This is a genomic window from Streptomyces sp. NPDC001594, assembly GCF_042893675.1.
GTDB lineage: Bacteria > Actinomycetota > Actinomycetes > Streptomycetales > Streptomycetaceae > Streptomyces.
In genome coordinates, this window is sequence record NZ_JBIAVB010000006.1 from 299118 (window position 1) to 412154 (window position 113037).

Annotated in this window: 98 protein-coding genes and 1 tRNA gene (2 of these 99 running past the window's edge); 55 read left to right on the plus strand and 44 right to left on the minus strand. The window is 73.6% G+C overall.

Annotation, left to right across the window (positions count from 1 at the left end):
* Positions 1-345, minus strand: the 5' portion of a protein-coding gene (locus ACFY0O_RS15205; RefSeq protein WP_388947097.1) for a DMT family transporter. 600 nt of this gene lie to the left of the window's left edge; the window shows 345 of its 945 coding nt (coding positions 1-345); its start codon is at positions 343-345; the stop codon falls past the left edge of the window.
* Positions 346-516: 171 nt separating this feature from the next.
* Positions 517-1437 (minus strand): EamA family transporter, encoded by a 921-nt coding sequence (locus tag ACFY0O_RS15210; RefSeq protein WP_388947099.1) that lies wholly within the window; start codon positions 1435-1437, stop codon positions 517-519.
* Between the two features lie 176 nt (positions 1438-1613).
* Between ACFY0O_RS15210 and ACFY0O_RS15215 the strand changes: the two genes are divergently transcribed.
* A complete protein-coding gene (locus tag ACFY0O_RS15215; RefSeq protein WP_358896046.1) occupies positions 1614-2123 on the plus strand; it encodes a MarR family transcriptional regulator in 510 nt (169 codons plus the stop codon).
* A gap of 190 nt (positions 2124-2313) precedes the next feature.
* Here the strand turns inward: ACFY0O_RS15215 and ACFY0O_RS15220 are convergent, their stop codons facing one another.
* From ACFY0O_RS15220 to ACFY0O_RS15230, 3 genes are read right to left on the minus strand one after another with little or no spacing between them, the layout of a single operon-like run.
* Positions 2314-2553: a hypothetical protein gene (locus tag ACFY0O_RS15220; protein ID WP_358896045.1), complete on the minus strand. Its 240-nt coding sequence runs from the start codon at positions 2551-2553 to the stop codon at positions 2314-2316.
* A gap of 20 nt (positions 2554-2573) precedes the next feature.
* On the minus strand, positions 2574-4574 hold the full coding sequence (locus ACFY0O_RS15225; protein ID WP_388947101.1) for a 4-alpha-glucanotransferase: 2001 nt from the start codon (positions 4572-4574) through the stop codon (positions 2574-2576).
* Between the two features lie 16 nt (positions 4575-4590).
* Positions 4591-4821, minus strand: a complete 231-nt coding sequence (locus ACFY0O_RS15230; RefSeq protein ID WP_388947102.1) for a hypothetical protein — start codon at positions 4819-4821, stop codon at positions 4591-4593.
* A gap of 228 nt (positions 4822-5049) precedes the next feature.
* Between ACFY0O_RS15230 and ACFY0O_RS15235 the strand changes: the two genes are divergently transcribed.
* Positions 5050-8052 carry a beta-N-acetylglucosaminidase domain-containing protein gene (locus ACFY0O_RS15235; RefSeq protein WP_388947104.1) on the plus strand — a complete coding sequence of 1001 codons (3003 nt, stop codon included), beginning with the start codon at positions 5050-5052 and terminating at the stop codon, positions 8050-8052.
* A 43-nt stretch (positions 8053-8095) separates the two neighbouring features.
* Here the strand turns inward: ACFY0O_RS15235 and ACFY0O_RS15240 are convergent, their stop codons facing one another.
* Positions 8096-8641, minus strand: a complete 546-nt coding sequence (locus ACFY0O_RS15240; RefSeq protein ID WP_358896041.1) for an HNH endonuclease — start codon at positions 8639-8641, stop codon at positions 8096-8098.
* 248 nt (positions 8642-8889) lie between these two features.
* Here ACFY0O_RS15240 and ACFY0O_RS15245 point away from each other — a divergent pair, with 248 nt between their 5' ends.
* The 14 genes from ACFY0O_RS15245 (at position 8890) to ACFY0O_RS15310 (ending at position 28092) form a co-directional block, all read left to right on the plus strand.
* Positions 8890-9969 (plus strand): mechanosensitive ion channel family protein, encoded by a 1080-nt coding sequence (locus ACFY0O_RS15245; protein WP_388947106.1) that lies wholly within the window; start codon positions 8890-8892, stop codon positions 9967-9969.
* Positions 9970-10099: 130 nt separating this feature from the next.
* Positions 10100-11302 carry an ROK family protein gene (locus tag ACFY0O_RS15250; protein WP_388947272.1) on the plus strand — a complete coding sequence of 401 codons (1203 nt, stop codon included), beginning with the start codon at positions 10100-10102 and terminating at the stop codon, positions 11300-11302.
* Positions 11303-11382: 80 nt separating this feature from the next.
* Entirely contained in the window at positions 11383-12735 is a 1353-nt protein-coding gene (locus ACFY0O_RS15255) for an extracellular solute-binding protein (protein WP_388947108.1), read from the plus strand.
* A gap of 4 nt (positions 12736-12739) precedes the next feature.
* The gene (locus ACFY0O_RS15260) at positions 12740-13681 is read left to right on the plus strand and encodes a carbohydrate ABC transporter permease (RefSeq protein WP_388947110.1); all 942 of its coding nucleotides are present in this window, start codon (positions 12740-12742) and stop codon (positions 13679-13681) included.
* A complete protein-coding gene (locus ACFY0O_RS15265; protein WP_388947111.1) occupies positions 13678-14529 on the plus strand; it encodes a carbohydrate ABC transporter permease in 852 nt (283 codons plus the stop codon). Before ACFY0O_RS15260 ends, ACFY0O_RS15265 begins: the two co-directional genes overlap by 4 nt.
* Positions 14530-14534: 5 nt before the next feature.
* Positions 14535-15800 (plus strand): 6-phospho-beta-glucosidase, encoded by a 1266-nt coding sequence (locus ACFY0O_RS15270; protein WP_388947112.1) that lies wholly within the window; start codon positions 14535-14537, stop codon positions 15798-15800.
* Positions 15791-16780, plus strand: a complete 990-nt coding sequence (locus ACFY0O_RS15275) for an N-acetylglucosamine kinase (RefSeq protein WP_388947114.1) — start codon at positions 15791-15793, stop codon at positions 16778-16780. Before ACFY0O_RS15270 ends, ACFY0O_RS15275 begins: the two co-directional genes overlap by 10 nt.
* Positions 16781-16981: 201 nt before the next feature.
* Complete coding sequence (locus ACFY0O_RS15280) at positions 16982-18367, plus strand: hypothetical protein (RefSeq protein ID WP_388947115.1); 1386 nt, start codon at positions 16982-16984, stop codon at positions 18365-18367.
* A 5-nt stretch (positions 18368-18372) separates the two neighbouring features.
* Positions 18373-19398 carry a glutamate ABC transporter substrate-binding protein gene (locus ACFY0O_RS15285; protein WP_388947117.1) on the plus strand — a complete coding sequence of 342 codons (1026 nt, stop codon included), beginning with the start codon at positions 18373-18375 and terminating at the stop codon, positions 19396-19398.
* Between the two features lie 68 nt (positions 19399-19466).
* Positions 19467-20729, plus strand: a complete 1263-nt coding sequence (locus ACFY0O_RS15290; RefSeq protein WP_358896071.1) for a hypothetical protein — start codon at positions 19467-19469, stop codon at positions 20727-20729.
* Positions 20726-23665 (plus strand): tetratricopeptide repeat protein, encoded by a 2940-nt coding sequence (locus ACFY0O_RS15295; protein WP_388947119.1) that lies wholly within the window; start codon positions 20726-20728, stop codon positions 23663-23665. Before ACFY0O_RS15290 ends, ACFY0O_RS15295 begins: the two co-directional genes overlap by 4 nt.
* Before the next feature lie 3 nt (positions 23666-23668).
* Positions 23669-25618 carry a protein phosphatase 2C domain-containing protein gene (locus ACFY0O_RS15300; protein WP_388947120.1) on the plus strand — a complete coding sequence of 650 codons (1950 nt, stop codon included), beginning with the start codon at positions 23669-23671 and terminating at the stop codon, positions 25616-25618.
* 55 nt (positions 25619-25673) lie between these two features.
* Positions 25674-26999 (plus strand): VWA domain-containing protein, encoded by a 1326-nt coding sequence (locus ACFY0O_RS15305; protein ID WP_388947122.1) that lies wholly within the window; start codon positions 25674-25676, stop codon positions 26997-26999.
* A 46-nt stretch (positions 27000-27045) separates the two neighbouring features.
* Positions 27046-28092 (plus strand): FHA domain-containing protein, encoded by a 1047-nt coding sequence (locus tag ACFY0O_RS15310; RefSeq protein ID WP_388947123.1) that lies wholly within the window; start codon positions 27046-27048, stop codon positions 28090-28092.
* 7 nt (positions 28093-28099) lie between these two features.
* On the opposite strand, the gene ACFY0O_RS15315 is transcribed toward ACFY0O_RS15310, so the two are convergent.
* Positions 28100-29131, minus strand: coding sequence for a methyltransferase domain-containing protein (locus ACFY0O_RS15315; protein ID WP_388947124.1), 1032 nt, complete (start codon positions 29129-29131; stop codon positions 28100-28102).
* Positions 29132-29251: 120 nt separating this feature from the next.
* Between ACFY0O_RS15315 and ACFY0O_RS15320 the strand changes: the two genes are divergently transcribed.
* Entirely contained in the window at positions 29252-29656 is a 405-nt protein-coding gene (locus tag ACFY0O_RS15320; RefSeq protein ID WP_042818584.1) for a globin, read from the plus strand.
* Positions 29657-29708: 52 nt separating this feature from the next.
* Here ACFY0O_RS15320 and ACFY0O_RS15325 read toward each other — a convergent pair whose 3' ends face one another.
* The 3 genes from ACFY0O_RS15325 to ettA are packed head-to-tail and all read right to left on the minus strand — an operon-like array spanning position 29709 to position 32584.
* Entirely contained in the window at positions 29709-30434 is a 726-nt protein-coding gene (locus tag ACFY0O_RS15325) for a hypothetical protein (RefSeq protein WP_388947126.1), read from the minus strand.
* Positions 30431-30910 (minus strand): acyl-CoA thioesterase, encoded by a 480-nt coding sequence (locus tag ACFY0O_RS15330; protein ID WP_388947128.1) that lies wholly within the window; start codon positions 30908-30910, stop codon positions 30431-30433. Before ACFY0O_RS15330 ends, ACFY0O_RS15325 begins: the two co-directional genes overlap by 4 nt.
* Before the next feature lie 9 nt (positions 30911-30919).
* Positions 30920-32584 (minus strand): energy-dependent translational throttle protein EttA, encoded by a 1665-nt coding sequence (ettA, locus tag ACFY0O_RS15335; RefSeq protein ID WP_388947130.1) that lies wholly within the window; start codon positions 32582-32584, stop codon positions 30920-30922.
* A gap of 185 nt (positions 32585-32769) precedes the next feature.
* Here ettA and ACFY0O_RS15340 point away from each other — a divergent pair, with 185 nt between their 5' ends.
* Positions 32770-33342, plus strand: a complete 573-nt coding sequence (locus ACFY0O_RS15340) for a hypothetical protein (RefSeq protein ID WP_388947131.1) — start codon at positions 32770-32772, stop codon at positions 33340-33342.
* 2 nt (positions 33343-33344) lie between these two features.
* Here ACFY0O_RS15340 and ACFY0O_RS15345 read toward each other — a convergent pair whose 3' ends face one another.
* The 5 genes from ACFY0O_RS15345 to ACFY0O_RS15365 all read right to left on the minus strand — a co-directional run bounded on the left by ACFY0O_RS15345 (position 33345) and on the right by ACFY0O_RS15365 (position 40815).
* The gene (locus tag ACFY0O_RS15345) at positions 33345-35012 is read right to left on the minus strand and encodes a bifunctional phosphatase PAP2/diacylglycerol kinase family protein (RefSeq protein ID WP_388947132.1); all 1668 of its coding nucleotides are present in this window, start codon (positions 35010-35012) and stop codon (positions 33345-33347) included.
* 50 nt (positions 35013-35062) lie between these two features.
* A complete protein-coding gene (locus ACFY0O_RS15350) occupies positions 35063-36322 on the minus strand; it encodes a TQXA domain-containing protein (RefSeq protein ID WP_388947134.1) in 1260 nt (419 codons plus the stop codon).
* Between the two features lie 281 nt (positions 36323-36603).
* A complete protein-coding gene (locus tag ACFY0O_RS15355; protein ID WP_358896021.1) occupies positions 36604-37011 on the minus strand; it encodes a single-stranded DNA-binding protein in 408 nt (135 codons plus the stop codon).
* Positions 37012-37112: 101 nt separating this feature from the next.
* Positions 37113-39191 carry a GTPase gene (locus ACFY0O_RS15360; protein WP_388947136.1) on the minus strand — a complete coding sequence of 693 codons (2079 nt, stop codon included), beginning with the start codon at positions 39189-39191 and terminating at the stop codon, positions 37113-37115.
* Positions 39192-39195: 4 nt separating this feature from the next.
* Positions 39196-40815 (minus strand): dynamin family protein, encoded by a 1620-nt coding sequence (locus ACFY0O_RS15365; protein WP_388947138.1) that lies wholly within the window; start codon positions 40813-40815, stop codon positions 39196-39198.
* A 322-nt stretch (positions 40816-41137) separates the two neighbouring features.
* Here ACFY0O_RS15365 and ACFY0O_RS15370 point away from each other — a divergent pair.
* A tRNA-Arg gene (locus ACFY0O_RS15370) sits at positions 41138-41210 on the plus strand.
* A gap of 124 nt (positions 41211-41334) precedes the next feature.
* Here the strand turns inward: ACFY0O_RS15370 and ACFY0O_RS15375 are convergent.
* Complete coding sequence (locus ACFY0O_RS15375) at positions 41335-41922, minus strand: phospholipase (RefSeq protein WP_388947140.1); 588 nt, start codon at positions 41920-41922, stop codon at positions 41335-41337.
* Between the two features lie 248 nt (positions 41923-42170).
* Here ACFY0O_RS15375 and ACFY0O_RS15380 point away from each other — a divergent pair, with 248 nt between their 5' ends.
* The gene (locus ACFY0O_RS15380; protein ID WP_388947142.1) at positions 42171-42713 is read left to right on the plus strand and encodes a hypothetical protein; all 543 of its coding nucleotides are present in this window, start codon (positions 42171-42173) and stop codon (positions 42711-42713) included.
* A 4-nt stretch (positions 42714-42717) separates the two neighbouring features.
* Here ACFY0O_RS15380 and ACFY0O_RS15385 read toward each other — a convergent pair whose 3' ends face one another.
* On the minus strand, positions 42718-43488 hold the full coding sequence (locus ACFY0O_RS15385; RefSeq protein WP_388947144.1) for an alpha/beta fold hydrolase: 771 nt from the start codon (positions 43486-43488) through the stop codon (positions 42718-42720).
* A gap of 84 nt (positions 43489-43572) precedes the next feature.
* Between ACFY0O_RS15385 and ACFY0O_RS15390 the strand changes: the two genes are divergently transcribed.
* The 5 genes from ACFY0O_RS15390 (at position 43573) to ACFY0O_RS15410 (ending at position 48776) form a co-directional block, all read left to right on the plus strand.
* The gene (locus tag ACFY0O_RS15390) at positions 43573-44274 is read left to right on the plus strand and encodes a 4'-phosphopantetheinyl transferase family protein (protein ID WP_388947146.1); all 702 of its coding nucleotides are present in this window, start codon (positions 43573-43575) and stop codon (positions 44272-44274) included.
* Positions 44275-44343: 69 nt separating this feature from the next.
* Positions 44344-44757 (plus strand): GNAT family N-acetyltransferase, encoded by a 414-nt coding sequence (locus tag ACFY0O_RS15395; protein WP_388947148.1) that lies wholly within the window; start codon positions 44344-44346, stop codon positions 44755-44757.
* A gap of 99 nt (positions 44758-44856) precedes the next feature.
* Entirely contained in the window at positions 44857-46083 is a 1227-nt protein-coding gene (locus ACFY0O_RS15400; protein ID WP_388947150.1) for a S8 family peptidase, read from the plus strand.
* 208 nt (positions 46084-46291) lie between these two features.
* Entirely contained in the window at positions 46292-47587 is a 1296-nt protein-coding gene (locus ACFY0O_RS15405; RefSeq protein ID WP_388947152.1) for a hypothetical protein, read from the plus strand.
* Between the two features lie 157 nt (positions 47588-47744).
* A complete protein-coding gene (locus ACFY0O_RS15410; protein WP_388947154.1) occupies positions 47745-48776 on the plus strand; it encodes a WxL protein peptidoglycan domain-containing protein in 1032 nt (343 codons plus the stop codon).
* Between the two features lie 34 nt (positions 48777-48810).
* On the opposite strand, the gene ACFY0O_RS15415 is transcribed toward ACFY0O_RS15410, so the two are convergent.
* The 4 genes from ACFY0O_RS15415 to iolC are packed head-to-tail and all read right to left on the minus strand — an operon-like array spanning position 48811 to position 54136.
* On the minus strand, positions 48811-50310 hold the full coding sequence (locus tag ACFY0O_RS15415) for a CoA-acylating methylmalonate-semialdehyde dehydrogenase (protein WP_388947156.1): 1500 nt from the start codon (positions 50308-50310) through the stop codon (positions 48811-48813).
* 10 nt (positions 50311-50320) lie between these two features.
* The gene (gene iolD, locus ACFY0O_RS15420) at positions 50321-52207 is read right to left on the minus strand and encodes a 3D-(3,5/4)-trihydroxycyclohexane-1,2-dione acylhydrolase (decyclizing) (RefSeq protein WP_388947158.1); all 1887 of its coding nucleotides are present in this window, start codon (positions 52205-52207) and stop codon (positions 50321-50323) included.
* On the minus strand, positions 52204-53202 hold the full coding sequence (gene iolB, locus ACFY0O_RS15425; protein ID WP_388947273.1) for a 5-deoxy-glucuronate isomerase: 999 nt from the start codon (positions 53200-53202) through the stop codon (positions 52204-52206). Before iolB ends, iolD begins: the two co-directional genes overlap by 4 nt.
* A gap of 7 nt (positions 53203-53209) precedes the next feature.
* On the minus strand, positions 53210-54136 hold the full coding sequence (iolC, locus tag ACFY0O_RS15430; protein WP_388947274.1) for a 5-dehydro-2-deoxygluconokinase: 927 nt from the start codon (positions 54134-54136) through the stop codon (positions 53210-53212).
* A 138-nt stretch (positions 54137-54274) separates the two neighbouring features.
* On the opposite strand from iolC, the gene ACFY0O_RS15435 reads away from it, so the two are divergent.
* The 5 genes from ACFY0O_RS15435 (at position 54275) to ACFY0O_RS15455 (ending at position 59464) form a co-directional block, all read left to right on the plus strand.
* The gene (locus tag ACFY0O_RS15435; protein ID WP_358896184.1) at positions 54275-55189 is read left to right on the plus strand and encodes a sugar phosphate isomerase/epimerase; all 915 of its coding nucleotides are present in this window, start codon (positions 54275-54277) and stop codon (positions 55187-55189) included.
* Between the two features lie 35 nt (positions 55190-55224).
* Positions 55225-56235, plus strand: coding sequence for a Gfo/Idh/MocA family protein (locus tag ACFY0O_RS15440; RefSeq protein WP_388947160.1), 1011 nt, complete (start codon positions 55225-55227; stop codon positions 56233-56235).
* Positions 56236-56477: 242 nt separating this feature from the next.
* Complete coding sequence (locus ACFY0O_RS15445; protein WP_053674774.1) at positions 56478-56678, plus strand: AlpA family transcriptional regulator; 201 nt, start codon at positions 56478-56480, stop codon at positions 56676-56678.
* 198 nt (positions 56679-56876) lie between these two features.
* Positions 56877-57098, plus strand: a complete 222-nt coding sequence (locus ACFY0O_RS15450; protein ID WP_388947163.1) for a heavy-metal-associated domain-containing protein — start codon at positions 56877-56879, stop codon at positions 57096-57098.
* Between the two features lie 89 nt (positions 57099-57187).
* Positions 57188-59464, plus strand: coding sequence for a heavy metal translocating P-type ATPase (locus ACFY0O_RS15455; protein ID WP_388947165.1), 2277 nt, complete (start codon positions 57188-57190; stop codon positions 59462-59464).
* A gap of 367 nt (positions 59465-59831) precedes the next feature.
* Here ACFY0O_RS15455 and ACFY0O_RS15460 read toward each other — a convergent pair whose 3' ends face one another.
* Together ACFY0O_RS15460 and ACFY0O_RS15465 are read right to left on the minus strand one after the other, a co-directional pair.
* Entirely contained in the window at positions 59832-61121 is a 1290-nt protein-coding gene (locus tag ACFY0O_RS15460; protein ID WP_358896179.1) for a citrate synthase, read from the minus strand.
* A 182-nt stretch (positions 61122-61303) separates the two neighbouring features.
* On the minus strand, positions 61304-63550 hold the full coding sequence (locus ACFY0O_RS15465; RefSeq protein WP_388947167.1) for an ATP-dependent RecD-like DNA helicase: 2247 nt from the start codon (positions 63548-63550) through the stop codon (positions 61304-61306).
* Between the two features lie 277 nt (positions 63551-63827).
* Between ACFY0O_RS15465 and ACFY0O_RS15470 the strand changes: the two genes are divergently transcribed.
* Complete coding sequence (locus ACFY0O_RS15470; protein WP_388947169.1) at positions 63828-64349, plus strand: DUF937 domain-containing protein; 522 nt, start codon at positions 63828-63830, stop codon at positions 64347-64349.
* Between the two features lie 46 nt (positions 64350-64395).
* Here ACFY0O_RS15470 and ACFY0O_RS15475 read toward each other — a convergent pair whose 3' ends face one another.
* Positions 64396-65385 (minus strand): EamA family transporter, encoded by a 990-nt coding sequence (locus tag ACFY0O_RS15475; protein WP_388947171.1) that lies wholly within the window; start codon positions 65383-65385, stop codon positions 64396-64398.
* Between the two features lie 105 nt (positions 65386-65490).
* Between ACFY0O_RS15475 and ACFY0O_RS15480 the strand changes: the two genes are divergently transcribed.
* Together ACFY0O_RS15480 and ACFY0O_RS15485 are read left to right on the plus strand one after the other, a co-directional pair.
* Complete coding sequence (locus ACFY0O_RS15480; protein ID WP_388947173.1) at positions 65491-66450, plus strand: LysR substrate-binding domain-containing protein; 960 nt, start codon at positions 65491-65493, stop codon at positions 66448-66450.
* A 55-nt stretch (positions 66451-66505) separates the two neighbouring features.
* Positions 66506-68269 carry a glycoside hydrolase family 3 protein gene (locus tag ACFY0O_RS15485; RefSeq protein WP_388947275.1) on the plus strand — a complete coding sequence of 588 codons (1764 nt, stop codon included), beginning with the start codon at positions 66506-66508 and terminating at the stop codon, positions 68267-68269.
* Positions 68270-68494: 225 nt separating this feature from the next.
* Here ACFY0O_RS15485 and ACFY0O_RS15490 read toward each other — a convergent pair whose 3' ends face one another.
* Both ACFY0O_RS15490 and ACFY0O_RS15495 read right to left on the minus strand, forming a co-directional pair.
* Positions 68495-69973 carry a S28 family serine protease gene (locus ACFY0O_RS15490; RefSeq protein WP_388947175.1) on the minus strand — a complete coding sequence of 493 codons (1479 nt, stop codon included), beginning with the start codon at positions 69971-69973 and terminating at the stop codon, positions 68495-68497.
* 86 nt (positions 69974-70059) lie between these two features.
* Entirely contained in the window at positions 70060-70428 is a 369-nt protein-coding gene (locus ACFY0O_RS15495) for a hypothetical protein (protein WP_388947177.1), read from the minus strand.
* Between the two features lie 168 nt (positions 70429-70596).
* Between ACFY0O_RS15495 and ACFY0O_RS15500 the strand changes: the two genes are divergently transcribed.
* Positions 70597-71154, plus strand: coding sequence for an EF-hand domain-containing protein (locus ACFY0O_RS15500; RefSeq protein WP_388947179.1), 558 nt, complete (start codon positions 70597-70599; stop codon positions 71152-71154).
* 28 nt (positions 71155-71182) lie between these two features.
* On the opposite strand, the gene ACFY0O_RS15505 is transcribed toward ACFY0O_RS15500, so the two are convergent.
* Positions 71183-74968 carry an ABC transporter ATP-binding protein gene (locus ACFY0O_RS15505; RefSeq protein WP_388947181.1) on the minus strand — a complete coding sequence of 1262 codons (3786 nt, stop codon included), beginning with the start codon at positions 74966-74968 and terminating at the stop codon, positions 71183-71185.
* 226 nt (positions 74969-75194) lie between these two features.
* Here ACFY0O_RS15505 and ACFY0O_RS15510 point away from each other — a divergent pair, with 226 nt between their 5' ends.
* A complete protein-coding gene (locus tag ACFY0O_RS15510) occupies positions 75195-75563 on the plus strand; it encodes a type II toxin-antitoxin system RelE/ParE family toxin (RefSeq protein ID WP_388947183.1) in 369 nt (122 codons plus the stop codon).
* A 14-nt stretch (positions 75564-75577) separates the two neighbouring features.
* Positions 75578-75922, plus strand: coding sequence for a helix-turn-helix domain-containing protein (locus ACFY0O_RS15515; RefSeq protein ID WP_388947185.1), 345 nt, complete (start codon positions 75578-75580; stop codon positions 75920-75922).
* A 7-nt stretch (positions 75923-75929) separates the two neighbouring features.
* On the opposite strand, the gene ACFY0O_RS15520 is transcribed toward ACFY0O_RS15515, so the two are convergent.
* A complete protein-coding gene (locus ACFY0O_RS15520; RefSeq protein ID WP_388947187.1) occupies positions 75930-77627 on the minus strand; it encodes a thiamine pyrophosphate-binding protein in 1698 nt (565 codons plus the stop codon).
* Positions 77628-77674: 47 nt separating this feature from the next.
* The gene (gene speB / locus ACFY0O_RS15525) at positions 77675-78643 is read right to left on the minus strand and encodes an agmatinase (protein WP_388947189.1); all 969 of its coding nucleotides are present in this window, start codon (positions 78641-78643) and stop codon (positions 77675-77677) included.
* Between the two features lie 127 nt (positions 78644-78770).
* Here speB and ACFY0O_RS15530 point away from each other — a divergent pair, with 127 nt between their 5' ends.
* Positions 78771-80234, plus strand: coding sequence for a PucR family transcriptional regulator ligand-binding domain-containing protein (locus ACFY0O_RS15530; RefSeq protein WP_388947191.1), 1464 nt, complete (start codon positions 78771-78773; stop codon positions 80232-80234).
* Here the strand turns inward: ACFY0O_RS15530 and ACFY0O_RS15535 are convergent.
* The gene (locus tag ACFY0O_RS15535; RefSeq protein WP_388947192.1) at positions 80194-80484 is read right to left on the minus strand and encodes a hypothetical protein; all 291 of its coding nucleotides are present in this window, start codon (positions 80482-80484) and stop codon (positions 80194-80196) included. The genes ACFY0O_RS15530 and ACFY0O_RS15535 overlap by 41 nt on opposite strands.
* A 108-nt stretch (positions 80485-80592) precedes the next feature.
* On the opposite strand from ACFY0O_RS15535, the gene ACFY0O_RS15540 reads away from it, so the two are divergent.
* Both ACFY0O_RS15540 and ACFY0O_RS15545 read left to right on the plus strand, forming a co-directional pair.
* Complete coding sequence (locus ACFY0O_RS15540; RefSeq protein WP_388947194.1) at positions 80593-81387, plus strand: Scr1 family TA system antitoxin-like transcriptional regulator; 795 nt, start codon at positions 80593-80595, stop codon at positions 81385-81387.
* Complete coding sequence (locus ACFY0O_RS15545) at positions 81380-81652, plus strand: DUF397 domain-containing protein (RefSeq protein WP_388947196.1); 273 nt, start codon at positions 81380-81382, stop codon at positions 81650-81652. The genes ACFY0O_RS15540 and ACFY0O_RS15545 overlap by 8 nt, the downstream gene beginning before the upstream one ends.
* 4 nt (positions 81653-81656) lie before the next feature.
* Here the strand turns inward: ACFY0O_RS15545 and ACFY0O_RS15550 are convergent, their stop codons facing one another.
* The 3 genes from ACFY0O_RS15550 to ACFY0O_RS15560 are packed head-to-tail and all read right to left on the minus strand — an operon-like array spanning position 81657 to position 83415.
* Positions 81657-82541: a DUF1963 domain-containing protein gene (locus ACFY0O_RS15550; protein ID WP_388947198.1), complete on the minus strand. Its 885-nt coding sequence runs from the start codon at positions 82539-82541 to the stop codon at positions 81657-81659.
* Between the two features lie 29 nt (positions 82542-82570).
* Positions 82571-82846, minus strand: a complete 276-nt coding sequence (locus tag ACFY0O_RS15555; protein WP_388947200.1) for a hypothetical protein — start codon at positions 82844-82846, stop codon at positions 82571-82573.
* Entirely contained in the window at positions 82843-83415 is a 573-nt protein-coding gene (locus ACFY0O_RS15560; RefSeq protein ID WP_388947202.1) for an RNA polymerase sigma factor, read from the minus strand. The genes ACFY0O_RS15555 and ACFY0O_RS15560 overlap by 4 nt, the downstream gene beginning before the upstream one ends.
* 270 nt (positions 83416-83685) lie before the next feature.
* Between ACFY0O_RS15560 and ACFY0O_RS15565 the strand changes: the two genes are divergently transcribed.
* Both ACFY0O_RS15565 and ACFY0O_RS15570 read left to right on the plus strand, forming a co-directional pair.
* Positions 83686-84843: an acyl-CoA dehydrogenase family protein gene (locus tag ACFY0O_RS15565; protein WP_358896161.1), complete on the plus strand. Its 1158-nt coding sequence runs from the start codon at positions 83686-83688 to the stop codon at positions 84841-84843.
* A 6-nt stretch (positions 84844-84849) separates the two neighbouring features.
* On the plus strand, positions 84850-85728 hold the full coding sequence (locus tag ACFY0O_RS15570; RefSeq protein ID WP_388947204.1) for an acyl-CoA thioesterase: 879 nt from the start codon (positions 84850-84852) through the stop codon (positions 85726-85728).
* Between the two features lie 54 nt (positions 85729-85782).
* Here ACFY0O_RS15570 and ACFY0O_RS15575 read toward each other — a convergent pair whose 3' ends face one another.
* Positions 85783-86244, minus strand: a complete 462-nt coding sequence (locus ACFY0O_RS15575) for a MarR family transcriptional regulator (protein WP_358896159.1) — start codon at positions 86242-86244, stop codon at positions 85783-85785.
* A gap of 78 nt (positions 86245-86322) precedes the next feature.
* Between ACFY0O_RS15575 and ACFY0O_RS15580 the strand changes: the two genes are divergently transcribed.
* Positions 86323-87183 carry an SDR family NAD(P)-dependent oxidoreductase gene (locus ACFY0O_RS15580; RefSeq protein WP_388947206.1) on the plus strand — a complete coding sequence of 287 codons (861 nt, stop codon included), beginning with the start codon at positions 86323-86325 and terminating at the stop codon, positions 87181-87183.
* A 9-nt stretch (positions 87184-87192) separates the two neighbouring features.
* Here ACFY0O_RS15580 and ACFY0O_RS15585 read toward each other — a convergent pair whose 3' ends face one another.
* The gene (locus ACFY0O_RS15585; RefSeq protein WP_388947276.1) at positions 87193-87972 is read right to left on the minus strand and encodes a phosphatase; all 780 of its coding nucleotides are present in this window, start codon (positions 87970-87972) and stop codon (positions 87193-87195) included.
* Between the two features lie 116 nt (positions 87973-88088).
* Positions 88089-88667, minus strand: coding sequence for a TetR/AcrR family transcriptional regulator (locus tag ACFY0O_RS15590; RefSeq protein WP_358896157.1), 579 nt, complete (start codon positions 88665-88667; stop codon positions 88089-88091).
* A gap of 101 nt (positions 88668-88768) precedes the next feature.
* Here ACFY0O_RS15590 and ACFY0O_RS15595 point away from each other — a divergent pair, with 101 nt between their 5' ends.
* The 10 genes from ACFY0O_RS15595 (at position 88769) to ACFY0O_RS15640 (ending at position 102096) form a co-directional block, all read left to right on the plus strand.
* Entirely contained in the window at positions 88769-90385 is a 1617-nt protein-coding gene (locus tag ACFY0O_RS15595; protein WP_358896156.1) for a carboxyl transferase domain-containing protein, read from the plus strand.
* Positions 90386-90422: 37 nt separating this feature from the next.
* Positions 90423-92495 (plus strand): acetyl/propionyl/methylcrotonyl-CoA carboxylase subunit alpha, encoded by a 2073-nt coding sequence (locus ACFY0O_RS15600; RefSeq protein WP_388947208.1) that lies wholly within the window; start codon positions 90423-90425, stop codon positions 92493-92495.
* Between the two features lie 11 nt (positions 92496-92506).
* Positions 92507-93427 carry a hydroxymethylglutaryl-CoA lyase gene (locus ACFY0O_RS15605; RefSeq protein WP_388947277.1) on the plus strand — a complete coding sequence of 307 codons (921 nt, stop codon included), beginning with the start codon at positions 92507-92509 and terminating at the stop codon, positions 93425-93427.
* 7 nt (positions 93428-93434) lie between these two features.
* Positions 93435-94595, plus strand: a complete 1161-nt coding sequence (locus ACFY0O_RS15610; RefSeq protein ID WP_388947210.1) for an acyl-CoA dehydrogenase family protein — start codon at positions 93435-93437, stop codon at positions 94593-94595.
* Positions 94596-94797: 202 nt separating this feature from the next.
* A complete protein-coding gene (locus ACFY0O_RS15615; protein ID WP_388947212.1) occupies positions 94798-95841 on the plus strand; it encodes an ABC transporter substrate-binding protein in 1044 nt (347 codons plus the stop codon).
* A gap of 26 nt (positions 95842-95867) precedes the next feature.
* A complete protein-coding gene (locus tag ACFY0O_RS15620; protein ID WP_388947213.1) occupies positions 95868-96800 on the plus strand; it encodes a siderophore-interacting protein in 933 nt (310 codons plus the stop codon).
* Between the two features lie 140 nt (positions 96801-96940).
* Positions 96941-98449: a pyridoxal phosphate-dependent decarboxylase family protein gene (locus ACFY0O_RS15625; RefSeq protein WP_388947215.1), complete on the plus strand. Its 1509-nt coding sequence runs from the start codon at positions 96941-96943 to the stop codon at positions 98447-98449.
* Positions 98433-99734, plus strand: coding sequence for a lysine N(6)-hydroxylase/L-ornithine N(5)-oxygenase family protein (locus ACFY0O_RS15630; RefSeq protein WP_388947216.1), 1302 nt, complete (start codon positions 98433-98435; stop codon positions 99732-99734). Before ACFY0O_RS15625 ends, ACFY0O_RS15630 begins: the two co-directional genes overlap by 17 nt.
* Positions 99731-100318, plus strand: a complete 588-nt coding sequence (locus ACFY0O_RS15635; protein WP_388947218.1) for a GNAT family N-acetyltransferase — start codon at positions 99731-99733, stop codon at positions 100316-100318. Before ACFY0O_RS15630 ends, ACFY0O_RS15635 begins: the two co-directional genes overlap by 4 nt.
* The gene (locus ACFY0O_RS15640) at positions 100315-102096 is read left to right on the plus strand and encodes an IucA/IucC family protein (RefSeq protein WP_388947220.1); all 1782 of its coding nucleotides are present in this window, start codon (positions 100315-100317) and stop codon (positions 102094-102096) included. The genes ACFY0O_RS15635 and ACFY0O_RS15640 overlap by 4 nt, the downstream gene beginning before the upstream one ends.
* Before the next feature lie 69 nt (positions 102097-102165).
* On the opposite strand, the gene ACFY0O_RS15645 is transcribed toward ACFY0O_RS15640, so the two are convergent.
* From ACFY0O_RS15645 to ACFY0O_RS15670, 6 genes are all read right to left on the minus strand, one after another.
* Positions 102166-102795 (minus strand): signal protein, encoded by a 630-nt coding sequence (locus tag ACFY0O_RS15645; RefSeq protein WP_388947222.1) that lies wholly within the window; start codon positions 102793-102795, stop codon positions 102166-102168.
* Between the two features lie 27 nt (positions 102796-102822).
* On the minus strand, positions 102823-104394 hold the full coding sequence (locus ACFY0O_RS15650) for a YrhB domain-containing protein (RefSeq protein ID WP_388947224.1): 1572 nt from the start codon (positions 104392-104394) through the stop codon (positions 102823-102825).
* 18 nt (positions 104395-104412) lie between these two features.
* Positions 104413-106047, minus strand: coding sequence for a putative T7SS-secreted protein (locus tag ACFY0O_RS15655; RefSeq protein ID WP_388947226.1), 1635 nt, complete (start codon positions 106045-106047; stop codon positions 104413-104415).
* Positions 106047-106679: a hypothetical protein gene (locus tag ACFY0O_RS15660; protein WP_388947228.1), complete on the minus strand. Its 633-nt coding sequence runs from the start codon at positions 106677-106679 to the stop codon at positions 106047-106049. The genes ACFY0O_RS15655 and ACFY0O_RS15660 overlap by 1 nt, the downstream gene beginning before the upstream one ends.
* Positions 106676-107152 carry an SseB family protein gene (locus tag ACFY0O_RS15665; RefSeq protein ID WP_388947230.1) on the minus strand — a complete coding sequence of 159 codons (477 nt, stop codon included), beginning with the start codon at positions 107150-107152 and terminating at the stop codon, positions 106676-106678. Before ACFY0O_RS15665 ends, ACFY0O_RS15660 begins: the two co-directional genes overlap by 4 nt.
* A gap of 103 nt (positions 107153-107255) precedes the next feature.
* On the minus strand, positions 107256-108878 hold the full coding sequence (locus tag ACFY0O_RS15670; RefSeq protein ID WP_388947232.1) for a beta-N-acetylhexosaminidase: 1623 nt from the start codon (positions 108876-108878) through the stop codon (positions 107256-107258).
* 64 nt (positions 108879-108942) lie between these two features.
* On the opposite strand from ACFY0O_RS15670, the gene ACFY0O_RS15675 reads away from it, so the two are divergent.
* The 3 genes from ACFY0O_RS15675 to glmS all read left to right on the plus strand — a co-directional run bounded on the left by ACFY0O_RS15675 (position 108943) and on the right by glmS (position 112087).
* A complete protein-coding gene (locus ACFY0O_RS15675) occupies positions 108943-109833 on the plus strand; it encodes a DUF4429 domain-containing protein (protein ID WP_388947234.1) in 891 nt (296 codons plus the stop codon).
* Between the two features lie 106 nt (positions 109834-109939).
* Complete coding sequence (locus ACFY0O_RS15680) at positions 109940-110215, plus strand: hypothetical protein (protein ID WP_351885284.1); 276 nt, start codon at positions 109940-109942, stop codon at positions 110213-110215.
* A gap of 54 nt (positions 110216-110269) precedes the next feature.
* Entirely contained in the window at positions 110270-112087 is a 1818-nt protein-coding gene (gene glmS / locus ACFY0O_RS15685; protein ID WP_388947236.1) for a glutamine--fructose-6-phosphate transaminase (isomerizing), read from the plus strand.
* A gap of 94 nt (positions 112088-112181) precedes the next feature.
* On the opposite strand, the gene ACFY0O_RS15690 is transcribed toward glmS, so the two are convergent.
* Together ACFY0O_RS15690 and ACFY0O_RS15695 are read right to left on the minus strand one after the other, a co-directional pair.
* Positions 112182-112751, minus strand: a complete 570-nt coding sequence (locus ACFY0O_RS15690; protein WP_388947238.1) for an acetate uptake transporter — start codon at positions 112749-112751, stop codon at positions 112182-112184.
* A 97-nt stretch (positions 112752-112848) separates the two neighbouring features.
* Positions 112849-113037, minus strand: the 3' portion of a protein-coding gene (locus tag ACFY0O_RS15695) for a universal stress protein (RefSeq protein ID WP_388947240.1). Its footprint extends 345 nt past the window's final position; the window shows 189 of its 534 coding nt (coding positions 346-534); its start codon lies off the right edge, out of view — the gene reads right to left on this strand; the stop codon is at positions 112849-112851.

Sequence of the window (113037 nt, forward strand, 5' to 3'; positions counted from 1 at the left end):
CAGTCCGGCCTGGTGGACCAGGGTGTTGTAGAGGGTGACGCCGAAGAGGGTGGCCAGGCTGATGTAGCCGATGTGCTTGCGGATCAGGGCCCGCTGCTGCCATGCCTGGCGGGCGGCGAAGGGGGTGACCGCCACGGCGGCGATGATCCAGCGCCAGAAGACGGCCTGGACCGGGGGGACGGTCCCGGACATGCCGCGGGTGGCGACGAAGCTGCCGGACCAGACGACCGTGGCCAGCAGGGCGAGGAGTACGCCGAGTCCCACGGCCCCCTTCGTGCCCGTGCTGCTCGTGGTCTGCTGCCGGTCCTCTCGAGATGCGGTCCGGGCGCGGTCCGTGACGGCCACTTCTGGTCTCCCCTTTCGGCGGTGCGGGTGTGGTGGTCATACCGTCGCACCGCTTGACCGTCCAGGTCCATCGAAAGATTTCGACGAGTTGATTCAGGAGAAATGAAAGATCCCCGGGAGGCCGGGGGAGGACCTCCCGGGGAGACCGGGGGATGGAGCGGAGCCGAGGGGTCAGGCGACCTGGACCTTCGGGGTCTCGGGGAGCGGGAGTTCCGCCGGCTCGGCGGCCTTCGCCTTCGGTGCACGGCCCGGGAGCTGGCCGAAGACCGTGGCGCCGAAGGCGATCACCATGCCCAGGACCTGGACCGGGCTCAGGGCCTGGCCGAGGGCGGCCCAGCCGATGACGGCGGCGGTGAGCGGGGAGAGCGGGCCGAGCAGCGTGACCGAGGTGGCGGAGAGCTTGCCGATGCCGCGGAACCAGAGGAAGTACGCGGCGCCGGTGTTGATCAGCATCATGTAGCCGTAGCCGAGGAAGGCCTTGCCGTCGAGGGCCGGCGGGGCGCCCTCGATCAGGGCGGCGATCGGGATGATCACCAGTCCGCCCGCGGTGAGCTGCCAGCCGGTCACGGCCAGCGGGCCGACGCCCTCGGGGCGTCCCCAGCGCTTGGTCATCACGGTGCCGGCGCCCATGGAGGCCGAGGAGACGATGCCGGCGATGACGCCGACGAGGTCGAGCTGGGCCTGGGAGGTGAGGACCACCATGCTGACGCCGAGCGCGGCGACCACCGCGGCGAGCACGTTGCGCAGCCGGGCCCGCTCGCCCAGCAGCAGGGCGGCCAGTCCGACGACGAACAGCGGGCCGGCGGAGCCCAGGACCGCGGCGACGCCGCCGGGGAGGCGGTAGGCGGCGAGGAAGAGGAGCGGGAAGAAGGCGCCGATGTTGAGGGTGCCGAGGACCGCCGACTTCCACCACCAGGCACCCTTGGGGAGGGCCCGGGAGAGGGCGACCAGCAGGAGACCGGCGGGCAGGGCCCGCATCGCGCCGGTGAACAGCGGCCGGTCCGGCGGCAGCAGCTCACTGGCGACGAAGTAGGTCGAGCCCCAGGAGACGGGGGCGAGTGCGGTCAGGACGATGGTGGTGACTCGGTTCACGGTCACTCACTCCTCGGGCAGGTGATGGGTCCGGCGGGCGGGGCTCTGGCCGCGACCTACTCGGGGGCCCGTCCCGGCCTCCCCGAGTAGGTCGCTCGTAAGTAGCTTAGCACTAAGCTACTTTTTGGCAAGCCACTTTCTTGTGGGCGAGTAAGCGGAAGCAGATACTTGCGGGTATGACCGCACTGAAGAAGGACATCGCCAAGGACGCCGTCGATGCGATCACCGACCAGTGGTACGCGGTGCGCCCCGACCTCGACACCACGCCCATGGCCGTCTTCGGCCGGATCTACCGGATCTCGAAGGCCATGGGAGACGCGGTGGAGCGGGCGTACAACCGCCATGGAGTGTCCCGCGGGGAGTTCGACGTGATCGCCACGCTGAGGCGATCCGGAACCCCGTACACGCTCTCGCCGCGGCAGCTGTCGGCCACCCTGATGCTCACGACGGGCGGTATGACCGGGCGCCTGGACAAGCTGGAGAAGGCCGGGCTGCTGACCCGCAGCCCCGATCCGCACGACCGGCGCGGGCTCCAGGTGACCCTCACGGAGCGGGGCCTGGCCCTCGTGGACGAGGCGGTCGCCGACGGCATCGAGGTCAACCGGGCCGCTCTCGCGGACTTCGGCCCCGAGGAGGTCGAGGCGCTCGGCGGGCTGCTGCGCAAGCTCCTCGCGGACATGCCCTGAGCGCGACGGGCCCGGGCGTCCCGCGGCCCGGCGCCCCGAGGCGCGGCGTCGTGCGTCCTGCGTCCTGCGGCGCGGCCTGCCGCCTCCGGGTACGCCAAGGCGCCGGAGGTCGCCACGGCGCCGGCTCATGCCGGCTCCGCGGACCTCCGGCGCCCGGAAGTGCTGGGTGCTGGGACCGCCCGGGGGCGGGTCAGCCCTGGTTCTGCTGCTTGCGCGACTTGTCGCCGACCATCACGAGGCCCGCGATGATCAGGAAGATCACGATCGGCAGGGCCACGTACAGGCCGAGCGTCTCGCCGATGCTCAGTCCCTTGCCCGGGTCGTCGCCGTCGTCGCGGGTGAGCGCGAGGGCGGGAGACGTCATCAGCAGCATCATCAGCGTCGTTCCGGCCGAGACGGCGCCGGCGCGCAGAGCGTTCTTCTTGTCCACGGTGCAAACGTAGCGAACACCTAAAGCGGGCGCGCGCCCGGGGGTGCCGTACGGGTCCGTGCGCCCTCCCGCACCGCGCTCAGCAGGGCGTTCGCCCGCGGCGAGGCCGTCAGCGCCTCCAACGTCAGCGGCCGGCCCGCCGCGTCGGCCACCGGCAGCCGCCAGTTGGGGTACTGGTCCCAGGTGCCCGGCAGGTTCTGCGGCCGCCGGTCCCCCACCGCGTCCGGCAGCCAGACGCCGACCAGCCGGGCCGGGGTGCGCAGCAGGAAGGCGTACAGGGCCCGTACGGCCCCCTCCTCGTCCTTGGCCTCCAGTCCCAGCTCGTCCAGCACCCGCAGCCACTGCGCGGTGTCGGCGGCGTCCTCGGCCCGTTCCTCTTCCACCGGGCGGGTCAGCAGGCCCAGCCGGTCGCGGAGTTCGACGTGGGCGCCGGCCAGTTTGGCGGCGGTGGGCGGCAGGTCGTGGGTGGTGGCGGTGGCCAGGCAGTCGGCCCGCCAGGCCTCCGGGGCCAGCGGCTGCCCGTCCCCGGACCAGTCCCGCTCGAACCAGAGCACGGAGGTGCCGAGGATCCCGCGCCGGGCCAGCGCCTCCCTGACCCGGGGCTCGACCGTCCCCAGGTCCTCGCCGACCACGACGGCACCCGCCCGGTGGGCCTCCAGGACCAGGACCGCGAGCATGGCCTCGCCGTCGTAGGAGACGTACGTGCCGTCGGCGGGCGGGGTGCCCTCCGGGATCCACCAGAGCCGGAACAGGCCCATCACGTGGTCGACGCGCACCGCGCCCGCGTACCGGAACACCCCGCGCAGCAGGGCCCGGAAGGCGGCGTAGGCCTGTCCCTCCAGCACGTCGGGGCGCCAGGGCGGCAGCCCCCAGTCCTGGCCGCGGGCGTTGAAGGCGTCCGGCGGGGCGCCGACGGAGACGTGCCGGGCGTGGAGGGGTCCGTGGCGGGCGTCGGAGCCCTCGGGGTGCACGCCGACGGCCAGGTCGTGGACGATGCCGACCTCCATCCCGGCCTCCCGGGCGGCCCGCTGGGCGTCGGTCAGCTGGGTGTCCGTCAGCCAGACCAGCCAGGCGTGGAAGTCGGCCCGCTCCTGCGGGTCCTCCCCGGCGGCGGCCGCGCACCAGGCGGCGTGCAGGTCGAGCCCCTCGCCCTGGGCGGCGCGGTACGCCCGGTAGGCCGCCTCACGGGCGGGGGTGCGCGGGACGGCGTACAGCAGTTCCAGGGCGGCCCGCTTCAGGGCCCATACGGCGTCCCGGTCGATCAGGGCGCCCTTCTCCAGCACCTCGCGGCGCAGCTCGCCGCCCCGCCCGGCCAGTTCGGCCAGCGCCTCGCGCTCCGGGCAGGCCTCCCACTCGGGGAGGTCCTCGACGCGCAGGTACACCGGGTCGGGGAAGCGGCGGGAGGCGGGCCGGTAGGGGGAGGGGTCGGTCGGGGTGCCGGGGACGGCCGCGTGCAGCGGGTTGACCTGGACGAACCCGGCGCCGTGGGTGCGGGCGGCCCAGCGGGCCAGTTCCGCGAGGTCGGCGAGGTCGCCCATGCCCCAGGAGCGCTCCGAGAGCAGGGAGTACAGCTGGACGAGCAGCCCGTGGGCCCGCTCGGGCGCGGCCGGGGCCCGGTCCGGGGCCACGATGAGGGTGGCCCCGGCGGTGCGGCCGTCGGGGGTCTCGGCGGTCAGCCGGTGCACCCCGAGGGGCAGCCGGGCGTCCCACGCCGCCTCCCCGGCCCCGTCCTCCAGGGTCACCCGCAGCCGGGTCCCGGCCGGCAGCCCGGCCAGGGCCGCGGGGGCGGGCCCGCCCCGCCACTGGACCAGCGTCGGCGGCAGCGGCCGCCCGGCCGCCTCCCGTTCGGCGGCGTCGGCCCGCTGCCGTACGGCCTCGGGGGTGTCGACGGGGACGCCCATCAGGCCGAGCACGGCGCGGACCGTGGCCGGGGGCACCTGGACGGTGACGTCCTCGGCGGGCTGGTAGGAGGTGGCGACGCCGTGGTGGGCCGCGAGCCGGGCGAGGTCGTCCATCTGCATCCTCGGGGTGGAAGGGTTACGAAACGGCCTCGCTGGTGAGCGGGGCCTCGGGTACGAGCGGGGTCTCGCTGGTCAGCGGGGCGTACGGCGAACCGGGCAGCGGCGTCTCACTGGTCAGCGGGGCGTCCGCACATCCGGACAACGGAGCCGCGGTCCCCGGGGGCACGTCCGCGGGGCCGGACTGCACGGGCAGGTGGGCGAGCGGGGCACGGCTGCGGGCGGCGGGCGGCGCGGGGCGGGGTTTCATGGGGGCTCCCTCGTACGTGCTTCGGGCCGGTGCTCCGGACCCGGCTGGTCCGGCGGATCCGCCCATGCAACACCTGCGCCCGACACCGCAGCCATACCCACTCCGGGGCACCGCATTCCTGGCCGATCTTGGTCAGATCACCCCACCCGCATTGACACTTCAGCCGCACGGGTGGTGGGCTCGGGCTCATTCGTACGGGCGGAAAACGACTCGGGACGGGGAGGCTCCGTGCAGCTCAGGGGCAGGACGCGGAGCACCGCCGCGGCGGTGGCCGTCATAGGCTCGCTGCTGGGCGGGGCGGCCGCCTCGGTGCCGGAGGGCATGCTGGCGGCGACGCCCAAGTCCCCGGCGGTGCCGCGCCCCGACGGCGCCTCCGCCGCCGTGGCCTCCGGCGGCCCGGGACCGCTCCTCGACCCGGCGTACGACGCTCCGCGAGCCCCTTCCGAGGGTCCGGCGGTGTGGCCGCGGCCGCAGTCGGCGCACGCCGACCCGGCGCGGGAGGTGCCGGTGGCGGCGGAGGCCGTGCTGGTGGTGCCGGAGGACGTGGACCCGTACGCCGCCGACGTCGTGCGCACCGCCCTGCGCGCGGCCGGGGTGCGGACGCTGCACGACCGGCCGCCGGGGGCGGTGCTGCCCGAAGGGGCCCTCGTCGTACGGCTCCAGGGGGCGGACGCGGAGGCGGCGCTGCTGTCGCTGGGCGCGGCCCCGGCCGGGGACCTGCCCGAGGGCGGCTACCGGCTGGCGGTGGGCAGGACCGGCGGCCGGGACACGGTCGCGCTGGCCGGGGTGGGCGGGGACGGGCTGTTCCACGCCGCGCAGACGCTGCGTCAGCTGCTGGCGGCCGGGGGCGGGAAGGTGCCCGGGATGCTGGTGCGGGACTGGCCCACGGCCCCGGTGCGCGGGGTCACCGAGGGGTTCTACGGGCAGCCGTGGACCCGGGAGCAGCGGCTCGCGCAGCTGGACTTCCTGGCCCGCACCAAGCAGAACCGGCTGCTGCTGGCGCCCGGTGACGACCCGTACCGCACGACGGCCTGGCGCGAGGAGTACCCGGCGGCGGCCCGCGAGGAGTTCCGGGCCCTGGCCGACCGGGCCCGCGCCGACCACGTGACGCTGGGCTGGGCGGTCTCCCCCGGGCAGTCCATGTGCCTGGCGTCGGCGGATGACCGGGCGGCGCTGCTGCGCAAGGTGGACGCCATGTGGGACCTGGGGTTCCGGGCGTTCCAGCTCCAGTTCCAGGACGTCAGCTACGCCGAGTGGGGCTGCCGGGCCGACCGGGTGCGGTACGGGACGGGGCCGGTGGCGGCGGCGAAGGCGCACGCGGAGGTCGCGGGCGAGCTCGCGGCGCACCTGGCCGAGCGGCATCCGGGGGCGGCTCCGCTGTCGGTGCTGCCGACGGAGTACTTCCAGGACGGTGCCACCGCCTACCGGACGGCCCTGTCCCAGGCCCTGGACCCGCGGGTGGAGGTGGCCTGGACGGGCGTGGGCGTGGTGCCGCGCACCATCACCGGCAAGGAACTGGCCGGGGCGCGGTCCGCGCTGGGGCACCCGCTGGTGACGATGGACAACTACCCGGTCAACGACTGGGACCCGGACCGCATCTTCCTCGGCCCCTACGCCGGGCGTGACCCGGCGGTGGCGGGGGGTTCGGCGGCGGTGCTGGCCAACGCGATGCCGCAGGGCACCTTGTCGCGGATCCCGCTGTTCACGGCCGCCGACTACGCCTGGAACCCGACCGGGTACCGGCCCGGGGAGTCCTGGGCGGCGGCGGTGCGCGACCTGTCGGGCCCCGACCAGCGGACCCGGGCGGCGCTGGCCGCGCTGGCGGGGAACACGGCCTCCTCGGGGCTGAAGCTGGAGGAGTCGGCGTACCTGAAGCCGCTGGTGGAGGAGTTCTGGCGGGCCCGCGCGGCCGGGGACAAGAACGCGGGCGACCGGCTCCGGGCGGCGTTCACGGTGCTGCGGGAGGCCCCGGCGCGGCTGCCGGGCCTCTCCGGGGAGGCGGGGCCCTGGCTGGAGCGGCTCTCGCGGTACGGGGCGGCGGGCGAGCTCGCGGTGGACCTGCTGCGCGCGGAGGCCCGGGGTGACGGGGCGGCGGCCTGGCAGGCCTCGCGGGACCTGGCGGCGGCGCGGGAGGGGTTGGCGGAGCAGAGCGGGGTGCGGGTGGACGCCTCGGTGCTCGACCCGTTCCTGGCGAAGGCCGCGGCGGAGTCGGACGCCTGGACCGGCGCGTCCCGGCCCGCCGGTGCGGTGCGGCGGGAGCCCGGCTCGTGGACCGTGGCGCTGGAGGAGCCGCGGCCGCTGGCGGCCGTCACGGTGATGACGGACCCGCTGGCGCCGGGGTCGCGGGGCGCGGCGGTGGAGGTGCGGGTCCCGGGCGAGGGCTGGCGGCGGATCGGTGAGGCCTCGGGTTCCGGTTGGACCCAGGCGGACGCGGGCGGGGTACGGGCGGACGCGGTGCGGCTGTCGTGGCCGGGTGAGGCCCCGGTGGTCCACCAGGTGGTCCCGTGGTTCGCGGACGACCCGCAGGCGGGGTTCGAACTGGCCGGCGGGGGCCGGGTGGACGTGGAGGCCGGCGGGGCCGCGCGGACGGTGACGGCCGAGCTGTCGGCGGTCCGCCCCGGCGAGGTCCGGGGCGCGCTCACCCTGTCGGGGCCGGCGCCCGCGGGCATCGAGGTCCGCCTCCCGGGGGAGGTCACGCTCCCGCGCGGGGGCCGGCTCTCGCTGCCGGTGGAGGTCCGCCTGCCGGCGTCCACCCCGCTCGGCACGTACGCGATCCCCCTCGCCTTCGACGGCCAGGTGCGCACGCTGACGGTCCGGGCGGTGCCGCGCACCGGCGGCCCGGACCTGCTGCGGACGGCGAAGGCCACGTCCTCGGGCGACGAGTCGCCGCGGTTCCCGGCGTCGGCGGCGGTGGACGGCTCGGACGCGACCCGGTGGTCCTCGAAGCCGGTGGACGGGGCGTGGTGGCAGGCGGAGCTGGCGGCTCCGGCGCGGGTGGGGGTGCTGAACCTGCACTGGCAGGAGGCCTACCCCTCGGCGTACCGGGTGGAGACCTCGGCGGACGGGGTCACCTGGCGGCCCGCCGCCTCGGTCTCCTCCCGGGGCGGGACGGACACCCTCCGGCTGGACCCCGCCGCGGACACCCGGTTCCTCCGCGTCACCTGCGACCGGCGCGCGACGCGCTACGGCTGCAGCCTGTGGTCCGCGACGGCCTTCGCGGTGGCGCCGTAGCTCCCGGGGGCCGCGGCGGGGCCGTGTGCGGCCCCGCCGGCCGTCAGGACGCGGCGGCGGCCGGTACCCCGATCCGCTCCAGTGCGTCGTCCGCCCCGTACGGCTGCAGGTACGGCATCCACCGCGGATCCCGGTGCCCGGTGCCGATGATCCGCCAGGCCAGCCCCGACGGCGGAGCCGGCTGGTGCCTCAGCCGCCACCCCAGTTCCAGCAGGTGGCGGTCCGCCTTGACGTGGTTGCAGCGCCGGCAGGCCGCGACCACGTTGTCCCAGACGTGCTGGCCTCCCCGGCTGCGCGGGATCACGTGGTCCACGCTCGTCGCGACGGCCCCGCAGTACATGCAGCGGCCGCCGTCGCGGGCGAACAGCGCGCGGCGGGTGAGTGGAACGGGCCCCCGGTAGGGGACCCGCACGAAGCGCTTGAGCCGGACCACGCTGGGAGCGGGGACGGCCTGTGTCGCGCTGTGCAGGAAGGCGCCGGATTCCTCGAGGGAGATGGCCTTGTTCTCCAGGACGAGGACGAGCGCGCGGCGGAGCGGTACGACGCCGAGGGGCTCGTACGACGCGTTGAGGACCAGGACGTGCGGCACGGACTGCCTCCTTGTACGCCGGCGGCGCGTGGCTCGCGCCGGGACGATCTGTTTTCCAGTCTCCCCTTACGGCTGGTGGAAACGCCACCACGCGCCGGTAACGGCCCCGAGGTGTTTTCAACCACACTCCCTTCATCCCCAGGTGAGGGCGGTCTCTCCCTCGAACACGGCAACGAGGTCGGACCCGAGCCCCGTTACTGTGGAAGACCTGCCCGTACACCAGGTTCCGTTTCCGCGGGCAGGACGCCATGCCTGGAGGTTCCCCCGTGCCCTCGCCCGCCACCCTGCTCCCGTTGGCAGCGACCGCCACCGACGACGCGACCGAGAGCGTGACCAACGCCGCGAGCTTCATCGAGGAGAACTGGGCCACCTGGCTGAGCATCGGCCTGAAGATCCTGCTGATCATCGTGATCGCGGCCGCGCTCCGCTCGGTCGTGCGCAAGGCGCTGACCAAGCTGATACACCGGATGAACACCAGCGCGGAGGCGGTCGAGGGCACCGCGCTGGGCGGGCTGCTGGTCAATGCGGAGCGGCGGCGCCAGCGTTCCGAGGCCATAGGTTCGGTGCTGCGCTCGGTGGCCTCGTTCCTGATCCTGGGTACGGCGGCGCTGATGGTGCTGGGCGCGCTGAAGATCGATCTGGCCCCGCTGCTGGCGAGTGCCGGTGTGGCCGGTGTGGCGATCGGTTTCGGTGCCCGCAACCTGGTGACGGACTTCCTCTCCGGCGTGTTCATGATCATGGAGGACCAGTACGGGGTCGGCGACAAGATCGACGCGGGCGTGGCCTCCGGCGAGGTGATCGAGGTCGGTCTGCGCGTGACGAAGCTGCGCGGCGACAACGGTGAGATCTGGTACGTCCGCAACGGCGAGATCAAGCGGATCGGCAACCTCAGCCAGGGCTGGGCGACCGCGGGCGTGGCCGTGCAGGTCAAGCCGACGGAGAACCTCGCGCGGCTGCGCGAGACCCTCCAGGAGGTGGCCGACGCCTTCGCCAAGGAGTCCCCGTGGGACGAGCGGCTGTGGGGCCCGGTGGAGGTGCTGGGGCTGGACGAGGTGCTGCTGGCCTCGATGACCGTCAAGGTGTCGGCGAAGACGATGCCGGGGCAGCAGTTCGCCGTGGAGCGCGAGCTGCGCTGGCGGATCAAGGAGGCCTTCGACGCCGCCGGCATCCCGATCATCGGCGGCCTCCCGCCGGCCGGCGAGGAGGAGGCCCCCGCCGACCCTTCGGCCTCGGTCGCCGCGCCGTCGGCGCTGGCCAACCCCGCCTCCCCGCAGTCCGTGGCCACGACCCCGATCCCGCCGCCGGCCGCGCCCCGACTCCCCAAGTAGCGCCCCTCTCCCCCACCCGCCCCGCCGGTCTTCCGGCGGGGCGGATTTCATCGGCAGGGCTAGACAGGGCTCCGCAAGCGATAGGAAACTTACCTAACAGTTCGCTTCGGTGAGTAGGGAGAGCCTCGTCATGCCCGCCGCCACGCCCGGAACGCCCAGCCTGCTGCGCGCCATGAACGACCGCGCCGCCCTGGAGCTGCTGCTGACGCACGGCCCCCTGTCCCGCACCCGCATCGGAGAGCTCACCGGCCTCTCCAAACCCACCGCCTCCCAGCTGCTGGCCCGCCTGGAGGCCGCCGGACTGGTGGTGGCCACCGGCACGGACGGCGGCCGGCCCGGCCCGAACGCCCAGCTCTACGCGGTCAACGCCCGCGCCGCCCACGTCGGCGGCCTCGACGTCACCCCCGACCGGGTGCTCGCCGCCGTCGCCGACCTCACCGGCACCGTCACCGGCCGCTTCGAGCTCCCCTACGCCGAGGGGTCCGACGCCGTCGGCCAGGTCACCGGCGCCCTGGCCGGAGCCCTCGCGGACGCCGGCCTCGCCCTGGCGGACCTGCGCCGCGTGGTCATCGCCACCCCCGGCGCCTTCGACCCCCGCTCGGGCCGGCTGCGCTACGCCAGCCACCTCCCCGGCTGGCACTCCCCCACCCTCCTCGACGAACTGGCCGCCGCCCTGCCCGTGCCGGTCGAGTACGAGAACGACGTCAACCTCGCCGCCGTCGCCGAGCAGCGCCTCGGCGCGGCCCGCGGGCACGAGGACTTCGTCCTGCTGTGGAACGAGGAGGGCCTCGGCGCCGCCCTCGTGCTCGGCGGCCGGCTCCACCGCGGCTGGACCGGCGGCGCCGGCGAGGTCGGCTTCCTGCCCGTCCCCGGCACCCCCCTGGTCCGGCAGGTCGCACGCGCCAACACCGGCGGCTACCAGGAGCTGGCCGGCGTGCAGGTGCTCCCCGCGCTCGCCGCCGAGGCGGGGATCGACACCGCCGGGCTGCCCCGCGACGCCCAGGTGGCCGCCGCCGTCGCCCTGCTGCGGCAGGCCGCCGCCGATCCCCAGGGGGCGCGGCTGGCCTTCCTCCGCTCGTACGCCACCGCCCTCGCGACCGGTCTGGCCTCGCTGGTCTCCGTACTCGACCCGGAGATCGTGGTCCTCGCCGGGGAGGCGATCGCCGCGGGCGGCGACCCGCTGCGCGCCCTGCTGGAAACCGAGCTGGCCGAGCTGGCCCCCTCCCGGCCCCGGCTGGTCCCCGGCGAGGTCCGCGAACGGCCCGTCCTGCGCGGCGCCCTGGAGAGCGCGCTGGCCGCGACCCGCGAGGAAGTCTTCGACACCTCCCGCTGAACCCCCCGCCCCGCCCCTCTCCCCCACCCCCGACTGGCATCCCCCAACGGAAGTTCCTCCCCCAGAGAGCGAGCCCCGCCATGCCCGAAGCCGGACGCCCCCGCACCGCGGCCACCGCCCTGGCCGCCCTATCCGCCCTATCCGCCCTGGCCCTGCTCGCCACCGCCTGCACCGGCCAGGGCGCCGCCACCGCCTCCGACGACCCGAAGGCGGACACCACCCTCGCCTTCTGGCACGGCTGGTCCGCGCCCGGCGAGGTCAAGGCGATCGAGGAGAACATCGCCCGCTTCGAGCGGGCGCACCCGAACATCAAGGTCAAGGTCACCGGCAACATGACCGACGACAAGATCAACCAGGCGCTGCGCGCGGGCGGCGACAAGGCCCCCGACGTGGTCTCCTCCTTCACCACCGACAGCGTCGGCGCGTTCTGCAACTCCGGCGCCTTCGCCGACCTGAACCCGTTCCTGCGGAAGTCCGGGGTCGACAAGGCGAAGGTCTTCCCCGCGACGCTGCTGGAGTACACGCAGTTCAAGGGGAACCAGTGCACGCTGCCCCTGCTGGGCGACGCCTACGGACTCGTCTACAACAAGACCGCCTTCGCCGCCGCCGGCATCACCGAACCGCCCCGCACCTGGAGCCAGTTCACCGAGGACGCCCAGAAGCTCACCAAGCCGCGCGGGGACTCGTACGAACAGCTCGGCGTGATGCCCACCTTCCACGGCTACGAGACCACCCCCATGCGCCTGGCCGCGCAGTGGAGCCCCACCTGGTTCGCCGCCGACGGCAGCTCGGCCGTGGGCAAGGACCCGGCCTTCGCGCAGATGCTGACCGCCCAGAAGGACCTGGTGGACAAACTGGGAGGCTACGAGAGGCTGGAACGCTTCCGGGCCGGCTTCGGCGACGAGTGGAGCTCCGAACACCCCTTCCACAAGGGGCTGGTCGCCATGCAGGTCGACGGCGAATGGCGGCCGGAGATGGCCAGGGAGGCCGGTGTCGCCTTCGAGATCGGCACCGCCCCCCTGCCCGTACCCGACGACCAGGCCGCCGACTACGGCAAGGGCTACCTCTCCGGCACCGTCATGGGCATATCGGCGGCGAGCCGCAAGCAGAACGCCGCCTGGGAACTCGTGCGGTACATGACCACCGACACCGAGGCGGTGGTCTCCTTCGCCAACGCCATCCACAACGTGCCCTCGACGCTGGCCGCCCTCGACTCCCCGCAGCTGAAGGTGACCCCGGAGTTCAGGACCTTCCTCGACATCGCCCGGCACCCGAAGTCCGGCACCACTCCGGCCCGCGCGGACGGCGGCACCTACCAGCTGACCTTCCAGAACTTCGCGTACCGCACCGAGAAGGGTGAGGTCCCCGACCTGAGGGCCGGCCTCGCCGCGACCGCCCGGCAGATCGACACCGACATCGCCAAGGCCGAGTAGTCCGATGGCCCCGCCCGCCCTCCTGGCCAAGCGCCGCCGGGCCGCCCTGCGGACCGCCGCGTTCCTGTCGCCCTGGCTGATCGGCTCCGCCGTCTTCTTCGCCTACCCGCTGCTGTCCACCGCCTACTTCTCCTTCACCCGCTACGACGGCTTCCGGCCGCCCGCCTTCAACGGCACGGCCAACTGGAGCTACGTCTTCACCGACTACCCGCTCTTCTGGCCCGCCCTGCGCAACACCCTGTGGCTGGTCGTCGTCATGGTGTCCTGCCGGGTCGTCTTCGGCCTGGGCGTCGGCCTGCTCGTCACGAAGGTCAAGACCGGGGCCGGGATCTTCCGCACCCTCTTCTACCTGCCCTACCTGGCCCCGCCGGTGGCCGCGACCCTCGCCTTCGTCTTCCTCCTCAACCCCGGCACCGGACCCGTCGACACCCTGCTCGACGGGGCGGGGCTGCCGGCGCCCGGCTGGTTCACCGACCCCGGCTGGTCCAAGCCGGCGCTGACCGCGCTCGCCGTGTGGGGGGTCGGCGACCTCATGGTGATCTTCATGGCCGCGCTGCTCGACGTCCCGAAGGAGCAGTACGAGGCCGCCGAGCTCGACGGGGCCGGCGCCTGGGCCCGCTTCCGGCACATCACCCTGCCGAACATCTCCCCGATCGTCCTGTTCGCCGTGGTCACCGGCGTCATCCAGGCCATGCAGTACTACACCCAGCCGCTCGTCGCCGGGAAGGCCGCCGCCGGGGTCATCGGCGGGTCCGGGCAGCAGTTCGAGCCCGGCTACCCCGACAAGTCCACGCTGACCCTGCCCCAGCTCGTCTACAACCTCGGCTTCCAGCGCTTCGACTACGGCGCCGCCTGCGTGCTCGCGCTCGTCCTGTTCGCCCTCTCCATGGCCTTCACCGCGCTGCTGATGCGCCGCCGCGGCGGACTGACGGGAGCGGACGCATGACCGTACGGACCGCGAAGGCCGGCCGGCGGGCCGTCCTGCACTGGATCGGCGTGCACGCCCTGGCCGTGGCCGCCGCCCTCTTCTTCGTCCTCCCCTTCGTCTTCCTCCTGCTCACCTCCCTGATGGCCGACCAGCAGGCCCTCACCCGCGACCTGTGGCCGCGCACCTGGGAATGGGGCAACTACGCCAAGGTCTGGCACACCCACGGGTTCCTCACCTGGTGGCGCAACACCCTCCTCTACGCAGGCCTGGGCACCCTCCTCACCGTGCTGTCCTCGGTGCCCGTCGCCTACGCCCTGGCCAAGTTCCGCTTCCGCGGCCGGCGGCTCGCCCTGCTGCTCGTGATCGCCGTGATGATGCTGCCGCCCCAGGTGGTGGTCATCCCCATGTACCTCTTCTGGGCGAGGGAGCTCGACCTGTCGGGCACCCTGTGGCCGCTGATCGTCCCGATGGCCTTCGGCGACGCCTTCTCCGTCTTCCTGCTGCGCCAGTTCCTGCTCACCATCCCCGACGAGTACCTGGACGCGGCCCGCGTCGACGGCTGCGGCGAGCTGCGCACCCTGCTGCGGGTGGTGCTGCCGATGGCCAAGCCCGGCATCGCGGCCGTCGCCCTCTTCCAGTTCTTCTCGGCGTGGAACGACTACTTCGGCCCGCAGATCTACGCCTCCGACAACCCGGCCTCCTGGACCCTGAGCTACGGGCTGGAGTCCTTCAAGGGCGCGCACCACACCAACTGGAACCTCACCATGGCGGCGACCGTGCTCGTCATGGCACCGGTGATCCTCCTCTTCTTCTTCGCCCAGAAGGCGTTCGTCGAGGGCGTCACCCTGACCGGCGTGAAAGGCTGAACGCGATGAAACTCGCAGTGGTGGGCGGCGGTTCCACCTACACCCCCGAACTGGTCGACGGGTTCGCACGGCTGCGCGACACCCTGCCCGTCACCGAACTCGTCCTCATCGACCCCGCCGCCGAACGGCTGGAGCTGGTCGGCGGCCTGGCCCGGCGGATCTTCGCCCGCCAGGGGCACCCCGGCCGGATCACCACCACCGCCGACCTGGACGCGGGCGTCACCGGCGCCGACGCCGTCCTGCTCCAGCTGCGGGTCGGCGGACAGGCCGCCCGGCTCCAGGACGAGACCTGGCCGCTGGAGTGCGGCTGCGTCGGCCAGGAGACCACCGGCGCGGGCGGCCTGGCGAAGGCCCTGCGCACCGTCCCGGTGGTGCTGGACATCGCCGAACGGGTGCGGCGGGCCGCCCCCGGAGCCTGGATCATCGACTTCACCAACCCCGTCGGGATCGTCACCCGGGCCCTGCTCCAGGCCGGGCACAAGGCGGTCGGGCTGTGCAACGTGGCCATCGGCCTCCAGCGGAAGTTCGCCGCGCTGCTGGGCACGGCACCCGCGGACGTCCACCTCGACCACGTCGGCCTCAACCACCTGACCTGGGAGTTCGGCGTACGCCTCGGCGGGCCCGGGGGCACGGACGTGCTGCCCCGGCTGCTGGCGGAACACGGGGAGGCCATCGCCGCCGACCTGCGGCTGCCGCGCGCGGTGCTGGACCGCCTCGGCGTCGTCCCCTCGTACTACCTGCGCTACTTCTACTCCCACGACGAGGTGGTCCGCGAGCTCGGCGAGAAGCCATCCCGGGCCGCCGAGGTCGCGGCGATGGAGCGCGAACTGCTCGCCCTGTACGCGGACCCGGCCCTCGACGAGAAGCCCGCACTGCTGGCCCGGCGCGGCGGGGCCTTCTACTCGGAGGCCGCCGTGGACCTCGCGGCGGCCCTGCTGGGCGGCGGCGGCCCGGCCGTCCAGGTGGTCAACACCCGCAACAACGGCACCCTGCCCTTCCTCCCGGACGACGCCGTGATCGAGGTCCAGGCCGCCGTCGACGGCTCCGGACCCGTACCGCTGGCCGTGCCCCGCCCGGACCCCCTGTACACGGGTCTCCTCGCGCACGTGACGGCGTACGAGGACCTGGCGCTGGACGCCGCGCTGCGCGGCGGCCGCGAGCGGGTCGCCCGGGCCCTCCTGGCGCACCCGCTGGTCGGGCAGTTCGACCTGGCCGAGGCGCTGACGGACCGGCTGCTCGCGCACAACAAGGAGCACCTGCCATGGGCGTGAGCCGCCCCTCCCCGGTCGCGGTCCTCGCGCTGGACGCGGGGAACAGCAAGACGGACGCCGCCCTGGTCGCCGCCGACGGCACGGTCCTGGGCACCGGCCGCTCCGGGGGCTTCCAGCCGCCCCGGACGGGGATCGGGCCGGCCGTGGACGTCCTCGGGGAGGCCGTCGCGGAGGCAGCCTCCGCCGCCGGGCTGGCCGGGCCCCCGTACGCCGTCCGGGTCTCGGCCTGCCTGGCCAACGCCGACCTGCCGGTGGAGGAGCGGCAGCTGGCGGACGCGATCGCCGCGCGCGGCTGGGCGCGGGCCGTCGAGGTCCGCAACGACACCTTCGCGATCCTGCGGGCCGGGGTGGACCGGCCGCGCGGGGTCGCCGTGGTGTGCGGGGCCGGCATCAACTGCGTGGGCATGGTGCCCGACGGGCGCACCGCCCGCTTCCCGGCACTGGGGCGGATCTCCGGGGACTGGGGCGGCGGGAGCGGCCTGGCGGAGGAGGCCGTGTGGTGGGCCGCGCGGGCCGAGGACGGGCGCGGCGGGCCCACCGCGCTGGCGAAGGCCCTGCCGGGGCACTTCGGGCTGACGGCGATGGCCGGGCTGATCGAGGCCCTGCACCTGGGCGGGATCCCGCGGGGGCGGCTGCACGAGCTGGTGCCGGTGCTGTTCGCGGTGGCCGCGGAGGGCGATGCGGTGGCCTCGGCGATCGTGGAGCGGCAGGCGCAGGAGGTGGTGGCGCTGGCGTCGGTGGCCCTGGAGCGGCTCGGGCTGCTGGCGGAGGAGGTACCGGTGCTGCTGGGCGGCGGCATCCTCGCGGCGCGGCATCCGCAGCTCGACGCCCGTATCGCGGAGCTCCTGGCGGCCCGCGCCCCGCACGCCCGCCCCTCGGTGGTCACGGCCCCGCCGGTCCTGGGCGCGGCCCTCCTGGGCCTGGACGCCGCCGCCGCACCGGCGGAGGCGTACGAGAGGCTCCGTGCCCATTTCGAGTGAACCCGCGGCGGGAACGCGTGTGCGGGGAACCGCGGCGACGGGTCCGGCGTATTCACGGTGAAGGGGTGGCGGGGGAGGTCGGGGGGAGGCGATCGGGGCGGTCCGGGGAGGGGATCGTCCAAGATCGAGCACCGGGTGCTGTGGTCCGGCGCCACTACGGCCATACTGCTGCGGAGCAGAGGGACCGAGGGGGAGGTCAGCGTGGCCATCACGACACGCCCGTCCGCGCCCGGGGGCGGCGCCGCCGGGGTGCCCGCAGGGCCGGCCGGGCGGGGTACGGCCTGGGCCGAGGGCGTGGAGCGGCTGCGCGCGGCGGCGACGACCGAGCCGGGCCGGCTGAGGATCATCGGCGCGGTACTGGCCGCGCTGGTGCTGCTGTTCGGCGTCGTGGCGGTCTGGGAGATCTCGGGTCGGGTGACGGCCGCGGAGGACGTGGTGGGCCGCAGCCAGCCGCTGAGCGCGGACGCGGCGAGCATCTACCGTTCCCTGGCCGACGCCGACACGGCCTCCTCCAGCGGCTTCCTCGCGGGCGCCCAGGAGCCGCGCGAGGTCCGCCAGCGCTACGAGAAGGACATGGCGAACGCCTCCCGGCTGCTGGTGAGCGCCGCCGCGAACACCGGGGCGGGCGGGGAGTCCCGCAAGGAGATCGCGCTGCTCGGCGAGCAGTTGCCGCGCTACACCGGCCTGATCGAGCAGGCGCGCGCGAACAACCGGCAGGGCCTGCCGCTGGGCGGCGCGTACCTGCGCTACGCCAACGAGCAGATGAGCACGGTGCTGTTGCCGGCCGCCCAGCGGCTTTACGAGGCGGAGACCGGGCGGCTGTACACGGACTACGACGAGGCCCGGGGCTGGCCGCTGGCGGCGACGGGCGCGGGGGTGCTGGCGCTCGGGGCCCTGGTGTGGGCGCAGCGGCGCAACTACCTGCTCACCCACCGGGTCTTCAACCACGGTCTGCTGGCGGCGACGGCGGCGACGGCCGTGGTGCTGCTGTGGCTGACGGTGGGGCAGACGGTGGCCCGGTCCGGGCTGGGCGAGGCGCGGGCGGACGGCCAGGAGTCGCTGAAGGTGCTCAACGACGCCCGGATCGCCTCCCTGCAGGCTCGGGCGAACGAGAACCTGACGCTGATCGCGCGGGGCGCCGTGTTGGCCGAGGACAAGAAGTCCGACAAGTACGACGTGGACTACGCGAAGAACATGAAGCAGCTCGACGCGGGTCTGGCGCGGGCGCTGGAGCTGGCCGACGACGCGAGCGGCCGGGATCCGGTGGCGAAGGCGGCCGCGGGCGTGGCGCAGTGGAAGCAGCGGCACGCGGCGGCGCGGGAGTCGGACGTGAGGGGCGACTACGAGCTCGCCCTGCCCCAGGTGATCGGCGGCAAGGGGCACGAGGACAGCAGCGGGGCCTCGTTCGACACGGTGGACGCCTCCTTGGAGCAGGCCGTGGCGCATGAGCAGAAGCAGTTCACCGTGGCCGCGCGGGGCGGGCTCGGCGCGCTGGGCGGGCTGACGACGGGTGCGGCGGCGCTGGCGGTCCTCGGCGCGGGCGCGGCCCTCCTCGGTATCGGTCGCAGGCTTTCGGAGTACAGGTGAGTGCGATGCGGATACGGCGGACACCGGCGGAGCGGGCCGGCCGGCTGCGGCGTGCGGCGGGGCGGCTGCGCGGCTGGGGCGGGGTCAGCGCGATGGCCGCCGCCTGCGCGATGACGGCCGCGGCGGTGCTGCTGCCGCTGGCGCACTCCTCGCCGGGCGGCGGTCACCACCCGGGGGTGGTGCGCGAGCCCGCGTCGATGGCGGCGGCCCCGTTCACCCTCACCGACACCTGCCAGGACCCGGAGGCCAGCCTGCGGCCGTCCGCGCTGGACGGGCCGACGATCGAGCGGATCCGCAAGGCGGGCAAGCTGGTCGCGGGCGTGGACCAGAACAGCTTCAAGTGGGGCTACCGCAATCCCGACGGGCACCTCGACGGCTTCGACATAGACCTCGTCAAGGCCATAGCCAAGGACATCCTGGGCAACGAGGAGGCGGTCATCTACCGGGCCATCCCCACGAGCCAGCGCGTCCCGGCGCTCCAGGAGGGCCGGGTCGACATCGTCGTGCGGACCATGACGATCAACTGCAAGCGGCTGGAGGACGTGGCGTTCTCCACCGCGTACTTCGAGGCGGGCCAGCAGGTCCTGGCGCCCAAGGGCTCCCCGATCACCGGGTACGACGCCTCGCTGAAGGGCCGCAGGGTCTGCACGGCCGCCGGGTCCACGGCGGAGGCGGCCCTGAAGTCGCAGGGCTACGGCGCGGTGCCGGTGTCGGTGCCGAACCAGCTGGACTGTCTGGTGCGGCTCCAGCTCGGCGAGGTCGACGGGATCATCACCGACAACGCGCTGGCCGCCGGGCAGGCGGCGCAGGACCCGTCGGTGCAGCTGGTCGGCGCGCCGTTCACCCGCGAGTTCTACGGTGTGGCGATGAACAAGGACGCCTCGGACCTGGTGCGCCGGGTCAACAAGGTGCTGGAGGACTACCGCGCGGGCGGTGACCAGAGCCGGTGGGCGACGTCCTACCGCAAGCACTTCGAGGACGTGCTGCCGAAGGCGGCGGTGCCGCCCGCGCCCAAGTACCGGGAGGGCTGAGGCCGGTGGTGGGGGTACCGCAAGCGCAGGGGGCGGGATCGGAGCCTTACGTGAGCCGGACGGGGCTGATGGACCGGGACGACGTCGACCGGGCGCTGGCGCGCCTGGGCGCCGAGCACGAGGCCGTGGAGACCTCGCTGCTGGCACTGCAGGACCACGCGGGGCGCCGGCTGCTGGAAGGCGCGGCGCTGAGCGGGGTCACCAAGGAGCGCTGGGCCGTGGCGGACGCGGCCGTGACCCGGCTGTGGACGTACTTCGACGCCTACAGCGGGGCGCTGGCCGCCGCCCGGGAGATCCGCGAGCGGCGCCGCTGGCCGAGCCGTGAGGACCTGGCGGAGCTGACGGAGCGGCTGCGCGGGCCGGGCGTGACGATCGCGGGGGCCGGGGCGGAGGGCGCCGCGCTGGCGGAGCGGTTCTCGCTGGCCGAGCTGGTGGCCCGGATGAACGAGCTGTACGCCGCCTCGCTGGACGTGGTGGTCGCCGCCGACGCGGTGTGGTCGGCGCTGCCGGCGCGGATCGACCTGCTCGCCGCCGAGCTGCACCGGACGCGTTCGCTGGCGCATTCGGTGGGGGTCCGGCCGGGCGAGCACCCGTCGGGGGACGACCTGGAGGAGATCACCGCCGAGCTGGCGCAGCTGCGGGAGGCGGTGATCGCGGACCCGCTGGCGTTCTGGGTGCCCGCCTCGGGGAGTTCCGCGCCGGGCGGCGGCCGTCCCGACACCGGCCGCTACGACCGGGCGGCCCGCGCGCTGGACGACGTACGCCGGGAGGTGGAGGCGGTCCTGACGGTGCGGCAGGACGCGGAGGCCCGGCTGATCGCCCTGCGGGACGTGCTCTCGCGGGCCGACCGGACGCTGTCCGAGGCGCGGACGGCGCGCGGCGAGGTGCTGGCGAAGATCGCGGCGTCGGAGGTGCCGGCCGTCAGCGGCCCGCCGACGGCCCTGCAGGAGCAGCTGGCGGCGGCGGCCGAGTACCGCAGGCGGTCGCAGTGGCACCGGCTGTCGCCGCTGCTGGACGCGCTGGAGGACCGGGCCGAGGAGGAACTCCGGCGGGCCCGCGAATCGTTGACCGCGGTGACGGCGCCGCTGGCGGTACGGGCCGAGCTGCGCGGGCGGCTGGACGCGTACCGGGCGAAGGTGGCCCGGCTCGGCCTGGCGGAGGATCCGCTGCTGGTCGAGCGGTACGACGCGGCCCGGCGGATGCTGTGGAGCGCGCCGTGCGACCTGCGGGCGGCGGAGGGGGCGGTGCTGCGCTACCAGCGGGCGGCGGCGGAGGCACTGGCCCCGCCGGAGGACCGACGGCCCGACGGGCCCGGGGAGGAGGAGGCATGAACCTGATCGGAACGCCCTGCCTGCGCTCCGGCTGCCCGGGCGCGTACGAGGACATGGGCGGCGGCGAGGTGTACTGCGACACCTGCGGGCTGGCCCCGGTGGGCGCGGCCGCGGCGGGCGCGGAGGAGCTGGTCTCCCCGCCGACGGGGATGACGAGCGCCGCCCGGCACGGGGACTCCCGGGGGTCGGCGGGCTCGCGCGGCTCCGGGCGTTCCTCGGCTTCGGCGCGTTCGGCCTCCTCCCGGTCCTCGTCCTCGCGCCGTTCGGTGTCCGGGCGGCTGTCGCGTTCCCTGCCGGGTTCGGGGTCCAGCCGGTCGGTGTCGGTGCGCAGTTCGGGTTCGGCGCCCGGCGGCTCGGGGCGCGGCCGGCTGGGCGCGGGGCTGGTCAGCGTGCCCGAGGTGCCGCGTCCGGACCCTTCGGCGGCGGTGCTGGCCAACCCTGAGGTGCCGGAGCGCAAGCGGTTCTGCTCGCGTTCGGACTGCGGGGCTCCGGTGGGCCGGGCGCGGGGGGAGCGGCCCGGACGGACGGAGGGGTTCTGCACCAAGTGCGGGCACCCCTACTCCTTCGTGCCGAAGCTGCGCGCGGGGGACGTGGTGCACGGCCAGTACGAGGTGGCGGGCTGCCTGGCGCACGGCGGGCTGGGCTGGGTCTACCTGGCGGTGGACCGGGCGGTGTCGGACCGGTGGGTGGTGCTCAAGGGCCTGCTGGACACCGGGGACCAGGACGCGATGGAGGCGGCGATCTCCGAGCGGCGGTTCCTGGCGGAGATCGAGCACTCCAACATCGTGCGCATCTACAACTTCGTGGAGCACCTGGACCAGCGGACGGGTTCGCTGGACGGGTACATCGTCATGGAGTACGTGGGCGGCAAGTCGCTGAAGGAGATCGCGAACGAGCGGCGCCGGCCGGACGGGCGGCGCGATCCGCTGCCGGTGGAGCAGGCGTGCGCGTACGGCATCGAGGCGCTGGAGGCCCTGGGTCACCTGCACAGCCGCAACCTGCTGTACTGCGACTTCAAGGTGGACAACGCGATCCAGCAGCAGGACCAGCTGAAGCTGATCGACATGGGCGCGGTGCGGCGGATGGACGACGAGGAGTCGGCCATCTACGGCACGGTGGGCTACCAGGCGCCGGAGGTGGCGGAGCTGGGGCCGTCGGTGGCCTCCGACCTGTACACGGTGGCGCGGACGCTGGCGGTGCTGACGTTCGACTTCCAGGGCTACACGAACGTGTTCGTGGACTCGCTGCCGGACCCGGAGCACATCGAGGTGTTCCAGCGGTACGAGTCCTTCTACCGGCTGCTGGTGCGGGCCACCGATCCGGATCCGGGGCGGCGGTTCGCGTCCGCGCAGGAGATGGCGGACCAGCTGACGGGCGTGCTGCGGGAGGTGGTCGCGCTCCAGACGGGCCGGCCGCGGCCGCAGCTGTCGACGCTGTTCGGCCCGGAGCTGCGGGTCCCGGACACCGCGCTGTACGAGGACACCCCGGACGCGGAGGTCTCCCGCCTGGGCGCCCGCCCCCTGCCCCGCCGCGGCTTCGCCCTCGGGCGCCGCGGTACGACCGCCGCCGGCGCGGGGTCCCTCGCGGGGGTGGCGGGGGCGGACGCCTCTGCTCCGAGGAGCCCGGCGTCCGGGCCCTCGGGCTCCGTACCGCGGCCCTTCGCGCCGGGAGCTCCGGGGCCGGGCGTGTCCGGGCCCGGGGTGGCGGGGGCGGGGTTCGCCTCCGCCGCTGCGGGGTCCGAGGTGCCGGGGGCCGGGATGCCGGGATCGGGGACGCCGGGATCCGGCGGCCGGAACTCCGGGCCGGGGAACGCCGTTTACGGATATGGCGGGCCGGGTCCCGGCGGTGCCGTCGGCGGTGGCACCGCGGGCGTGGCCGGGGTTTCCGTGCTCGGGACCAGCGCCACGCACGTGGGGCGCGCCGGGCTGCCCGGGCCCCGTCCCGCCCCGGTGGTCCCGGCGGCTCCGGCGACCGGCGCCGCCTCCCTGCCCCTCCCCGCCGCGGCGGCGGGGCTGGCTCCGCTCGACGTCCGTGACACCGCGCTGGCCCTGCCCGTGCCGCTGGTGGACCCGTCCGACCCGAACGCCGGATTCCTGGCGGGCCTGCTCGCCTCCGCGCCCGCCGACCTGCTCGGCGCGCTGGGCGCCGCCGCGTCCGACTCCGCCGAGCTGCGGCTGCGGGAGCTGCGCGCCCGGCTGGAGCTGGGCGAACTGGCGCTGGCCGCGCGGGCCCTGGCGGAGCTGGAGGCCGCGTACCCGGACGACTGGCGGGTGGTGTGGGCGCGCGGGATCGCCTCACTGGCCACCGGGGACGACGAGATAGCGGCCCTGTCCTTCGACGCCGTCTACGACGCCTTTCCGGGCGAGCCCGCGCCGAAGCTGGCGCTCGCGCTGTGCGCGGAGATCCTGGGCCAGTTGGACAACGCCGCCGAGTACTACCGGCTGGTCTGGATCACCGACCCGGGGTTCGTGAGCGCGGCCTTCGGGCTGGCCCGGGTCCAACTGGCGTCCGGGGACCGGGCCGCGGCCGTCCGCACACTGGAGTCCGTACCGGAATCCTCGATCCACTACACGGCCGCACGGGTGGCGGCCGTACGGGCACGCCTGCGCGACCGGTCGCCGCAGGAGGAGTTGCTGGCGGACCTCGGGGCGGCGTCGGACCAGGTCGAGGCGTTGCGGCGGTTCGGGCTGGACCCGGAACGCCAGGAGCGGCTGGCTACGGAGGTTCTGGGCTCGGCCCTGGACTGGGTACTGTCGGGTAGCCGGGGTGCCGACCCCGGCCGGAGCTCGTTGCTCGGCAGTCAACTGGACGAGCGGGGGCTGCGCTTCGGCCTGGAGCGCTCCTACCGCGTCCTCGCCCGGCTGGCACAGCGGGGCGAGGAGAGGATCGAACTGGTGGAGCGGGCCAACCGTTTCCGTCCCCGGACGTGGGTGTGAGTGATGTCGATGCATCGGCTGTCGGGCTGCCCCAGCTGCGCTGAGCCCCTGGAGGAGGGGGACCGTTTCTGCGGGGTGTGCGGATACGCCCTTTCCTCCCCGACCCCTCCCCCGGACCGCACGCCGACCCTGCCCGACCCGGGCCCGGCCGGCGGGTCCGTGGACGAAGCGGGCGGGCCCGCGTACGCGGCCCGGGTCCCGGCTCCGGCGGGCGGGGGCTTCGGCTCCCCCGCGCCCGGGACCGCCCCGGGCTACGGCGTTCCGGCGGGCGGGTACTCCGGTGCGCCCGCACGGCGGGAGGACCGGGGCTTCGGCTCGGCCGCCGGGGTACCCGCGCCGGGCTGGGAGGGCACTCCCGTGCCCCCGGGCTCCGCACCGGCCCCGGACGACACCCCCTGGGGCGGCGGCGCGGACGACGCGCACCACGGCCGCCCCGGAGCCGCGGGCCCGTACGGCGACACCGCACGACCGGAACCCCAAGCGGACCCCTACCCGCCCGCACACCCGGACGACTACGACCCCCCCGCCCAGACGCCCCCGCACGAACCCCCGTCCGGCACCCCGCAGGGAGACCTCCACCAGGGCCCGTCCGCCACCGCCCCGCAGGGGAACCCGGACCAGGACCCGTACACGGGCACCCCCCAGGGGACCCCGAACCAGAGCCCGTACGCCGCCGCCCCGCAGGAGACCCCGAACCAGAGCCCGTACGCGGACGCCCCGCAGGGGACCCCGGGCCAGGGCTCGTACACGGGCACCCCGCAGGGGCACCCGGGCCAGAGCCCGTACGCCGCCGCCCCGCAGGAGACCCCGGGCCAGGGCTCGTACACGGGCACCCCGCAGGGGCACCCGGGCCAGAGCCCGTACGCCGCCCCCCCGCAGGGGAACCCGGACGGGGCCCCGTCCGACGGCACCCCGCAGGGGGGCCCGGAGCAGGGGCCCCCCACCGGCACCCCGCAGGGGAGCGGCGGGGGCGGGCGGACCTGTGTCGCCTGCCGGGCCGGGGCCGTGGACACCGACGGCTACTGCGAGCACTGCGGCCACGCCCAGCCGCGGGAGCGGGACCACCTGGAGGAGGAGCTGTGCAGCGTCGCCGCCGTCAGTGACCGGGGGCTGCGCCACCACCGCAACGAGGACTCCTTCGCCGTGGCGGCCACGGCCCTGCCCGACGGCTCCGCCGCGACCGTCGCCATCGTCTGCGACGGCGTCTCCTCCGCCAGCCGCCCCGACGACGCGTCGGCCGCCGCCGCCGGCGCCGCCAGCGAGGCGCTGCTCGACGCGCTGCCCCGGGGCGCGCACCCGGCGGAGGCCATGCACGAGGCGATCCTCGCGGCCGGCGCCGCGGTGAGCGCCCTCGCCCCGCAGCCCCCCGGCGCGCAGAACGCCCCCGCCTGCACCCTGGTCGGGGCCGTCGTCAGCAGCGGTGTGCTGACCATCGGCTGGGTCGGCGACAGCCGGGCCTACTGGGTGCCCGACGACCGCGCGGCCGTGCCCCGCCGGCTCACCGAGGACGACTCCTGGGCCGCGCAGATGGTCGCGGCGGGCCTGATGGGCGAGGCCGAGGCCTACGCCGACGTCCGGGCGCACGCCATCACCGGCTGGCTCGGGGCCGACGCGTACGACCTGGACCCGCACACCGCGAGCTTCAGACCCGACCACCCCGGTGTGGTCGTCGTCTGCACCGACGGCCTGTGGAACTACGCCGAGTCCGCCGTCGACCTGGCCCGGATCCTGCCGCCCGACGCGGCCGAACGGCCCCTGCACTGCGCCCAGGTGCTGGTCGGCCACGCCCTCGACGGGGGCGGGCACGACAACATCACCGTCGCCGTGGTGCCGTTCGCCGCCGCGCCGCCGGAACCCGGAGCGCACCCCCGAACGGAACTCCAAGCAGAAGCGGAAACGGAAGCGGAAGCCGCGGGGGCGTCCCGCGCCGAGCCGCCGTCCCCCCTGGACTGAACCCGGGTCCGCCCGGCCCCCGCTCCGCCCCGACAGCCCCCGAGGAGTCACCCCGATGGCGAACTTCGCCAAGCCGCGCGCCCCGCGCTTCAGCATGGAGGTGTACCAGAACGAGTTCCTCCCCCAGGGCGGCCGGGACGTCCACGCCATCGTCACGGTCACCTCCAGCGGCGGCGCCACCGCCACCACCGCGCGGGCGCTCGGGCAGGACGCGGCCGTGGTGATCATGGTCGACTGCTCCGGCTCGATGGACTACCCGCCGGAGAAGATGCGCGGCGCCCGCGAGGCCACCGCCGCCGCGATCGACACCCTGCGCGACGGCACGGCCTTCGCCGTGATCGCCGGTACCCACGTGGCCTGCGAGGTCTACCCCGGCCAGGGCCTCCTCGCCACCGCCGGCCCGGACACCCGTGCCCGGGCCAAGGAGGCCCTGCGCGGCCTGAGCGCGGGCGGCGGCACCGCCATCGGCACCTGGCTGCGGCTGGCCGACGGCCTGCTGCGCCGCTCCACGGCCGCCATCCGGCACGGCATCCTGCTGACCGACGGCCGCAACGAGCACGAGGACCCGGCCGTGCTGCGCGCCACCCTCGAAGCCTGCGCCGGCCGTTTCACCTGCGACGCGCGCGGGGTGGGGACGGACTGGGAGGTCAAGGAGGTGACGGGGATCGCGAACGCCCTGCTGGGCTCCGCCGACATCGTGGCCGATCCGGCCCATCTCGCCGAGGACTTCACGCTCATGATGGAGAAGGTGATGGGCAAGGAGGTCGCGGACGTCGCGCTGCGCGTGTGGACGCCGGTCGGGGCGGAGATCCAGTACGTCAAGCAGGTCTCGCCGTCCGTCCAGGACCTCACGGGCCGCCGTGCCGAGGCGGGGCCGCGCGCCGGGGACTATCCGACGGGCTCGTGGGGTGACGAGTCGCGCGACTACCACCTGTGCGTCCGGGTGCCGGACGCCGCCGTCGGCCAGGAGATGCTGGCCGCCCGCGCCTCGCTGGTCCTGCCGGGGCCGGCCGGCGGCCCGGGGTCCCCGGTCGCCCAGGGGCTGGTCCGGGCGGTGTGGACCGACGACCTCGCCGCGTCGACCGCGATCAGCCCGCAGGTGGCGCACTACACGGGGCAGGCGGAGCTCGCGCAGGCTATCCAGCAGGGCCTGCATGCCCGCAAAATGGGCGATGTCGACGGCGCGACGGCCAAACTCGGCCGTGCCGTGCAGTTGGCGAGCGCCTCCGGGAACGCCGACACCGCCAGACTCCTCTCCAAGGTGGTGGATGTCGTCGACGCGGCGGCGGGTACTGTGCGCCTGAAAGCCAAGGTCGCCGATGCCGACGAGATGACCCTTGAAACGCGTTCGACACAGACCGTCCGAGTGAAGAAGACCTGAGTAGACGCCTGCGGCGATGACGCGGGCAGAAGGGGGAAGCGCCGCGATGCCGACCTGTCCGAACGGGCACCAGTCCGCCTCCGACGACTGGTGCGAGGTCTGCGGCCACCGGATGGCTGCCCCGGTGGGCCCCTCTGCGGCCTCCTCCTACGGCTACCCTCCGACCACCGGTGAGCCGACCGCCCAGGCGGAGCTGTGCCCGCAGTGCAGGACCCCGCGCGAGGCCATGGCCCCGTTCTGCGAGGAGTGCCGGTACAACTTCCTGACGCGGACGGCGAACCCGTACGCCCCGGCGCCGGCCGCCCCCGACGCCGGCCCGGCCGGTCCGGGTGCGCAGCCCCCGGCCGCCCCGGTGACCGGCGGGACGCCGCCGCCCCCGCCGCCGCTCCCGCCCCAGCCGGTGTACTCCCAGGACCACTTCGAGTACCAGGGCTCCCGGCCGTCCCGGGTCAACCGCCCGGCCGAGCCGCTCCAAGACGAGGACGACTGGCTGCTTCCGCCGCCCGCCGCCCCGGAGCCGGCCGCCCCGCCGGTGGCGGTGGCCCCGCCGCCGCCCCCGCCCGCGGCACCGGTGCCGGTTCCGGTACCGGCCGAGGCGTCCTTCCAGCCGTCCGCCCAGGCGGAGTACCCGGTGGCGCCCGTCGCGGAGTACCCCGTGGCACCCGGTCCGGAGGAGCCCGGCAACGGCGGCCCCTGGACGGCGACGATCGGCCCCGACCGCTCGTACTTCATGGCGATGATGCAGCGCAGCGGCCCGGAGGCGGCCGGGCTCAACCTGCCCGCCTACTCCCCGGAGTTGCATCTTCCGCTCTCCGGCGGCCAGATCACCATCGGCCGCCGCCGCGCCTCGACGGGCGAGTCCCCCGACATCGACCTGTCGGTGCCGCCGGAGGACCCGGGCGTCTCGCACAGCCATGCGGTGCTGGTCCAGCAGCCCGACCTCAGCTGGGCGGTGGTGGACCAGAACTCCACCAACGGCACCACCGTCAACATGGGCGAGGAGCCGATCCAGCCCTACGTCCCGGTCCCCCTCGCCGACGGCGACCGGGTCCACCTGGGCGCCTGGACCACCATCACCATCCGACGCGGCTGACCGGCGGCTAGCCGGCGCCCTCCCCCAGGGGCCACACGTAGGGCCCCTGGGGGTCGTCGAGCCAGGCCCACTGGCCCTCGGCGGTGACGGTGACCCCGAACCGCTCGCGGGCCGGGCGGCCTTCGCCGCGCCACAGGTCCAGCGCCTCCCGGGGACGCAGTACCCCCGCGGTCAGGATCAGCAGGAACTGGAAGCGCTCGTTCTCCACCAGCTCGTACGGGACCCCGTGCAGCGGACCGCCCGCGCCGGGCGGCGGCGGTCCGGCCGTGGCCCCGCGCAGCGGGACGAAGTAGGCGGAGGTGTGCAGGAAGCGGCCCTCCGCGAAGTCGGCGTCGCGGACCGTGAGCGCGATCAGCCCGGTCGACAGCGGGGCCAGGATCCGCGCCCCGGGCCGGCACTGGCCGAGCCAGGCGTGCGGGACCAGCGGCAGGGTGCAGGTGACCAGGATCCGGTCGAAGGGGGCGCGGGAGGGACAGCCGCGCGCCCCGTCCCCCGTGACGACGGTGGGCCGGTAGCCGAGCAGCGCCAGGTGCGCCCGGGCCGACTCGGTGATCTCCTCGTCCAGGTCCACCGTGGTGACGTGCTCCTCGCCGAGCCGGTGGCAGAGCAGGGCCGCGTTGTAGCCGGTGCCCGCGCCGATCTCCAGCACGTCGTCCCCGTCGCGGACGTCGAGCGCCTCCAGCATCCGTGCCATGAGGGAGGGCTGGCTGCTGGAGGAGAGCAGCTCGCCGTCCCGCAGCCGGGTCGCGAGCGGGGCGTCGGTGTAGACCCCGCGCAGCCAGCGGGCCCGGCGCTCGGGGTCGGGGTCCTCGGCCCACAGCCGCTCGTGGCCGGCTCCACGGCCGGTCCAGAAGTACGGCACGAAGACGTGCCGGGGTACGGCCGTGAAGGCGGCCCGCCAGGCCGGGTCCTCCAGCACCCCGGCGGCGGTGAGCTCCCGCACCTGGGCGGCGTGCGCGACCTCCCGCAGATCGCGAGCCGGCTCCCGGGGTTCCCGCGCGGTGTGTGGCGCGTGCGCGCGCCTGCCTCCCGTGCCCATGTCTCCACTGTGCGGCGGGCGGCCGCCGCGTGCGAGCCCTCCCGGGATCGGGCGGAGGCGGGCGGAGGCGGGCGGTCCTAGGACGGGGTCCTCCGTCCGGGTGTCTGAGACGATGGTCGGGTGAATGACGATCCGCAGAGCAACGTCCAGGAGACGACCTTCTTCGAGCAGGTGGGCGGCGAGGCGACCTTCCGCCGTCTGGTCCACCGCTTCTACCAGGGTGTCGCGGAAGACCCGCTGCTGCGTCCGATGTACCCGGAGGGGGACCTCGGGCCCGCCGAGGAGCGGTTCGCGCTGTTCCTGATGCAGTACTGGGGCGGCCCGGGCACGTACAGCGAGAACCGCGGGCACCCGCGCCTGCGCATGCGGCACGCCCCGTTCCAGGTGGACTCCGCCGCGCACGACGCGTGGCTGAAGCACATGCGGGAGGCGCTGGACGAGCTGGGCCTGGCGCCGGAGCACGAGGCGCAGCTGTGGCGGTACCTGACGTACGCGGCCGCCTCGATGATCAACACGGCGGGCTAGGCCGACACGGCGTACGGCCCCGCTCCGGGCGGGGCCGTACGGCTGGAGCGGGCTAGAGCGGGCGGACCTGGAGGGCGCCGAGCCCGCCGCCCGGTCCGGGCTGCCGGGTCGCGACGGACCCGTACGGGGTGCTCAGCCGCAGCCAGCCGCCGGAGGCGAACAGCGCCACCGGGGCGGGGGCGGAGGTGGCGGCGCCGGGCGCCGGGGCCGGCACGGTGGCGCGTACGGGCCGCAGGAAGCCCAGGGACTGCGCGGCGTGGGCGGCGCGCAGCGGGAGCTCGGTGTCGCCGAGCGTCCGCGACCAGATCTCGCGGCCGATGCGGTCGCGCTCGGAGCGGGTGCGGTGCTGCGGGGGCAGGGCCTCGTCACGGGCCCGGAACTCGGCCACGGCCGCGGCCAGCGCCGCCCGTACGGCCTCGGGCGCCGGCAGTCCGGGCACGGGCCGCCAGCCGCCCTGGGGCGGCAGGACGCCCGTCCAGGGCGGGCCGGTGACGGCGCCCGGCACGCGGGCTGCGGCTCCGGCCTCGTCGACCGACTCCAGCAGCTCGCCCGCCGACACGGTCACGTCCAGCGGCGTCGCGAGGGGTGCGGCGAGCCGCACCGCGCGGACGGCGAGGACCTCGAAGGACGGCGGCCGTCCGAAGACGGCCAGCGCGCCGCCGCCCGCTCGCGCCTGCAGGCGGACCGCGGCGGCGCGGTCGTAGTGCACCAGCCGGCCCAGGAAGGCGGCGAGGTCGGCCGCCTCCCCGGAGTCGGCGAAGTGCAGCTGCTCGCTCATGCCGCCAGGCGCCCTTCCGCGCCCTTGCGGCGGTCGGCGACCCGGCTCGCGGGCTCCTCCAGGTACTCCTGGAGGAAGACCCGCTCCTCGTCCGTGATGCGGCGGGGCCGCCCCTCGGCGAGGTTGTACGGGACGACGACCGTCTCGGCCCGGACGTAGACCGTCTCGGGCGCGTCCTCGGTCGCCTCGTCCTTGACCTCGTAGCGGATGGTCAGGGACGCGGCGCCTATCCGGGTGACCCAGGACTCGATGAGCACGGGCTCGTGCCGGTGCACGAGGGGCAGCTTGTAGTCGATCTCGTGACGGGCCACGACGGAGCCGCCCGTGAAGGACTCGCTGCCCTCACCGGGCGCGAGGCGGAACATGAAGTCGATGCGCGCCTCCTCCAGGTAGCGGAGGAAGACCACGTTGTTGACGTGCCCGAAGGCATCCATGTCCGCCCAGCGCAGCGGGCACCGGTAGTGGTGTCTGGCCATGTGCGCGACCTAGCCCCGGGTGAGCTTCTTGTAGGTGGCGCGGTGCGGACGGGTGGCGTCCGGGCCGAGCCGCTCGACCTTGTTCTTCTCGTAGGACTCGAAGTTGCCCTCGAACCAGAACCACTTCGAGTCGCCCTCGTACGCCAGGATGTGCGTGGCGACCCGGTCCAGGAACCAGCGGTCGTGGGAGACGACCACGGCCGCACCGGGGAACTCGAGCAGCGCGTTCTCCAGGGAGCCCAGGGTCTCGACGTCGAGGTCGTTGGTGGGCTCGTCGAGGAGCAGCAGGTTGCCGCCCTGCTTGAGGGTGAGCGCGAGGTTCAGGCGGTTGCGCTCACCGCCGGAGAGCACGCCGGCCGGCTTCTGCTGGTCCGGGCCCTTGAAGCCGAAAGCGCTGACGTAGGCGCGCGACGGCATCTCGACGTTGCCGACGTTGATGTAATCGAGCTCGTCCGACACGACCGCCCAGAGGGTCTTCTTGGGGTCGATGTTGGCGCGGCCCTGGTCGACGTAGGAGATCTTGACGGTCTCGCCGACCTTGATCTCGCCGGAGTCCGGCGTCTCCAGGCCCTGGATCATCTTGAACAGCGTGGTCTTGCCGGCGCCGTTCGGGCCGATGATGCCGACGATGCCGTTGCGGGGCAGGGTGAAGGACAGGTCGTCGATGAGGACCTTGTCACCGAACGCCTTGCTGAGGTTGTTGACCTCGACCACGATCGAGCCCAGGCGGGGGCCCGGCGGGATCTGGATCTCCTCGAAGTCCAGCTTCCGCATCTTGTCGGCCTCGGCCGCCATCTCCTCGTAGCGGGCGAGACGGGCCTTGGACTTGGCCTGGCGGCCCTTGGCGTTGGAGCGGACCCACTCCAGCTCTTCCTTGAGGCGCTTGGCGCGCTTCTCGTCCTTCTTGCCCTCGACCTTGAGGCGCTCGGACTTCTTCTCCAGGTAGGTGGAGTAGTTGCCCTCGTACGGGTGGGCGCGGCCGCGGTCGAGCTCGAGGATCCACTCGGCGACGTTGTCGAGGAAGTAGCGGTCGTGGGTGACGGCCACGACGGCGCCCTTGTACTGGGCCAGGTGCTGCTCCAGCCAGTTCACGGACTCGGCGTCGAGGTGGTTGGTGGGCTCGTCGAGGAGCAGCAGGTCGGGGGCCTCCAGCAGCAGCTTGCAGAGGGCCACGCGGCGCTTCTCACCACCGGAGAGGTTGGTGACCGGCCAGTCGCCGGGCGGGCAGCCCAGGGCGTCCATGGCCTGCTCCAGCTGGGCGTCGAGGTCCCACGCGTTGGCGTGGTCCAGGTCGTCCTGGAGCTTGCCCATCTCCTCCATCAGCTCGTCGGTGTAGTTCGTCGCCATTTCCTCGGCGATCGCGTTGAACCGGTTGAGCTTGGTCTTGATCTCGCCGACGCCGTCCTCGACGTTCTCCAGGACCGTCTTGGACTCGTCGAGCTTGGGCTCCTGCATGAGGATGCCGACGGAGTAGCCGGGCGACAAGAAGGCGTCACCGTTGGACGGCTGCTCGATGCCCGCCATGATCTTCAGGACGGTCGACTTGCCGGCGCCGTTCGGGCCGACCACGCCGATCTTCGCCCCCGGCAGGAAGTTCAGGAACACGTCGTCGAGGATCACCTTGTCGCCGTGCGCCTTGCGCGTCTTGCGCATGGTGTAGATGAACTCAGCCAAGAGAAACCGTCCGGCAGATCGATGGTGGGCAGATACACCCCATACTGCCGTACGTCCATCCCCGGGGGGAAACGCGTATGGCGGAAAAGCCCGGCGGGGGCCCCGGGCGGGCGGCAGGATGGCGGCCGGTCCCGGTCCGGACGGCGGCCGGTCCCGGTCCGCATCCCTCGGAGGACGCAGCAGCAATGGAAAGCACCCTGGTCGCGCTCGCCGGTACGACGATCGCCGTGGTGGGAACGCTCCTGGCCCCCGTGCTGTCGCAGCGCCTGCTGTCACGGGCGCAGTCGGACCAGTTCGAGCGGCAGGAGCGGGCGGCCGACGCCCAGTGGGCGCGTGAGCAGCGGGTCGCCGAGAGGGACAAGCGGCGCGAGTGCTACGTGGCGGCGAACGCCGGCTACCGGCGGTACCGGGTCGAGCTGATGAACCACCTGTGGCGGGTGCACAAGGGGGAGGTCACCCCGGTTGCGCGGGCGGCGCTGGACGACGCCCGGCACACGATGCACGGCGCCTTCGCCGAGGCCCAGATGGCCGCCTCCGACCCGGTCCTGGCGGAGCTGGACGCGATGGCGGTGACGCTCGCCCGGGCGTACGACCGGGTCATGCGGCTGGAGGAGGCCGACACCTCGTCGGAGGAGGTGTTCGAGGAGATACGGGTGATGCTGCTGCGGGCCAACGACCAGTGGATCGGGATGCGCGCGGTGATGCGGGCCGACCTGGGGGTGCCGGGCCGGGCCGGCCCCCGTGAGGCCGGCCCGTGACGTCAGCGGGGGCGGTAGACGGGCAGCGCGTCGGGGAGGGTGTCGAGGAGCAGGGCGGACGGGGCCTGGGCGTATTCGCCGTCGTAGGCGAAGGGGGTGCCCGGCGGGATGTCCTCGATGTGCAGGCGGCGCACCCGGATGGCCACGTGCGCCGGGGAGCGGGTCAGCGGTCCGGCGAAGGCGGCGGCGAGCAGGCGGGGGCCGGGGCGGCCGCCGCCGTGGACCAGCCGCAGGTCGAGCAGGCCCTCGCCGAGGCCGTCGCGGCGGCGGGGGGTGGGTCCGTAGCCCTGGTAGGTGCCGTTGCCGGCGAAGAGCAGCCAGGCGCTTCGGGGCCGCCCGGCCAGCGTCAGCCGTACGGGCCGCTCGGCGCGCAGCACCCGCCAGGCGGCCGCGACCGCGGCCGGCCCGCCGCCGATCCTCGGCGCCCACCGCAGCCGGTGGCGCAGCAGCTCGGGGTACACCCCGAAACTGAAGGTGTTCAGGAAGTACCCCCCTTCCCCTGCCGCTTCCCCGGAGCCCGCGGCCCCGGACGAACCGGATCCCGGGGCCGGGGCGTCACCGGAGTCCGGGCCCGGCGCCGTACCGGGTGCTGAGGCCGGGGACGCGAGGGGGCCGGCCCCCGGAGGCGGGGTGGCGTCGGGGGTGGCCGTACGGTCGGCGGCGGGCCCGGGGCGGACGGGCCGCGGCGTGCCGGTCGGGGTGAAGCGGCCGACGGACACGCGGACGGCCTGGCCCTCGGCGATCGCCCGGCAGGTGTCCTCGGGGCCGGTGAGACCGAGGTCGAGGGCGAAGTGGTTCAAGGTGCCCCCGGGGAACACCGCGAGCGGTACCCCGGCCCGTAGCGCGGCGGTCGCGGCGGCGTTGACCGTGCCGTCGCCCCCGCACACCCCGAGCACCGCCGACCGGGCCGCGGCGGCCGCCAGCTCCGCCGCGAGGTCCTCACCCCCGCACTCCACGATCTCCGCCTTCGGCAGCCGGTTCCGCAGCGCGTCGAGCGCCGCGGCCCCGGCCGTGCCCGCGCCGGTGTTCATCACCACCGTCAGCCCGGCCCCGTCCGGCAGCGCGGGCACCCCGGCCGCCGGCCGTTCGCCGCCCGGGACGGCCCGCGCCCGCTGGACGCCCCGCGCGATCTGGCGCACGGCGAACCCCGCCGCCACGCCGAGCAGCGCGCCGGCCGCCACGTCCGACGGGTAGTGCACCCCGGTGTAGACGCGGGAGAACGCCACCGACGCGGCCAGCGGTGCCACCGCCGCCCCCCACACGGGGGACTCCAGCGCCAGCCCCGCCGTGAAGGCGAAGGCCGAGGCCGAGTGCCCGGAGGGGAAGGAGGTGGTCCACGGCGCCACGGTCGGCTGCCGCACCAGCGGCACCCCCTCCATCAGCGGCCGCGGCCTGCGCACGGACCACTTGCCGACGGAGTTGACGGTGGCGGAGGCCAGCGCGAGGGAGGCGGCCGCCCGCAGCGCGGCCCTGCGGGTGCGCGGCGCCCCCAGGGCGGTGAGCGCCACCGCGATCCCGCCCCACAGCACCCCGTGGTTGGCGGCCCGCCCGAGCGCGGGCAGCGCCCGCTCGGCCGCGGGCCAGTTCCGTCGGGCCACGGCGTCGAACAGCCGCCGGTCCCACTGCGCGGCGGTGCCCCGCCAGGTCAGTCGCTGATCATGATCTGCCATTTCCCGCGCTTACCCGGGGCCCGCCCGTGTGAAGCACCCCCCGCCCCGATTCAGCCGTCCGTCCCCCCTCCCTCCCCTTCTTCCCCTTCCAACGGCCGCTTGCGCAGCAGCAGGACCACCATGCCGCCCAGCACCAGCAGGCCCACCGCCAGCGAGGCGATCACCGGGGTGGCCGCGGAGCTGCCGCTGACGGCCAGCCTCTCCTCGTCCGGCGACTGCGTCTCCGGACCGGCGGTACCGGTCGGGATCACCTCCGCGCTCCCGGCCAGGGTGCCCACCTTGCCGACCGGGCCGGCCGGCGGCTGCGGCCAGACCGCCGAGGCGGTGGCGGTCGACGCCGACTCGCTGGAGCCGGCCACGACCTGCGCCTCGTCCGGGATCCCGCTGGCGAAGACCCGCCCGACCGGCACCTTGGTCGAGCCCTGCACGGTGACCGAGGCCGTCCCGTCGGGGGTGCCGGCGGGCACCTCGAAGTACAGGCGGGTGCCGTCGGCCGCGGCGGTCACCGGCTGCCCGTCGGCGTCCACCACCCGCACCCCCATGGCCACCGCCGCCGCGTCGGGGGTGACGGACACGCTCTGCGCCCCGGTACGGACCGTGACGGGGCCGATCCGGCTGCCGGCGGGTCCCGCCGCCGGACCGGAGGCCCGGCCGGGGTCCAGCCGGAGCGAGGCCGGGGGCTCCGGCAGCCGGCCCGCCTCCCGCTGGAGGTAGTCGGCCAGCTTCTCGGCCGCCTGGTCGGTGGCCTCGACCTGCGCTCCGTCCGCCAGCCGCCAGATCGCCACCTGGGTCCCGGCGGCCGCGCTCTCCGCCGTCAGCGCTCCGGCACCGGCCGCCTTCGCCAGCCCGGCCAGGTCGTTGAGCTGCGGGTAGGAGTGCTCCAGCACCCAGCGGATCCGGCCGCCCGCCTCGGCGTCGCCCCCGAGGGGGCTGCCGCCCCAGCCGCTCTCGGTGTAGTGGGCCTGCGGCTGTGCGTTGCCCGCGACGCCGACCCCGTAGGTCTGGAGCATGCCGCCGCCGTCGACCCGCATCTCGTACAGCCCGGCCGGGATCCGCCGGACCGAGCCGTCCCGGGCGTGCAGGACCGCCTGGCCGTAGGTCTTCAGCCCGTCCAGCACGGCGCTCGCACCGCCGGGCGGCGCCGTACTGGCCACGGCCTGGTCGTCGGCCCAGGCGCGGGCCCCGGGGGCGGCGGTGAGGGCGGCGGCCAGCAGGGCCACGGCCAGCGGCCGGCGCGCGGCACCGCGCACCACGTGCCCCACGGCCGCGGAGGCCGCCCCGCCGCCGGCGCCGGGCAGCCCGTCAGCCACGCCCGTACCCGCGCGGGGTTCGGGAACCGGACGGCGGTCGGGCAGCGGACGGGGATCGGGAACAGGGCCCGCAGAGACGGCGGAAGCAGCGGACGCGCCCGTAAGCGGAACCAGCGGCGGGGCCGCCGCGGCGGAGGCCGGTCCGTCCGTGGACGCGGCGGGGAACTCGGAGGACGCGCAGGACGCGCAGGACGCGGGAACAGCAATCGACACAGTCTTCCCCTTCGGGCCAAAGACCCAGGTGCCCGTGAGTACCGGGGAATCCTAGCCTCATCGAACACTCAGACCACCCCCGCCTTCTGAGGGCCCATCAGCGGGGTCTCCGTCTTGACCACCCTGCGGAAGGCCGCAGTTCCACGGTTCAGGTCGTGTCCGACGGCGATCGCGTCGATGTCCGCCGAAAACCAGCGGACCCCCTCGCCGTCCGGCGGCCCTTCCCTCACCCTCAACCGCCCGTGCACCACGAGCGGTTCCCCCACCGAGACGGAACTCGCCAGGTTCACCGCGAGCACCCGCCGCGCCCACACGGTGTAGAAGCTGGTGGTGCCGTCCGTCCAGGCCTCGGTCCGCCGGTCGAAGTACCGCGGTGTCACCGCGAAACGGAACCTCGCCGACGGTCCGGTCACCGTCTCCTTGAAGTCGATCTGCGTCGCCACGTGCCCCACCAGCGTCACCAGGGTGTCGTTCATCCCGGCCGCCCTCCCCACGTTCCGTACGGCTCGCACGGACCGTCCGCACGAGGTACGACCATGCTGGACCCGCCCCCCGGCCGGCCGCCGCGGCCTGTGGACTACTGGCGGGTTGTGGACAACCTCGTCCCCCCTGCGGAGACGGTCGCGTACTGCTCGCGCACCTCCCGGTAGCGCAGCAGCTCCGCCGCCACCGGCTCCAGCACCCGGGCCCGGCCACAGCCGGCCGCCGCCTGCCGCAGCCTGCGCTCCGCGTCCTGTCCGTACCTGCGCGCCGGCCCGCGGGCCGCGATCGAACAGGCCCACTCCACCAGCGGCCCGCCGACGATGCCCGCCACCATGAACAGCACGGGCGGCAGCAGTTCGGGCTCCAGGACCCCGGCGATCTGCCCGACCAGCCACAGGCCGCCGAAGATCTGCACCAGCGTCATCGCGGCCTGCGCCAGCACCGCCGCCGGCCACCAGGCGGGCCGGGGCGGCTTCGCCCCGGGCCCCGGGACGGCCGGGCCGAGGGTCACGGCCAGCTCGTCCAGCGCCTCCGGCAGCCGGGCGGCGCCGCGGACGGCCGTCTCCCGTACGGCCTGTGCCCAGGGGTCGGGCAGCCCGACGGCCGCCTCGTCCGCGACGGTCCGCACGGCCTGTTCCACCCGCTGCCGGGCGGTCACCTCCTCCTCCACGGGCCCGGCCGGGACGGGTGTGGAGGAGCGACCGATCACCGCCAGGGCGGACAGTCCGGCCAGCGAACGGGGGGCGCGCCGGTCCTCGTACCAGCGCCACAGCCGCAGCCAGGGGGTGCCGCAGGCCTTTCCGGCGTTCCGCCGCCAGGCCCGTTCGGCCGCGAGGCCGGCAGCGTACGCCCCGACCGCCTCGGCGAGCCGGTCCTCGAACTCGGCGCGCGCCGTCTCGCCGATCTCCGGCCCGGAGGGTCCGCTGTGCCCGTCGGCCACGTAGAGCGGGCGCAGGCGGGCGGCGGCCCGGTCGACGTCGGCGGCGATGCGCCGGGTCGCGGCGCCCCTCTCCTGGGTGAACTGTCCGAGGAGCTCGCGCAGTTCCCCGACGCCTTCACCCGTCAGGGCGGACAGTCCGAGGACGGTGGCGCCGGGTTCGCCGTGCTCGCCGAGCGCGATGCCGTCCTCGTCCAGGAGCCTTCGCAGGTCGTCCAGGACGAGGTCGGCCGCCTCTCCGGGGAGCCGGTCCACCTGGTTCAGGACGACGAAGGTCACCTCGGCGTGCCCGGCCAGCGGCCTCAGGTACCGCTCGTGCAGGACGGCGTCCGCGTACTTCTCCGGGTCGACGACCCAGATCACGGCGTCGACCAGGGCCAGCACCCGGTCGACGTGTTCGCGGTGCACTCCGAGCGCCGAGTCCAGGTCGGGCAGGTCGACGAGGACCATCCCGCGCAGCGCGTCGGCCTCGGGGGTCTCGCGGGGGCGGCGGCGCAGCCGTCCGGGGATCTCCAGCCGGTCCAGGAGGCCGGCGGCCCCGTCCGACCAGCTGCAGGCGATCGGCGCGGCGGTGGTCGGACGGCGCAGACCGGTCTCGGAGATCTGCACTCCGGCGAGTGAGTTGAACAGCGTGGACTTGCCGCTTCCGGTGGCTCCGGCGACGGCGACGACGGTGTGCTGGGCGGACAGGCCCCGGCGCGCGGCCGCCTCGTCGAGGACCCGGCCGGCTTCGGCGAGGGTCTTCCCGTCGAGGCGGGTGCGGGAGAGTCCGACCAGCTGGCGGAGCGCGTCGAGGCGGGTGCGCAGGGCCTGGGCCTCGGGGCTGAGCGGGGGCGCGGGGGCCTTGCCGCCGTCGCTCCCGGCGCCGGAGACGGCGCGCACGAGGGCCTCCTCGCCCTCGTCCGCCTCCTCGTCCGTCAGCTCGTCCGTCAGCTCGTCCAGCTCCTCGCCCGGTTCCCCGGCCGGGAGTCCGTCCTCGGCACCGCGTGAACGGGCCCTGCCGAAACCCCCCTTGCGGGCGGTCCGGTGACGTGAGCGGGCGATGAAGCCGTCGTCCCAGCGGTCGGCCGCGCGTTCGGCGGCCCGGCCGCCGCTACGGCCCTCCGTACGCTCCGGCTCACCGGCCCGGTCGCGGTCACCGGCCCGGTCGCGCAGGCTCACCCCGTCCCCGGTCTGGTCGCGGACGTGGTCGCGGTCTCCGGCCTGATCGCGGTCGCGGTCGGTCAAGGCGGTCACCCCCTCACCTCTCCTTCTGCAGTAGGGACAGCGCCGCGATCAGTTCGGCCTGTGGTTCCGGGGTCACTTCGAGCGCCTGGAGCGGGGCGAGCCGGCGGTCCCGTTCGGCGCGCAGGACCTGGTCGAGGTGGTCGCTGACCAGTTCCCCGCCCCGGTCGCGCAGGCGTACGGCGGCCTGGACGCCGATCCGCTCGGCGAGCTTCTCCCCCGCCGGGCGGGCCCGTTTGCCGCCGAGGAGGGCGGCGACGAGGAGGGCGGCGATGCCGTCGGGGTCGGGCGCGGGCTGCTTGTCGAGCTTGGCGACCTCCTCCTCGGCGAGTTCCTCCAGTACGCGCCGCCAGCGCCGTACGGCCATGCCGATACGTTCCGCCGCCTCCCGGTCGGGGCCGGGCAGCGGGACCGCCCCGGCGGCCGGTTCGCGGCGCCACACCTCGGCGATGCGCTCGTCGGCGGCGGCGACGGCGCACTGGAGCAGCGCGGCGAGGGATTCGGCGAGGGAGTCGAGGAGTTCGTCGGCGCTGGTGTCGAGGGGGTAGCCGCGCCAGCGGGTGAGGGCGTCCCCGGCGAGGACCGCGCCGCTGTCGAGGCGGCCCTGCACCCGCTTGCCCTCTCTTCTGTACGCGTCCTCGACGGCCGAGGTCAGCCGGACGGCCGCGGCGTGCTGGGCGGCGACGGCGGAGGCGAGTTCGGGCATGCGGCGCCGGAGGGAGTCGAGCGCGCCGAGCGCGGTGCGGCCGACGGCGTACTGGCGGGCGGCCGGGTCCTGGACGTGGTGGCTGAGCCAGGCGAGCAGCGGGGCGACGGCGCTGGCGGGCAGCAGTCCGCCGCCGCCGGCCGACTCGGGCAGCTCGGGCACCGTGAACCGCGGCAGGTCGCCCAGTCCGGCCCGGGTGAGCAGGGCCCCGTACTGGCGCGAGACCTCGGCGAGCACCTGGTGCGGGACGCGGTCGAGGACGGTGATCAGGGTGGCGTTGTACTGCTTGGCGGTGCGCAGCAGGTGCCAGGGGATGGCGTCGGCGTACCGCGACGCGGTGGTGACCATGACCCAGACGTCGGCGGCGCAGATCAGCTGCGCGGCGAGGGTCCGGTTCTCGACGACGAGGGAGTCGATGTCGGGGGCGTCGAGGAGGGCGAGGCCGCGCGGGAGGGTGGAGACGGTCTCGATCCGCAGCTCGCGGGTCGCGGCGCCGCGGTGCCTTCCGGGCGGGCGGCCCTTGCGGACCGGGAGCAGGTCGTCCTCGTCCTGGGGTGCCCATACGCGCATGAGGTCGGGCAGGACCCGCATCCCGGCGAACCAGTGGTGGTCGTCCGGGTGGCAGACGAGCACCGGGATGCGGGTGGTGGGGCGCAGCACTCCGGCTTCGCTGACCTGGCGGCCGACGAGGGAGTTGACGAGGGTGGACTTACCGGCTCCGGTGGAGCCGCCGACGACGGCGAGCATCGGCGCCTCGGGCGCCTTGAGCCGGGGTACGAGGTAGTCGTCGAGCTGCGCGAGCAACTCGGCTCTGGTCTGGCGGGCGCGCGGGGCGCCGGGCAGGGGCAGCGGCAGACGCACGGACGCGACCCGGTCGCGCAGGGCGGACAGGGCATCGAGCAGCTGAGGCCGAACATCCAAGGTCACCACATGCGAAGAATGCCCAATTTAGGACCATTTTTGAAGCTTATACGCCCTCTGCGCGCCGACCGCGACTCCTGTGGGACATCATGGACACGGAGGACGAGTGGGACGCAGGCATAACGAGTGCACAACACCCAGGCCGCCGCGGCGCAAAAGCGGTGCGAGAATCGCACCTGCCTGCGATTATCGGGACCGCTTCACCGAACCTCCACAACGTGGCACGCGAGGGAAGCAACCGGGACAAGGCAACCGGAGCCCTATCCTTGACCCGGCACCGACCGCAGTCCCACCCCCACCAAGGGGCTCCAGGCCACCACGGTCACCACCGGCCCCCGTAGCTCAGTGGATAGAGCAGGCGCCTTCTAAGCGCTTGGCCGCAGGTTCGAGTCCTGCCGGGGGCACTCTTCTTCCTCTTCGCCGGTGAGCCCTGCCCGGCGTCCCCGGGGGGACGCCGTCCACGGCTGGCGAAAAATCACCCGAACGGATCCTTGCAGGCGCAAAACGGCCGTCGCCCGGTCGGGCGGCTCAGGACGCCGGCGGCTGCGCCGGGCCGGTTTCCGCGGCGGCTCCGAAGGCCCTGACCGCCTGGTAGTAGGTCCACGCCGTCCCGTCGCACGAGGCCTTCCTGGCGCCCGAGTACCGCGCGCAGACCCGTTCGAGGTCCGCGTGGAAGGCGGCGTCCAGCCGGGACTTGTTGGGCTGGAACGCGCCTGCCGCCCGGTAGTTGCGGTAGCCGAAGTCGTGGCGGGCGCACGCCGCGCGGAAGGGGAAGCCGAAGGGGTTGTCCGGGGAGGTCGTGCAGTAGTCCGTCGACCAGTCGAACCCGTACGCGGCCCAGTCGGACCGGTGCGCACGGGCCGCCAGCCAGGCGTCCTGGCTGGCCGCGGCGGCCTGCGTCCAGCGGCTCAGCACCTGCGGCTTGTCCGCCGGGACCGCCGGGTGGGCGGCCGCGGGGGAGGCGAGGAGGAGCAGGGCCGCCGTGGCGACGACGGCTGTCGGCGCGGAGGCGGACAGGCGGCGCGCGCGGAGGCGGCGGGGGTATCCGGGAGCGGGCAGGGGACGCGCGGAGGCGGGGAAGGGGCGCGCGGGGGCGGGAAGGGGGCTGCGGCGCATGGGCGTTCCTGCGGGGGCGCGGCGGCGGGCGGCGGCCGCTCCGGTGGCGAGGGCCTTCGCCGCACCGGGGGTTGACCGGGGCTGCCCCTATAACGCGGCCCGGGCCCGGGCGTTGCTGCCCGCAGCGGGTCGGCCTCGGCCGGCACCGCACCACTCTCAGGTATGAGTCCGTATGCGACTTCCGGCAGAGCCGAGGTTGATACCGGGGAGGGACGCGCGGACGGCTTCCGCCACGAACACTTGTCGGTATGAACCGTCGTCCGCTCGTCATCGCCGCAGCCATCGTGGGAGCCCTCGCCACCGCGGCCTTCGCGCTGCCCAACCTCCCGCCCAACCCGCTCACCAACGCCCTCAACGACCGGTTCTTCAAGGAGAAGGGCCGGCACTTCGCGACCGCCGGCGCCGCCGAGGCGCACACCCGCGGCGACCGCGCCCTCGCTCCGCCCAGCTGGATGCCCAAGGACGCCACGGACATACGGATCCAGGCCCGCGCCGACGGCAAGGCCCGGCTCATCCGGTTCACCCTGGGGAAGACGCCCCTCGACGGACCGCAGTGCGCCGCGGAGCCCCCGAAGAAGACGGGCGGCCCCCGGCTGGGCGCCCGCTGGTGGCCGCGCGACGTCCGGGCCGAAGCGCGGCCCGAGTGCCGCGACCACTACCAGTACCAGGTGTCGGTGCGCGGCAAGAAGGTCTACGCCTGGACCGACGGAACGCCCTCCCCGGGCTCCCGAATACCGGAGGGCACGCCGGCCGCCCCCGGCCCCGGGGCCGTTCCGGCCGTGCGCCGCTGAGGGGTCAGTCCCGTGCGAGGGCCTCGGCCGCGGCCCGTGCGAAGCCCTCGGGGTTGTCCAGCATGATGTTGTGCCCGCAGTCGGGGACAGGCACGACCGCGACCCCGGCGGCCTCCAGGGCCTCGGTCCCGGCGGGGGCTCCGTCCGCCTCCGGGTGGAGGAAGGTGCGCGGGACCTTCAGGTCCAGCAGGAGCTCGCGCATGGTGGGCGTAGTGCCCGCGGCGAGGTGGACGGCGCTGCGGTACAGGCCGGTGCGGCCGGCCAGCCGCATGGTCGACCACCAGTGGGCGCCTACCCGGTCGCGGACCTCGGCCCAGCCGCCGGCCAGGAACTCCTCCTCCGTGTAGGAGGCGATCCCGCTGCTCCCGGCCGTGCCCGGGGTGGGCGGGAGGGGGTCCAGGTTGGCGTCGACCAGGACGAGGCGGGAGACCAGGTCCGGGTGCCGGGCGGCCAGCACGATGGCCACCGCGCCGCCCATGCTGTGGGCGACCACCTCGGCCCCGTCGACGCCGGCGGCGGTGAGCGCCTGCGCCACGGTGTCGGCGTGCGCCTCCAGGGTGTACGGGAAGGCCTCGGGCCGGTCGCTGTGCCCGTGCCCGAGGAAGTCGAGCAGCAGCGAGCGCCGCCCGGCCAGCGCCGGGTGGACGGCGCCGGCCGCGAAGTAGGCGGGGGCGGTGGCGCCGAGGCCGTGCAGGTAGACGCGGGCCGGCCCCTCTCCCGGGAGTTCGACCCAGCGGATCCGGTCGCCTTCCGGCGTCACGACGGCATTGCGCACGGTGTGTTTCCCCCCCGAGTCGTCCACGGTGATCTCGGACACGAGGCTAACCGGGACGTCAACCGCCCCTACTACTCTCGTGAGGTGATCGAGGAACTGAACCAACTCGGCGGTGCGGCACCGCGGACCGGGGACCTCCCGAGGGGTTCCGCAGTGGCGGTGTGGTCGCTGGACACCACGCGCGGGGTGATCGGCGGCCACGAGGCCGAAGGGGCCGAGGCGCTGCTGGACGCCGACGAGCGGAAGCGGGCGGGCCGTCTGGTGCGGGCCGACGACCGGCGCACCTACCTGGCCTCGCACCTGGGGCTGCGGGTGCTGCTCGGCTCGTACCTGGGGACGGCCCCTGAGGAGGTCCGGCTGGTCCGTGAGGACTGCCCGAACTGCGGCGGCCCGCACGGCCGGCCCGCGGTGGCCGGGGGCGGGGTGCACTTCTCCCTGTCCCACAGCCGCGGGCTGGCGTACCTGGCCTTCGCGGCGGTGCCGGTGGGCGTGGACGTGGAGGCGCTGCCCGGTGCGGCGGCGGTGGCCGACGTCCTGAGCAGCCTGCACCCGGCGGAGGTGGCCGAGATCGGCGACCTGCCGGAGGACGGGCGGCGGGTGGCGCTGGCCCGGGTGTGGTCCCGCAAGGAGGCCTGCCTCAAGGCCACCGGGGCGGGCCTGGCCAACGGTCTGGTCGAGCCCTACGTGGGCGCGGCCCCCACCCCCGCCCGGGTGCCGGGCTGGACCCTGCGCGACCTCCCGGCGCCCCCCGCCTACGCCGCCGCCCTGGCCCTGCGCACGGCCTGACGGGCGGGCGGCGGTCGGACGGGCGAATCCGGGTGTGATCAGGGTCCGTCGCGCCCTACGCTGGCCGTCATGGAGATCCGCCGTGCCGGCACCATCGCCGAACTCAGTGCCGCCGAGGGCCTTTTCGACGGTCCTGCCCGCGAGGAGTGGTCACGCCGCTTCCTCGACTCCTCCGGCCACCTGATGCTCATCGCCTACGTCGACGGCGTGCCCGTCGGCATGGTTTCCGGCGTCGAGATGACCCACCCCGACAAGGGCACCGAGATGTGTCTGTACGAACTCTCGGTGGACGAGGGACACCGCCGCCGGGGCATCGGCCGCGCCCTGAGCCTCGCCCTCGCCGAAGAGGCCCGGGCCCGCGGCTGCCACGGCATGTGGGTGGGGGTCGACACGGACAACGAGGCCGCCCTTGCCACGTACCGCGCGGCGGGCGGCGAGGACGAGGGCGCGTTCGTGATGCGCGGTTGGAAGCTCGCTCCCTAGGGGGTGTCCAGCCCGGCGCGCCCGGCGCGGTGGCGTGTCGTGGGGCCAGTCGGCGCACCCTCCGCGCGGGGGCGGCCGGGCGGGCCGAGCATCGGGCGCATGACCGTGATGACCGCGTTCCTCCCGGCCGCCGCCCTGCTGGCGGCGGCCACCGTGCTGCCCCCGCCGCCCGCCGCGCACGCCGCCGGCGCCGATACGCCCACCGCGCCCTACGTCGTCGTCCTCAAGGAGGCCGCCACCCGCGCCCCGGCCCGTGCCCTGGCCGCCGAGGCGACGAAGGCGGGCGACCGGGTGGACGCGGTCTACGACACCGCCGTCAGCGGGTTCGCCGTGACCACCACCGCGGCCCGCGCCGCCGCGCTCGCCGCCGACCCCCGGGTGGCCTCCGTCGAACCGGACGCGGTGTACCGGATCTCCGACCCGGCCGACCGTGCCGGCCGCTCCCCGGAGCGGCCCACCGCCGCCCCCGGGAGCCAGGCACAGGCGCCCTGGCACCTCGACCGGCTCGACCAGCGCGCGCTGCCCCTCGACGGCTCGTACGCCTACCCCGCGACCGGCGAGGGCGTCACGGTCTACGTGGTCGACACCGGGATCAACACCCTCCACCAGGAGTTCGCCGGCCGCGCCCGGACCGGCTACAACGCGCTGTGGCTGGAGGGCTCCGCCGACTGCAACGGCCACGGCACGCACGTCGCGGCCACCGTCGGCGGCGCCACGTACGGGGTCGCGAAGGGGGTCTCCCTCGTCGGGGTGAAGGTGGCCGACTGCCGGGGCGACGCGCGGCTGTCGCACATCCTGCGCGGCCTCGACTGGATGGTGAAGGACGCCTTGCGCGGGGGCCTCCCGCTGCGTCCCGCCGTCGCCAACATGAGCCTGGGCGGCTCCCGCAGCCACTCCATGGACGCCGCCGTCATCCGCGCCGCCGCCTACGGGATCACCGTCACCGTGGCCGCCGGCAACGAGGGCCGCGACGCCTGCCTGGGCTCCCCCTCCGGCGTCCCGCAGGCCCTCACGGTCGCCGCCACCGACGCCGGGGACCACCACCCCACCTTCTCCAACCACGGCCCGTGCGTGGACCTCTCGGCTCCGGGCGTGGCCGTCGTCTCCGCCTGGAAGGGGTCCACGACCGCCCTCGCCCGGGCCACCGGCACCTCCATGGCCGCCCCGCACGTCGCGGGCGCCGCCGCGCTGCTCCTGGCCGGCGGCACGGTCCGCTCCCCCGAGCAGGTCCGCGCGGCCCTGCTCCGCGACGCCGCCCCGGACCTGATCACGGGCCTGCCCGCCGGCACCCCGAACCTGCTCCTCCAGGTGCCCAAGGGCGCCTGAGCCCCGACCGCCGGTCACCGACCGGTCGGTATCCGACGTCCGGTCCCACCAGGCCTGATGGGACATCAATGTCTGTGTGCTTCGCACCCGGGCAATCCATTGACTTCTCTGCACCGCGACGCGTCAATGACGGCCATCCGCACCGGCTCGGCCTCCCCCACACAGCGGGTGGGGGGAGGGTTCGTCATGACGAAGGAGTCGCGACCCAGTGAGTTCGAGAACGCTCAAGCGAAGAGTGCTGGCCGGGGCGGGCGCGCTGTCCCTGGCCCTGACGGGCGGCGTCGTGGCCCTGACCGGGCCGGCGCAGGCCGCGACCAAGACCACTCCCGTCCCCGTGAAGTGCGTCGCCCCCGCCCCGCAGCCGGGCGCGAACGGCAACCAGGACTACACGATCACGGTGCCGGACACCGCCAAGGCGGGTGAGACCGTACCGATCACCATCGACCCGGGCGAGACCCCGGTCATCCCGATGTTCACCATCGACACGGTCAACACCATCAAGGCGAAGCTGCTCGTCGGCGGGGTCGCCCAGACGGTCACCAGCCCCGCCGTCCCCAGCCACCAGGAAGCCAACAAGAAGTCCGACCCGCCCGCCTTCTCCGGCACGATCAAGATCCCGGACGGCAGCGAGGGCACCACCGTCCAGATCACCATCGACCAGGTGGTCACCGACGCCGACCTCGGCGGCACCGTCTACACCACCACCTGCACCCCCGACCCGCGCCCCAGCGCCTCCGTCGGCTCCGTCGCCGTCGAGGCCCTCCCCAAGGACCCCGTCACCACCAAGCTGACGCCCAACAGCGGCAAGGCGGGCACGGCCGTCGTCGCCACCGGCGCCAACTTCCCGGCCGGCCCGGTGACCTGCTCCGCCCTCCTCGCGGGCGCCGCCACCGGTGACACCGGCACCGGCACCGCGGACGCCTCCGGCGCCGCCACCTGCAACATCACCGTCACCAAGAAGGCCGACGCCGTCAAGATCGACGGCTCGGTGCCGCCGGCCAAGCCCTTCGTGTTCGTCGAGGAGCAGGCCGGCGTCAAGAACCCGGTGGACGTCGAGGTGCTGCCCGGACCGCTGGCCCTCGGCCCGAAGGACGGCCAGCCCGCCGTCAGCTTCGGCTCGGTGACCATCAACGGCAAGGCCCAGTCGGTGTTCGGCGCGTTCAACGCCGCGACCGTCCAGGACTTCCGCGGCGGCACCCTCGGCTGGGACGTCACGGCGACCCGTACGCCGTTCCTGAACCAGACGACCGGCCACGCCATGGCCAAGGCGCAGCTCGGCATCCAGCCGTCCTGCACGGTGACCAACCCCGACAGCCCCAGCACCTGCACCGCGGGCACTCCGGGCGCGATCACCGAGACCCCGATGAAGGTCGCCTCGCAGGCGGCCGGCGGTGACGAGCTGACCGGCGGCGAGTTCGCCGTGGGCGGCGCGGCGATGCTCCAGCTGCCGCCCTTCATGTTCGCCGACACCTACCAGTCGGTCGTGACCTTCTCGATCGCCTGACCGTCCCGCCCGGACGGACCCCGGTGGTGGGGGGGGGGGGGGGGGGCGCCCCCCCCCCCCCCCCCCCCCCCCCCCCCCCCCCGCCCCGGGGGGGGCCCCCCCCCCCCCCCCCCACCACCCTCCCGCTTTCCCGCCGCGACCCTGGAGAAGACCGCCCATGCGCCTGCGCACGACCGTCCTGCGCACCCTCCTGCTCGGCCTGTGCGCACTGCTGCTGCTCCCCGCCGTCCCCGCCGCGGCCGCGGACAACGGCACCTGGGGCGTGTTCCCGACGCCCCCGGCCGGGGCGGCGATGACCGACCGGGCGTACTTCTTCCACCAGGGCGCCGCCGGGACCTCGATCGGCGACAGCGTGACGATCCTGAACTCCTCCGACAAGGAACTGACCTTCCGGGTCTTCGCCACCGACGCCATGAACACGCCCTCGGGCGGGGCCTTCGCCCTGCTGCCCGCGGAGACCCGGCCCAAGGACGTCGGAACGTGGATCGTGCTGCCGCCCGAGGCGGCGGGCACGGTCACCGTCCCGCCCAAGGGCCGCAAGGACTTCCCGTTCACCCTCAAGGTGCCGCAGTACGCGACCCCGGGCGACCACGTGGGCGGGATCGTCGCGCTGAACACGGCCGTCGAGGGGATCACGAAGGAGGGCAAGGTCCAGGTCGGGGTGCGGCGCCAGGTGGGCGCGCGGCTGTACCTGAGGGTGCCCGGGCCGCTGACCCCGGCCCTGAGCGTGGAGGACGTGGTGGTCAGCCGGGGCGCTCCGCTGCTGCCCTGGACCAAGGCCGCCCGGGCCACCGTCACCTACACCCTGGTCAACCGGGGCAACGTGGTGGTCGAGCCGAAGGTGACGGTGTCCGCGCGGGGCCTGTTCGGGCGCCGGCTGCTCGACCGGCCCGCCCGCACGCCGCAGCCCGCGCTGCTGCCGGGCCAGCGGATCGTCCTGACCGAACCCTGGCCGGACTCCCCCCAGTTGGACCGGGTGGCCGTCAAGGTGACGGCGAGCGCCGCCGCCTACCCGGACGTGCGCTCCGAGGCCGGAACGGACTTCCTCGCCGTGCCCTGGCCCGCGGCGGGCGCGCTCCTCCTCCTGGCCGGAACCGCCCTCGCCCTCCTGGTACTGCGCCGCCGCCGATCCTCCCTCCCCGAGCCGGAACCCGCCGGGCGGGAGACGGCAGGAACCCCCGGCCGGTGAGGGTTGGCCGGGGGTGCCTGCTGTTCAGGGGGCGTCAGTGGTTGCGGGGGAAGCCCAGGTCGACGCCCGCGTGGTCCTCGGACGGGTCGGGCCAGCGGGTGGTGACGACCTTGCCGCGGGTGTAGAAGTGGACGCCGTCGTTGCCGTAGACGTGGTGGTCGCCGAAGAGCGAGTCCTTCCAGCCGCCGAAGGAGTGGTAGCCCACCGGCACCGGGATCGGCACGTTGACGCCGACCATGCCCGCCTGGACCTCCAGCTGGAAGCGGCGGGCCGCGCCGCCGTCCCGGGTGAAGATCGCGGTTCCGTTGCCGAACGGCGAGGCGTTGATGAGGGCCACGCCCTCCGCGTAGGTGTCGGCGCGCAGCACGCACAGCACCGGGCCGAAGATCTCGTCGCGGTAGGCGTCGGAGTCGGTCTTGACGTGGTCCAGGAGCGACAGGCCGATCCAGTGGCCGTTCTCGTGGCCCTCGACGGTGTAACCGGTGCCGTCCAGGACGACCTCGGCGCCCTGGTCGGCGGCGCCCTTGACGTAGGAGGCGACCTTGTCGCGGTGGGCGGCGGTGATCAGCGGGCCCATCTCGGACGCCGGGTCGTTGCCGGGACCGATCTTGATCTTCTCGGCGCGCTCGCGGATCTTCTCCACGAGGGCGTCGCCGATGGCGCCGACGGCGACGACCGCCGAGATGGCCATGCAGCGCTCGCCCGCCGAGCCGTAGGCCGCGGAGACGGCCGCGTCGGCGGCGGCGTCGAGGTCGGCGTCCGGCAGCACCAGCATGTGGTTCTTGGCGCCGCCCAGGGCCTGGACGCGCTTGCCGTTGGCGGAGGCGGTGGTGTGGATGTGGCGGGCGATCGGCGTGGAGCCGACGAACGACACGGCGGAGATGTCCGGGTGGGAGAGCAGGGCGTCGACGGCGACCTTGTCACCGTGGACGACGTTCAGCACGCCCGCCGGCAGACCGGCCTCCGTGGCCAGCTCGGCCAGCTTGTTGGCGGCCGACGGGTCCTTCTCGCTCGGCTTGAGGATGAAGGTGTTGCCGCAGGCGACGGCCAGCGGGAACATCCACATCGGCACCATCGCCGGGAAGTTGAACGGGGTGATGCCCGCGACCACTCCGAGCGGCTGGCGGATGGCGGCCACGTCCACGCGGTTGGAGACGGACGTGGACAGCTCGCCCTTGAGCTGCGTGGTGATCCCGCAGGCCAGCTCGACGATCTCCAGGCCGCGCGCGACCTCGCCCAGCGCGTCGGAGTGCACCTTGCCGTGCTCGGCGGTGATCAGCTCGGCGATCGCGTCGCGGTTGGCGTCCAGCAGGGCGCGGTAGGCGAACAGCACCTTGGTGCGGGCGGCCAGCGAGGACTGGCCCCAGGAGAGGAAGGCCTCCTTGGCGACCTGCACCGCGGCATCCACCTCGGCGGCGGAGGCCAGGGCGACCTGCGTGGTGACCTCGCCGGTGGCCGGGTCGGTGACCGGGCCGTAGTTGCCCGACGCGCCCTCGACGGTCTTGCCACCGATCCAGTGGTTGACGGTCTTCATGCTTGCTCCTTCACAGATGGCGACGTCGCTGCGCGGCTTGCCGGTCGTACTCTTCGCGGGCCTGGGCCGCCGACGCACGGGTCGCGGTCTCGGCCACGGGAACATCCCACCACGCCTGTGCCGGGGGTGGGCCCGACACAGTGTCGGGTGTTCGGGTCTGTGCGTAGACACATGTGGGACGGTCGGACCCGCGCGCCTCGGCCAGGGCTTTTCGCAGGTCACCGATGGTGCGGGTACGGATCACGGCCATCCCGAGGGAGGCGGCGTTGGCCGCGAGGTCCACCGGAAGGGGGTCCCCGGTGTAGCCGCCGTCCGGCCCCCTGAAGCGGTAGGCCGTGCCGAAGCCCTCGCCGCCGACCGCGCCCGAGAGCCCGCCGATGGAGGCGTAGCCGTGGTTGTCGAGGACGACCACCTTGAGCGGGACGCCCTCCTGGACGGCGGTGACGAGCTCGGTCGGGTTCATCAGGTACGAGCCGTCCCCGACGAGCGCCCACACCGGCCGGCCGGGGGCAGCCAGGGCCACCCCGAGGGCGCCGGGGATCTCGTAGCCCATGCAGGAGTACCCGTACTCCACGTGGTACTGGTCCGCGGAACGGGCCCGCCAGAGCCGGTGCAGGTCGCCCGGGAGCGAGCCGGCCGCGTTGACGAGCACGTCGGTGTCGTCGACGAGGGCGTCCAGGGCGCCGAGCACCTGCGCCTGGGTGGGGACGGCGTCCTCGTCGGGGGCGTGGAAGGCCTGGTCGACCAGGGCCTCCCAGTAGCCCTTCGCCTGCCGGTACGTCCGCTCGTACGCGGGGTCCACGCGGTGGCCGGCCAGCTCCGCGCGCAGGGCGTCCAGGCCCTCGCGGGCGTCCGCGACCAGCGGGAGGGCGGCCTGTTTGTGGGCGTCGTACGGGTCGAGGTTGAGGCCGAGGAAGCGGACGGCCGGGTCCTGGAAGAGGGTGGAGGAGGCGGTGGTGAAGTCGGTGAGCCGGGTCCCGGCCGCGATGACCAGGTCGGCGGCGCGGGCCAGGTCGTCGGCGGTGGCGGTGCCGGTGTGCCCGACGGCGCCCACCTCGGCCGGGTGGTCGTGGCGCAGGGCGCCCTTGCCCGCCTGGGTGGCTGCGACGGGGATGCCGGTGGCCTCGGCGAAGGCCCGCAACGCCTCCTCGGCCCCGCTGTGCCGGATGCCGCCGCCGGCGATCAGCAGGGGCCGCCGGGCCGCCCGTACCGCCTCGGCGGCGGCCCGCAGCTCGCCGGTGTCCGGCCGGGGGCGGCGCACGTGCCACACCCGCTCCGCGAAGAACTCCTCGGGCCAGTCGTACGCCTCCGCCTGCACGTCCTGCGGCAGCGCGAGGGTGACGGCGCCGGCCTGCACGGGGTCGGTGAGCACCCGCATCGCCTGGAGGGCCGCCGGGACCAGGGCCTCGGGCCGGGTGATCCGGTCGAAGTAGCGGGAGACCGGCCGCAGGGTGTCGTTGACGGAGAGGTCGCCCGCGTAGGGGACCTCCAGCTGCTGGAGCACCGGGTCGGCGGGCCGGGTGGCGAAGGTGTCCCCGGGCAGCAGGAGCACGGGGATCCGGTTGACGGTGGCGAGGGCGGCGCCGGTCACGAGGTTGGTGGCGCCGGGCCCGATGGAGGTGGTCACGGCGTGCGCCGAGAGCCGGCCGCACTGGCGGGAGTAGCCGACGGCGGCGTGCACCATGGCCTGTTCGTTGCGCCCCTGGAGGAACGGCATGGCCCCGGGCCCGCTCTCCAGCAGGGCCTGCCCGATGCCGGCGACGTTGCCGTGCCCGAAGATCCCCCAGGTGGCGGCGATCAGCCGCTGCCGGCGGCCGTCGCGCTCGGTGTACTGGCGGCTCAGGAAGCGTACGAGCGCCTGGGCCGTGGTCAGCCGGACGCTGCGCGGCGCGGTCACGGGGTCTCCTCCTCGGGTCGGGGGGCGGGGGGTGCGGGCCGGTTCAGCGGGAGCCGGGGATCGACTTCCTGCCCCGCCCACGTCCCGCGAATCCAGGCGTGGTCGGGATGGTCGCGGATCAGCCACTCGCGCTTCGCGTCCGGGCCGGCCATCACGTTCAGGTAGTACATGTCGTGGCCGGGCGCCGCGATGGACGGGCCGTGCCAGCCGTCGGGGATGAGGACGACGTCACCCGAGCGGACCTCGGCGAGCACGTCGGTCTTCCCGGCGGGCGAGGGGGTCACGCGCTGGTAGCCGACGCCGGGGGTGCCGTCGTGCGGGGCGATCTCGTAGAAGTAGATCTCCTCCAGGCGGGATTCCTCGCCCGGGTGGTGCTCGTCGTGCTTGTGGGGCGGGTACGAGGACCAGTTGCCGCCGGGGGTGAGCACCTCGACGGCGATGAGCCGGTCGCAGTCGAAGGCGCCGGCGGCGGCGGCGGCGAAGTTGTGCACCTGGCGGGAGCATTGGGCGGCGCCGCGGAGCTCGACGGGTACGGCTTCGGCGGGGCCGTAGCGGGGCTCCAGGCGGCGCTCGCAGCGCGCCCCGACCAGCGCGAACCGGCCGCCTCCGGCGGAGGTGATGTCGGCGTAGCCGTCCCGGGGGAGGTAGGCGAAGTCGGTCGGCCCGTCGAACACCGAGGCGCGCCCGCCCAGCCGGAACGTCCCTGCGGGGCCTTCCCCCACCCCGCCCCTTCCCAAAACCGGGGCTCCGCCCCGGACCCCTTCGGGGGCTCCGCCCCCGGACCCTCCCCCAGCTACCGCTGGGGGTGCCCCCAGCGCCTCAAACGCCGGCGGGGCTGGATGTGGCGCAGCCGCTCCGTCGCCCGCGGCAGCGCCCGCGCAGTGGACCTCGCAGGCGCCGGTCAGCGGGAGGACGATCCATTCGGCGTCGCCGCAGGTGTGCCCGTACGCCTCCCCGGGCGCGAGGTCGAGGACCCGCAGCCTCGTCCACTCCATCCCCGTCTCAGACCGCACCGGCACGACCCAGCACCTCCTCCACCTCGTACGGAAACGGCATCGCCGCCGAACAAGCCAGCCGCGAGGCCACGATCGCCCCCGCCGCGTTCGCGTACCGCAGGACCCGTTCCAGCGGCCACCCCGCCAGCAGCCCGTGGCACAGGGCCCCGCCGAACGCGTCGCCGGCGCCCAGGCCGTTGACCACCGTCACCGGCACCGGCGGCACCTCCACCGCCGTGCCGTCGCGGTGGACGGCCAGCACCCCCTCCGGGCCCCGCTTGACCACCGCCAGCTCCACCCCGGCCTCCAGCAGCGCCCGCGCGGCCGCGTACGGTTCGCGCTCGCCGGTGGCGACCTCGCACTCCTCCGCGTTCCCCACCGCCACCGTCGCCAGGGCGAGCGCCCGCTCGTACCAGGGCTCCGGCGGGCCGTCGTGCCACAGCATCGGCCTCCAGTCGAGGTCGAAGACGGTCGTCCCGGACTTCGAGCGGGCCTCCAGCGCGGCCAGGGTCGCGGCGCGGCTCGGCTCGGCGCTGAGTCCCGTGCCGGTCATCCAGAACACCCGCGCCGCCCGCACCGCTTCGCGGTCGATCGCGTCCGGCTCGATCTCCAGGTCGGGCGCCTTCGGGAGCCGGTAGAAGTAGAGCGGGAAGCGGTCCGGCGGGAAGACCTCGCAGAAGGTGATCGGCGTCGGGTACCGCGCGACCTCGCCCACCCACCGGTCGTCGACCCCGAACTGCCGCAGTTCGCCGCGCAGATACGCCCCGAAGGGGTCCGCACCGGTCCGGCTGATCATGGCCGTGCGCCGGCCGAGGCGGGCCGCGGCGACGGCGACGTTGGCCGGGGATCCACCGAGGAACCTCCCGAAGGTGTCGGCCTCCGCGAGCGGTACGCCGGTCTTCAGCGGGTAGAGATCCACCCCGATCCGCCCCATCGTGATGAGGTCGTACGCGGGCCCGTCCCCGGTCCCGCCCCCTGCGTCCCCTGCGTCCCCCGTGGTCACGTCGGGCACTCCTCCCACTCGCACTCGTCCTCCCTTTCCCCTCGGACCTCGCACCCTAAGGTGGCCGTCATGACCTCCTCCCCGCCCGCGTTGACCCGTATCCGTGTCGGTTCGGCTCCGGACTCCTGGGGTGTCTGGTTCCCGGAGGATCCGCTCCAGGTCCCCTGGGACCGGTTCCTCGACGAGGTGTCCGGTGCCGGGTACGAGTGGATCGAGCTCGGCCCCTACGGCTACCTGCCCACCGATCCGGCCCGGCTCGCCGACGAGACCGCGAAGCGGGGCCTGCGGGTGTCCGCCGGAACGGTGTTCACCGGACTCCATCACGGCCGCGCCGTCTGGGAGGAGACCTGGGCGCACGTGTCGCGGATCGCCGCGCTGACCCGGGACATGGGCGCGGAGCACCTCGTGGTGATCCCCTCCTTCTGGCGCGACGACAAGACCGGCGGAATGCTGGAGGATCCGGTGCTCACGCCCGCCCAATGGCGTGAACTGACCTCCCAGACCGAGCGGCTGGGCCGGGAGGTGCGGGAGCGGTACGGGCTGCGGATCGTGGTCCACCCGCACGCGGACACCCATGTGGACACCCCGGAGAACGTGGCCCGGTTCCTGGACGCCACCGATCCGGAGCTGGTGTCCCTGTGCCTGGACACGGGGCACTACGCCTACTGCGGCGGGGACAGCGTCGAGGCGATCGAGACCTTCGGCGAACGGATCGGCTACCTGCACCTCAAGCAGGTGGACCCGCGGATCCTCGCCGAGGTGGTGGCGGACGGGGTGCCGTTCGGGCCGGCGGTGGAGCGCGGGGTGATGTGCGAGCCGCCGTCGGGGGTGCCCGCGCTGGAGCCGGTGCTGGCGGCGGCGCAGCGGCTCGGGGTGGAGCTGTTCGCGATCGTGGAGCAGGACATGTACCCGTGTCCGCCGGACCGTCCGCTGCCGATCGCCCGGCGCACCCGCGCCTACCTGCGCTCCTGCGGCGCCCGCTGATCCTGGCAGTTCCTGGAAGAAGAAGGGGAAGGACGATGAACACGCTCGGGATCGCCGTCATCGGCACCGGGAAGATGGGCGCCGACCACGTCAGGCGCATCGGCGACACGGTGGGCGGGGCGCGGGTGGTGGCCGTCGCCGATCCGGACGCGGAACGGGTCAAGGCGGTCGCGGCGGGGGCGGGCGGCGCGGCGGCGTTCACGGATCCGGCGGCGGCGATGGCGGCCCCGGGGGTGGACGCGGTACTGATCGCCTCGCCCGGCCCCGCCCATGAGGAAGCGATTCTGCACGCCCTGGAGCTGGAGCTGCCGGTGCTCTGCGAGAAGCCGCTGACCCCGGATCCGGAGGGGGCGCTGCGGGTGCTGGAGGCGGAGCGGCGGCTGGGCCGGCGGCTGGTGCAGGTGGGGTTCATGCGGCGGTTCGACGCCGAGTACGAGCGGCTCAAGGAGCTGCTGGACGCGGGCGGGATCGGCCGGCCGCTCTTCCTGCACTGCCGCCACCGCAACGCCTCCTCCCCGTCCTTCTTCACCGGCGACATGCTGATCGCCGACTCGGTGGTGCACGAGGTGGACGCGGCCCGCTGGCTGCTGGGCCAGGAGGTCACGGCCGTGACCGTGCTGGCGCCGCGGCCGTCCTCGGCCGCGCCCGAGGGGCTGGGCGATCCGCGCCTGGTGCTGCTGGAGACCTCGGGCGGGGTGGTCGTGGACGTGGAGATCTTCGTCAACTGCGGGTTCGGCTACCAGGTGCGGTGCGAGGCGGTCGGGGAGTCCGGCACCGCGTCCATCGGCGACGGCCACGCGATGGTGGTCCAGTCGGGTGGCCGGTGGGGCGGGGAGATCGCCCAGGACTACACGGTGCGGTTCGCCGACGCCTACGACCGCCAGGTGCGGCGGTGGGTGGCGGCGGCGGCGCGGGGGCGGGTGGACGGCCCGGACGCCTGGGACGGATACGCGGCCGCGGCCGTCTCGGAAGCGGGGCTGGCGGCCGCGCGCAGCGGCGTACGGGCCGAGGTGCGGCTGGTGGAGCGGCCGGAGCTCTACCGCTGAGCCACGGCTCGTGTCCCGGATTCACCGGGCGGCTCCTGTGCCGCGTCCGTCACAGGAGTCGCACCCGTGTCACACATATCCGGATTACGCGGGTTTTCCGTCACAGGCGGTCCACAGCCCCTCCCCCGCCCCCACGACGCGTCGTTCTCCGGGCACAAAGCGAGTGATCGTCAGTGTCCGCGCGCCGGCTCCCCCGACGGCCTCCCGGCCGGCCCCGGGGCGTGGACGAGGAGGTGTCGTGGATGAGCGACCGGCAGCTGTGGTCCTACAAGGAGATCGCCGCCCATATCCGGGTGCAACCTGACACCGTGCGCTCCTACCGGAAGCACGGCCTGCTCCCCGCCCCCGACCACGTGGAGGGCGGCAAGCCGTACTGGTACGCCGACACGATCCGGGCCTGGGTGGCCCGCCGCCCCGGCAACCGGGGACGGCGCGAGGACTGATCCCGGCGGCGGCCGGCGGCACCGGGGCGGGCCCCGCCCCGCCCCCGCCGCCCCTCACCAGGACGCCGGGCTCCCGCCGGGCGGCCGAGGGTGTCACCCTTGACCTCGTCGACGCACCGGTGGCCACCGGATGCCCGCTCAATACCCCCTAGGGGTATAGTCTCGGTAGAGAGAGACACCCCCTGATAGGAGAACGACATGACCGCCGTGACGGAAACCGTGTACAAGGTCACCGGAATGACCTGCGGGCACTGCGAGGGCGCCGTGACCGCCGAGCTGACCGCCCTGCCGGGCGTCACCTCCGTCAAGGCCGTCGCCTCCACCGGTGAGGTCACCGTGGTGTCCGCCGCCCCGCTCGCCGAGGCCGATGTGCGCGCCGCCGTGGACGAGGCCGGCTACGAGCTCGCCGGCCAGGTCTGAGCCCCCCTCTTTTCCGCAGCACCCCGCCGGGCCGTACCCGCCAGCCCCCGACTGGACCGTGCGGCCCGGCCCTTCCCCCGGAGCGGGACATGAGCAGCAGCACAGTGCACGAGGGGCCCATAACCGAGGTCGAGCTGGCCATCGGCGGAATGACCTGCGCCTCCTGCGCGGCCCGCATCGAGAAGAAGCTGAACCGGATGGACGGGGTCAGCGCCACGGTCAACTACGCCACCGAGAAGGCCCGCGTCTCCTACGGCGGCGGCGTCGAGGTGGCCGACCTGATCGCCACGGTGGTCAGGACCGGGTACACGGCCGAGGAGCCCCCGCCGCCGGAGCCCGAGCCCGGGCCCGAGTCCGCCCTCGGCCCGGCCCCCCGGGCCGAGGCCGACCCCGCGCTCGACGCGCTGCGGCAGCGGCTGCTGGTGTCCGCCACCCTGGCCCTGCCCGTCGTCCTGCTCTCGATGGTGCCCGCCCTGCAGTTCGACAACTGGCAGTGGCTCTGCCTCACCCTGGCCTCCCCCGTCGCGGTCTGGGGCGCCCTGCCCTTCCACCGGGCCGCCTGGACCAACGCCCGGCACGGGGCCGCGACCATGGACACCCTGGTGTCGGTCGGCACGCTGGCCGCCTACGCCTGGTCCCTGTGGGCCCTGTTCTTCGGGCACGCCGGCATGACCGGCATGCGGCACGGCTTCGACCTGACCGCCGGTCGCGCCGACGGCTCCTCCGCCCTCTACCTGGAGGTCGCGGCGGGCGTCGTCACCTTCATCCTGCTCGGCCGGTACCTGGAGGCCCGCTCCAAGCGGAAGGCCGGCGCGGCCCTGCGGGCCCTGCTGGAACTGGGTGCCAAGGACGTGACCGTGCTCCGGGGCGGCCGGGAGGTCCGGATCCCGGTGGGCTCCCTCGTCGCGGGCGACCGGTTCGTGGTCCGGCCCGGGGAGAAGATCGCCACCGATGGCAGGGTGGTCGAGGGGTCCTCCGCCGTGGACGCCTCGATGCTGACCGGCGAGTCCCTGCCGGTGGACGTCACCGTCGGGGACGCCGTCACCGGGGCCACCGTCAACGCCTCCGGCCGGCTCGTCGTGGAGGCCACCCGGGTCGGGGCGGACACCCAGCTCGCCCGGATGGCCGCCCTGGTGGAGGAGGCGCAGAACGGCAAGGCCGAGGTGCAGCGGCTCGCCGACCGGATCTCCGCGGTCTTCGTGCCCGTCGTGCTGCTGCTCGCGCTCGGCACCTGGGTGGTCTGGCTGCTGATCACCGACGACGCCACCGCCGCCTTCACCGCCGCCGTGGCCGTCCTGATCATCGCCTGCCCCTGCGCCCTGGGCCTGGCCACTCCGACCGCCCTGCTGGTCGGCACCGGGCGGGGCGCCCAGCTCGGCATCCTGATCAAGGGCCCGGAGGTGCTGGAGTCCACCCGCCGGGTCGACACCGTCGTGCTGGACAAGACCGGAACGGTGACCACCGGCCGGATGACCCTCTCCGGGGTGCACCCCGCCGACGGGGTGGACGAGAAGGACCTGCTGCGGCTCGCCGGAGCCCTGGAGCACGCCTCAGAGCACCCGATCGCCCGGGCCGTCGCCGCCGGAGCCGCCGAGGCGGCCGAGGCGGCGGGCGGACTGCCGGCCGCCGCGTCCTTCGAGAGCCTCGCCGGACTGGGCGTCCGGGGCGTGGTCGAGGGCCGCTCCGTCCTGGTGGGGCGCGAACGGCTGCTGGCCGAACGGGACATCGCCCTGCCCGCCGGCCTCGCCCGGGCGGCGGCCGCCGCCGAGGCCCGCGGCAGCACGGCGGTGCTGGTCGCCTGGGACGGGGAGGCCCGCGGGGTGCTGACCGTCGCCGACGCCGTGAAGCCGACCAGCGCCGAAGCCGTGGCCCGGCTGCGGGCGCTCGGGCTGACCCCGGTCCTGCTGACCGGGGACAACAGGGCGGTGGCCGAGACGGTGGCCCGCGAGGTCGGCATCGACGAGGTGATCGCCGAGGTGCTCCCGCAGGACAAGGTGGACGTGGTCCGCCGGCTCCAGGCCGAGGGCCGCACCGTCGCCATGGTCGGCGACGGGGTCAACGACGCGGCCGCCCTCGCCCGGGCCGACCTGGGCCTGGCCATGGGCACGGGCACCGACGCCGCCATCGAGGCCGGCGACCTGACCCTGGTCCGGGGTGACCTGCGGGTGGCGGCCGACGCCATCCGGCTCTCGCGCCGGACCCTGGCCACCATCAAGGGCAACCTGTTCTGGGCCTTCGGCTACAACGTGGCGGCGCTGCCGCTGGCGGCGGCCGGCCTGCTCAACCCGATGATCGCGGGGGCCGCGATGGCCTTCTCCTCGGTCTTCGTGGTGACCAACAGCCTGCGGCTGCGCTCGTTCCGGTAGGCCCCGCGGAAGGATCTCCTCCGCGCGGCCTCCACACATCCTTCACTGGAGACGCAGATCACAGTGATGGCAACGTAACCATCCGGGGTCGTCCCGGGTCTAATGGGGCGATGCCAGAAACATCTTGGGGGATGTTTCACGGAGGTCTTGGGGGACGTCCGCGGCATTCGCCGGCCGGGACGCGTGCCCTCGGGAAGCTTTGAGCGGCCCTCCCGACCCGAACGGGTCCCGGCAACACACCGACGCCCCGGCGCGGGTCCCGTGGGGGGAATCCGCTGCCGGGGAAAGGGAAGCGCCCCGTCCGTCGACCCGTGGGGGGATCGACGGCGGGGCGCTTTTCGCGTCTCCGGGCCCTGGGGGCTCAGCTTCAGCGGGCCTCGACCGGGACGAAGTCGCGCAGGACCTCGCCGGTGTAGATCTGGCGCGGGCGGCCGATGCGGGAGCCGGGCTCCTTGATCATCTCGTGCCACTGGGCGATCCAGCCGGGCAGGCGGCCGAGCGCGAACAGCACGGTGAACATCTCGGTCGGGAAGCCCATGGCCCGGTAGATCAGACCCGTGTAGAAGTCCACGTTCGGGTAGAGGTTGCGCGAGACGAAGTACTCGTCGGCGAGCGCGTGCTCCTCCAGCTTGAGCGCGATGTCCAGCAGCTCGTCGCTCTTGCCGAGCGCCGAGAGGACGTCGTGCGCCGCGGCCTTGATGATCTTCGCCCGGGGGTCGAAGCTCTTGTAGACGCGGTGCCCGAAGCCCATCAGGCGGACGCCGTCCTCCTTGTTCTTCACCTTGCGGATGAAGGCGTCGACGTCGCCGCCGTCCTTCTTGATGCCCTCGAGCATCTCCAGGACGGACTGGTTGGCGCCTCCGTGCAGCGGGCCCCACAGGGCCGAGATGCCGGCGGAGATCGAGGCGAACATGTTCGCCTGCGAGGAGCCGACCAGGCGCACGGTGGAGGTCGAGCAGTTCTGCTCGTGGTCCGCGTGCAGGATGAGCAGCTTGTCGAGCGCGGAGACCACGACCGGGTCGAGCTCGTACTCCTGGGCCGGCACGGAGAAGGTCATGCGCAGGAAGTTCTCGACGTAACCGAGGTCGTTACGCGGGTAGACAACCGGGTGGCCGACCGACTTCTTGTACGCGTAGGCCGCGATCGTCGGGAGCTTGGCCAGCAGGCGGATCGTCGAGAGGTGGCGCTGCTTCTCGTCGAACGGGTTGTGGCTGTCCTGGTAGAAGGTGGACAGCGCGCTGACGACCGAGGACAGCATGGCCATCGGGTGGGCGTCGCGCGGGAAGCCGTCGTAGAACCGCTTGACGTCCTCGTGCAGCAGCGTGTGCTGGGTGATCTCGTTGCGGAACGACGCGAGCTGGTCGACGGTCGGCAGCTCACCGTTGATCAGAAGGTAGGCGACCTCGATGAAGGTCGAGCGCTCCGCCAGCTGCTCGATCGGGTAACCGCGGTAGCGCAGGATGCCCTGCTCACCGTCGAGGTAGGTAATCGCGGACTTGTAGGCCGCGGTGTTGCCGTAGCCGCTGTCCAGAGTGACGAGCCCGGTCTGGGCCCTCAGCTTCGCGATGTCGAAGCCCTGGTCACCGACGGTGCTGTCGATCACCGGGTAGGTGTATTCGCCGTCCGCGTACCGGAGTACTACAGAGTTGTCGCTCACGTCATCCCTCACCGACGTAGTGCCTCTTCTTCGAGGTGCCCTGACTGCCTCTACCTTCCCCCATTTGGCGCAGGAGAGTGCACTCGGGGTCGGCCTTTGGTCTTTTTGACGGCACTGAGTGCCGTCAACCTCCACATCCTGCCCTGCCCGCGGGGCCTGTGGGAACCCGAATGATCGATCATCTAGGTGATGTTTCCCACCGGTATCCGTCCGGCGAGCCTGGCGGCGACCGCCGTGAACCTCCTGCCTGCGGAAACCGTGCGGACCGCCTGTCCGAGGGCCTTGCGGGACCCGACGAGGACGACGAGCTTCTTCGCCCTGGTCACGGCGGTGTAGAGCAGGTTCCGCTGGAGCATCATCCAAGCCCCTGTCGTGACCGGGATCACGACCGCCGGATATTCACTCCCCTGGGAGCGGTGGATGGTGACGGCGTAGGCGTGCGCCAGCTCGTCCAGCTCGGCGAACTCGTAGGCCACCTCCTCGTCCTCCTCCGTACGGACCGTCAAGCGCTGCTCGTCCAGGTCGATAGCGGTCACCACACCGACCGTGCCGTTGAAGACGCCATTGGCGCCCTTCTCATAGTTGTTCCTGATCTGGGTGACTTTGTCACCCACCCGGAAGACCCGGCCGCCGAACCGCTTCTCCGCCAGGTTCGGCCGGGCCGGGGTGATCGCCTGCTGGAGCAGCCCGTTGAGGTGGCCCGCGCCGGCCGGGCCGCGGTGCATGGGCGCCAGCACCTGGACGTCGCGGCGCGGGTCGAGCCCGAACCGGGCGGGGATCCGGCGGGCCGCGACGTCCACCGCGAGGACCCCGGCCGCCTCGGTGTCCTCCTCCGGGAAGAGGAAGAAGTCCGGCAGGCCGTCGGTGACGGGCGGTACTCCGGTGTTGATGCGGTGGGCGTTGGTGACCACGCCCGACTGCTGGGCCTGCCGGAAGATCCGGGTGAGCCGGACGGCGGGCACCGGCCCGTCCTCGGCGAGCAGGTCCCGCAGCACCTCGCCCGCGCCGACCGAGGGCAACTGGTCCACGTCGCCGACCAGCAGCAGGTGGGCCCCCGGGGCCACCGCCTTGACCAGCTTGTTGGCGAGCAGCAGGTCCAGCATCGAGGCCTCGTCGACCACGACCAGGTCGGCGTCCAGCGGCCGGTCCCGGTCGTAGGCGGCGTCCCCGCCGGGTTTGAGTTCGAGCAGCCGGTGCACGGTGGAGGCCTCCGCCCCCGTGAGCTCGGAGAGCCGCTTCGCCGCCCGGCCGGTGGGGGCGGCGAGGACCACCTTGGCCTTCTTGGCCCGGGCCAGCTCCACGATGGAGCGCACGGTGAAGGACTTCCCGCAGCCCGGCCCGCCGGTGAGGACGGCGACCCGGCGGGTCAGCGCCAGCCGCACCGCGTCCCGCTGCTCGGGGGCGAGCGCGGCCCCGGTCCGCTCGGCCAGCCAGCCGAGCGCCTTCTCCCAGTCCACGTCCTGGAAGCCCGACATCCGGTCCTCCTCGGCGCCCAGCAGCCGGCGGACCTGGCCCGCCAGTGACAGCTCGGCCCGGTGGAAGGGGACGAGGTAGACGGCCGTGAGCGGATCGGGGCCGCCCTGGGGGTCGGGCACGGCCTCCCGCACGACCCCTTCCGGATCGGCGGCGAGCTCGGCCAGGCACTCGATGACCAGCCCCGTGTCCACCTGGAGCAGCTTCACCCCGTCGGAGATGAGCCGCTCCTGGGGGAGAAAGCAGTGGCCCTGGTCGGCGGACTGGGAGAGGGCGTACTGGAGCCCGGCCTTGACCCGCTCGGGGCTGTCGTGCGGGATGCCGACGGCCTGGGCGATGCGGTCGGCGGTCAGGAAGCCGATGCCCCAGACGTCGGCGGCGAGCCGGTAGGGGTGGTTGCGCACCACCGAGATGGAGGCGTCCCCGTACTTCTTGTAGATGCGCACGGCGATGGAGGTGGAGACGCCGACGCCCTGGAGGAAGACCATGACCTCCTTGATGGCCTTCTGCTCCTCCCAGGCGGCGCCGATGAGCCTGGTCCGCTTGGGGCCCAGGCCCGGCACCTCGACGAGCCGCTTGGGCTCGCCCTCGATGACGTCGAGGGTGTCGAGGCCGAAGTGCTCCACGATCCGGTCGGCGATCCTCGGCCCGATGCCCTTGATCAGGCCGGAGCCGAGGTAGCGCCGGATGCCCTGGATGGTGGCGGGCAGGACCGTCGAGTAGTTCTCGACGGTGAACTGTCTGCCGTACTGCGGGTGCGAACCCCAGCGGCCCTCCATCCGCAGGGACTCGCCGGGCTGGGCGCCCAGCAGCGAGCCCACGACGGTCAGCAGGTCGCCCGCGCCCCGGCCCGTGTCCACCCGGGCGACCGTGTAGCCGCTCTCCTCGTTGGCGTAGGTGATGCGCTCCAGCACCCCCTCGACCACCGCACGTTGCACCACCCCGTCGTTCGCCATGGCACGAAAGCTACCGTCCCTCGCCGACAGCCCGCCGGGCCTGTGGACGAACGAAAGGGGGTCCGGCCTCACGGCCGGACCCCCTCACGGTTACCCCTCCCTCGTCGGACTTCCCGATCCCCCCAGATCCCCTCCCGGAAGTCCCGACGCACCATACGACCCCCGCCCGGCCCGAAGGGTTGCATCCGGAATCACGGCTTTACCTTTCCGTTACAGAGGGTGCCGTCCGAGTTGCTCTGAGATGCCGATAAATCCGTGCACACGTAGCGTTCCAGGCATGAGCGAATCTTCCATCCAGGACGACGTGATCCACGAACTCGGCGACGACGGGCTCCAGGAGATCGCGGGCCTGATCGGCACCGACGCCGACGGCGCCCGCGAGACCGTGGCGCACACCGTCGGGGCGATGACCGGCGGCCTCCAGGAGAAGGCCGAGGGCGGGGACGACGAGGTCCGCCAGGCCTTCGCCGAGGTGGCCCAGCCGCCGCTCCAGGGCGTGGCCACCCTCGGCGGCGGCCTCGGCGGGCTGCTCGGCGGCGGGATGATGGCCGGGGTGCTGGGCAAGGTGAGCAAGCCGGTCGCCGAGGCGGTGGCGAAGAAGACGGGCATCCCCGCCCCGACCGTCTCCCGGGTCATCGAGATGCTGATCCCGGTCCTGCTGGCCGTCTTCGCCAAGCGCGCCGCCGCGAACAAGGGCGCGGCACCCGCCGCCGGAGCACCCGCCCCCGGCGCCGCCCCCGCGGAGGGCGGCGGCCTCGGCGACCTGCTGGGCCAGATCCTCGGCGGCGGCAGGAAGTGACGGCGGGGGCGGCCCCGCACGGGGTCGCCCCCACCCCGCGGGCCCCTCAGCCGACGGGACGGGCGCCGGCCGCACCCACGGCGCCGGCCGCACCCACCGCACCGGCCGCACCCACGCCCCCGCCCCCGCCCGCGCCCCCGCCCGCACGGGACCCGGCGGCGGACGCCGCCCCCCGCCTCCCGCCCGCCGGGGCCAGTGAGGTCAGCCCCACCCCGCCGACCAGCAGCGCCGCCGCCAGCCAGCGCGGCCCCGAGACCGGCTCCCCCAGCACCAGCGCGGCCGAGGACATCCCGAACACCGGCACCAGCAGCGAGAACGGCGCCACGGCGGAGGCCGGGTAGCGGCGCAGCAGGTAGCCCCACGCCCCGAAGCCGAACACCGTCGACACCCAGGCGACGTAGCCGATGACGGCCGCCCCGGACCAGTCCAGGGAACGCAGCGCGGCCAGGTCCCGGTCGGGCCCCTCCAGCAGCAGCGAGAGCCCCAGCAGCGGCAGCACGGGGACGGTGCACACCCACACCATGAAGTTCAGCGCGTCGGGCGGGGCGGCCTTGCGGGTGAGCACGTTGGACACGCCCCAGCAGGCGGCGGCCGCCACGACCAGCGTGAACCCGGTCGCGGGACCCGACAGTCCGGTGTCCACGGCGGCGACGGCGATCCCGGCCAGCGCCACGGCCATGCCCAGCAGCCGCACCGGCCCGGGCCGCTCGCGCAGCACGGCGGCGGCGAGGACGGCGGTGAACACGGCCTGGATCTGGAGCACCAGCGAGGACAGCCCGGCCGGCATCCCGGCGGCCATGCCCGTGAACAGCAGCCCGAACTTGGCGATGCCCAGGGCCACCCCGACCCCCGCGATCCACTTCCAGGCGACCTTGGGCCGCCCGACGAAGAACACGGCCGGCAGCGCGGCGACGAGGAAGCGCAGGGCTGACAGCAGCAGCGGCGGGAAGTGGCCGAGCCCGATCTGGATGACGACGAAGTTGAACCCCCAGACGGCGGCGACGAGTACGGCGAGAGCGGTGTGTACGGGACGCATGGACCGAGCATCCGACGCCCCCACCATGTAGCACCAGCGCGCATGTCTTCCGGGAGGGATGAAGCATTCCTTACGAGTCCTCCCCACACCCCCTACGATGGCGGGATGCTCGACCTGCCCCGGCTGCGCGCCCTGCACGCCGTCTCCGTCCACGGCTCCGTGGCTGCCGCGGCCGCCGCCCTCGGCTACACCCCCTCGGCCGTCTCCCAGCAGATCGGCAAACTCGAACGGGAGACCCGCACCACCCTCCTGGAGCGGCGCGGCCGCGGGGTCGCCCTCACCGAGGAGGCCCGCCACCTGGCGGAGACCGCCCAGGAGCTGCTCGCGATCGTCGAGCGGGCCGAGACCACCCTGGAGGAACGGCGCGGCCGCCCCAGCGGGCTGCTGACGGTGGCCGCCTTCGCCTCGGCGGCCCGCGGACTGCTCCCCGGGGTGCTGGCCGACCTGGCGGCCCGCCACCCGGCGCTGGACGTACGCCTCACGGAGGTGGACCCGCACCTTTCGGTGGACCTGGTGGCCCGGGGCGTCACCGACCTGGCGGTGGCCCACGACTGGGACATCGCCCCGCTGCCCGCCCCCGAGGGCGTGGAGCAGGCGCTGATCGGCGACGACCGCTGCGACCTGGTGGTCCCGGCCGGGCACCCCTTCACCGCCCGGCGGCTGGTGCGGCGGTCGGACCTCGGCGGGCAGCGGTGGGTGTGCCAGCCGCCCGGACGGGTCTGCCACGACTGGCTGGTGCGGACCCTGCGCACGGCCGGGTTCGAGCCGGACGTCGCGCACATGGCCGAGGAGAACCACACCATCGTCGCCCTGGTCGCGGCCGGGCTCGGGATCGCGGTGGTGCCCCGGCTGGGCACCGGGCCGCTGCCGCCCGGCGCGGTGGCCGTCCCCCTGGAGCCGGTCCCCGTACGCCGGTTGTACGCCCTGTGGCGGACGGGCGCCTCCCGCCGCCCGGCGATCACCGAGACCGTCCGCACCCTCCAGGAGCACTGGCCGAACGTATCCGGCCGACTTCCGCAGGACGGGGCGAGTGTCCCGGGGACGCGGGGCACGGCCCGGGAGTAGGGTCCCGGGGGTGCCGTACCACGCCTCCCGCCGGGCCCTGCTCGCCGCCGCGGCCATGGCCGCCGCCACGGCCGCCGGTGCCGCCTCCTCCGCCGTGGGCTCCCGCCGCACGCCCGACGACCCTCGTCCCCCCGATGCCCCGCCGGGCCGGCGCCCGGACCGCGAGCGGCTGCGCGCACTGACGGCCTCGATGGGGCTGCCCGAGCTGGTGGGCCAGCTGTTCGTGTCCCGGGCCTACGGGCACTCGGCGACCGACCCCGACCCGGCCGACGCGGACCTGAACCAGGCCCAGTTCGGGGTGCGTACCGCCGCCGAACTGGTGGCCCGCTACCACCTCGGCGGGATCGTCTACTTCGCCTGGGCGCACAACACCGGCTCCCCGCACCAGATCGCCGCCCTGTCCAACGGCCTCCAGCGGGCCGCGGCCGGCTCGGGCGCCGGGATCCCGCTGCTGCTCTCCGTCGACCAGGAGCACGGGGCCGTCGCCCGGATCGGCCGGCCCGCGACCCTGCTCCCGGGGGCGATGGCCCTCGGCGCGGGCGGCTCGGCGGCCGACGCCCGCCGGGCGGCCCGGCTGGCGGGGGCCGAACTGGCCGCGCTGGGCGTCCGGCAGGACTACGCCCCGGTGGCCGACGTCAACGTGAATCCGGCCAATCCGGTGATCGGGGTGCGCTCCTTCGGCTCCGACCCGGACGCGGTGGCGGAGCTGGCGGCCGCCCAGGTGCGCGGGTACCAGGGGGCGGGGGTGGCCGCGACGGCCAAGCACTTCCCGGGCCACGGGGACACCGAGACCGACAGCCACGTCGGGCTGCCGGTGATGCGGCACAGCCGGGCCCAGTGGGAGGAGCTGGACGAGCCGCCGTTCCGGGCGGCCGTTCAGGCGGGCGCGGACGTGGTGATGACCGCGCACATCGTCTTCCCCGCGCTCGACCCCTCGGGGGACCCGGCGACCCTCTCGCACCCGATCGTGACCGGCATCCTGCGCGAGCGCCTGGGCTTCCGGGGGGTGGTGGTGACCGACGCCCTCGACATGGCCGGGGTCCGGCAGAAGTACGGGGACGACCGGGTGCCGGTGCTGGCCCTCAAGGCGGGCTGCGACCAGCTGCTGAACGCCCCCGACCTGGGACTGGCGTACCGCAGCGTGCTGGCGGCGGTCGAGTCGGGCGAGCTGACCCGGGCGCGGGTCGAGGAGTCGGTGCTGCGGATCCTGGAGGTCAAGGCCCGCCGGGGCCTGTTCGAGGACCCGTACGCGGACGAGGCCCGGGTGGACGCGGTCGTGGGCACCCGGGAGCACCTCGAGGCGGCCGACGCGATCGCCGCCGGTACGACCACCCTGCTGGCCAATCCGCGCGGGCTGCTGCCCCTGGACGCTGCGTCCGGGCCCCGGCTGCTGGTGACGGGTGCCGAGCCGCCCTCCCCCACGGGCACGACGGGACCCCCCGCGCAGGTCCTGGCGCGGGAGCTGACGGCCCTGGGCTGCCGGGCGCAGGCCCTGCCCGCGGACCGGGCGGTGGCGGCCGCTCCGGGCTGCGCGGCGGTGCTGGTGTGCACGTACAACGTCCCCGAGGGGGAGAGTCCGCAACGGACGCTGGTGGCGGACCTGGTCGCGACGGGCGTCCCGGTGGTGCTGGTGGCGGTCCGCAACCCGTACGACCCGGCCCGGCTGCCCGCGTGCGCGGCCGAGGTGGCCACCTACACGTGGACGGACGTGGAGATGCGGGCGGCGGCCCGGGTGCTGACGGGGGCCCGGCGGCCGGCCGGCCGCCTGCCCGTCCCGGTACCCGGCCGCTATCCGCTGGGCCACGGGCTGGGGTACTGAGGCACCCCGTCCCGCGGCCCGGCGGATACCCGGCTAGGCCGTCTCTTCCGGATCTTGCTCCCCCAGCTACCGCTGGGAGGGGCCCCCAGACCCGCGCCGCCCGGCACCGCACCTCGCCGCCTTGGCGGGGCACCAAGTACGTCCAGTACGGCGGCGCCCCGCCAAGGCGCCGATGCACGGCACCGGACGACGCGGGCTTAACCGGCAAGATCCGAAAGAGACGACCTAGGGCCGCAGCGAGTCGTGGCGCAGGTCGGTCCGGTCGAGCTCCGGGTCCGGGGCGGCCAGCGGGGCCGGCTGCGGAACGGCCTTCGCCGTGGCCGAACCGGCGGGGCCGGCGGCGGGGGCGACTCCGGCCCACTGCTGGATCCGCGCGGTGGCCAGGGCCCGCTCGCCGTCCTGGAGCTTGGCGACGTTGGCCCCGTGGTTGGCGCCCGGTGCGATCATCACGTAGCTGTCGGTGGCCCCGTAGCCGACGTGGAAGGGCTCGGCACCCCACGGGTCGTTCTGCCCGTACACGAACAGCATCTGGTGGGCGTTGTTCCGCACCCAGGTGTCCACGTCCGCCATGGCCCCCGGCTGGAAGGTCATGGGGATGTCGCGCGGCACGAAGTCGCGCGGCGGCTGGTACCCGTAGCGGCTCAGGCCCTTCAGCCAGGGCTGCTTGATGTCGGGCGAGCCGAGTTGGGTGCCGGCCTGGTAGTAGTACGGCGTGTACGTCTCCAGGCCCTGGTCGGCGTAGGCCGAGAAGCCGGAGATGGTGTCGACGCTGTCCCAGATCTGCTGGTCCGTCGCGGTCTTGGCGTCGGGGATCGTGCCGCAGTCGGAGAGCAGGCTGTACTGCCAGAAGGCCCAGGTGTAGTCGAGGACGACGGCCTCGAAGGCCTTGTCCAGGCTGCCGACGGTGTTGAAGGTCCAGCCGTTCGCGGCGGCGGCCTCCCGGTACTTGGCCTCCAGCGGCTCGCGGCGGACCAGGGCCTCGCGCTGGACGCCGGCCAGCTTGTCGCGGCACTCCTTGGTGCCGACCTTGGAGAGGAACCGGTCGTAGGCCGAGTCCTCCTTGTTGACCACGTCGTTGGGCGCGACGTAGGCGACGACTCCGTCCATGTCGCGCGGGTAGAACCGCTCGAAGTACGTCGCCGTCATCCCGCCCTTGCTGCCGCCGGTGGCGAGCCAGTTCTTGGAGTAGATCTTCTTGAGGGCGGTGTAGATCCGGTGCTGGTCGCTGGCCGCCTGCCAGATGTCGAGCTTCGACCAGTCCGCCGGGTCGGGGCGGGACGGGTTGAAGAATCGATACTCCATGGACACCTGGTTGCCGTCGACTATGGTCGTCGGCTCGGCGCGGCGCGGGCTGGTGTTGACGTTGTAGCCGGAGGTGTAGAACACCGTCGGCCGGGACTCATCCTTGTGCAGCAGGGTGATGCGCTGCTTGAAGGTGCCCTTCCACGGCTGCCGGTGGTCGATCGGCTGCTCGTAGTTCAGCACGAAGAACCGGTAGCCCGGGTACGGCTTCTCCTCGATCAGGCTCATGCCCGGGATGGCGAGGATCCGGTCCTTGATGTCCGCGGTGGCGCCCTGCCCCGCGGTGGTCGGCGCGGCGGCGGCCGGCTCTGCGGCGGTGGCCGCCTGAGCCGTGAGGCCGACCGAGCCGAAGGTGCCGATCAGCACCGCGAGCGGCAGCAGTCGGCCAAGCGTCTTGCGCATGCACTCTCCCCATTCGGTCCACTGGTGGTCGCCGTGAACCTAGCGGGGTCAACACGCCCGTGAACAGTACCGGTTGGGCCGCTACGTCAGCACAGGATCCAGCCGGATTCCACGGTTCCGGCCACGACACCGCCCTTTACATACACACACCGGTTGATCGCGGCGACGGTGACGGGGCCCGCGTAGCGGGTGAATTGCCCCGCATCGCCCACGGGGACCCCGCCGCGCGGCTGAACGCTGACCGCGAGGTGGCGGCGCGCCCCGGGGTGCAGGGCGACGGTGACCGCGCAGACCTGCGTCCGGCTCTTGTACACGCGCACCTCGGCGTCCGGCAGGGACAGCGTCCGGACCAGTTCGCCCGGGCAGCCGCCGGTGGCGGCCGCCGCGCGCGGCGCCGCCGCGAACACCCCGCCCACGGCCAGCCAGAGCGCCGCCCCGAACACCCCGAGGGACACCCCCCGCCGCCGCGCCCCGCGCGCCTTGCACCCCTGAGACACCCTGACCCCCCGATCGGTCGTACGTAACACGTACTGACGTACGTACGACGCGCCGGACCCCCGGAAGGTTGCACTACCCTGGGCGATCGACCGCATGCCCACCGTAGTCACGAAAGGCGTCCTCCCATGACGACCACCGACCTGCTCGACCGGAAGCTGGAGCGTGCGTTCGCGCACCTGGACGCGGACGACAACGGCGTGATCGACGAGAAGGACATGATCGCGCTCGGCTCCCGGCTGCTGACGGCACTGGCCGAGCCCGCCGACTCCCCCAAGGCGACCGAGGTGTTCCGCGGGCTCACCGACTTCTGGGTGGACCTCTTCAACGAGCTGGGCGTGGGCCAGGACCAGAAGCTGACGCCGCAGCAGTACCGGGACGGGATGACCCGCCTCTACAAGGACGGCGGCCCGGCCTACGAGAAGTCCTTCCGGCCGATGATGAAGGCGATGCTCACGGTCGTCGACACCAACGGGGACGGGCACATCAGCCCCGAGGAGTTCCACAAGGCCCAGCTGGCCTTCGACACCAGGCTGGAGCCCGCCGCCGCGGACGCCCTCTTCGAGCGGATCGACAAGAACCACGACGGCTACCTGTCGGTGGAGGAACTCCTCGACGCGGTACGCGAGTACTACACCGGTGAGGACGAGGACGCCCCGGGCAACCTGCTCTTCGGCGAGCTCTGACACCCGGGGCGGCCTCCTGACGGGTCCGCTAGGCGGCGGCCGGCTCGTCCTCCCCTGCGAAGGTCCGCCACAGCAGGGCGTAGCGGCCGCCCCGGGCCAGCAGTTCGGCGTGGCCGCCGTCCTCGACGACCCGGCCGCGCTCCATGACCACCACCCGGTCGGCGCGGGCGGCGGTGGTCAGCCGGTGGGCCACCACCAGGGTGGTGCGCTTGCCCGCCAGCCGGTCGGTGGCCTGGTTGACCTGGGCCTCGGTGGCCAGGTCCAGGGCCGCCGTGGCCTCGTCGAGCAGCAGCACGTCCGGGTCGACCAGCTCGGCACGGGCCAGGGCGATCAGCTGGCGCTGGCCCGCGGAGAGGTTGCGGCCGCGCTCGGCGACGGTGTGCAGGTAGCCGCCGTCAAGGGTGGCGATCATGTCGTGGGCGCCGACCGCGCGGGCCGCCGCCTCCACTTCGGCGTCGGAGGCCTCCGGGCGCCCGTAGGCGATGGCGTCGCGGACCGTCCCCGGGAAGAGGTACGACTCCTGGGGGACGACCCCCAGCCGGTGGCGGTACCCGGTCAGGTCCAGCTCCCGCAGGTCGGTGCCGTCGGCGGTGACCCGGCCGGAGGTCGGGTCGTAGAACCGGGCCACCATCTTGACCAGCGTGGACTTCCCGGCTCCGGTCTCGCCGACGAAGGCGACGGTCTGCCCGGCGGGTATCCGCAGGCTGATGCCGCCCAGCGCCTCGCCGTTCTCGCCGCGCTCCTCGGCGGTGGCGTACGCGAAGCGCACGTCCTCGAAGGCGATCTCGCCGCGCAGGGAGTCGACCTCGCGGGGCGCGGCCGGGGGCGGGGTGGTGGTGGGCTCGCGCAGCAGGTCCTGGATGCGGCCGAGGGAGACGGTGGCCTGCTGGTAGCCGTCGAAGACCTGGGAGAGCTGCTGGACCGGGGCGAAGAACAGGTCGATGTAGAGCAGGTAGGCGACCAGCGCGCCGGTGGTGAGGGTGGCCGCCTCGACCCGGCCGGCGCCGACGATCAGCACGGCCGCCGCCGCGCCCGAGGACAGCAGCTGGACGAAGGGGAAGTAGACGGATATCAGCCACTGCCCGCGCACCCGGGCCTGGCGGTAGGAGTCGCTGCGCTCGGCGAAGCGGACGGCGCCGTCGTGCTGCCGGCGGAAGGCCTGGACCAGGCGCAGCCCGGCGACGGACTCCTGGAGGTCGGCGTTGACCAGGCTGACCCGGTCGCGGGCGAGTTCGTACGCGGCGACCGACTTGCGGCGGAAGACGACCGTGGCGAGGACCAGCACGGGCAGGGTCGCGAAGACGATCAGCGCGAGTTCGAGGTCGAGGACGAGCAGGGCGACCAGGATGCCGAAGAAGGTCAGGACGGAGACGACGGCGGTGACCAGCCCGGTCTGCAGGAAGCTGGAGAGGGAGTCCACGTCGGTGGTCATCCGGGTCATGATCTTGCCGGTGAGCTCGCGCTCGTAGTAGTCCAGGCCGAGGCGCTGGAGCTGGGCGAAGATCTTGACGCGCAGGGCGTAGAGCACGCGCTCGCCGGTACGGCCGGTCATCCGGGTCTCGGCGAACTGCGCGGCCCACTGGGCGGTCACGACGGCCAGGGCGAGGAGCGCGGCCGCCCACACCGCACCGAGGGCGGCCTTCTCCACGCCCTGGTCGATGCCGTGCCGGATCAGCACCGGCAGCAGCAGCCCGGCGCCCGCGTCGAGGGCGACCAGGCCGAGGCTGACGGCGAGCGGGGCCCAGAAGCCGTGCAGCAGCCGGCGCAGGCCGTAGCTGTCCTCGGCGGCCGCGGCCCGCTCCTCGTCCACCTCGGGCCGGTCGTCGGCCGGCGGGAGGGCGGCGACCTGCGCGAGCAGCTCGGGGGTGGCGCCCGGCGCGGGCTCCTCGGCCGCCTTGTCCTGGCGCCGCCACAGCTCGGGGGTGACCCCGTCGACCACGCGCCGCTTGGCGTTCACGGGCTCGGAGTCGATCTCGGCCTCGAGCTCGATGTCCCGTTCCAGGTCGCGTTCCACGTCGCGGCCCATGTCCCGTTCGAACTCGGCCATGGAGAGCGCGTCGGGCGTGCGCGGGGAGCCGGCGCCGAGGGCCTCGGGGTCGGTGAGCAGGCGGCGGTAGAGGGCGGAGCGGCGCTCCAGTTCCTCGTGCGTGCCGAGGTCGGCGAGGCGGCCGCCGTCGAGCACGGCGATCCGGTCGGCGAGGGCGAGGGTGGAGCGGCGGTGGGCGATCAGCAGGGTGGTACGGCCGGCCATGACGGCGCGCAGGGCCTCGTGGATCTCGTGCTCGACGCGGGCGTCGACGGCGGAGGTGGCGTCGTCGAGGAGGAGGAGCCGGGGGTCGGTGAGGAGGGCGCGGGCGAGCGCGATGCGCTGGCGCTGGCCGCCGGAGAGGGTCAGGCCCTGTTCGCCGACCTTGGTGTCGTAGCCGGCCGGGAGCGCTTGGATGAACGATTCCGCTTGGGCCGCGCGGGCGGCCGCGCGTATCTCCTCGTCGGTGGCGTCGGGGCGGCCGTAGGCGAGGTTGGCGCGGATGGTGTCGGAGAAGAGGAACGAGTCCTCGGGGACCAGGCCGATGGCGGCGCGCAGCGAGTCGTACGTCAGCTCGCGCACGTCGTGGCCGCCGACGCGGACGGTGCCGTGGTCGGCGTCGTAGAAGCGCGGCAGGAGCAGGGAGACGGTGGACTTGCCGGATCCGGACGCCCCGACGACGGCGACGGTCTCGCCCTCGGCGACGGTGAGCGAGAACCCGTCGAGGACGGGCCGCTCGGGGTCGTAGCCGAAGCGGACGTCGTCGAACTCGACGGTGGCGGGTGCGTCGGCCGGCAGCTCCCGCGTCCCCTCGCGGATCACCGGCTCGGTGTCGATCAGCTCGAAGACCCGCTCGACGCCGGCCCGGGCCTGCTGGCCGACGGTCAGCACCATGGCCAGCATGCGGACGGGGCCGACCAGCTGGGCGAGGTAGGTGGAGAAGGCGACGAAGGTGCCGAGGGTGATGTGCCCGCGGGTGGCCAGCCAGCCGCCGAGGGCCAGCATGGCGACCTGGCCCAGCGCGGGGACGGCCTGGAGGGCGGGGGTGTAGCGGGAGTTCATCCGGATGGCGCGCATCCGGCCGCCGAACAGCCTGCGGCCGGCCTCTCGGAGCTTGCCGGTCTCCTGCGCCTCCTGCCCGAAGCCCTTGACCACGCGCACGCCGGTGACGGCCCCGTCGACGACGGTGGCGACGGCGGCGGCCTGGCTCTGCGCGTACCAGGTGGCGGGGAAGAGCTTCTTGCGGCTGCGCTTGGCGATGAACCACAGGGCCGGGGCCATCAGCAGCGCGACCACGGTCAGCACCGGCGACAGCCAGACCATCACGCCCAGGGATATCCCGAAGAGCAGGAAGTTGCCGATGGTCATGGGCAGCATGAAGAGCAGGCCCTGGATCAGCTGGAGGTCGCTGGTGGCCCGCCCGACGACCTGGCCGGTCGACAGCTCGTCCTGGCGCCGCCCGTCGAGGCGGGCGATGGTCGCGTACATGTCGGTGCGCAGGTCGTGCTGCACGTCGAGGGCGAGGCGGCCGCCGTAGTAGCGGCGGATGTAGGTCAGCACGTAGACGAGCAGGGCGGCGCCGACGAGCAGGCCCGCCCAGGGGGCCATCGCCTTGGTCTCGTCCCCGATGACGTCGTCGATGATGGTCCGGGTCACGAGCGGCACGAGCGCCATGACGGCCATGCCGGCCAGCGAGGAGCCGAGCGCCAGCAGCACGTTGAGCCTGTACCGCCAGGTGTAGGCGGCCAGCCGCCTGCCCCAGCCCTGTTTCTCCCCTGCCGCCGTCACGTGGTGCCTCCCCGTAGGTCCTGTCCTGCCGAGACCCCCAACGCTCCGACCGGCGGATTTCATCCCGCCGCAACAATTCGAACATCCGCGTACGGCGCCTCCGGCGCACGCGGGGAGCGGCCGGACGGGCGGCTCCGGTAGCGGGACCGGCGGGAGCTCACTCGTTCGGGCGGCTTCACGCGTCGCACCCCCCGCCATACACTGGAATATCTATACGTTCAGCTATATGGAAGACCTTTTCACGGTCGAGATCGAGCCGGAGGTCCGGCTGTGGCTCATGAACCTGTCGGACGCCGACTACCTGGTGGCAGAGCATGTCGTAGGACTTCTCGTCGACGCACCGACCACCCTCGGGGAGCCATACGCGCGACACCTGGGAGGCGGCGTCCGCGAGCTGCGCTTCATGCTCGGCCACAACCGTGAGGCGGTACGCCTCTCGTACCGCCTCGCTCATGACCGGAGGATCGTGCTGCTGACCGTCTTCAGGAAGACGAAGCAGCGCGAAGTCGCAGAAGTGGATCGGGCCGTGCGTGCCGGCCGGGTATGCGAGTCCTCCCATGGACCAGCGGTCGACGTGTATACCCGTGACGTCTAGAAGGGAGAATCGCCATGGTCAGCCACGCTCAGTGGAAGCTCTCGCGGGACCGGAAGGTGGCGCAGGGCCTGGCCGAGCCCGCCGAGACCACACGGCAGCGGGAGGAGATCCGGCTCGCCTTCGAGCTCGGGCAGGCGGTGTACGACCGTCGCACCGAGCTCGGCATCTCGCAGACCGAGCTCGCGCGCCGGGCAGGTATGACCCAGCCCCAGGTGTCGAAGCTGGAGCTGGGCGGGACCGTACCGACGGTGCCTCTGCTGGCACGGCTCGCCCGCGCCATGGAATCCGAGCTGACCCTCAAGCTGGTCGGCGAGACGTCCCACGTCGTCTTCGCCGCCCAGCATCACGAGGCCGCTTAGCCGCCGCTTAGCCGCCCTGGCCCAGGTGGGTCGGGGCGAACATCTTCAGGGTGGTCGGGAGGACCAGGACCGAGGGGCCCGGGATGGCGAGGGCGGCGGCGAGGTTCTCGCGGAGGGTGGACGGGGTCGTGGTGGACGCCGGGACGCCGAAGGAGTGGGCCAGGGCGACGAAGTCGGGGCGGGTGAGTTCGGTGGCGGTGGTACGGCCGTCGAAGGCGTCCGTCATGTACTCGCGCAGGATGCCGTAGCCGCCGTCGTCCACGATCAGCCAGGTGACGTCGAGCTCGTACTGCTTGGCGGTGGCGAGGTCGGCGACGGAGTACATCGCGCCGCCGTCGCCGGAGACCGCGAGGACCGGGGTGCCCGGCTCCGCGACCGCCGCGCCGAGGGCGGCCGGGAAGGCGTAGCCGAGGCCGCCGGCGCCCTGGGCCGAGTGCATGGTGTTGGGGTGCTTGGCGTCGAAGGCCGACCAGGCCCAGTAGGACAGGATCGTCATGTCCCAGAAGGACGGGGAGCGGGGCGGGAGGGCGGACCTGATCGAGGTGAGGAGCCCCTGCTCCAGGGTGAGGTCCTGGGCGGCGAGGCGGGCCGCGATGGCGTCGAGGACCGCGCGGACCCGGGCGGGGGCGTCGGCGTCCTCACGGGGTTCGACCGTCTCCAGGAGGGCCTGGAGGGCCAGGCGGGCGTCCGCGTGGATGCCCAGCGCCGGGTGGTTGGACTCCAGCTTGCCGAGGTCGGCCTCGATCTGGACGACCCGGCCCGTGGGGAAGAACGTGTGGTAGTTCGAGCTGAGTTCCCCCAGGCCCGAGCCGACCACGAGGAGGACGTCGGCGTCCTCCAGGAAGTCCGTCATGTGGCGGTCCTCCAGCCAGGACTGGAGGGAGAGCGGGTGGGTCCAGGGGAAGGCGCCCTTGCCGCCGAAGGTGGTGACGACGGGGGCGTTCAGGCGCTCGGCGAGCTGCTTGAGCTTGCCGGCGGCGTCCGCGCGGATGACGCCGCCGCCCGCGATGATCACCGGTCGGGCGGCCCGGGACAGCCAGTGCGCGGCCAGCGCGGTCAGCTCCGGGCGCGGGGCCAGCTCGTGCGGGCTCGCGTCCATGCCCGTGACCTGCGGAATCACCGTCTCGGCGCGAAGCACGTCCTCGGGGATCTCCACCCAGACGGGGCCGTGCGGCGCGCTCAGGGCCGACTCCCAGGCCTCGGCGACCACGGAGGGGATCTGGGAGGGGGTGCGGGCGATGTGGACGGACTTCACCACGTCGCGGAAGGACGCGGACTGCTCGCGCAGCTCGTGCAGGTGCCCGCGCCGGCCCCCGCCCAGGCCCGGGGACGGCACCTGGGAGGAGAGGGCCAGCACGGGCGCGGAGGCGGCGGCCGCCTCCGCGAGGGCCGGTAGGGACATGAGCGCCCCGGGGCCGGTGGACAGCAGGAGCGGGACCGCCTCGCCCGTGAGGCGGCCGTAGGCGTCGGCGGCGAAGCCCGCGTTGTTCTCCGTCCGCAGGCCGACCAGCCGCAGGTCGGAGCGGCCGACGGCGTCGAAGAGGGCGAGCGCGTGCTGCCCCGGCAGACCGAAGACGGTGGTCGCGCCGAGGCCGCGCAGCGTCTCCACGACCAGGTCCCCGCCCGTGCGGCCCGGCGGCGGGGCCAGGGCGGCCGCCGTCTGGGCGGCGGTGGGGCGGAGAACCAGGTCGTGGTCGTGCGTCACGTGCTTGCGTGCCCTTCGTACGGCCGCCGTGTTCGCCTCGCCGGGTGTTACTTCGCCTTCGAGGCGGCGATCTGGCGGCTCATGATCGTGGTGAGCTCGTACGCGGTGTGCGAGGCCGCGACCGAGGTGATCTCGGCGTGATCGTACGCCGGGGCGACCTCGACCACGTCGGCGGAAACGAGGTTGCAGGAGGACAGACCGCGGATGATCTCCAGCAGCTCGCGGGAGGTCATGCCGCCCGCCTCCGGCGTGCCGGTGCCGGGCGCGTGCGCCGGGTCCAGGACGTCGATGTCGATGGAGATGTACAGCGGGCGGTCGCCGATGCGCTGGCGCAGCTGGTCGGCGATCTCGTCGGCGCCGCGGCGGTAGACGTCCGCCGAGGTCACGATGCCGAAGCCCATCTTGGCGTCGTCGTCGAGGTCCTGCTTGCCGTACAGCGGGCCGCGGGTACCGACGTGGGAGAGCGCCTCGGTGTCGAGGATGCCCTCCTCGACGGCGCGGCGGAACGGGGTGCCGTGGGTGTACTCGGCGCCGAAGTAGGTGTCCCAGGTGTCCAGGTGGGCGTCGAAGTGCAGCAGGGCGACCGGGCCGTGCTTCTTCGCGACCGAGCGCAGGAGCGGGAGGGCGATGGTGTGGTCGCCGCCGAGGGTCATCAGGCGGGAGCCGGCGGAGAGGAGCTCGTCGGCCGCGGCCTCGACGGTCTCGACGGCCTCGTTGATGTTGAAGGGGTTCACCGCGATGTCACCGGCGTCCGCGACCTGGGCGAGGGCGAACGGGGAGGCGTCCTGCGCCGGGTTGTACGGGCGCAGCAGGCGCGAGGCCTCGCGGATGGCGTTGCCGCCGAAGCGGGCGCCGGGGCGGTAGGAGACACCGGAGTCGAAGGGCACGCCGACGACGGCGACGTCGGCGGAGCCGACCTCGTCCAGGCGGGGCAGGCGGGCGAAGGTCGCCGGACCGGCGTAGCGCGGGATGCGGGAGGAGTCGACGGGGCCGCGCGGCGTCTGCTCGGTGCTCATGGGGGGTGCCCTTCTGTGGTCCTGCGGTGGTCCTGCTGTGTGCGGTCCTTCGAGCGTAAGCGTGCCGCGCGGGGGCGGGGAGGGTACGTTTCATCCATCTGGCCGCGCTGAAATGTACGGAGTATCCATGACCGAGGCAGGGCCCGGGGCGGCGGCCGCGGCGGCCCCCGCCGGGGAGCCGATGACGCCGCCCGTGGGGCTGGCGGGGCTGCTCGGGGAGCGGGGGCTCGGGCTGCGGCACCTCGCCGGGCCGGCGGAGGCGGAGGTGCACGGGGTGCACGCCTCCGAGATGGCGGACCCGTCCCCGTACCTGCTGGGCGGTGAGCTGCTGCTGACGGCCGGGGCCGAGCTGACGGGGGCCGGGGCGGCCGCCTATGTGGACCGGCTCGCCCGCGCCGGGGCCGCCGCGCTCGGCTTCGGCGTGACCCCGGTGCACGAGGTGGTGCCGGCGGGTCTGGCGGAGGCGTGCGAGCGGTACGGGCTGCCGCTGGTCGAGGTGCCGCCGGGGACCCCCTTCACGGCGGTCGCCCGCGGGGTGGGACGGCTGATGGCGGAGGCCCGCACGCGGGAGCTGCGCCGCGTCACCGAAGCCCAGCGGTCCCTGGCGGCGGCCGCCGCCCGCCCGGACCCCGTCCCGGCGGTCCTCTCCCGCCTGACGGCGGCCCTGGGCGGCTGGGCGGCCCTGTGGGAACCGGGGCCGCGGGGTGCGGCGGGGCCGGGGGGCGCGGCGGCCGGAGGGGAGCCCGGCGAGGAGGTACGGGCGGCGCTGGCGGGGCTGGCGCTGCGGGTGGCTCCGGGGAGCCCGGCCACCGCCACCGACAGCCTGGGCGGCACCCGTCTGGCCGCCTACGCGGTGGGCGGCGGCCGGGTGCTGGCCCTGGCCACCCCCGGCCGGGCTCCCGGCGACCACACCATCGCCTCGGTCGGCGCCGTCCTGCTGACCCTGCTCACGGCGAGCGGCCCGGCCGGCGCGGAGCCGGCCGCGCTGACCCGTCTCCTGCTCGACGGCGACCCGGACGCCGCCCTCACCCCGGGCCCCTGGTACGCCGTCCACGCCCGGGGCGGCGCCGACCCCCGGGCCCTCGCGGCGGCGCTGGGCACCGTACTGCTGGACCCGCACGGGGACGGCGTACGCCTCCTCACCGACCGGGAGCCCGCCCCGCAGCCGGGGTGGCGGCTCGGGGTCAGCGCCCCGGCCGCTCCGGCGGAGCTGCGCACGGCCGACGCCCAGGCCCGCCGCGCCCTGACCCGCGCCGAGGCCTCCCGTACCCCGCTCGCCCGCCACACGGACCCCGGCGTCACGGGCCTGGTCGGCGAAGCGGAAGCCCGCGCCCACGCCGAGGCGCTGCTCGGCTCCCTCTCCCCCACCCTCCGGGAGACCCTGCGCGCCTGGCTGGCCCACCACGGCAGCTGGGACCGTACGGCGGCGGCGCTGGGGGTCCACCGGAACACGGTCCGCCAGCGGATCGCCCGCTCGGCGGCCCTGCTGGACGACGCCGACCTGGACGACGCGGACACCCGCATGGAGCTGTGGTTCGCCCTGCGGTGGCTCAGTCCAGCACCGGCTCGGCCATCCGGGCCCCCCGGCTGACGGCGATCCGGTGCACGTCCCGCAGCGACTCGGCCATCCGGCGGCCGAGGTAGCGCAGCTGGGCGCCGGTGGCGCCGTAGTCGCCGAGCATGTCGTCGGCGTGGCCGAGGAGTTCGACGGCCACGCCGAGCTGGACGCGCTCCATGTCGTCCGCGACGCGGGAGAGGTACCCCTGCCCGTCGGTGACGAGGTAGCAGGGCTGCCCGTCCCCGGTGACCCACGGCAGCAGCCGCCCTTGTTCGTGCGCCATTCCCGATTCCCTTCACTGTGTAGCGATCCGCTCACAGAGTGAGACGGTCGGGAGTAGGCTCGCCAGGGCGGGCGGCGTGACTTCGACCCGGTCACAGGGGAGTTGACCATGAGCAACATCTACGGGGACTGGCTGAAGGCCCAACGGAAGGCGGCGGGCCTGACGCAGCAACAGCTGGCCGACGAGGCCCTGATGACCCGGACCCACATCGCCCACATCGAGGCCGGCCGCCGGACCCCGTCCCGGGAGGACGCGGTGCGGCTGGACCGGGCGCTGGGGACGGGGGACGTGCTGAGCAGCTTCCTGCCGCAGCAGGACGTGGCCGTCGCCGACTACTTCGAGGCGGCCCGGCAGTTGGAACAGCAGGCGACGGAAATCCGGGAGTTCGCCATCTCGTTCGTGCCCGGGATCCTCCAGACCGAGGCGTACATGCGCGCTGTGCTCAGCACGGCGTTCCCACCCTGGAGCGACGAAGAGTGTGACCGGATCGTCGTCACACGACTGGAACGAGCACAGGTCTTCACCAAGCCCGTCCCACCCGTGGTGTGGACGCTGCTCGATGAGGCGGTGCTGCGCCGCCCGATCGGCGGCGAGGACATCATGGCTGAGCAATTGCTGCACATCGCGCACCTTGCCGAGTCACATCGCATTCGGTTGCATGTGCTTCCGTTTTCCGTGGGTCCCCACCCGCTTGCACAGGCCATGCCGACCCTCATGCGATTCGCAGATCAGCCGCCTGCGGGCTACACGGAGGCGATCCTCGCCGCCAAATTGCACGACAGCCCTCACGTTGTCGAACGCCTGCACGCAGCCTACGATTTCGCACTAGGCGACGCATTGCCCCGCCAGGAATCCATCGCCTTCCTGCGGGCAACAGCAAAGGAATACGGACACCATGAGTGAGCACGTCCTCCCCGACGCGTCCATGCTGCCCGACTGGCGCAAGTCCTCGTACAGCGGCAGCAACGCGGACAGTTGCCTGGAAGTCAGCGATGTCTGGCGGAAGTCGTCGCACAGCGGGAACGAATCCGGCAGCTGCGTCGAGGTCCTCGACTCCCACCCCACCGCCGTCCCCGTCCGGGACTCCAAGAACCCGACCGGGCCCGCCCTGCTGATCCCCGCCCCCGCCTGGACGGCGTTCGTCGGCGCCCTCAAGCGGGAGCCGTAGCCGGTCAGCTGCAGTCGAACCAGTGCCCCACCGGACGGTCCGGGCACGTCCGGCACTCGAAGACGTAGACGCCCCCCGCGTCGCCGAGGCAGAGGCCCGCCGACTCGGAGACCTTCCAGTCGGGGCGCCCGCCGTCGGGGGCGCGGTCCTCCTCGGGGAGCCACGTGCGCCAGGACTCGCCGTCGACCTCCCAGCTCGCCACCGTCAAGAGGTGCTCCATCCGGCCGCCGCACCCCTCGCAGTCGGGCCAGGCCGGGTCCTGCGTCCACCCGGGCCAGCCGCCCAGCTTGATCCCCGGCGCGTCGGCCAGGTGGTGGTGGTAGTACAGGCCGGTGCGCTCCTCCATCTCCTCGATGCGCGGACGGAGCACGTCCGACAGTTCCCGGGGCATGTCCCAGCTCGGGTACTCGGTCACCGTCTCGGGATGGACCACGCACGGGTCCGGGTACCAGTAGCCGGACAGGTCGGGCGCCGGCTGCGGCGTGGGGCACACCTCGCCCACCGCCGCCGAGTCGCGCCAGTAGACCTTCGGCAGCGGGTAGCAGTACTCGCCGTGGCCGTACGGGCACCACACCACCTGGAGCAGGTCCGTCCCCTCGGGGAACGGCAGGCCGGGCGCGTCGGCGCGGTAGACCTGCACGATGGGAAGCATGGGCGCCGCCTCCTCGTGGAGGTCCGCCGACTCCGGCTCGTAGTGCTCCTCCGCGCACACCGGCCACGCCTCCCCCGCCGGCCACAGCAGCGGTCCGCCGACCGAGCTGTCAGTGGGGGCGGGCGACCCCGGGCGGGGGTGGAGGCGTACGGCCTCGCGGCGGTAGGGGGTCAGCTCCGGGAAGAGCGCCTCCATGTCGACGGGGCGGGCGGGCGTCGTACGGGTGTTCTTGATCATGCCGGGACCCTACGGCCCCGGACCGACAGTCACGCGGACGGCGTCAGCGTGCACCGCCCGTCCTCGCAGGAGCGCTTCAGCCGGCCCCTGGAGAGGGTCTGCACCAGCCCCACCGCCCAGCACATCGGGCAGCCGCGCAGGGCGAGCAGCCCCACCGGCAGCAGGGCCAGGCTCACCGGCCACGCGTACGGGAGCAGGACGACGGCCAGCGCCAGCGAGCCGAACCCCAGCACACCCCGCGCCAGGTGCCGGGGCAGGGAGGCGCTCGCGAAGTCGGGGCGGGCATCGCGCTCGGTCGGGGTCATCGGTCGTTCCCTCCTGGGACGGAATCGGGTACGGCGAGCAGCGTTTCGCGGACCGCCGCCCGGGCGCGGTGGAGGCGGGACTTCATCGCCGCCGTGGTGAGCCCCAGCGCGTCGGCGACCATGCGGCCGCTGAGGCCCTGGACGTCCCGCATGACCAGCACCCGCCGTTGGTCGTCCGGGAGCGCCGCGACGGCCGCCGCCACCCGGCCCGCCTCCAGGCGGCGCAGCGCCTCGTCCTCGGCCGAGTCCACGGCGGGGCCGTCGGCCGCGGGGTGCTCGCGGTCCCGCTCGCGGACCACCGCCCGGGCGCGCCGCAGGCACTCGTTGCGGACGATGCGGAACATCCACGAGGCCAGCGCGCCGGAGGCCCGCAGCATCCCGATCTTCCGGTACAGGATGATCAGCGCCTCCTGCGCCGCGTCCTCGGCGTCCTCCGGGGTCGCGCACAGCGAGCGGGCGAAGCGCCGTACGTTCGGGTGGGAGCCCGACACCAGGGCGGTGAGGGAGTCGAGGTCACCGCCCTGGGCGGCCGTGATCAGCCGCTCCCCGGGCCAGGACGGCTCAGCCACGCGCACCGCGCCGCCCCCGCTTCAGGACGAACACGCACGTGCACAGCAGCACCGCACCGGCGGCGATGGCGATACCGATGATCATGGCGACCTCCAGGTCCCGTTCCGTACCCGCGTGCGTCGCGGTACGGGGATAAGAGGCACGGGACCACGGAAAGGATTCGCCGCCGGCCGGCCGAGTCTGGACAGGATCGACAACCCGCCGGTAACTTAGGTATGAGCAAGCGCTTAGACATAAGCGGCGGACCGCCGCGACGAAGGGAGCCGGCCGTGCGCCGTACGGTGTTCAACGAGGACCACGAGGCGTTCCGCGAGACCCTCCGCGCCTTCATCGAGGCCGAGGTCGTCCCCGTCTACGACGAGTGGTTCCAGGCCGGCCAGGCGCCGCGCGAGTTCTACTACCAGCTCGGCGAGCTGGGCGTCTTCGGCATCAACGTCCCCGAGGAGTTCGGTGGCGCGGGCCTGGACACCCACAAGTTCGAGGCCGTCCTGTACGAGGAGACCTCCCGCGCGGGCGTGAACTTCGGCGGTTCCGGCGTGCACGTGCTGCTCGCCCTGCCCTACATCAAGATGCTCGCCACCGACGAGCAGAAGAAGCGCTTCCTGCCGAAGTTCGTCTCCGGTGAGGAGATGTGGGCCCTCGCGATGACCGAGCCGGGCACCGGTTCCGACGTCGCGGGCATGAAGACCACCGCCAAGCTCTCCGAGGACGGCACGCACTACGTCCTCAACGGCTCGAAGACCTTCATCACCGGCGGCGTCCACGCCGACCGCGTGATCGTCTGCGCCCGCACCTCCGCCCCGAGCGAGGACGACCGCCGCTTCGGCATCTCCCTGTTCGCCGTGGACACCAAGTCCGAGGGCTACTCGATCGGCCGCAAGCTCGACAAGCTGGGCCTGAAGACCTCCGACACCGCCGAGCTGGCCTTCGTCGACGTCAAGGTCCCGGTCGAGGACCTCATGGGCGAGGAGGGCAAGGGCTTCTACTACCTGGGCCACAACCTCGCCTCCGAGCGCTGGGGCATCGCCTTCGGCGCCTACGCCCAGGCCGCCGCGGCCGTCCGCTTCGCCCAGCAGTACGTCACGGACCGCACGGTCTTCGGCAAGCCGGTCGCGCACTTCCAGAACACCAAGTTCGAGCTCGCCGCCTGCCAGGCCGAGGTGGACGCCGCCCAGGCCGTCGCCGACCGCGCGCTGGAGGCCCTGGACGCGGGCGAGCTGACCCCGGCCGAGGCCGCCTCCGCGAAGCTCTTCTGCACCGAGGTCGCGCACCGCGTGATCGACCGCTGCCTCCAGCTGCACGGCGGCTACGGCTACATGAACGAGTACCCGATCGCCCGCCTGTACGCGGACAACCGCGTCAACCGCATCTACGGCGGCACCAGCGAGATCATGAAGTCGATCATCGCCAAGTCGATGGGTCTGTAAGTCCCCTTGAACGAAGCGCTCTCCGGTCTCCTCGATCTGCTCGACCTGGAGCAGATCGAGGAGAACATCTTCCGCGGGACCAGCCGCCCTTCGCTGATCCCGCGCGTCTTCGGCGGGCAGGTCGCGGCCCAGGCGCTGGTCGCGGCCGGCCGCACCGTGCCCGGGGACCGTACGGCGCACTCGCTGCACTCGTACTTCCTGCGCACGGGCGACCCGGGCGCGCCCATCGTCTACACCGTCGACCGGATCCGCGACGGGCGCTCCTTCACCACGCGGCGGGTCGTCGCGGTGCAGCACGGGCAGCCGATCTTCCACCTGTCGGCCTCGTTCCAGGTGGACGAGGAGGGGCTGGACCACCAGATCCCGATGCCCGACGCGCCCGACCCGGAGACCCTGCCGACGGCCGCCGAGGCCCTGCCCGCCTACCGGGACCTGTTCCGGGACCCGGGCACGGTGGAGCGGCTGCTGGAGGCGCGCGGCGCGGTGGACCTGCGGTACGCGACGACGCCGCCGTGGGGGTCGATCGGCGCCCCGGTGGAGCCGCGCTCACAGGTGTGGTTCCGCACCGCCGGCAAGCTGGACAGCGCCGACCCGCTGCTGCACACGTGCCTGGCCACGTACGTCTCGGACATGACCCTGCTGGACTCGGTGCTGCTCGCGCACGGGCGCGGCGGCTGGGCGGTGGGCGACGTGGTCGGGGCCTCCCTGGACCACGCGATGTGGTTCCACCGGCCGCTGCGGGCGGACGAGTGGCTGCTGTACGACCAGGATTCGCCGACGTCGCACGGCGGCCGGGGCCTGGGCCAGGCCCGCATCTGGACCCAGGACGGCCGGCTGGCCGTCACCGTCATCCAGGAGGGCGTGGTCCGCGTACCGCGCGCCTGAGCCACCTGCACACGGAGGCCCCCCGGATCCCGTCCGGGGGGCCTGCGTCGTTCCCTACTCCTTCGGGCGGGCCTTGAGCTTCGCCCAGACCGTCTCCAGGGCGGCGATGTCCCCGTCGTCCAGCAGGTCGTCGAAGACCTCGGCGAGGGCCTCGCGGCGGGTGGCGTCGGCCTCGGCGAAGAGGCGGCGGCCCGCCTCGGTGAGGGCGATGCCGACCGAGCGGGCGTCGGTCGGGGACGGTATCCGCTCGATGAGCCCGCGGGCCCGGAGCGAGTCGGCGACGCGGGAGACCTGACTACGGCTGAGCAGGGTCCGCGCGCCCAGCTCGGAGGGGGCGACGGGCTCCTGCTGCACGCTCAGCCACAGCATCACCTCGAACCACGACAACGGCAGGTCGTGGCGGCGGGTGAGCGCCTGGTCGACCCGGGCGGTGAGGGTGGTTCCGGCCCAGACCAGCCCGTAGAACGCGTGGTCGCGGGGGGTGAGGCCGTCCAGGTTGAGGTTCGCGTGCGCCATGGACCCAGGGTACCGGGTTGCGTGCACACGCACACATCGTTAATGTGTGTGTGCACGCACAAACCTAGGGAGTCCTCCATGAGCACCCAGACCACCGCCAAGACCGTCCTCATCACCGGCACCTCCTCCGGCATCGGCCTGGCCGCCGCCGTCGCCGCCGCGCGGGCCGGCTGGCACGCCGTCGCCACCATGCGCGACACCACCCGCGCCGACGCCCTGGTCAAGGCCGCCGCCGAGGCCGGGGTCGCCGACCTCGTCCAGGTCAAGCGGCTGGACGTGACCGACGCGGACTCCGTCGCCGCCTGCGTGGCCGAGGTCGTCGCCGAGCACGGGCACCTCGACGCCGTGGTGAACAACGCGGGGGCCGGCTTCGTCGGCACCGTCGAGCAGCACGGCATGGAGCAGGTGCGCTCCGTGATGGAGGTCAACTTCTTCGGCGTCGTCGAGCTCACCCGGGCCGCCCTCCCCCACCTGCGCGCCTCCGGCGGCCGGGTCATCACCGTGACGAGCGTCGGCGGCGTGGTCGGCCAGCCGTTCAACGAGTCCTACTGCGCCGCCAAGTTCGCCGTCGAGGGCTTCATGGAGTCCCTCGCGCCGGTCGCCGCCGCCGCGGGGGTCCAGGTCTGCGTCGTCGAACCGGGCGCCGTCTCCAGCGAGTTCGTCAACAACGTCGGCCTCGACATTCCGGCACTGCTCGCCCAGGCGGGCCCGTACGCCCCGCAGCTCCAGGGCTACATCGACCACGCCATGCGGTCCTTCGGCAGCGACACCGCCCAGACCCCCGAGCAGGCGGCGGCGCCGGTCGTCGAGGCCCTGACCGCCGAGAAGATGCCCTTCCGGATCCAGACCTCCGACTGGGCCCGCACCTTCGTGGGCATGAAGCTCGCCGACCTCGACGGCTCCGCCGTCCGGACCGAGATGAGCTCCTGGCTGGGCTGAGCGCCCCGGCTAGCGCAGGCCGGCCGCGGTGAGCAGGTACGCCACCATCGGGTCGTAGAAGCGGGGGTCGCGGACGTGGTCGTCCAGGGGGACCGCCACCTGGAGGGTGCCCTCCGCCTCCGCGAGGAACAGCGCGGGGTCGTTGGAGTCGGCGTAGCCCACCGCGTCCAGGCCCCGCTGCGCCGCGCAGCCCGCCCAGCCGTGGTCGGCGACGACCAGGTCCGGCAGCGGGCGGCCGTCGTTCACGAGGGCGTCGAGGATCGCGGCCATCGGGGCCGGGGAGTGGGTGTGCCACAGGGTCGCGCCACGCTCCATGACGGCCACGTCGGCGAACTGCCACACCGAGCCCTCGTCGGCGAAGAGCCCCGCCGGGATACGGACGATCTCGCAGCCCGCCGCGCGCAGCGCCTCGGCCGTGGCCCGGTGGACGTCCAGCAGGCCGCCCGGGTGGCCGGTGGCGAACAGGACGCTCTGCCGGTCCAGGGCCGCCTTGCGCAGGCGGGCCGCCATCCGGTCCAGGCCCGCGACCGTCAGCTCCGGGTCGATGGTGTCCTGCCCGGTCCGGTGCGCCGGGTCGTCGGCGACGCCGACGCGCTCGGCCATCACGGCCAGGACGTCCTGCTCGTCCGTCCAGCGGTCGCCCAGTTCCAGGCCGAACCAGTAGTGCCGGTCGCCGTTGGCGAGCCTGCGGTAGTGGGAGAGGTTGTTCTCGCGCGGGGTCGCGACCCGTCCCGCGATGCGCGTGCGCACCAGGTGGTCGATGAGCTGCGCGCGGCTGGGGGTCTCTATGGGCTCTGTCGGCTTCGGCATGCGGTCCATTCTGCCGCCGCCCGGCCGGATCCGTCCGTTCCGCCAAGCGGCCTTCAAGCCGGGGAGCAAGCCCGGGAGCGGGCCGCGGAGCCCCTTCACCCCGACAGCGCCCCGAAGGCCCCGTGCGCGAGCCGGCGCAGCAGCGACTCCGTCGCCTCGCGGCCCAGCGCGCCCAGGTGCGGGGTGGAGTTCAGCAGACCGAAGACCGCGTGCACGGCGACCCGCACCTCGGCCTCCCCGACCTCGGGGTGCAGCTCGCGCACGACGGTCACCCACAGCTCGACGTACTGGCGCTGGAGCTGGCGCACCAGCTTGCGGTCCTCGTCCTTGAGCCGGTCGAGCTCCCGGTCGTGCAGGGTGATCAGCGCCCGGTCGTCCAGCGCGAAGTCGATGTGCCCCTCGACCAGGGAGGACAGCAGCGCCCGCGGGTCGGCGGCGGCCTCCTCGACCCGGCGGCGGCCGCCGGTCAGCAGCCGCTCGCTGATCCCGACGAGCAGCTCGGCGAGCATCGCGTCCTTGCCGGGGAAGTGCCGGTAGAGGCCCGGGCCGCTGATGCCGACCGCGGCCCCTATCTCGTCCACGCCCACGCCGTGGAAGCCGCGCTCCGCGAAAAGCCGAGCGGCCTCGCGGAGGATCTGCTCGCGGCGGGTCGGGGTGGCAGCTCTGGTGCTCATGGGAATCCATTCTAGACAGGGCGGTTAGCGCTCGTTAACCTTTGACCCAGACGCGTTAACGGTCATTAACACAGCAGGTACCGAGCAAGGGAGCTCGACCGATGCAGCAGGCACCAGTGCTGACGAGCGCCGCGGACCCGGCGTCCGAGGCCTGGCGGACCAATGAGGCCGCCCACCGCGAGCTCGCCGAGGGCCTGCGCGCCCGGCTGGACGCGGCCCGGCTCGGCGGCGGGGAGAAGGCCCGCGCCCGGCACACCGCGCGCGGCAAGCTCCTGCCCCGCGACCGCGTGGACACCCTCCTCGACCCCGGGTCCCCCTTCCTGGAGCTGGCCCCGCTGGCCGCCGAGGGAATGTACGGGGGCGCGGCGCCGGCGGCCGGTGTGATCGCGGGCATCGGCCGGGTCAGCGGCCGCGAGTGCGTGATCGTCGCCAACGACGCCACCGTCAAGGGCGGCACCTACTACCCGATGACGGTCAAGAAGCACCTGCGGGCGCAGGAGGTGGCGCTGGAGAACCGGCTCCCCTGCCTGTACCTGGTCGACTCCGGCGGCGCCTTCCTGCCCATGCAGGACGAGGTCTTCCCCGACCGGGAGCACTTCGGCCGGATCTTCTACAACCAGGCCCGCATGTCGGGCGCCGGCATCCCGCAGATCGCGGCCGTCCTCGGCTCCTGCACGGCGGGCGGCGCGTACGTCCCGGCGATGAGCGACGAGGCCGTCATCGTCCGCGGCCAGGGCACGATCTTCCTCGGCGGCCCGCCGCTGGTGAAGGCCGCCACCGGCGAGGTGGTCACGGCCGAGGAGCTCGGCGGCGGCGAGGTGCACTCGCGCACCTCCGGCGTGACCGACCACCTCGCGGAGGACGACGCCCACGCGCTGCGGATCGTACGGAACATCGTGGCGACCCTGCCCGAGCGCGGGGCCCTGCCCTGGTCGGTCGAGCCGGCCGAGGAGCCGAAGGTGGACCCGTTCGGGCTCTACGGCGCGGTCCCCGTCGACTCCCGCACCCCCTACGACGCCCGCGAGATCATCGCCCGCGTCGTGGACGGCTCGCGCTTCCAGGAGTTCAAGGCGGAGTTCGGACAGACCCTGGTCACCGGCTTCGCCCGGATCCACGGCCACCCGGTCGGCATCATCGCCAACAACGGCATCCTCTTCTCCGAGTCCGCGCAGAAGGGCGCCCACTTCATCGAGCTGTGCGACCAGCGCGGCATCCCGCTGCTCTTCCTCCAGAACATCTCCGGCTTCATGGTCGGCCGCGACTACGAGGCCGGCGGCATCGCCAAGCACGGCGCGAAGATGGTCACGGCCGTGGCCTGCGCCCGGGTCCCGAAGCTGACGGTGGTGGTCGGCGGCTCCTACGGCGCGGGCAACTACTCGATGTGCGGGCGGGCGTACTCGCCGCGCTTCCTGTGGATGTGGCCCAACGCCAAGATCTCCGTCATGGGCGGCGAGCAGGCGGCCTCCGTCCTGGCCACGGTCAAGCGCGACCAGATCGAGGGCGCGGGCCAGGAGTGGCCCGCCGAGGACGAGGAGGCCTTCAAGGCCCCGGTCCGCGCGCAGTACGAGGAGCAGGGCAACGCCTACTACGCCACCGCGCGGCTGTGGGACGACGGGGTCATCGACCCCCTGGAGACCCGGCAGGTGCTGGGGCTGGCCCTGACCGCGTGCGCGAACGCCCCGCTGGGCGAGCGCGGCTACGGCATCTTCCGCATGTGACCCGTGACTTGTGACTTGTGACGTGAGGACCTCACAGATGTTCAGCACTGTTCTGGTGGCGAACCGGGGCGAGATCGCCGTACGGGTCATCCGCACCCTGCGGGAGCTCGGGATCCGGTCCGTGGCCGTCTTCAGCGACGCCGACGCGGACGCCCGGCACGTACGGGAGGCCGACACGGCCGTCCGGATCGGCCCGGCGGCGGCCGCCGAGAGCTACCTCTCGGTCGAGAAGCTGCTCGACGCCGCCCGGCGCACGGGGGCCGAGGCGGTCCACCCCGGCTACGGCTTCCTCGCGGAGAACGCGGCCTTCGCGGCCGCCTGCGCGGAGGCGGGGCTGGCCTTCATCGGGCCGCCCGCCTCGGCGATCTCCCTGATGGGCGACAAGATCCGGGCCAAGGAGACCGTGAAGGCGGCCGGCGTCCCGGTCGTCCCCGGCTCCTCGGGCAGCGGGCTGTCGGACGCCGAACTGGTCGAGGCCGCCGAGAAGATCGGCATGCCGGTGCTGCTGAAGCCCTCGGCGGGCGGCGGCGGCAAGGGCATGCGGCTGGTCCGGGACGCGGGCCTGCTAGCGGAGGAGATCGCGGCGGCCCGGCGCGAGGCGCGCTCCTCCTTCGGCGACGACACCCTGCTGGTGGAGCGGTGGGTGGACCGGCCCCGGCACATCGAGATCCAGGTCCTGGCCGACGCGCACGGCAACGTGGTGCACCTGGGCGAGCGCGAGTGCTCCCTCCAGCGGCGCCACCAGAAGGTCATCGAGGAGGCCCCCTCGGTCCTCCTCACCCCGGAGATCCGGGCGGCGATGGGCGCGGCGGCGGTGGAGGCGGCGCGCTCCTGCGGGTACGTCGGCGCGGGCACGGTGGAGTTCATCGTGCCGGGCGGGGACCCGTCCTCGTACTACTTCATGGAGATGAACACCCGCCTCCAGGTGGAGCACCCCGTCACCGAGCTGATCACCGGGCTGGACCTGGTGGAGCAGCAGCTACGGGTGGCGGCGGGGGCGCCGCTGGCCTTCGGCCAGGAGGACGTCACCCTGACCGGGCACGCGATCGAGGCCCGTGTCTGCGCGGAGGACCCGGCGCGCGGGTTCCTGCCGTCGGGCGGCACGGTCCTGGCGCTGTCCGAGCCTTCGGGCGGGGCGGTGCGGACGGACTCCGGGCTGGTGGCCGGGGTGGACACGGGGTCGACGTACGACCCGATGCTGTCGAAGGTCATCGTCCACGGCCCGGACCGCGAGACGGCCCTGCGGATGCTGCGGGGGGCCCTCGCGGACACGGTGATCCTGGGCGTCCAGACCAACGCGGGGTTCCTGCGGAGGCTGCTGGCCCACCCGGACGTGGCGTCCGGCAACCTGGACACGGGCCTGGTCGAGCGGGACCTGTCCGGGCTGCTGCCCGAGGGCGTCCCGCCGGAGGTGTACGCCGCCGCCGCACTGCTGGCCCAGGCGCAGCCTCCGGCGGAGCCGGAAGTCGTGTGGGCGGACCCGTTCTCGGCAGCCAACGGCTGGCGCCTGGGCGGCACCCCCGCCTGGACGGTCCACCACTTCCGCCTCCCGGGCCAGGACCCGGTCACCGTCCGCACCCGGCAGCGCGGCGCGGAGCAGGAGATCCTGCTGGACGAGGCCGATCCAGCCTCGCCGGCGATTGAGGCGCGGGGTCTGGGGCAGAGCCCCAGGACGCCGGCCCGCGGCCGCATCCTCAGCCTCACCCCGGACCGCCTCAGCGTCGAACTGGACGGCGTCACACACCACTTCGCCCACGCCACCTCCCCGGACGGGACCTGGCTCGGGCGCGACGCCGACTCCTGGCACGTCCAGCACCACGACCCCGTCACCGCAGCCCTCAGCGGCAGCGGAAGGGCAGGGGCCGACACCCTCGCCGCCCCCATGCCCGGCACCGTCACCGTCGTCAAGGTGGCGGTCGGGGACAAGGTGGCGGCCGGGCAGAGCCTCCTGGTGGTCGAGGCGATGAAGATGGAGCACGTCATCTCCGCCCCGCACGCCGGCACCGTCACCGAACTCGACGTCACCCCCGGTACCACCGTCGCCATGGACCAGGTCCTGGCCGTGGTCACCCCGGACGCCGACGAGACCGCCGAGGAGGCGACCGCGTGAACGGGCTCCCCATGACCGTCCCGTCGGCCACCGGACTCCCCCCGCGGGTGCGGATCCACGAGGTCGGCGCCCGCGACGGGCTCCAGAACGAGAAGACGGCCGTGCCCACCGAGGTGAAGGCCGAGTTCATCCACCGGCTGGCCGCCGCCGGCCTGACCACCGTCGAGGCCACCAGCTTCGTCCACCCCAAGTGGGTGCCCCAGCTGGCGGACGCCGAGCAGCTGTTCCCGCTGCTCTCCGACGTCCCGGCGGACCTCCCCGTCCTCGTGCCCAACGAGCGCGGCCTCGACCGCGCGCTCGCCCTCGGGGCCACCCGCATCGCGGTGTTCGGCTCGGCCACCGAGACCTTCGCCCAGCGCAACCTGAACCGTACGGTCGCCGAGTCCCTCGCCATGTTCGAGCCCGTCGTGGCCCGGGCCAAGGAGGCCGGGGCGCACGTGCGCGGCTACCTGTCGATGTGCTTCGGCGACCCCTGGGAGGGCGCCGTCCCGGTCCCCCAGGTGGTCCGCGTCGCCATGGCGCTGCTGGACCTGGGCTGCGACGAGCTGAGCCTCGGCGACACGATCGGCGTCGCCACCCCCGGCCACGTCCAGGCGCTGCTCGGCGAGCTGAACGCGGCCGGGGCGGCCACCGGCCGGATCGGCGTGCACTTCCACGACACCTACGGCCAGGCCCTCTCCAACACCCTCGCCGCGCTCCAGTGCGGCGTGACCACGGTCGACGCGTCGGCGGGCGGCCTCGGCGGCTGCCCGTACGCCAAGAGCGCCACCGGGAACCTGGCCACCGAGGACCTGGTGTGGATGCTCGACGGCCTCGGCATCGAGACCGGGGTCGACCTGGCCGCCCTCACCGCCACGAGCGTGTGGATGGCCGAACAGCTGGGCCGTCCCAGCCCCTCCCGTACCGTCCGCGCCCTCTCCCACAAGGAGTAACGAAGCCATGCCCCTCGACCACCGGCTCACCCCCGAGCACGAGGAACTCCGCCGTACCGTCGAGGCGTTCGCGCACGACGTGGTGGCTCCGAAGATCGGCGACCTGTACGAGCGCCACGAGTTCCCGTACGAGATCGTCCGCGAGATGGGCCGTATGGGCCTGTTCGGCCTGCCCTTCCCGGAGGAGTACGGCGGCATGGGCGGCGACTACCTCGCGCTCGGCATCGCCCTGGAGGAGCTGGCCCGCGTCGACTCCTCGGTGGCCATCACCCTGGAGGCGGGCGTCTCCCTCGGCGCCATGCCGATCTACCTGTTCGGCACCGAGGAGCAGAAGCGGGAGTGGCTGCCGAAGCTGTGCGCCGGCGAGGTGCTCGGCGCGTTCGGCCTGACCGAGCCCGGCGCCGGCAGCGACGCGGGCGGCACCCGCACCACGGCCGTCCGCGACGGCGACCAGTGGGTCATCAACGGCTCGAAGTGCTTCATCACCAACTCCGGTACGGACATCACCGGCCTGGTCACGGTCACCGCGGTCACCGGCCGCAAGGCCGACGGGCGTCCGGAGATCTCCTCGATCATCGTCCCGTCCGGCACCCCGGGCTTCACGGTCGCGGCGCCCTACTCCAAGGTCGGCTGGAACTCCTCGGACACCCGCGAGCTGTCCTTCGACGACGTGCGGGTGCCGGTCGCCAACCTGGTGGGCCAGGAGGGCCGCGGCTACGCCCAGTTCCTGCGGATCCTCGACGAGGGCCGGATCGCCATCGCGGCGCTGGCCACCGGTCTGGCGCAGGGCTGTGTGGACGAGTCGGTGAAGTACGCCAAGGAGCGGCAGGCGTTCGGCAAGGCCATCGGCGACAACCAGGCCATCCAGTTCAAGCTGGCCGACATGGAGACGCGCGCCCACATGGCCCGCCTGGGCTGGCGGGACGCGGCCTCGCGGCTGGTGGCGGGCGAGCCGTTCAAGAAGGAGGCGGCGATCGCCAAGCTGTACTCCTCCACGGTCGCCGTCGACAACGCCCGGGACGCCACGCAGATCCACGGCGGCTACGGGTTCATGAACGAGTACCCGGTGGCCCGCATGTGGCGGGACTCGAAGATCCTGGAGATCGGCGAGGGCACGAGCGAGGTCCAGCGCATGCTGATCGCCCGTGAACTGGGCTTCGCCGGCTGATCCCGGCCCCGCTCCCTGCACGCCCCGTACGACGGCCCGCGCCCCCGGCGCGGGCCGTTCGCGTGTCGTGCGCCCGTGCGCCGGTGCGCCCCCCGAAAGAAGTTAGGCCCTCCTTACCGCTTTCGGCCAAGGTTAGGCTAACCTTCCCACCGAACGGCCTCCCCTCAGCAGCCGCCCTGCACGTACGAAAGCGGACACCGACATGCCCAAGCCCAGTTCCACCTTCCTCTCCCGCCGCGGCCTCATCGCGGCCGGCGGCGCCCTCGGCCTCGTCGCCGCGCTCACCGCGTGCGGCGGCGGCGACAAGGCGAAGGACGGGGCGGGCGACCAGGGCGGCTCCGCCGCGTCGGGCGCCTGGAGCTTCAAGGACGACCTGGGCAAGACGGCCACCGCCAAGTCCACGCCGAAGAACGTCGTGGCCTACACCGGCACCGCCGCCGCGCTCTACGACTACGGCGTGCAGGTCAAGGGCGTCTTCGGCCCGACCAAGCTGGCCGACGGCAAGCCCGACCCGATGGCCGGCACGATGGACATCTCCAAGGTCGAGATCCTCGGCAACGTCTACGACGAGTTCAACGTCGAGAAGTACGCGGCCCTCAAGCCCGACCTCCTCGCCACCAACACCTGGGACGGCACGTACTGGTACGTCCCCGAGGCCTCCAAGGACAAGATCCTCAAGCTGGCCCCGGCCGCCGCCGTCGGCGTGGGCGACAAGGTGTCCATGGACAAGGCCCTGGAGCGCACCGCCGACCTCGCCAAGTCCCTCGGCGCCGACCTCAACACCAAGAAGAGCGCCGACGCGAAGGCCCGTTTCGACGCCGCCTCCGCCAAGGTCCGCGAGGCCGTCAAGGCCAACCCGGGCGTGAAGGTCCTCGTCGGCTCCGGCTCGGACCAGATGTTCTACGTCTCCACGCCGAAGACCTCCGCGGACCTGAAGTACTTCGAGTCCCTCGGCGTCGAGTTCGTCACCCCGGAGCAGGACAAGCTGGACCCGCAGGGCTTCTTCGAGAGCCTGAGCTGGGAGAACGCCGGCAAGTACAAGGCCGACGTCATCCTGCTCGACAACCGCACCCAGGCCCTCCAGCCCGAGGCCCTGAAGGCCAAGCCGACCTGGAACGAGCTCCCGGCGGTCAAGGCCGGCCAGGTCGCCCCGCGCGTGACCGAGCCGATCTACTCGTACGAGAAGTGCGCGCAGATCCTCGAAGACCTCGCGAAGACCATCCAGAACGCCAAGAAGCTCGGCTGACCCGGTAACCCAGGGGGGACCTCCGCATGACCGCCACCGCTTCCGACGCCGCCGCTTCCGACGCCGCCGACGCGGCCACCGCCGCCGCGCACTTCCGCTTCTTCACCCTCGAAGTCCTGCGCACGCGCCGCCTCGGCCACTCGTTCCTGCGCGTGACCTTCGGCGGGGAGTCCCTCGCCGCCTTCCGCTCGGGGGGCTACGACCAGAGCCTGTCCCTCTTCCTCCCCGTCGGGGACCAGGAGCACACCGAACTCCCGTCCACCGCCGAGGACACCTGGTTCGGCGCCTGGCGCGGGATGCCGGACGAGGCGCGCCCGGTGATGCGCTCGTACACCGTGCGCGAGCAGCGGCGGACGGGGGCAGGGGAGGTCGAGGTGGACATCGACTTCGTGCTCCACGGGGACTCGTCCCCGGCCTCCCGCTGGGCGGGCCGGGCCGTCACCGGCCGCCGGATCATGGCGATCGGGCCGGCCGTGGCGGAGAACAAGTCGGTCCGCTTCCAGCGGCCGGAGGGCACCGACACGGTGCTGATGTACGCGGACGAGACCGCCCTGCCGGCCGCCGCGGCGATCCTGGACCGGCTGCCCGCCGGGACGAGGGTGAAGGCCTGGTTCGAGGTCCCGCACCCGGACGACCGGCTGAGCCTGCACACCCTCGCGGACCAGGAGGTCACCTGGATCGTGCGCGAGCAGGGCGCGGGCGGCCCGGCGCGCACCGAAAGAGTCCTGTCGGCGCTGCGCGCGGCGCAGCTGCCCGCCGAAGGCACCCCGTACGCCTGGCTCGCCGGCGAGGCCGGGACGATCAGGGCGGTCCGCCGCCACCTGGTGCAGGAACGTTCCGTCGACCGGCGCGCGGTGCGGTTCACCGGCTACTGGAGGCTCGGCGCGAGCGAGGAGCAACTGCTCGCCGAGGCGTACGCGGGCCAGGCCCCGAGCGAGGACCCGGCGTCCGACCTGTAGTCAACCCACTTGACCTGAAAGGCACTTGAGGAAGGGCCCCGGCTTCAGCCGGGGCCCTTCCTCATTTGTGATCAAACTTAGGTTAGGCTAACCTAAATCTTGCACCCCACCCCCCGCTCTCCCCGCCCGGAGGAAAGTTGATGCGCTCGCATCTGCTGAACGAGACGACCGCGGACGAATACCGGCGCACCGTCACCGAGGGCGTCGACCGCGTCGCCGCCAAACTCGCGGCCACGCGGCGCCCCCACACCGGCATCTCCGTGGACGAACTCGCCCCGGTCATCAGCGGCATCGACCTCGACCGCCCCCTGGGCGACGCCGCCGCCGCCCTCGACGAGCTCGAGGACGTCTACCTGCGCGACGCCGTCTACTTCCACCACCCGCGCTACCTGGGCCACCTCAACTGCCCGGTCGTCATCCCCGCGGTGGTCGGCGAAGCCGTCCTGTCGGCCGTCAACTCCTCCCTCGACACCTGGGACCAGTCCATCGGCGGCACGCTCATCGAGCGCCGCCTCATCGACTGGACCGCCCGCCGCATCGGCCTCGGCGAAGCCGCGGACGGCGTGTTCACCTCGGGCGGCAGCCAGTCCAACTTCCACGCCCTGCTCCTCGCCCGCGACGAGGCCTGCCGGATCGTCATGAAGCGCGCCCTGGACGCGGGCACCGAGCTCACCAAGGCCGAACTCCTCCCCAAGCTGCGCATCTTCACCTCCGAGGCCAGCCACTTCAGCGTGCAGAAGTCGGCCGCCATGCTCGGCCTCGGCTACGAGGCCGTCATCTCGGTCCCCGTCGACCGCAACCGCCGTATGGACACCTCCCTGCTCGCCCTGGAACTGGAGAACTGCGCCGCCGAGGGCCTCTTCCCCATGGCCGTCGTGGCCACCGCCGGCACCACCGACTTCGGGTCCATCGACCCGCTCCCCGAGATCGCCCGCCTGGCCTCCGAGCACTCCGCGTGGATGCACGTGGACGCCGCGTACGGCTGCGGACTGCTCGCCTCCCCCACCCGCCGCCACCTCCTCGCCGGCATGGAGCACGCCGACTCGGTGACCGTGGACTACCACAAGTCCTTCTTCCAGCCCGTGAGTTCCAGCGCGATGCTGGTCCGCGACCGCGACACCCTGCGGCACGCCACCTACCACGCGGACTACCTCAACCCGCGCCGGATGGCCGAGGAGCGGATCCCCAACCAGGTCGACAAGTCCATCCAGACCACGCGCCGCTTCGACGCCCTCAAGCTCTGGATGACCCTGCGCATCATGGGCGCCGACGCCGTCGGCTCCCTCTTCGACGAGGTCGTCGGCCTCGCCGCGGCCGGCTGGGAGATCCTCGACGCCGACCCCCGCTTCGAGGTGGTCGTGCGGCCCCAGCTCTCCACCCTGGTCTTCCGCTACGTCCCCACCGCCGACGACGACGACACCGCCGGTCCCCGCCCCGAGCTCCTCGACGAGGCCCAGCTGCACGCCCGCAAGGCCCTGTTCGCCTCCGGCGAGGCCGTCGTCGCAGGCACGAAGGTCGACGGGAAGCAGTACCTGAAGTTCACCCTCCTCAACCCGCAGACCACGACGGCCGACATCGCCGCCGTCCTCGACCTCATCGCCGCACACGCCGAGCAGTTCCTGGGAGAGTCCCTTGCCGTCCACCACTGAGCCCTACGACTTCATCGGCATCGGCCTGGGCCCCTTCAACCTGGGACTGGCCTGCCTGACCGCGCCGATCGACGAGCTGGACGGCCTGTTCATCGAGTCGAAGCCGCACTTCGAGTGGCACGCCGGGATGTTCCTCGACGGCGCCCACCTCCAGACCCCGTTCATGTCGGACCTGGTCACCCTCGCGGACCCGACCTCGCCCTTCTCCTTCCTGAACTACCTGAAGGACAGGGACCGGCTGTACTCCTTCTACATCCGCGAGAACTTCTACCCGCTGCGCGCCGAGTACAACGACTACTGCCGCTGGGCCGCCGACCGCCTCGACAACGTCCGCTACTCCACCTCGGTCACCGAGGTCACCTACGACGAGGGCGCCGGCGTCTACGAGGTGCACACGGACCGCGGCGAAACCTTCCTCGCCCGCCGCCTGGTCCTCGGCACCGGCACCCCGCCGCACGTCCCCGCCGCCTGCGAGAACCTCGGCGGCGACTTCCTCCACAACTCCGCCTACATGGAGCACAAGGAGGCCCTCCAGCAGAAGAAGTCCATCACCCTGATCGGCTCCGGCCAGAGCGCGGCCGAGATCTACTACGACCTCCTCGCCGAGATCGACGTCCACGGCTACCAGCTCAACTGGGTGACCCGCTCCCCGCGCTTCTTCCCGCTGGAGTACACCAAGCTCACCCTGGAGATGACCTCCCCGGAGTACGTGGACTACTTCCACGCCCTCCCCGAGGAGACCCGCTACCGGCTGGAGACCCGGCAGAAGAACCTCTTCAAGGGCATCGACGGCGACCTGATCAACGCCATCTTCGACCTGCTCTACCAGAAGAAGATCACCATGCCGGGCCCGGTCCCCACCACCCTGCTCACCAACACCTCCCTCAACAGCACGGCGTACGACACCACCACCGGCACGTACACCCTCGGGCTGCGCCAGGAGGAGCAGGAGCGGGACTTCTCCCTCACCACCGAGGGCCTGGTCCTCGCCACGGGCTACAAGTACCGCGTCCCCGGCTTCCTGGCACCGGTCCGCGACCGCCTGGTCTTCGACGGCCACGGCCGCCTCGACGCCGGCCGCAACTACGCCGTCGACGTCACCGGCCGCGGGGTCTACCTCCAGAACGGCACCACCCACAACCACTCCCTCACCTCGCCCGACCTGGGCATGGCGGCGTACCGCAACGCGTACATCGTCGGAGAGCTCCTCGGCCGCGAGCACTACAAGGTCGAGAAGTCCATCGCGTTCCAGCAGTTCGCCGCCCCGGAAGGCACGCACGCATGAGCACCGCCGAAACCCTCTTCACCCGCACCGACCCCGCCCTCGGCGCCTTCTCGATCCGCCCCCTGGACCCCTTCTCGGACGCGGAGCTGCTCCACACCTGGGTCACCCACCCCAAGGCCGCGTTCTGGATGATGCAGGACGCCACCCTCCCGGACGTCGAGCGCGAGTACGTGCGCATCACCGCGCACGAGCACCACCAGGCCTTCCTCGGCTTCCACGAGGACCGCCCGGCCTTCCTGATGGAGAGCTACGACCCCGCGCACCTGGAGCTCGTCGGCCTGTACGACGCGCAGCCGGGGGACGTCGGCATGCACTTCCTGGTCGCCCCGACCGACACCCCGCTGTCCGGCTTCACCCGCGCCGTCATCACCACCGTCATGGCCGCCCTCTTCGCCGACCCGGCCACCGAGCGCGTCGTCGTCGAGCCGGACGTCCGCAACACCGCCGTCCACGCCCTCAACGAGGCCGTCGGCTTCGTGGCCGAAGGCCCCGTCACCAAGCCGGAGAAGGAAGCCCTCCTCAGCTTCTGCACCCGCGCCCGGTTCGAGGCGGCCACCGCCCTCACCACCGGGGTCTCGATATGAACCTCTCCGCCGACATCGCCCACCTCACCCCGGAGCTGTGGGCCCGCGCCAACCGCGCCCTGGTCCGCAAGGCCCTCGCGGAGTTCTCCCACGAACGCCTGCTGACCCCCGAGCCCCTGGGCGAGGGCCACTACCGCGTCCGGTCCGACGACGGCACCGTCGAGTACCGCTTCCGCGCGACCCTGCACGCCCTGGACCACTGGGCGGTGGACGAGGGCTCCGTCACCCGCCACCGAGCGGGCACCGAGCTCGCCCTCGACGCCCTGGACTTCCACATAGAGCTGCGGGACGCCCTCGGCCTGAGCGCGGAGGTCCTCCCCGTCTACCTGGAGGAGATCTCCTCCACCCTGGCCGGCACCGGCTACAAGTACACCAAGCCGCAGACCTCCTCCGCCGTCCTCGCGAAGTCCTCGTTCCAGGACATCGAGACCGGCATGACCGAGGGCCACCCCTGCTTCGTCGCCAACAACGGCCGCCTGGGCTTCGGCGTGCACGAGTACCGCGCCTACGCCCCCGAGACCGCCAACCCCGTGCACCTCGTCTGGGCGGCGGCCCACAAGGACGTCTCCACCTTCACGGCGGGCGCGGGCCTGGACCACGAAACGTTCATGCGCGAGGAACTGGGCGAGGCGGCCGTCGCCGGCTTCGCGGCCAAGCTCACCGCCCTGGGCCTCGACCCGGCCGACTACCACTACTTCCCCGTCCACCCCTGGCAGTGGTGGAACAAGACGACGGTCACCTTCGCCGCCGAGATCGCCAACCGCCGCCTGGTCCTGCTGGGCGAGGGCGAGGACGCCTACCTCGCCCAGCAGTCGATCCGTACGTTCTTCAACACCACCACCCCCACGAAGCACTACGTGAAGACGGCCATCTCCGTCCTCAACATGGGCTTCATGCGCGGCCTGTCGGCGGCCTACATGGAGGCCACCCCGGCCATCAACGACTGGCTCCACCAACTGATCGAGTCGGACGAGGTGCTCCGCTCCGTCGACTTCTCGATCATCCGCGAACGCGCGGCGATCGGCTACCACCACCGCCAGTACGAGCGCGCCACGGACCGCTACTCCCCCTACCGCAAGATGCTGGCCGCCCTGTGGCGCGAGTCCCCGGTGGGCTCCCTGCGCGAGGGCGAGCGCCTGGCCACCATGGCCTCGCTCCTCCACGTGGACGAGGACGGCAGGTCCTTCGTCGGCGCCCTCATCGAGGAATCGGGCCTGACCCCCGCCGAGTGGCTGAAGCCCTACCTGCGCGCGTACCTCCTCCCCCTCCTGCACTGCTTCTACCAGTACGACCTCGCCTACATGCCGCACGGCGAGAACACGATCCTGGTGATCAAGGACGGGGTGGTCCAGCGGGCGGTCTTCAAGGACATCGCCGAGGAGATCGTGGTCATGGACCCGGACGCGGTCCTCCCGCCGGCGGTCGAGCGGATCCGGGCCGACATCCCGGAGGACATGAAGCTGCTGTCCATCTTCACGGACGTCTTCGACTGCTTCTTCCGCTTCCTGAACGCGATCCTGGTGACGGAAGGCATCTGCACCGAGAAGACCTTCTGGCAGGCGGTGGCGGACTGCGCCCACGACTACCAGCAGTCCCTCCCCGCCCTCGCGGACCGCTTCGCCCGCTACGACCTGTTCGCTCCGGAATTCCAGCTCTCCTGCCTGAACCGCCTGCAACTCCGCAACAACAAGCAGATGGTCGACCTGACGGACCCCTCAGCAGCCCTCCAGCTGATCGGCACCCTCAAGAACCCCCTCGCGCCCTTCGCCCGCCGCTGACGACCCCCCGCCGGGGCGGGCCCACCTTCGACCCGCCCCCTCGAAGCCCCACCCGCCCCGGCACCCGTCTCAGCCCCCGGCCGCGACCTGCAGCTGGTAGTCCACGGAGACGACGAACGTCCCCGCCCCCGCCGAGCCCCGGATGCCCACGGTGTGACTCCCGGCGGCCAGCGGTTCCACCTGCACCCAGAGCCCGCAGGCCTTGGTCCGGACCCGCCCCCCGCCCTGCACGACGGGGTTTCCTTCGACCGCCGTGATCTGCACCGGCGTCGCCTCGAACCGTTCGGGCTCCAGCTCCCGCCCGTCCAGGGTGGCGCTCCCCTGCGCCGAGGCCATGAACGCGGCGCAGTCGGCCGATGCGCCGAAGCTGTTCACCAGGGGGAAGGCCACCGGCACCCCCGCCGGCACCGTGCAGGAGCGCCTCGCGCTCCCCCCGAAGGTCCCGGCCAGGAACCACACCCCGTCCTTCTGCCCCTTCGCGCAGAGGTGCCCGTCCGGATCGGAGACGGGGTTCGCGTCACTGGTACTCGACGCCGCCCAGCTCCACCAGCGCCCCTGCAGATCGGCCGCCCCCATCCGCCCGGCGGGCAGGTCGGAGCCGGAGGACGACGGGGGCGTCGACGACACGGACGCAAGCGAACAGCCGCTCGCCAGGACGAACGCGCCGATCACCAGCGCCATGGATCTACCGGGATGCATGGCCGAAGCGTACGAGGCCACCCGGCGTCACCGGTAGCGGATCACCCGGACGCCGGTCTCCCCGAGGCCGTCCAGGGTGGTGAGCTGCTCGGCGGAACCGTCCACGAGCCCGATGTGGCCGGCTTCCGAACGCAGCCCCGTCAGCAGCAGGCCCGTGGTCTCCCGGCCCCGCCCGTCCAGCCGGCGCACCCACACCAGGGCGCGGCCGCCGGGCGGCAGCTCGGCGAGCGCCCGCACGCTGTCCCTGACGGTCGGGAACTCGGACACCTGCATGACGGGCCCCAGCTGGGCCATCGTCCCGGTGAACCAGTCGGCCTTCCCCGGCGCGGGCGTGGGACCGGCCGGCTCCCCCCGGTCCCAGCGGGCGAGGAAGCCCCACGGGTCGGAGTTGGGCAGCAGGAACGGGTCCTCGGCCCCCTTCGGAACCACGACCGCGGCGTCGAGCATCGCGTGCCGCCAGTCCCCGGTCCGCAGGGCGGCCGTGCTCTGGCAGGCGAACAGCCACCCCCGGGCGGTCTCGTCCGCCGGGTCCGGCGCGACCAGCTCCACCGGCTCCCCGTACGTCCGCCGCAGCCACTCCTCCGCCTTGGCCCGGGCCGCCCCGAAGTCCCCGGCGGACGGCCCCGCCCCGGGCCGGAACCGGGCGAAGACCAGCTCCGACACCCCGACGGTGTCCAGCCGCGCCAGCCCGCCGGTCATACCGTCCAGGAAGGCCACGCTGCCCTGGTTGTTGTGCGCGTACAGCAGGTGCCCGCTCACCTCGGTCCCGCCGATCGCCCGCCGCACCCACACCACGCCCTGGGTGTCCGGCCCCGTCTCCTGGGCCCGCCGCACCACCTCGTCCCAGCTCGCGCACCGCAGCTCCTCGGCACCCGGGAAGTACCGCCGCAGCAACAGCTCCCACCACCCGGGCGCCTCGTGCGCGGGCTGCCACGGCAACGGCGACGACGGCGCCCCGGCGATCATCCCGGCCACGGTGACGACACACCCCCGAGCATTCAACCGCCGCGCCTGAGCCCGCCGCTCCCGCTCGTTCTGCGTCCGGGTGTAGTCGGCGGCGTCGCCCCACGGATCGTCGGCAGCGGGATGGAAGGGATCGCCCCCGTCCTTGGGGACGACGACGGAAGCGGCCAGCATCGGCGTTCGCGGATACCCCGGCTGCTCCAGGGTGCGGCAGGCGAACAGCCAGGTTCCCGCGTCCTCCGCGACCGGCTCGATGCCCACCAGCTCGACGAGCCCCCCGTACGTATCGAGAAGCCACTGCAGTGCCCTCTGCCACGGCTCGGCCTTCACCGTCTTCGCCGTGCCGGCCGTCTCCCAGCCGCCCTGGCGCACGTAGGCGAGGTACTCGTCCAGTGGCAAGTGCGTCGGAGGGAACCGCACCTCCGTCCCGTCCTTGGGCACCAGCACCACATTGGCCAGGAACCCCACCCACGAATCGCCCTTGTCGAGTCCCTCCTGGGTGTCAACCCTGACGATCCAGGCCACCTCGTGCTCTCGACTGAGCTCCGGCCGCATGACCGGCGTCCACGACTCGGCCGCGTACGCCCGCTCGACAAAAGGCCTGGCCGCCTCGACGGCCTCGTTCAATGTGAGCATCTCTGATTCCTGACGGCGCTATTTGTAGGGGACGTGGGCGATTTCGCTGATGTTCTGCGTTTCGAGTTTGGCCAGGGTGCCGGTCTGTCCGTCCAAGAAGACCACTCCGTGAGGGGTGTTCACGGCGTTGAAGACATGCCCTGGCATTCCGTGACGAGAGATGGCGACCACGCTCCGTGAGCCCTCTCCTCGCTGCTCCAGGTCCTTGATGATGTCGTCATAGCTGCTGACGACCTTCTTCGCGCTCGGTTCCACCCCGAGCTCCTTGTACGGTATGTCACCCGCTTGCGTCTTAGGAGCAGCCGAGACCTCCACGCCGTCCAACCGCTTGTCGACGGTCACGACGTTGTGCGTGCAGTTGTACTCATAGCCCGGCTGGCCGGTGTGGTTCACCTCCTTCATCCACGGGTACTGGTCGTTCAGGAACTTCTTCGCCTCCTTGCCCGTGACGCTGTCGGCGTGAATCGCCCTCCGCTCCGCGACCCCCTCCGCCGGCTTCGCCAGATGCGACCACGCGGACGGCTTGGCGGCCGCCGCTTCCGCCACCCGCACACCCACCTTGGCGCCGCCCATGCCCTTCGTTCCGAGGAGTTCCGGGACCAGGCGGCCGAAGCCTTCGCTCGGGTCGTCCTTGAAGGGTTCCAGGAGCGCGCCCGGGACGCGTTCCGGGTGGACGGCCGTGGAGATCAGGCCCGCCAGGGTCATGTTCACGTGCTGCGCGTACTCGGCCGGGTGCGTCACGTTGTAGGCGTCGTAGGGGTTCAGGCCGCGGGCGAAGTTCAGCGTGCCCGCCGTGCCCTTCAGCACGCCGCCCATGAAGTGGTTCAGCTCCACCGCCTGTCCGGCCTCGTAGTCGACGAAGGTGCCCCACGCCCGGTCGGACGCCGACGGCATGGCCGGGGCCTTCTCCGTGGCGGTGCTGACGGCCTGCTGCGCCGTGGCCGCGGCGTCGTCGCGCTGGCGGCGGGCCTCCGCGAGGATCTCCTGCGCCCGGACGCGCGCCGCCTCGCCCGGATCCTCACCGGGCGTCGGGCAGGCCCCGGGGTCGTGGCCGGCCCGGACGGCCGCCGTGTAGGCGGCGGCCTTGGTCTTGTACGCCTCCGCCCATTCCTTCCTCGCCTTCACCCCCTGCTCGTACAGCTCGATCGCCTGCCCTGCCTGCTCCTGCGCCCAGTGCACGGTTTCCCCGTAGTACCTGAGGGCGTCGGCGGCGGCCCGGCAGGCGTCGGACGCGTGGAGCCAGTCGGCCGGGTGCATCGCGAACTTCTCGCGGAACGCGTCCGCCGCCGCCCCCTTCCAGTGGCCGGAGTCCAGCGCCCTCATGCCCTGGCCGACCCGGTCGAAGGCCGCCTGGAACTCCATGAGGTGGGAGACCGACTCCTGGATCACCGCCGGCTTGCCGTGGACGAGCTCGTCGGCCTGCCGGGTCTGGCCGAGCTGCTGCTCGCCCACCGTCGCGCCCAGGTCGGAGGCGACGTCGTCACCCCAGTCGTCGACCTTGTCCGCCCAGTCGTGCGCCCCCACCGTGTCCAGGACGTCGCCGACGCCGTGGGCGGCCTTGCCCACCCCCTCGCCGACGGCCTTCTTGGTGGCGTCCCAGCCGTCCTCCACCTTCTCCAGGCCCCGGTCGACCAGCCCTCCCCAGTCCGGCATCAGCGCTCACCGCCCTTGCCGGGTTCGGGCGCGGGCCCGACCCAGCCGTCGACCATCCCGTCCACCTGGTGGCGCAGGCCGGCGGCGTCGACGAGCTGGTTGGGCAGCAGGACCTTGGAACTGTTCACGTCCCGGACCGTCCCCTTCCAGGCCTCCTCGATGTTCTTGTCGGCCTGCGCGAAGGAGCCCGGGCTGTAGTCCGCGTCCCGGATCTGGGTGTAGGGGTTGTCGGCCAGTACGTCCCCCCAGCCCTTCTTGGTGACGTCGTCCTCGGAGGCGTACGGGTTGCCCATGACCGAGTTGGCCAGCACCTTGAACCCTCCCTGGACGTACTGGTCCTGCTCGTGCATCAGACCGGCCGACAGGCCCACCTTCGCGGCGAAGTCGTTGCCCTGCTGGACCAGCGAGCGCACGCCCCACTCCCAGCGTTCGCAGAACGCCCCGAACGCCGACGTCAGCCCCTCGTGCCCCGTCTCCATGCCGGACAGGGACAGGTCCGAGAAGCCCCGGCCCATACCGGCCGTGCCGACCATCCCGAGCTCCCTGAGCTCGGCCAGGGTCTTCGTGATCCCTTCGGCGATCTGTCCCAACGCCTGCTTCGAGACGTCGAGGTCGGGCCCGTCCCCGCTCACGCCGCCCCCTCCCCGTCCAGCGCGGCCGCGTCGGGCACGATCCCGCGCAGCGGCGGGAACACGGCCCCGCCGGGCCCGGCCGCGTCCAGGGCCACCCCGCAGGGGAAGCCGAGCGCCGGAACCACCTCGTCCAGCAGCCGCGCCCCGATCACCCGCCGGAACACCCACTCCTGCGCCGCCTCGCCCCGCGCCTCGGCGAACCGGGCCAGCGTCTCCTCTCCCGAGAACGCGCAGATCCAGTCCAGCCCCCCGAGCCCGACGGTCCACAGCCCGCCCCGCCCGTCGAGCGGCACCAGAACCACCCCGCGCCGGAACTCGGCCAGACGTTCCTCGGCGGCCTCCCGCGCCGCGTCCGACGGATCCGCCACGGCCGCGGGGGCGGCGGCTTCCGCGAGCGGCGCCGCTCCGTCCCGCTCGGCCAGCCGCTCGGCCGCCGCCGTACGCAGCTGGGCCCACTCCTCGTCAAATCCCATCCGCTGCCCCCCTCTTCGGTGCACGCCGACCGGTGCGTCAGCCGGACAGATCGTCGCACGGGCCCGCCCCGCCGCGGCCGGGCCCTCGGACGGAAGAGGCGGCCTAAGGCCACGGCACCTCCGGGGCGCGGTAGTAGGTGATGTCCTGGGCGTCCAGGCGGGGGCCCTGGGCGGCGAGGCGTTCGCGGTGGGCGGGCCAGGAGAGGGCGGTGGCGGGGGACCAGGCGAGTTCCGCGAGGCTGAGGAGGCGGGGGAAGGCCATCAGTTCCCAGTCGGCGCGGGTGGAGATGGTCTCCGTCCAGAGCGGGGCCTCCACGCCCAGGACCGCCGACTCGGGGACGTCGGGGAGGTAGGAGCCCGGGTTCCAGGCGTAGGCGCGCGGGGCGGGGACGTATCCGGCCCAGGCCAGACCCGGGCCGGTCTGCCTGTCGTACTTCATGTCGAGGTAGGCGTGGTCCGCCGGGGAGAGGACCAGGCGGTGGCCCGCCCTGGCGGCCGCCGCCACCGCCGCCTTCTCCGCGGCCGGGGTCCGGTCGTGGCCCCAGTACTGGAGGACCGCGCCCGGTGCCGGGCGGGCCGAGGCGAGCTGGTGCCAGGCCATCACCGTCTTGCCGTGCCGGGCCACCACCGCCTGGGCCCGGTCCATGAACCTCGCGTAGTCGGCCGCCGGGGTGGAGTGGGCCTCGTCGCCGCCGATGTGGAGGTAGGGGCCGGGGGTGAGGGCGGCGAGTTCGCCGAGGACGTCGTCGATGAACTCGTACGTGCGCTCCTTGCCCACGCACAGGGAGCTGAAGCCGACCTTGGTCCCGGTGTAGCGGGCGGGCGCCTTGCCGTCGCAGGTCAGCTCGCCGTAGGCGGCCTGGGCGGCGTTGACGTGGCCCGGCATGTCGATCTCCGGTACGAGGGTGACGTAGCGGTCCGCCGCGTAGGCGGCCAGTGCGCGGTAGTCGTCCTTGGACCAGGAGCCGCCGGGGCCGCCGCCGACCTCGCTCGCGCCGCCGTACTCGGCGAGCCGGGGCCAGGAGTCGACGGCGATCCGCCAGCCCTGGTCGTCGGTGAGGTGCACGTGCAGGGTGTTGATCTTGTACTGGGCGAGCTGGTCGACGTACCGCTTCACCTGCTCGACGGGGAAGTGGTGCCGGGCGACGTCGATCATGGCGCCGCGGTAGGCGAAGCGCGGGGTGTCCGTCACCGTGCCGCCCGGGACCGTCCCCGCGCCCCGCACCGGCAGCAATTGCCGCAGCGTCTGGCCCGCGTGGAAGAGGCCGGCCGGGGTGCGGGCGGTGAGGGTGACGCCCGTGGCGGTGGTCCGGAGCCGGTAGCCCTCCTCCCCCAGGTCCGCGGCCCCGCCGTCCAGCCGCAGCCGCACCCCGTCGCCGCCGTCGCCGCCGTCGCCGTCCCCGCCGTCGCCGCCGCCCGACCCGTCCACCACCGGCAGCGGCAGCCCCGTCGGCCCGCGCAGCCCCTCCGCGAGGAGCTCACCGACCCGCCGGACCTCCTCGGGGGCGCCCGGCCCTCCCGCACGCACGACCGTGCCCGCCCCGAAGGCGTAGCCGGGCCCCTCGGCCCGTACGGACGAGGGCGCCGGCAGGAGCCGCCCGTAGGGGGTGAGGACGGCGGCGGCGGCCGGTTTCGCGTCGTCCCCGTGCGCGGCGGTGCAGGCGGAGGCGGCGGAGACGGCGGCCAGGACCACGAGGGTGCCGAGCGTGCGGCGCAGGACTCTCATGCGCCCAGGTATAGGCCAGACGGCCTCCAGCCGGACCCCGTGGAGCCGATGGGAGAATTCCCGGATGGCGGAAATCATCCAGAAGGACGGTACTTGGACCTTCGACGGGGACACGGTGCGCATCGTGCCGGGCCGCGACAAGGGGGTGGGACTGCTGCGGCAGCAGCTCGGCGAGGTGGTCGTGCCGCTGCGGGCGATCGGGGGGATCAGTTACGAGCCGGGCCGCAAGTCGGGCCGGCTGCGGCTGCGCCTGCGGGACGGCGCGGACCCGCTGCTGCAGGTGACGGGCGGACGGCTGCCGGAGTCCTCGGACCCGTACCGGCTGGGCGTGGAGCCGGACCGGACCGGGGTGGCGGAGTACTTCGTGGACGAGGTGCGCCATGCGCTGCTGCTGGAGCAGGTGGATCCCGGCCCCTCGGACGCCTATCTGCTTCCGGGCCCGGCGGTGCCGATCTCGGTCGGCGCGGGCGACGGGACGGCCGCCTTCGACGGCGACCGGGTGGTGCTCGACTGGAACTGGACCACCGAGGAGGCGAAGGCCTCGGGCGGTGCGCGCGAGTTCCGGGTCGCGGACGTGCGGGCGGTGGAGTGGGCCCCGTCGAAGGGGCTGGAGAACGGCTGGTTGCGGTTCACCCTCAGGGGTGCCCCGCCGGCCGCCGCGCCCAAGTACGACCCGTACACCGTGGAGCTCTTCGGCTTCAAGAAGGACCCGCTGATGGCCCTGGTCGCGGCGGCCGTGGCGGTGCGGATGCCCCATCCGGCCGCCCCGGCCCCGGCGCCGGCGGCCCCCGCCGCGCTCCCCCTCGCGGACGCGGCCCCGGCCCTCGCGGGCGAGCCGGCCGACCACGACACCCTGCTGCGCCGGCTGCGCGAGCTGGGAGAGCTGCACCGGAGCGGGGTCCTCACGGCGGAGGAGTTCTCGGCGGCGAAGGCCGCCATTCTGGGCGGTTTCTAACCGAACGCGGCCGGAATCATCCATTCCCTGGTCCAGACCAGCATGATCCTGCCCGATTCCGGGCAGGATTTTTGCGTTCCACCCCTTGGACCGTCAATATCTACTGGTGCTCGATCGCCGACCGTCCCATGACGAACTCGTCGACCACCTGGTACGCACCACCGCGCTGCAGCGCGGCGAGGCCGCCCGGGTGGTGCTCGACGTGCTCGCGTACTTCGACGAGACGACCGAGGAGTTCGTCCGTCGCCGCCACCGCGAGCTGCAGTCCGGCGGGTCGGTCAACGCGGAGATCTTCGAGCGGATCGCGGCGGAACTGCCGCACCGCGCCGTGGCGCCCCCGGAGCTCTCGCTCCGGCAGCTGCGCCGCATCGTCTACGGCTGAGGCGCCGCATCGTCTCCGGGCACGGACACCGAACTTCAGGAGGGGCAAAACCGTATGTGCGGAATCGTCGGTTACATCGGCAAGCGCGACGTGGCACCACTGCTGCTGGAAGGCCTCCAGCGGCTGGAATACCGCGGCTACGACTCGGCGGGCATCGTCGTCAACAGCCCGAAGTCGGCGGCCCTGAAGGTCGTCAAGGCCAAGGGCCGCGTCCGCGACCTGGAGTCCCGCGTCCCCAAGCGCTTCGCCGGCACCACCGGCATCGCCCACACCCGCTGGGCCACCCACGGCGCGCCGAGCGACATCAACTCGCACCCCCACCTGGACGCCGAGAACAAGGTCGCGGTCGTCCACAACGGCATCGTCGACAACGCCGCCGAGCTCCGCGCCAAGCTGGAGGCCGACGGTGTGGTCTTCGTCTCCGAGACCGACACCGAGGTGCTCGTCCACCTGATCGCCCGCTCCCAGGCCGTCACCCTGGAGGAGAAGGTCCGCGAGGCGCTCAAGGTCGTCGAGGGCACCTACGGCATCGCCGTCATGCACGCCGACTTCGCCGACCGCATCGTCGTCGCCCGCAACGGCTCCCCGGTCGTCCTCGGCATCGGCGAGAAGGAGATGTTCGTCGCCTCGGACGTCGCCGCGCTCGTCGCCCACACCCGCCAGGTCGTCACCCTCGACGACGGCGAGATGGCCACCCTCAAGGCCGACGACTTCCGCACCTACACCACCAGCGGCACGACGACCACCGCCACGCCCGAGACCGTGGAGTGGGAGGCCGCCTCCTACGACATGGGCGGCCACGACACCTACATGCACAAGGAGATCTCCGAGCAGCCCGACGCGGTCGACCGCGTGCTGCGCGGCCGGATCGACGACCGCTTCTCCACCGTGCACCTGGGCGGCCTGAACCTGGACCCGCGCGAGGCGCGCGGCATCCGCCGGGTCAAGATCCTCGGCTGCGGCACCTCGTACCACGCGGGCATGATCGGCGCCGGCCTCATCGAGAGCCTCGCCCGCATCCCCGCCGACGCCGAGCCGGCCTCGGAGTTCCGCTACCGCAACCCGGTCGTGGACCCCGACACCCTCTACATCGCCGTCTCCCAGTCCGGTGAGACCTACGACGTGCTCGCGGCGGTGCAGGAGCTCAAGCGCAAGGGCGCCCGCGTCCTCGGCGTGGTCAACGTGGTCGGCTCCGCCATCGCCCGCGAGGCCGACGGCGGCGTGTACGTGCACGCCGGCCCCGAGGTCTGCGTCGTGTCCACCAAGTGCTTCACGAACACCGTCACCGCCTTCGCCCTGCTCGCCCTGCACCTGGGCCGCATCCGCGACCTGTCCGTCGCCGACGGCAAGCGGATCATCGAGGGCCTGCGCAAGCTCCCCGGCCAGATCCAGGAGATCCTGGAGGGCGAGGAGGACATCAAGAAGCTGGCGGCCGAGTACGCCGAGGCCAAGTCGATGATGTTCATCGGCCGGGTCCGCGGCTACCCGGTGGCCCTGGAGGCCTCCCTCAAGCTCAAGGAGATCTCCTACATCCACGCCGAGGCCTACCCGGCCTCCGAGCTCAAGCACGGCCCGCTCGCGCTCATCGAGCCGGCGATGCCGACGGTCGCGATCGTCCCCGACGACGACCTGCTGGAGAAGAACCGCGCGGCGCTGGAAGAGATCAAGGCCCGCAGCGGCCGGATCCTGGCGGTCGCCCACCGGATGCAGGAGAAGGCCGACCACACCGTCCTCGTCCCCAAGAACGAGGACGAGCTGGACCCGATCCTGATGGGCATCCCGCTCCAGCTGCTGGCCTACCACACCGCCCTGGCCCTGGGCCGGGACATCGACAAGCCGCGCAACCTGGCGAAGTCGGTCACGGTCGAGTAGGACCCGACCCCGCACCGCCCGCAGCACGCGACAGGGGCGCCACCGGTAACTCCGGTGGCGCCCCTGCCCGTTGCGCCCGCGGTGCGGGCGGGGTTCAGCCCGCCGCGACCGCACCCCTTCCGGCCGACCTGCCGAGGGCCATCGGCCAGTGCGCCAGCGAGGCCGTCGCCCCGTACCAGGCCAGCAGACCGGACACGGCCGCGACCCAGCCGCCGGCCTTCGCCAGGGCCGCGCTGTCCGCGAAGGCGCCTATGGCGAGCAGGACCAGGGCGAGGGTGAGCAGCCCGTAGACGCCCTGCCCGAACACACCGCTCGCGGCGGCGAGCGCGAGGGTCAGCGCGAGCATCGCGAAGAGGACCAGAAACGTTCCGGCGGCCTCGTGGGACACCGTGGCCCCCGCGCCCTTGGCCCAGGTGAACCAGAAGACGCCCAGGCCCGCGAACGCGGTGCCGTTGAACCCGTTGCCGCCCCGGAACTCGAGGAGGCCGAGGAGGAAGAGGGCCGCTCCGCCGACGTACATCGCGAGCGACACGGAGTTGGCGGCGGTGACACCGGAGAGGACGCCGGTGTGGCCGATACCGAACGCGAGAAGGGTGAGACCCAGGGCGATGTTCCCCAGGGTCGAAGTCGAAGCCGTGCTTCCCGCAGAGACACCATTGTCCACGGCGGGCTCCCTTCGATCTGCAGTTGTTTGCTGCGTCCCAGCAGCACTTATCTACCCTTTACGTGGGTTCACAACCGCACAACCGGAATACAGAGGGTCACGGAATGACAACGACGGGTCGCTGCGCCCGCTTGGCCAGACGCCCCGCCACCGAGCCGAAGACGCGCCCGACCAGGCCGTGGGTGGAACCCACCACGATGGCGTCCGCCGAGTACTCCCGGCCGACCTCCTCCAGCTCGTGGCAGATGTCCCCGCCCCGTTCCACCAGGATCCACGGCACCTCGGA

Excerpts from the sequence above, each read along its gene's own strand:
- ACFY0O_RS15215 (WP_358896046.1), top strand. The coding sequence starts at position 1,614 with ATGACCGCACTGAAGAAGGACATCGCCAAGGACGCCGTCGATGCGATC.
- ACFY0O_RS15225 (WP_388947101.1), bottom strand. The coding sequence starts at position 4,574 with ATGCAGATGGACGACCTCGCCCGGCTCGCGGCCCACCACGGCGTCGCC.
- ACFY0O_RS15230 (WP_388947102.1), bottom strand. The coding sequence starts at position 4,821 with ATGAAACCCCGCCCCGCGCCGCCCGCCGCCCGCAGCCGTGCCCCGCTC.
- ACFY0O_RS15245 (WP_388947106.1), top strand. The coding sequence starts at position 8,890 with ATGCCTGGAGGTTCCCCCGTGCCCTCGCCCGCCACCCTGCTCCCGTTG.
- ACFY0O_RS15250 (WP_388947272.1), top strand. The coding sequence starts at position 10,100 with ATGCCCGCCGCCACGCCCGGAACGCCCAGCCTGCTGCGCGCCATGAAC.
- ACFY0O_RS15255 (WP_388947108.1), top strand. The coding sequence starts at position 11,383 with ATGCCCGAAGCCGGACGCCCCCGCACCGCGGCCACCGCCCTGGCCGCC.
- ACFY0O_RS15260 (WP_388947110.1), top strand. The coding sequence starts at position 12,740 with ATGGCCCCGCCCGCCCTCCTGGCCAAGCGCCGCCGGGCCGCCCTGCGG.
- ACFY0O_RS15265 (WP_388947111.1), top strand. The coding sequence starts at position 13,678 with ATGACCGTACGGACCGCGAAGGCCGGCCGGCGGGCCGTCCTGCACTGG.
- ACFY0O_RS15270 (WP_388947112.1), top strand. The coding sequence starts at position 14,535 with ATGAAACTCGCAGTGGTGGGCGGCGGTTCCACCTACACCCCCGAACTG.
- ACFY0O_RS15275 (WP_388947114.1), top strand. The coding sequence starts at position 15,791 with ATGGGCGTGAGCCGCCCCTCCCCGGTCGCGGTCCTCGCGCTGGACGCG.
- ACFY0O_RS15285 (WP_388947117.1), top strand. The coding sequence starts at position 18,373 with ATGCGGATACGGCGGACACCGGCGGAGCGGGCCGGCCGGCTGCGGCGT.
- ACFY0O_RS15290 (WP_358896071.1), top strand. The coding sequence starts at position 19,467 with ATGGACCGGGACGACGTCGACCGGGCGCTGGCGCGCCTGGGCGCCGAG.
- ACFY0O_RS15295 (WP_388947119.1), top strand. The coding sequence starts at position 20,726 with ATGAACCTGATCGGAACGCCCTGCCTGCGCTCCGGCTGCCCGGGCGCG.
- ACFY0O_RS15300 (WP_388947120.1), top strand. The coding sequence starts at position 23,669 with ATGTCGATGCATCGGCTGTCGGGCTGCCCCAGCTGCGCTGAGCCCCTG.
- ACFY0O_RS15305 (WP_388947122.1), top strand. The coding sequence starts at position 25,674 with ATGGCGAACTTCGCCAAGCCGCGCGCCCCGCGCTTCAGCATGGAGGTG.
- ACFY0O_RS15310 (WP_388947123.1), top strand. The coding sequence starts at position 27,046 with ATGCCGACCTGTCCGAACGGGCACCAGTCCGCCTCCGACGACTGGTGC.
- ACFY0O_RS15315 (WP_388947124.1), bottom strand. The coding sequence starts at position 29,131 with ATGGGCACGGGAGGCAGGCGCGCGCACGCGCCACACACCGCGCGGGAA.
- ACFY0O_RS15325 (WP_388947126.1), bottom strand. The coding sequence starts at position 30,434 with ATGAGCGAGCAGCTGCACTTCGCCGACTCCGGGGAGGCGGCCGACCTC.
- ACFY0O_RS15330 (WP_388947128.1), bottom strand. The coding sequence starts at position 30,910 with ATGGCCAGACACCACTACCGGTGCCCGCTGCGCTGGGCGGACATGGAT.
- ACFY0O_RS15340 (WP_388947131.1), top strand. The coding sequence starts at position 32,770 with ATGGAAAGCACCCTGGTCGCGCTCGCCGGTACGACGATCGCCGTGGTG.
- ACFY0O_RS15345 (WP_388947132.1), bottom strand. The coding sequence starts at position 35,012 with ATGGCAGATCATGATCAGCGACTGACCTGGCGGGGCACCGCCGCGCAG.
- ACFY0O_RS15355 (WP_358896021.1), bottom strand. The coding sequence starts at position 37,011 with ATGAACGACACCCTGGTGACGCTGGTGGGGCACGTGGCGACGCAGATC.
- ACFY0O_RS15375 (WP_388947140.1), bottom strand. The coding sequence starts at position 41,922 with ATGCGCCGCAGCCCCCTTCCCGCCCCCGCGCGCCCCTTCCCCGCCTCC.
- ACFY0O_RS15380 (WP_388947142.1), top strand. The coding sequence starts at position 42,171 with ATGAACCGTCGTCCGCTCGTCATCGCCGCAGCCATCGTGGGAGCCCTC.
- ACFY0O_RS15395 (WP_388947148.1), top strand. The coding sequence starts at position 44,344 with ATGGAGATCCGCCGTGCCGGCACCATCGCCGAACTCAGTGCCGCCGAG.
- ACFY0O_RS15400 (WP_388947150.1), top strand. The coding sequence starts at position 44,857 with ATGACCGTGATGACCGCGTTCCTCCCGGCCGCCGCCCTGCTGGCGGCG.
- ACFY0O_RS15410 (WP_388947154.1), top strand. The coding sequence starts at position 47,745 with ATGCGCCTGCGCACGACCGTCCTGCGCACCCTCCTGCTCGGCCTGTGC.
- ACFY0O_RS15415 (WP_388947156.1), bottom strand. The coding sequence starts at position 50,310 with ATGAAGACCGTCAACCACTGGATCGGTGGCAAGACCGTCGAGGGCGCG.
- iolB (WP_388947273.1), bottom strand. The coding sequence starts at position 53,202 with ATGGAGTGGACGAGGCTGCGGGTCCTCGACCTCGCGCCCGGGGAGGCG.
- iolC (WP_388947274.1), bottom strand. The coding sequence starts at position 54,136 with ATGGGGCGGATCGGGGTGGATCTCTACCCGCTGAAGACCGGCGTACCG.
- ACFY0O_RS15435 (WP_358896184.1), top strand. The coding sequence starts at position 54,275 with ATGACCTCCTCCCCGCCCGCGTTGACCCGTATCCGTGTCGGTTCGGCT.
- ACFY0O_RS15440 (WP_388947160.1), top strand. The coding sequence starts at position 55,225 with ATGAACACGCTCGGGATCGCCGTCATCGGCACCGGGAAGATGGGCGCC.
- ACFY0O_RS15445 (WP_053674774.1), top strand. The coding sequence starts at position 56,478 with ATGAGCGACCGGCAGCTGTGGTCCTACAAGGAGATCGCCGCCCATATC.
- ACFY0O_RS15450 (WP_388947163.1), top strand. The coding sequence starts at position 56,877 with ATGACCGCCGTGACGGAAACCGTGTACAAGGTCACCGGAATGACCTGC.
- ACFY0O_RS15455 (WP_388947165.1), top strand. The coding sequence starts at position 57,188 with ATGAGCAGCAGCACAGTGCACGAGGGGCCCATAACCGAGGTCGAGCTG.
- ACFY0O_RS15465 (WP_388947167.1), bottom strand. The coding sequence starts at position 63,550 with ATGGCGAACGACGGGGTGGTGCAACGTGCGGTGGTCGAGGGGGTGCTG.
- ACFY0O_RS15470 (WP_388947169.1), top strand. The coding sequence starts at position 63,828 with ATGAGCGAATCTTCCATCCAGGACGACGTGATCCACGAACTCGGCGAC.
- ACFY0O_RS15475 (WP_388947171.1), bottom strand. The coding sequence starts at position 65,385 with ATGCGTCCCGTACACACCGCTCTCGCCGTACTCGTCGCCGCCGTCTGG.
- ACFY0O_RS15480 (WP_388947173.1), top strand. The coding sequence starts at position 65,491 with ATGCTCGACCTGCCCCGGCTGCGCGCCCTGCACGCCGTCTCCGTCCAC.
- ACFY0O_RS15485 (WP_388947275.1), top strand. The coding sequence starts at position 66,506 with ATGGCCGCCGCCACGGCCGCCGGTGCCGCCTCCTCCGCCGTGGGCTCC.
- ACFY0O_RS15490 (WP_388947175.1), bottom strand. The coding sequence starts at position 69,973 with ATGCGCAAGACGCTTGGCCGACTGCTGCCGCTCGCGGTGCTGATCGGC.
- ACFY0O_RS15500 (WP_388947179.1), top strand. The coding sequence starts at position 70,597 with ATGACGACCACCGACCTGCTCGACCGGAAGCTGGAGCGTGCGTTCGCG.
- ACFY0O_RS15510 (WP_388947183.1), top strand. The coding sequence starts at position 75,195 with ATGGAAGACCTTTTCACGGTCGAGATCGAGCCGGAGGTCCGGCTGTGG.
- ACFY0O_RS15515 (WP_388947185.1), top strand. The coding sequence starts at position 75,578 with ATGGTCAGCCACGCTCAGTGGAAGCTCTCGCGGGACCGGAAGGTGGCG.
- speB (WP_388947189.1), bottom strand. The coding sequence starts at position 78,643 with ATGAGCACCGAGCAGACGCCGCGCGGCCCCGTCGACTCCTCCCGCATC.
- ACFY0O_RS15530 (WP_388947191.1), top strand. The coding sequence starts at position 78,771 with ATGACCGAGGCAGGGCCCGGGGCGGCGGCCGCGGCGGCCCCCGCCGGG.
- ACFY0O_RS15535 (WP_388947192.1), bottom strand. The coding sequence starts at position 80,484 with ATGGCGCACGAACAAGGGCGGCTGCTGCCGTGGGTCACCGGGGACGGG.
- ACFY0O_RS15540 (WP_388947194.1), top strand. The coding sequence starts at position 80,593 with ATGAGCAACATCTACGGGGACTGGCTGAAGGCCCAACGGAAGGCGGCG.
- ACFY0O_RS15545 (WP_388947196.1), top strand. The coding sequence starts at position 81,380 with ATGAGTGAGCACGTCCTCCCCGACGCGTCCATGCTGCCCGACTGGCGC.
- ACFY0O_RS15550 (WP_388947198.1), bottom strand. The coding sequence starts at position 82,541 with ATGATCAAGAACACCCGTACGACGCCCGCCCGCCCCGTCGACATGGAG.
- ACFY0O_RS15555 (WP_388947200.1), bottom strand. The coding sequence starts at position 82,846 with ATGACCCCGACCGAGCGCGATGCCCGCCCCGACTTCGCGAGCGCCTCC.
- ACFY0O_RS15575 (WP_358896159.1), bottom strand. The coding sequence starts at position 86,244 with ATGGCGCACGCGAACCTCAACCTGGACGGCCTCACCCCCCGCGACCAC.
- ACFY0O_RS15580 (WP_388947206.1), top strand. The coding sequence starts at position 86,323 with ATGAGCACCCAGACCACCGCCAAGACCGTCCTCATCACCGGCACCTCC.
- ACFY0O_RS15590 (WP_358896157.1), bottom strand. The coding sequence starts at position 88,667 with ATGAGCACCAGAGCTGCCACCCCGACCCGCCGCGAGCAGATCCTCCGC.
- ACFY0O_RS15595 (WP_358896156.1), top strand. The coding sequence starts at position 88,769 with ATGCAGCAGGCACCAGTGCTGACGAGCGCCGCGGACCCGGCGTCCGAG.
- ACFY0O_RS15600 (WP_388947208.1), top strand. The coding sequence starts at position 90,423 with ATGTTCAGCACTGTTCTGGTGGCGAACCGGGGCGAGATCGCCGTACGG.
- ACFY0O_RS15605 (WP_388947277.1), top strand. The coding sequence starts at position 92,507 with ATGACCGTCCCGTCGGCCACCGGACTCCCCCCGCGGGTGCGGATCCAC.
- ACFY0O_RS15610 (WP_388947210.1), top strand. The coding sequence starts at position 93,435 with ATGCCCCTCGACCACCGGCTCACCCCCGAGCACGAGGAACTCCGCCGT.
- ACFY0O_RS15615 (WP_388947212.1), top strand. The coding sequence starts at position 94,798 with ATGCCCAAGCCCAGTTCCACCTTCCTCTCCCGCCGCGGCCTCATCGCG.
- ACFY0O_RS15620 (WP_388947213.1), top strand. The coding sequence starts at position 95,868 with ATGACCGCCACCGCTTCCGACGCCGCCGCTTCCGACGCCGCCGACGCG.
- ACFY0O_RS15625 (WP_388947215.1), top strand. The coding sequence starts at position 96,941 with ATGCGCTCGCATCTGCTGAACGAGACGACCGCGGACGAATACCGGCGC.
- ACFY0O_RS15635 (WP_388947218.1), top strand. The coding sequence starts at position 99,731 with ATGAGCACCGCCGAAACCCTCTTCACCCGCACCGACCCCGCCCTCGGC.
- ACFY0O_RS15640 (WP_388947220.1), top strand. The coding sequence starts at position 100,315 with ATGAACCTCTCCGCCGACATCGCCCACCTCACCCCGGAGCTGTGGGCC.
- ACFY0O_RS15645 (WP_388947222.1), bottom strand. The coding sequence starts at position 102,795 with ATGCATCCCGGTAGATCCATGGCGCTGGTGATCGGCGCGTTCGTCCTG.
- ACFY0O_RS15650 (WP_388947224.1), bottom strand. The coding sequence starts at position 104,394 with ATGCTCACATTGAACGAGGCCGTCGAGGCGGCCAGGCCTTTTGTCGAG.
- ACFY0O_RS15655 (WP_388947226.1), bottom strand. The coding sequence starts at position 106,047 with ATGCCGGACTGGGGAGGGCTGGTCGACCGGGGCCTGGAGAAGGTGGAG.
- ACFY0O_RS15665 (WP_388947230.1), bottom strand. The coding sequence starts at position 107,152 with ATGGGATTTGACGAGGAGTGGGCCCAGCTGCGTACGGCGGCGGCCGAG.
- ACFY0O_RS15670 (WP_388947232.1), bottom strand. The coding sequence starts at position 108,878 with ATGAGAGTCCTGCGCCGCACGCTCGGCACCCTCGTGGTCCTGGCCGCC.
- ACFY0O_RS15675 (WP_388947234.1), top strand. The coding sequence starts at position 108,943 with ATGGCGGAAATCATCCAGAAGGACGGTACTTGGACCTTCGACGGGGAC.
- glmS (WP_388947236.1), top strand. The coding sequence starts at position 110,270 with ATGTGCGGAATCGTCGGTTACATCGGCAAGCGCGACGTGGCACCACTG.